This is a genomic window from Glutamicibacter sp. X7 (assembly GCF_054889245.1).
In genome coordinates, this window is the sequence record NZ_CM142678.1 from 1,358,211 (window position 1) to 1,472,666 (window position 114,456).

Annotated in this window: 102 protein-coding genes, 1 tRNA gene, 1 other RNA gene and 1 pseudogene (2 of these 105 running past the window's edge); 74 read left to right on the plus strand and 31 right to left on the minus strand. The window is 63.4% G+C overall.

All coding sequences use genetic code 11. The annotated features are described in order from the left end of the window. From ACYU0X_RS06725 to ACYU0X_RS06755, 7 genes are all read left to right on the plus strand, one after another. Positions 1 to 191 carry the final stretch of a CoA transferase subunit B gene (locus ACYU0X_RS06725; protein WP_461902521.1) on the plus strand. Its footprint begins 439 nt before the window's first position, so the window shows 191 of its 630 coding nt (coding positions 440-630); its start codon lies beyond the left edge, outside the window; the stop codon is at positions 189 to 191. A 167-nt stretch (positions 192 to 358) separates the two neighbouring features. After that, positions 359 to 1,159 (plus strand): cell division ATP-binding protein FtsE, encoded by an 801-nt coding sequence (gene ftsE, locus ACYU0X_RS06730; protein WP_309407794.1) that lies wholly within the window; start codon positions 359 to 361, stop codon positions 1,157 to 1,159. Continuing rightward, the gene (gene ftsX / locus ACYU0X_RS06735) at positions 1,156 to 2,070 is read left to right on the plus strand and encodes a permease-like cell division protein FtsX (protein WP_418908945.1); all 915 of its coding nucleotides are present in this window, start codon (positions 1,156 to 1,158) and stop codon (positions 2,068 to 2,070) included. The genes ftsE and ftsX overlap by 4 nt, the downstream gene beginning before the upstream one ends. Before the next feature lie 51 nt (positions 2,071 to 2,121). Beyond that, positions 2,122 to 3,552: a peptidoglycan DD-metalloendopeptidase family protein gene (locus tag ACYU0X_RS06740; RefSeq protein WP_461902522.1), complete on the plus strand. Its 1,431-nt coding sequence runs from the start codon at positions 2,122 to 2,124 to the stop codon at positions 3,550 to 3,552. Between the two features lie 55 nt (positions 3,553 to 3,607). After that, positions 3,608 to 4,084, plus strand: coding sequence for an SsrA-binding protein SmpB (smpB, locus tag ACYU0X_RS06745; protein ID WP_309407788.1), 477 nt, complete (start codon positions 3,608 to 3,610; stop codon positions 4,082 to 4,084). 110 nt (positions 4,085 to 4,194) lie between these two features. Further along, positions 4,195 to 4,563: a transfer-messenger RNA gene (ssrA, locus tag ACYU0X_RS06750) on the plus strand. A gap of 801 nt (positions 4,564 to 5,364) precedes the next feature. Then, positions 5,365 to 5,853, plus strand: coding sequence for a DUF2568 domain-containing protein (locus ACYU0X_RS06755; protein ID WP_418908947.1), 489 nt, complete (start codon positions 5,365 to 5,367; stop codon positions 5,851 to 5,853). A gap of 15 nt (positions 5,854 to 5,868) precedes the next feature. Here the strand turns inward: ACYU0X_RS06755 and ACYU0X_RS06760 are convergent, their stop codons facing one another. From ACYU0X_RS06760 to aroA, 4 genes are read right to left on the minus strand one after another with little or no spacing between them, the layout of a single operon-like run. Then, positions 5,869 to 6,516 carry a metal-dependent transcriptional regulator gene (locus ACYU0X_RS06760; protein WP_418908948.1) on the minus strand — a complete coding sequence of 216 codons (648 nt, stop codon included), beginning with the start codon at positions 6,514 to 6,516 and terminating at the stop codon, positions 5,869 to 5,871. Between the two features lie 6 nt (positions 6,517 to 6,522). Further along, entirely contained in the window at positions 6,523 to 7,317 is a 795-nt protein-coding gene (locus ACYU0X_RS06765) for an inositol monophosphatase family protein (RefSeq protein WP_461902523.1), read from the minus strand. A 22-nt stretch (positions 7,318 to 7,339) separates the two neighbouring features. Further along, a complete protein-coding gene (rsgA, locus tag ACYU0X_RS06770) occupies positions 7,340 to 8,434 on the minus strand; it encodes a ribosome small subunit-dependent GTPase A (RefSeq protein ID WP_461902524.1) in 1,095 nt (364 codons plus the stop codon). After that, entirely contained in the window at positions 8,434 to 9,762 is a 1,329-nt protein-coding gene (gene aroA / locus ACYU0X_RS06775) for a 3-phosphoshikimate 1-carboxyvinyltransferase (RefSeq protein ID WP_461902525.1), read from the minus strand. The genes rsgA and aroA overlap by 1 nt, the downstream gene beginning before the upstream one ends. Before the next feature lie 206 nt (positions 9,763 to 9,968). On the opposite strand from aroA, the gene ACYU0X_RS06780 reads away from it, so the two are divergent. Both ACYU0X_RS06780 and rsrA read left to right on the plus strand, forming a co-directional pair. Beyond that, complete coding sequence (locus ACYU0X_RS06780) at positions 9,969 to 10,613, plus strand: sigma-70 family RNA polymerase sigma factor (RefSeq protein ID WP_461902526.1); 645 nt, start codon at positions 9,969 to 9,971, stop codon at positions 10,611 to 10,613. Beyond that, positions 10,613 to 10,876, plus strand: coding sequence for a mycothiol system anti-sigma-R factor (gene rsrA, locus ACYU0X_RS06785; protein ID WP_309410451.1), 264 nt, complete (start codon positions 10,613 to 10,615; stop codon positions 10,874 to 10,876). The genes ACYU0X_RS06780 and rsrA overlap by 1 nt, the downstream gene beginning before the upstream one ends. Before the next feature lie 81 nt (positions 10,877 to 10,957). On the opposite strand, the gene ACYU0X_RS06790 is transcribed toward rsrA, so the two are convergent. The 3 genes from ACYU0X_RS06790 to ACYU0X_RS06800 form a co-directional block, all read right to left on the minus strand. Beyond that, complete coding sequence (locus ACYU0X_RS06790) at positions 10,958 to 11,032, minus strand: 50S ribosomal protein bL37 (protein WP_104061284.1); 75 nt, start codon at positions 11,030 to 11,032, stop codon at positions 10,958 to 10,960. Positions 11,033 to 11,210: 178 nt separating this feature from the next. Next, entirely contained in the window at positions 11,211 to 11,816 is a 606-nt protein-coding gene (locus tag ACYU0X_RS06795) for a GDSL-type esterase/lipase family protein (protein ID WP_309407775.1), read from the minus strand. A 200-nt stretch (positions 11,817 to 12,016) separates the two neighbouring features. Next, positions 12,017 to 15,793 carry a multifunctional oxoglutarate decarboxylase/oxoglutarate dehydrogenase thiamine pyrophosphate-binding subunit/dihydrolipoyllysine-residue succinyltransferase subunit gene (locus ACYU0X_RS06800; RefSeq protein WP_461902527.1) on the minus strand — a complete coding sequence of 1,259 codons (3,777 nt, stop codon included), beginning with the start codon at positions 15,791 to 15,793 and terminating at the stop codon, positions 12,017 to 12,019. 447 nt (positions 15,794 to 16,240) lie between these two features. On the opposite strand from ACYU0X_RS06800, the gene ACYU0X_RS06805 reads away from it, so the two are divergent. From ACYU0X_RS06805 to ACYU0X_RS06820, 4 genes are all read left to right on the plus strand, one after another. Then, the gene (locus ACYU0X_RS06805; protein ID WP_461902528.1) at positions 16,241 to 17,599 is read left to right on the plus strand and encodes a hemolysin family protein; all 1,359 of its coding nucleotides are present in this window, start codon (positions 16,241 to 16,243) and stop codon (positions 17,597 to 17,599) included. Next, positions 17,596 to 18,657 carry a hemolysin family protein gene (locus ACYU0X_RS06810; protein ID WP_461902529.1) on the plus strand — a complete coding sequence of 354 codons (1,062 nt, stop codon included), beginning with the start codon at positions 17,596 to 17,598 and terminating at the stop codon, positions 18,655 to 18,657. Before ACYU0X_RS06805 ends, ACYU0X_RS06810 begins: the two co-directional genes overlap by 4 nt. A gap of 216 nt (positions 18,658 to 18,873) precedes the next feature. Continuing rightward, a complete protein-coding gene (locus ACYU0X_RS06815; protein ID WP_461902530.1) occupies positions 18,874 to 19,710 on the plus strand; it encodes a metal ABC transporter ATP-binding protein in 837 nt (278 codons plus the stop codon). After that, on the plus strand, positions 19,707 to 20,534 hold the full coding sequence (locus ACYU0X_RS06820) for a metal ABC transporter permease (protein ID WP_461902531.1): 828 nt from the start codon (positions 19,707 to 19,709) through the stop codon (positions 20,532 to 20,534). Before ACYU0X_RS06815 ends, ACYU0X_RS06820 begins: the two co-directional genes overlap by 4 nt. A 28-nt stretch (positions 20,535 to 20,562) precedes the next feature. Here the strand turns inward: ACYU0X_RS06820 and ACYU0X_RS06825 are convergent, their stop codons facing one another. Further along, complete coding sequence (locus ACYU0X_RS06825; RefSeq protein WP_418909315.1) at positions 20,563 to 20,949, minus strand: Fur family transcriptional regulator; 387 nt, start codon at positions 20,947 to 20,949, stop codon at positions 20,563 to 20,565. Positions 20,950 to 21,100: 151 nt separating this feature from the next. Between ACYU0X_RS06825 and ACYU0X_RS06830 the strand changes: the two genes are divergently transcribed. Genes ACYU0X_RS06830 through ACYU0X_RS06840 form a run of 3 tightly spaced genes read left to right on the plus strand, consistent with a single transcriptional unit; the run spans position 21,101 to position 23,131 of the window. Then, positions 21,101 to 21,793: an MBL fold metallo-hydrolase gene (locus tag ACYU0X_RS06830; RefSeq protein ID WP_461902532.1), complete on the plus strand. Its 693-nt coding sequence runs from the start codon at positions 21,101 to 21,103 to the stop codon at positions 21,791 to 21,793. After that, positions 21,790 to 22,653, plus strand: a complete 864-nt coding sequence (locus tag ACYU0X_RS06835; RefSeq protein WP_418908959.1) for a sulfurtransferase — start codon at positions 21,790 to 21,792, stop codon at positions 22,651 to 22,653. Before ACYU0X_RS06830 ends, ACYU0X_RS06835 begins: the two co-directional genes overlap by 4 nt. Positions 22,654 to 22,702: 49 nt before the next feature. After that, positions 22,703 to 23,131, plus strand: a complete 429-nt coding sequence (locus ACYU0X_RS06840) for an HIT family protein (RefSeq protein WP_418908960.1) — start codon at positions 22,703 to 22,705, stop codon at positions 23,129 to 23,131. Here ACYU0X_RS06840 and hrpA read toward each other — a convergent pair. Then, positions 23,128 to 27,072 (minus strand): ATP-dependent RNA helicase HrpA, encoded by a 3,945-nt coding sequence (gene hrpA / locus ACYU0X_RS06845; RefSeq protein WP_461902533.1) that lies wholly within the window; start codon positions 27,070 to 27,072, stop codon positions 23,128 to 23,130. The two genes, ACYU0X_RS06840 and hrpA, sit on opposite strands and share 4 nt — an antisense overlap. Before the next feature lie 438 nt (positions 27,073 to 27,510). On the opposite strand from hrpA, the gene ACYU0X_RS06850 reads away from it, so the two are divergent. The 3 genes from ACYU0X_RS06850 (at position 27,511) to ACYU0X_RS06860 (ending at position 30,308) form a co-directional block, all read left to right on the plus strand. Next, the gene (locus ACYU0X_RS06850; protein WP_418908962.1) at positions 27,511 to 28,494 is read left to right on the plus strand and encodes an ABC transporter substrate-binding protein; all 984 of its coding nucleotides are present in this window, start codon (positions 27,511 to 27,513) and stop codon (positions 28,492 to 28,494) included. 109 nt (positions 28,495 to 28,603) lie between these two features. After that, on the plus strand, positions 28,604 to 29,524 hold the full coding sequence (locus tag ACYU0X_RS06855; RefSeq protein ID WP_461902534.1) for an ABC transporter permease: 921 nt from the start codon (positions 28,604 to 28,606) through the stop codon (positions 29,522 to 29,524). Beyond that, positions 29,517 to 30,308, plus strand: coding sequence for an ABC transporter ATP-binding protein (locus tag ACYU0X_RS06860; protein WP_309407753.1), 792 nt, complete (start codon positions 29,517 to 29,519; stop codon positions 30,306 to 30,308). Before ACYU0X_RS06855 ends, ACYU0X_RS06860 begins: the two co-directional genes overlap by 8 nt. A gap of 98 nt (positions 30,309 to 30,406) precedes the next feature. On the opposite strand, the gene ACYU0X_RS06865 is transcribed toward ACYU0X_RS06860, so the two are convergent. Both ACYU0X_RS06865 and ACYU0X_RS06870 read right to left on the minus strand, forming a co-directional pair. Continuing rightward, positions 30,407 to 32,089, minus strand: coding sequence for an HNH endonuclease signature motif containing protein (locus tag ACYU0X_RS06865; protein ID WP_461902535.1), 1,683 nt, complete (start codon positions 32,087 to 32,089; stop codon positions 30,407 to 30,409). 114 nt (positions 32,090 to 32,203) lie between these two features. Continuing rightward, positions 32,204 to 32,276: transfer RNA gene (locus ACYU0X_RS06870), tRNA-Arg, on the minus strand. Positions 32,277 to 32,423: 147 nt separating this feature from the next. On the opposite strand from ACYU0X_RS06870, the gene argS reads away from it, so the two are divergent. From argS to ACYU0X_RS06970, 20 genes are all read left to right on the plus strand, one after another. After that, entirely contained in the window at positions 32,424 to 34,067 is a 1,644-nt protein-coding gene (argS, locus tag ACYU0X_RS06875) for an arginine--tRNA ligase (RefSeq protein ID WP_461902536.1), read from the plus strand. Between the two features lie 2 nt (positions 34,068 to 34,069). Further along, positions 34,070 to 35,494, plus strand: coding sequence for a diaminopimelate decarboxylase (gene lysA, locus ACYU0X_RS06880; protein WP_418908966.1), 1,425 nt, complete (start codon positions 34,070 to 34,072; stop codon positions 35,492 to 35,494). Beyond that, positions 35,491 to 36,780 (plus strand): homoserine dehydrogenase, encoded by a 1,290-nt coding sequence (locus ACYU0X_RS06885; protein WP_418908967.1) that lies wholly within the window; start codon positions 35,491 to 35,493, stop codon positions 36,778 to 36,780. Before lysA ends, ACYU0X_RS06885 begins: the two co-directional genes overlap by 4 nt. Before the next feature lies 1 nt (position 36,781). Then, the gene (gene thrC / locus ACYU0X_RS06890) at positions 36,782 to 37,879 is read left to right on the plus strand and encodes a threonine synthase (RefSeq protein WP_418908968.1); all 1,098 of its coding nucleotides are present in this window, start codon (positions 36,782 to 36,784) and stop codon (positions 37,877 to 37,879) included. 108 nt (positions 37,880 to 37,987) lie between these two features. Then, positions 37,988 to 38,935: a homoserine kinase gene (gene thrB, locus ACYU0X_RS06895; protein WP_418908969.1), complete on the plus strand. Its 948-nt coding sequence runs from the start codon at positions 37,988 to 37,990 to the stop codon at positions 38,933 to 38,935. Between the two features lie 332 nt (positions 38,936 to 39,267). Next, positions 39,268 to 41,451, plus strand: coding sequence for a transcription termination factor Rho (gene rho, locus ACYU0X_RS06900; RefSeq protein WP_461902537.1), 2,184 nt, complete (start codon positions 39,268 to 39,270; stop codon positions 41,449 to 41,451). Between the two features lie 155 nt (positions 41,452 to 41,606). Then, complete coding sequence (prfA, locus tag ACYU0X_RS06905; RefSeq protein ID WP_461902538.1) at positions 41,607 to 42,686, plus strand: peptide chain release factor 1; 1,080 nt, start codon at positions 41,607 to 41,609, stop codon at positions 42,684 to 42,686. Between the two features lie 7 nt (positions 42,687 to 42,693). Beyond that, positions 42,694 to 43,554, plus strand: a complete 861-nt coding sequence (gene prmC, locus ACYU0X_RS06910) for a peptide chain release factor N(5)-glutamine methyltransferase (protein WP_461902539.1) — start codon at positions 42,694 to 42,696, stop codon at positions 43,552 to 43,554. 20 nt (positions 43,555 to 43,574) lie between these two features. Continuing rightward, positions 43,575 to 44,255 carry an L-threonylcarbamoyladenylate synthase gene (locus ACYU0X_RS06915; RefSeq protein WP_418908972.1) on the plus strand — a complete coding sequence of 227 codons (681 nt, stop codon included), beginning with the start codon at positions 43,575 to 43,577 and terminating at the stop codon, positions 44,253 to 44,255. Then, positions 44,252 to 45,379, plus strand: a complete 1,128-nt coding sequence (locus ACYU0X_RS06920) for an MraY family glycosyltransferase (RefSeq protein ID WP_418908973.1) — start codon at positions 44,252 to 44,254, stop codon at positions 45,377 to 45,379. The genes ACYU0X_RS06915 and ACYU0X_RS06920 overlap by 4 nt, the downstream gene beginning before the upstream one ends. Positions 45,380 to 45,533: 154 nt before the next feature. Continuing rightward, entirely contained in the window at positions 45,534 to 45,968 is a 435-nt protein-coding gene (locus tag ACYU0X_RS06925) for a hypothetical protein (protein ID WP_418908974.1), read from the plus strand. A 280-nt stretch (positions 45,969 to 46,248) separates the two neighbouring features. Then, complete coding sequence (gene atpB, locus ACYU0X_RS06930) at positions 46,249 to 47,040, plus strand: F0F1 ATP synthase subunit A (protein WP_309407736.1); 792 nt, start codon at positions 46,249 to 46,251, stop codon at positions 47,038 to 47,040. A gap of 104 nt (positions 47,041 to 47,144) precedes the next feature. Then, positions 47,145 to 47,357 carry an ATP synthase subunit C gene (locus tag ACYU0X_RS06935; RefSeq protein ID WP_013348621.1) on the plus strand — a complete coding sequence of 71 codons (213 nt, stop codon included), beginning with the start codon at positions 47,145 to 47,147 and terminating at the stop codon, positions 47,355 to 47,357. Between the two features lie 83 nt (positions 47,358 to 47,440). Beyond that, positions 47,441 to 47,995: a F0F1 ATP synthase subunit B gene (locus ACYU0X_RS06940; protein WP_309407735.1), complete on the plus strand. Its 555-nt coding sequence runs from the start codon at positions 47,441 to 47,443 to the stop codon at positions 47,993 to 47,995. After that, positions 47,995 to 48,807: a F0F1 ATP synthase subunit delta gene (locus ACYU0X_RS06945; protein ID WP_418908976.1), complete on the plus strand. Its 813-nt coding sequence runs from the start codon at positions 47,995 to 47,997 to the stop codon at positions 48,805 to 48,807. The genes ACYU0X_RS06940 and ACYU0X_RS06945 overlap by 1 nt, the downstream gene beginning before the upstream one ends. Positions 48,808 to 48,909: 102 nt before the next feature. Further along, positions 48,910 to 50,547, plus strand: a complete 1,638-nt coding sequence (gene atpA, locus ACYU0X_RS06950; protein WP_309407733.1) for a F0F1 ATP synthase subunit alpha — start codon at positions 48,910 to 48,912, stop codon at positions 50,545 to 50,547. A gap of 81 nt (positions 50,548 to 50,628) precedes the next feature. Further along, entirely contained in the window at positions 50,629 to 51,522 is an 894-nt protein-coding gene (locus tag ACYU0X_RS06955) for a F0F1 ATP synthase subunit gamma (RefSeq protein ID WP_418908977.1), read from the plus strand. 37 nt (positions 51,523 to 51,559) lie between these two features. After that, complete coding sequence (atpD, locus tag ACYU0X_RS06960; RefSeq protein ID WP_309407730.1) at positions 51,560 to 53,005, plus strand: F0F1 ATP synthase subunit beta; 1,446 nt, start codon at positions 51,560 to 51,562, stop codon at positions 53,003 to 53,005. Positions 53,006 to 53,009: 4 nt separating this feature from the next. Next, on the plus strand, positions 53,010 to 53,279 hold the full coding sequence (locus ACYU0X_RS06965) for a F0F1 ATP synthase subunit epsilon (protein WP_309407728.1): 270 nt from the start codon (positions 53,010 to 53,012) through the stop codon (positions 53,277 to 53,279). A gap of 8 nt (positions 53,280 to 53,287) precedes the next feature. Next, the gene (locus tag ACYU0X_RS06970; RefSeq protein WP_309407726.1) at positions 53,288 to 53,716 is read left to right on the plus strand and encodes a DUF2550 domain-containing protein; all 429 of its coding nucleotides are present in this window, start codon (positions 53,288 to 53,290) and stop codon (positions 53,714 to 53,716) included. 77 nt (positions 53,717 to 53,793) lie between these two features. Here the strand turns inward: ACYU0X_RS06970 and ACYU0X_RS06975 are convergent, their stop codons facing one another. Continuing rightward, entirely contained in the window at positions 53,794 to 55,023 is a 1,230-nt protein-coding gene (locus ACYU0X_RS06975; RefSeq protein ID WP_461902540.1) for an N-acetylglucosamine-6-phosphate deacetylase, read from the minus strand. Positions 55,024 to 55,032: 9 nt separating this feature from the next. Further along, on the minus strand, positions 55,033 to 55,728 hold the full coding sequence (gene nucS / locus ACYU0X_RS06980; protein WP_418909316.1) for an endonuclease NucS: 696 nt from the start codon (positions 55,726 to 55,728) through the stop codon (positions 55,033 to 55,035). A gap of 61 nt (positions 55,729 to 55,789) precedes the next feature. On the opposite strand from nucS, the gene ACYU0X_RS06985 reads away from it, so the two are divergent. Continuing rightward, complete coding sequence (locus ACYU0X_RS06985) at positions 55,790 to 56,134, plus strand: hypothetical protein (protein WP_418908979.1); 345 nt, start codon at positions 55,790 to 55,792, stop codon at positions 56,132 to 56,134. Here the strand turns inward: ACYU0X_RS06985 and ACYU0X_RS06990 are convergent. After that, on the minus strand, positions 56,131 to 57,402 hold the full coding sequence (locus ACYU0X_RS06990; RefSeq protein ID WP_461902541.1) for an AI-2E family transporter: 1,272 nt from the start codon (positions 57,400 to 57,402) through the stop codon (positions 56,131 to 56,133). The genes ACYU0X_RS06985 and ACYU0X_RS06990 overlap by 4 nt on opposite strands. A 148-nt stretch (positions 57,403 to 57,550) precedes the next feature. Between ACYU0X_RS06990 and ACYU0X_RS06995 the strand changes: the two genes are divergently transcribed. The 11 genes from ACYU0X_RS06995 to ACYU0X_RS07045 all read left to right on the plus strand — a co-directional run bounded on the left by ACYU0X_RS06995 (position 57,551) and on the right by ACYU0X_RS07045 (position 70,317). Further along, the gene (locus ACYU0X_RS06995) at positions 57,551 to 59,269 is read left to right on the plus strand and encodes a hypothetical protein (RefSeq protein ID WP_461902542.1); all 1,719 of its coding nucleotides are present in this window, start codon (positions 57,551 to 57,553) and stop codon (positions 59,267 to 59,269) included. Positions 59,270 to 59,287: 18 nt separating this feature from the next. After that, positions 59,288 to 60,202 (plus strand): co-chaperone YbbN, encoded by a 915-nt coding sequence (locus tag ACYU0X_RS07000; protein WP_461902543.1) that lies wholly within the window; start codon positions 59,288 to 59,290, stop codon positions 60,200 to 60,202. A 200-nt stretch (positions 60,203 to 60,402) separates the two neighbouring features. Continuing rightward, positions 60,403 to 61,161, plus strand: a complete 759-nt coding sequence (locus ACYU0X_RS07005; RefSeq protein ID WP_309407716.1) for an ABC transporter ATP-binding protein — start codon at positions 60,403 to 60,405, stop codon at positions 61,159 to 61,161. Beyond that, positions 61,143 to 62,711: a transporter gene (locus tag ACYU0X_RS07010; RefSeq protein ID WP_461902544.1), complete on the plus strand. Its 1,569-nt coding sequence runs from the start codon at positions 61,143 to 61,145 to the stop codon at positions 62,709 to 62,711. Before ACYU0X_RS07005 ends, ACYU0X_RS07010 begins: the two co-directional genes overlap by 19 nt. 149 nt (positions 62,712 to 62,860) lie before the next feature. Then, positions 62,861 to 63,115: a DUF3039 domain-containing protein gene (locus tag ACYU0X_RS07015; protein ID WP_309407713.1), complete on the plus strand. Its 255-nt coding sequence runs from the start codon at positions 62,861 to 62,863 to the stop codon at positions 63,113 to 63,115. Between the two features lie 35 nt (positions 63,116 to 63,150). Beyond that, positions 63,151 to 64,917: a DEAD/DEAH box helicase gene (locus tag ACYU0X_RS07020; RefSeq protein WP_461902545.1), complete on the plus strand. Its 1,767-nt coding sequence runs from the start codon at positions 63,151 to 63,153 to the stop codon at positions 64,915 to 64,917. A gap of 165 nt (positions 64,918 to 65,082) precedes the next feature. Further along, entirely contained in the window at positions 65,083 to 65,970 is an 888-nt protein-coding gene (locus tag ACYU0X_RS07025) for a TetR family transcriptional regulator C-terminal domain-containing protein (RefSeq protein WP_461902546.1), read from the plus strand. 47 nt (positions 65,971 to 66,017) lie between these two features. Further along, positions 66,018 to 66,923, plus strand: coding sequence for a beta-keto acid cleavage family enzyme (locus ACYU0X_RS07030; protein WP_461902547.1), 906 nt, complete (start codon positions 66,018 to 66,020; stop codon positions 66,921 to 66,923). After that, positions 66,920 to 67,867 (plus strand): 3-hydroxyacyl-CoA dehydrogenase NAD-binding domain-containing protein, encoded by a 948-nt coding sequence (locus ACYU0X_RS07035; protein WP_461902548.1) that lies wholly within the window; start codon positions 66,920 to 66,922, stop codon positions 67,865 to 67,867. Before ACYU0X_RS07030 ends, ACYU0X_RS07035 begins: the two co-directional genes overlap by 4 nt. Then, positions 67,864 to 68,319: a thioesterase family protein gene (locus tag ACYU0X_RS07040; protein WP_461902549.1), complete on the plus strand. Its 456-nt coding sequence runs from the start codon at positions 67,864 to 67,866 to the stop codon at positions 68,317 to 68,319. The genes ACYU0X_RS07035 and ACYU0X_RS07040 overlap by 4 nt, the downstream gene beginning before the upstream one ends. Before the next feature lie 57 nt (positions 68,320 to 68,376). Further along, complete coding sequence (locus tag ACYU0X_RS07045) at positions 68,377 to 70,317, plus strand: BCCT family transporter (protein ID WP_309407705.1); 1,941 nt, start codon at positions 68,377 to 68,379, stop codon at positions 70,315 to 70,317. 92 nt (positions 70,318 to 70,409) lie between these two features. On the opposite strand, the gene ACYU0X_RS07050 is transcribed toward ACYU0X_RS07045, so the two are convergent. Together ACYU0X_RS07050 and ACYU0X_RS07055 are read right to left on the minus strand one after the other, a co-directional pair. Then, complete coding sequence (locus ACYU0X_RS07050) at positions 70,410 to 71,003, minus strand: isochorismatase family protein (protein WP_461902550.1); 594 nt, start codon at positions 71,001 to 71,003, stop codon at positions 70,410 to 70,412. A 63-nt stretch (positions 71,004 to 71,066) separates the two neighbouring features. Next, positions 71,067 to 72,365 (minus strand): nicotinate phosphoribosyltransferase, encoded by a 1,299-nt coding sequence (locus ACYU0X_RS07055; protein ID WP_418908990.1) that lies wholly within the window; start codon positions 72,363 to 72,365, stop codon positions 71,067 to 71,069. 122 nt (positions 72,366 to 72,487) lie between these two features. On the opposite strand from ACYU0X_RS07055, the gene clpS reads away from it, so the two are divergent. The 4 genes and pseudogenes from clpS to ACYU0X_RS07075 form a co-directional block, all read left to right on the plus strand. Then, positions 72,488 to 72,772: an ATP-dependent Clp protease adapter ClpS gene (gene clpS / locus ACYU0X_RS07060; protein WP_418908991.1), complete on the plus strand. Its 285-nt coding sequence runs from the start codon at positions 72,488 to 72,490 to the stop codon at positions 72,770 to 72,772. 4 nt (positions 72,773 to 72,776) lie between these two features. Continuing rightward, positions 72,777 to 73,358 (plus strand): DUF2017 domain-containing protein, encoded by a 582-nt coding sequence (locus ACYU0X_RS07065; RefSeq protein ID WP_461902551.1) that lies wholly within the window; start codon positions 72,777 to 72,779, stop codon positions 73,356 to 73,358. Beyond that, positions 73,359 to 74,282: a glutamate racemase gene (gene murI, locus ACYU0X_RS07070; protein ID WP_418908993.1), complete on the plus strand. Its 924-nt coding sequence runs from the start codon at positions 73,359 to 73,361 to the stop codon at positions 74,280 to 74,282. Beyond that, a pseudogene (locus tag ACYU0X_RS07075) lies at positions 74,279 to 75,073 on the plus strand (MBL fold metallo-hydrolase); the annotation flags it as partial. The gene murI and the pseudogene ACYU0X_RS07075, both read left to right, overlap by 4 nt. A 154-nt stretch (positions 75,074 to 75,227) precedes the next feature. Here ACYU0X_RS07075 and ACYU0X_RS07080 read toward each other — a convergent pair. Continuing rightward, a complete protein-coding gene (locus tag ACYU0X_RS07080; protein ID WP_461902552.1) occupies positions 75,228 to 75,947 on the minus strand; it encodes a CPBP family intramembrane glutamic endopeptidase in 720 nt (239 codons plus the stop codon). Between the two features lie 63 nt (positions 75,948 to 76,010). Here ACYU0X_RS07080 and rph point away from each other — a divergent pair, with 63 nt between their 5' ends. Then, positions 76,011 to 76,745, plus strand: coding sequence for a ribonuclease PH (gene rph / locus ACYU0X_RS07085; RefSeq protein ID WP_461902553.1), 735 nt, complete (start codon positions 76,011 to 76,013; stop codon positions 76,743 to 76,745). After that, complete coding sequence (gene rdgB / locus ACYU0X_RS07090; RefSeq protein WP_418908996.1) at positions 76,742 to 77,386, plus strand: RdgB/HAM1 family non-canonical purine NTP pyrophosphatase; 645 nt, start codon at positions 76,742 to 76,744, stop codon at positions 77,384 to 77,386. The genes rph and rdgB overlap by 4 nt, the downstream gene beginning before the upstream one ends. Positions 77,387 to 77,463: 77 nt before the next feature. Here the strand turns inward: rdgB and ACYU0X_RS07095 are convergent, their stop codons facing one another. Beyond that, complete coding sequence (locus ACYU0X_RS07095) at positions 77,464 to 78,693, minus strand: MFS transporter (protein ID WP_418908997.1); 1,230 nt, start codon at positions 78,691 to 78,693, stop codon at positions 77,464 to 77,466. 195 nt (positions 78,694 to 78,888) lie between these two features. On the opposite strand from ACYU0X_RS07095, the gene ACYU0X_RS07100 reads away from it, so the two are divergent. The 5 genes from ACYU0X_RS07100 to ACYU0X_RS07120 all read left to right on the plus strand — a co-directional run bounded on the left by ACYU0X_RS07100 (position 78,889) and on the right by ACYU0X_RS07120 (position 82,622). Beyond that, entirely contained in the window at positions 78,889 to 79,248 is a 360-nt protein-coding gene (locus ACYU0X_RS07100; RefSeq protein ID WP_418908998.1) for a GntR family transcriptional regulator, read from the plus strand. Between the two features lie 34 nt (positions 79,249 to 79,282). Beyond that, complete coding sequence (locus tag ACYU0X_RS07105; RefSeq protein ID WP_461902554.1) at positions 79,283 to 80,200, plus strand: ABC transporter ATP-binding protein; 918 nt, start codon at positions 79,283 to 79,285, stop codon at positions 80,198 to 80,200. Then, a complete protein-coding gene (locus ACYU0X_RS07110) occupies positions 80,197 to 80,892 on the plus strand; it encodes a hypothetical protein (protein ID WP_418909000.1) in 696 nt (231 codons plus the stop codon). Before ACYU0X_RS07105 ends, ACYU0X_RS07110 begins: the two co-directional genes overlap by 4 nt. Before the next feature lie 117 nt (positions 80,893 to 81,009). After that, positions 81,010 to 82,011 carry a 3'-5' exonuclease gene (locus ACYU0X_RS07115; protein ID WP_418909001.1) on the plus strand — a complete coding sequence of 334 codons (1,002 nt, stop codon included), beginning with the start codon at positions 81,010 to 81,012 and terminating at the stop codon, positions 82,009 to 82,011. A gap of 179 nt (positions 82,012 to 82,190) precedes the next feature. Next, the gene (locus ACYU0X_RS07120) at positions 82,191 to 82,622 is read left to right on the plus strand and encodes a hypothetical protein (RefSeq protein ID WP_461902555.1); all 432 of its coding nucleotides are present in this window, start codon (positions 82,191 to 82,193) and stop codon (positions 82,620 to 82,622) included. 242 nt (positions 82,623 to 82,864) lie between these two features. Here ACYU0X_RS07120 and ACYU0X_RS07125 read toward each other — a convergent pair whose 3' ends face one another. Then, positions 82,865 to 83,785, minus strand: a complete 921-nt coding sequence (locus tag ACYU0X_RS07125) for an ADP-ribosylglycohydrolase family protein (RefSeq protein ID WP_461902556.1) — start codon at positions 83,783 to 83,785, stop codon at positions 82,865 to 82,867. Positions 83,786 to 83,837: 52 nt separating this feature from the next. Between ACYU0X_RS07125 and ACYU0X_RS07130 the strand changes: the two genes are divergently transcribed. From ACYU0X_RS07130 to ACYU0X_RS07140, 3 genes are all read left to right on the plus strand, one after another. Continuing rightward, positions 83,838 to 85,004: an exonuclease SbcCD subunit D gene (locus ACYU0X_RS07130; protein WP_461902557.1), complete on the plus strand. Its 1,167-nt coding sequence runs from the start codon at positions 83,838 to 83,840 to the stop codon at positions 85,002 to 85,004. Next, a complete protein-coding gene (locus ACYU0X_RS07135) occupies positions 85,001 to 88,039 on the plus strand; it encodes an AAA family ATPase (protein WP_461902558.1) in 3,039 nt (1,012 codons plus the stop codon). Before ACYU0X_RS07130 ends, ACYU0X_RS07135 begins: the two co-directional genes overlap by 4 nt. 164 nt (positions 88,040 to 88,203) lie before the next feature. Then, positions 88,204 to 89,475 (plus strand): MFS transporter, encoded by a 1,272-nt coding sequence (locus tag ACYU0X_RS07140; RefSeq protein WP_461902559.1) that lies wholly within the window; start codon positions 88,204 to 88,206, stop codon positions 89,473 to 89,475. A gap of 25 nt (positions 89,476 to 89,500) precedes the next feature. Here the strand turns inward: ACYU0X_RS07140 and ACYU0X_RS07145 are convergent, their stop codons facing one another. After that, entirely contained in the window at positions 89,501 to 90,193 is a 693-nt protein-coding gene (locus ACYU0X_RS07145; RefSeq protein WP_461902560.1) for an IclR family transcriptional regulator, read from the minus strand. Between the two features lie 185 nt (positions 90,194 to 90,378). On the opposite strand from ACYU0X_RS07145, the gene ACYU0X_RS07150 reads away from it, so the two are divergent. From ACYU0X_RS07150 to ACYU0X_RS07165, 4 genes are read left to right on the plus strand one after another with little or no spacing between them, the layout of a single operon-like run. Further along, complete coding sequence (locus ACYU0X_RS07150; protein ID WP_461902561.1) at positions 90,379 to 91,725, plus strand: MFS transporter; 1,347 nt, start codon at positions 90,379 to 90,381, stop codon at positions 91,723 to 91,725. 40 nt (positions 91,726 to 91,765) lie between these two features. Then, on the plus strand, positions 91,766 to 92,710 hold the full coding sequence (locus ACYU0X_RS07155; RefSeq protein ID WP_461902562.1) for an HAAS signaling domain-containing protein: 945 nt from the start codon (positions 91,766 to 91,768) through the stop codon (positions 92,708 to 92,710). A gap of 38 nt (positions 92,711 to 92,748) precedes the next feature. Further along, positions 92,749 to 93,489 carry a TetR/AcrR family transcriptional regulator gene (locus tag ACYU0X_RS07160; protein WP_461902563.1) on the plus strand — a complete coding sequence of 247 codons (741 nt, stop codon included), beginning with the start codon at positions 92,749 to 92,751 and terminating at the stop codon, positions 93,487 to 93,489. Next, on the plus strand, positions 93,486 to 93,785 hold the full coding sequence (locus ACYU0X_RS07165; protein WP_461902564.1) for an META domain-containing protein: 300 nt from the start codon (positions 93,486 to 93,488) through the stop codon (positions 93,783 to 93,785). Before ACYU0X_RS07160 ends, ACYU0X_RS07165 begins: the two co-directional genes overlap by 4 nt. On the opposite strand, the gene ACYU0X_RS07170 is transcribed toward ACYU0X_RS07165, so the two are convergent. Both ACYU0X_RS07170 and ACYU0X_RS07175 read right to left on the minus strand, forming a co-directional pair. Then, on the minus strand, positions 93,782 to 94,798 hold the full coding sequence (locus ACYU0X_RS07170) for a LacI family DNA-binding transcriptional regulator (protein WP_461902565.1): 1,017 nt from the start codon (positions 94,796 to 94,798) through the stop codon (positions 93,782 to 93,784). The genes ACYU0X_RS07165 and ACYU0X_RS07170 overlap by 4 nt on opposite strands. Before the next feature lie 48 nt (positions 94,799 to 94,846). Continuing rightward, positions 94,847 to 96,523 carry a glycoside hydrolase family 13 protein gene (locus ACYU0X_RS07175; protein WP_461902566.1) on the minus strand — a complete coding sequence of 559 codons (1,677 nt, stop codon included), beginning with the start codon at positions 96,521 to 96,523 and terminating at the stop codon, positions 94,847 to 94,849. A gap of 236 nt (positions 96,524 to 96,759) precedes the next feature. Between ACYU0X_RS07175 and ACYU0X_RS07180 the strand changes: the two genes are divergently transcribed. From ACYU0X_RS07180 to ACYU0X_RS07190, 3 genes are all read left to right on the plus strand, one after another. Continuing rightward, positions 96,760 to 98,019 (plus strand): sugar ABC transporter substrate-binding protein, encoded by a 1,260-nt coding sequence (locus ACYU0X_RS07180; protein ID WP_418909014.1) that lies wholly within the window; start codon positions 96,760 to 96,762, stop codon positions 98,017 to 98,019. Positions 98,020 to 98,093: 74 nt separating this feature from the next. Then, positions 98,094 to 99,671: an ABC transporter permease subunit gene (locus ACYU0X_RS07185; protein ID WP_418909015.1), complete on the plus strand. Its 1,578-nt coding sequence runs from the start codon at positions 98,094 to 98,096 to the stop codon at positions 99,669 to 99,671. Then, positions 99,671 to 100,555 (plus strand): sugar ABC transporter permease, encoded by an 885-nt coding sequence (locus ACYU0X_RS07190; protein WP_461902567.1) that lies wholly within the window; start codon positions 99,671 to 99,673, stop codon positions 100,553 to 100,555. Before ACYU0X_RS07185 ends, ACYU0X_RS07190 begins: the two co-directional genes overlap by 1 nt. A 193-nt stretch (positions 100,556 to 100,748) precedes the next feature. Here ACYU0X_RS07190 and ACYU0X_RS07195 read toward each other — a convergent pair whose 3' ends face one another. After that, positions 100,749 to 101,666 (minus strand): LysR family transcriptional regulator, encoded by a 918-nt coding sequence (locus ACYU0X_RS07195; protein WP_461902568.1) that lies wholly within the window; start codon positions 101,664 to 101,666, stop codon positions 100,749 to 100,751. A gap of 123 nt (positions 101,667 to 101,789) precedes the next feature. On the opposite strand from ACYU0X_RS07195, the gene ACYU0X_RS07200 reads away from it, so the two are divergent. Together ACYU0X_RS07200 and ACYU0X_RS07205 are read left to right on the plus strand one after the other, a co-directional pair. Continuing rightward, the gene (locus ACYU0X_RS07200) at positions 101,790 to 103,205 is read left to right on the plus strand and encodes a M20 family metallopeptidase (RefSeq protein ID WP_461902569.1); all 1,416 of its coding nucleotides are present in this window, start codon (positions 101,790 to 101,792) and stop codon (positions 103,203 to 103,205) included. A gap of 17 nt (positions 103,206 to 103,222) precedes the next feature. After that, positions 103,223 to 104,524 (plus strand): MFS transporter, encoded by a 1,302-nt coding sequence (locus tag ACYU0X_RS07205; protein WP_461902570.1) that lies wholly within the window; start codon positions 103,223 to 103,225, stop codon positions 104,522 to 104,524. Positions 104,525 to 104,815: 291 nt separating this feature from the next. On the opposite strand, the gene ACYU0X_RS07210 is transcribed toward ACYU0X_RS07205, so the two are convergent. The 8 genes from ACYU0X_RS07210 to ACYU0X_RS07245 form a co-directional block, all read right to left on the minus strand. Next, positions 104,816 to 105,928 (minus strand): fatty acid desaturase family protein, encoded by a 1,113-nt coding sequence (locus ACYU0X_RS07210; RefSeq protein WP_461902571.1) that lies wholly within the window; start codon positions 105,926 to 105,928, stop codon positions 104,816 to 104,818. A 230-nt stretch (positions 105,929 to 106,158) separates the two neighbouring features. Beyond that, positions 106,159 to 107,796, minus strand: a complete 1,638-nt coding sequence (locus tag ACYU0X_RS07215) for an ABC-F family ATP-binding cassette domain-containing protein (RefSeq protein WP_461902572.1) — start codon at positions 107,794 to 107,796, stop codon at positions 106,159 to 106,161. Beyond that, positions 107,793 to 108,431 carry a hypothetical protein gene (locus tag ACYU0X_RS07220; RefSeq protein WP_461902573.1) on the minus strand — a complete coding sequence of 213 codons (639 nt, stop codon included), beginning with the start codon at positions 108,429 to 108,431 and terminating at the stop codon, positions 107,793 to 107,795. The genes ACYU0X_RS07215 and ACYU0X_RS07220 overlap by 4 nt, the downstream gene beginning before the upstream one ends. A gap of 239 nt (positions 108,432 to 108,670) precedes the next feature. Then, positions 108,671 to 109,768, minus strand: a complete 1,098-nt coding sequence (hpaD, locus tag ACYU0X_RS07225; RefSeq protein ID WP_418909023.1) for a 3,4-dihydroxyphenylacetate 2,3-dioxygenase — start codon at positions 109,766 to 109,768, stop codon at positions 108,671 to 108,673. Between the two features lie 33 nt (positions 109,769 to 109,801). Beyond that, the gene (hpaE, locus tag ACYU0X_RS07230; RefSeq protein WP_461902574.1) at positions 109,802 to 111,307 is read right to left on the minus strand and encodes a 5-carboxymethyl-2-hydroxymuconate semialdehyde dehydrogenase; all 1,506 of its coding nucleotides are present in this window, start codon (positions 111,305 to 111,307) and stop codon (positions 109,802 to 109,804) included. Between the two features lie 40 nt (positions 111,308 to 111,347). Then, positions 111,348 to 112,007: a GntR family transcriptional regulator gene (locus tag ACYU0X_RS07235; RefSeq protein ID WP_418909025.1), complete on the minus strand. Its 660-nt coding sequence runs from the start codon at positions 112,005 to 112,007 to the stop codon at positions 111,348 to 111,350. Next, positions 112,007 to 113,509, minus strand: a complete 1,503-nt coding sequence (locus ACYU0X_RS07240) for a fumarylacetoacetate hydrolase family protein (protein WP_461902575.1) — start codon at positions 113,507 to 113,509, stop codon at positions 112,007 to 112,009. The genes ACYU0X_RS07235 and ACYU0X_RS07240 overlap by 1 nt, the downstream gene beginning before the upstream one ends. Before the next feature lie 310 nt (positions 113,510 to 113,819). Then, on the minus strand, positions 113,820 to 114,456 hold the 3' portion of the coding sequence (locus ACYU0X_RS07245; protein ID WP_461902576.1) for a PhzF family phenazine biosynthesis protein. The gene runs 200 nt beyond the window's last position; 637 of the gene's 837 nt are visible here — the last part of the coding sequence; the start codon falls outside the window, past its right edge; the stop codon is at positions 113,820 to 113,822.

The following is a 114,456-nucleotide window of genomic DNA, read 5'->3' on the forward strand; positions in this document are numbered from 1 at the left end:
CGAAGGACGGGTCGGCGAAACTGGTTCGCGATTGCACTCTGCCGGTAACCGGACGAGGCGTTGTCGATCGGGTTATCACCGACCTCGGAGTCTTCGATATCAAGGGAGATCACCTGCAAGTTGTTGAACTTGCACCCGAAGTCGATGAGGAACAAGTGCGCTCCGAGACGGAGGCAGAGCTTCGGTTTTAGCCTTCCGGGCGGAGCTGTGGACTACGGAATAATCGTGCAACACACCGGGCAGGTAGGGCCCGCGGCGAGCCGCGGCCGATAAAGTTCTATTGATTGGTGCCCCATGTCCAGCCGACGCCGGCCGGTTTGTGGGGTCCGCGCCCTGACCTCAACCAGTGATTGAAGACATGATTAAATTCGAGAATGTCTCGATGGTCTACGACGCAAAGGCCTCACAGGCTGCGTTGAACGATGTGACCATCGAAATCAACCGCGGGGACTTTGCATTCCTCGTGGGCGAATCCGGCTCCGGCAAGTCGACCTTTCTGAGCCTTGTCTTGCGTGAAAAGCGCGCCACCCAAGGCGCGGTTTACGTGGCGGGGCAGAACTTGAACCGTATCCCGAGCCGTCGCGTGCCTAAGTTGCGTCGTGACATCGGGTTCGTATTCCAGGACTTCCGTCTGCTGCGTGAACGCACGGTTTTTGACAACGTTGCCTTCGCCATGGAGGTTATTGGGGCTTCACGGGCGCAGATCCGCGATCGCGTGCCAGATGCACTGAAGATGGTTGGTCTTGCCGACAAGGGACGTCGTAAACCAACGGAACTATCCGGTGGTGAGCAGCAGCGTGTAGGCATTGCCCGTGCCATCGTCAATAAACCGTCGATTCTGCTGGCTGACGAGCCGACGGGAAATCTCGATCGCAAGAACAGCATCGAGGTTATGAACGTGCTTGATCGCATTAACCAAAACGGCACCACGGTCTTGATGGCCACGCACGCGCACGAGCTGGTTAGTGAGTACCGGCACCGCGTGATTGAGTTGAGCCGTGGTGAGATCATCCGCGATGAGAACCAGGGGCTGTACACGCAGATGACTACGGTCGTGAACCCAGACGGGACGCGCGCACTGTTGTTTGGCGAGGAAGCTGCGGCGGAGGACACGGCGACCGAAGAAGAGGCTGACGATACGAAGGGTGATGACAAGTGAGGCTGGGATTCATCCTCCGCGAAGCGGCCAAGGGGCTACGCCAGAACGTGGTCATGGTCGTATCCGTAGTACTGGTGACCTTCGTATCACTGACTTTCATCGGCGCTTCAGTACTATTGCAACTTCAGATCAATCAGATGAAGGGTTACTGGTACGACCGCATGGAAGTAGCGGTCTACCTGTGTGATGACAACAGCAGTTCACCGAACTGCGAAGGCGAGTCTGTAACCGACGAAGAACGCGATAATATTCGCGCAATGATCGAGTCCGAACAGATGGCTCCATACGTGAAGGAATACGCGTATGAGTCCAAGGAGCAGGCTTTCCAGAACTTCCAGGACCAGTTCAAGAATTCCGAGATCGTCGATCAAGTCACGGCTGCTGAACTACCTGAGTCTTTCCGCATCGCGTTGCAGGATCCGGAAAAATACCCAATTATTCAAGAGGCCTTTTCCACTGTGGCTGGCGTCGATACGGTATTGGACCAGCATGAACTTCTTGAAAAGATTTTCCAAGTTGTCCGCGTGGCTTCGGCAGCGGCTGCCATTGTGGCCATTGTGATGATTGCTTGTGCCGTCTTGCTAACCGGCACCACGATTCAACTCTCGGCCATGCACCGTCGCCTCGAAACGACCATCATGCGGCTTGTCGGTGCCTCGAAGGCAACGATTCAGTTACCGTTCGTTATCGAAGGAGTAATCGCTTCGGTCATCGGTGCAATCCTTGCCACCGGTACCCTCTGGCTGCTGATGAAGTTCCTCGTTCAGGACAAACTGGCTGCTGGAAACGCGGATATTGCATTCATCTCAACCGGCGAAGTCTGGGTTGTAGCTCCCGGGTTGCTCATTCTAGGTATCGTTTTAGCAACAATTTCTTCAGTGATAACCTTGAAGCGGTACCTGAAGGTTTAGTACGTTCGTTACAAAGCAATTACGCTGCTGCGAACTTTAATGAGGAGACCCATGCTGTCTAACGCCGTGCGAAGTAAATTTCTGCGTGCTTCACTTGGCGGTGTCCTGGCCCTGTCGCTCGTGGTTCCAGCCGCCGTGGCATTCGCCGACGAGCTGGATGACCGCAAAGACCAGGTAGAACAGAATATCTCCGATCTCAATCAAGATATGGAAGTTCTCGACTCGAATATTGTCGAGACCGACCGTAAGCTCCGCGAGCAACAAGCTCAGGTTCCGGTGTTGCAGGGGCGACTGGCCGATGCGCGGGCACGCGTGCAGAACGCGCAGTCTGCCGTCGCGGACCTAAATAACCGTTTGATCAACGCACAAAATACGCGCGACCAAGTGCAGCAGTCCATCGCCGATACGGCCAAGAAGATTGCTGAAGCGAAGTCTGCTGTCGCGTCGATGGCATCGGAAGCGTATAAGCGTGGGGGAGCCTCGAGCGGGCTTGGCATGTTGCTGAACATGGACTCCATGACCGCTACAGCCAATGGCTTGGACTTAGCTAACCGTGCACTGGAAGCGCAGAATTCTGCCTACAACGACCTAGCCCAAGAGGAAGCGACCGCTAAGGCTAACGAAGTTCGCCTAGAGGCTGTTGAACAGGAAATTTCGTCCCTCAAACAACAAGCAGAGCAGGCCTTGGCGCAGGAAGAAGCTGCGCGAGACGCCGCGCAGAAGGCTAAGGACGAGCTTGACGCGCTGGTCAGTAGCACCGAGGCGCTCAGCTCCGAACTTGAGGCGCAGAAGCCTAAAATCCAGGCTCGCTTGGAAGCGCAGGAGAAAGAGTACGCAGCGGTAAACGCTCAGATTAAAGAGCGTCAGGAGCGGTTGATCCGCGAAGCCGAGGAGCGCCGTCGTAAGGCTGAGGCCGCAGAGCGCAAGCGGCAAGCCGAGGCGAAGGCGCGCTGGGAAGCAGAGCAGAAGCGCAAGGAAGCCGAAGCAAAGCGGAAGAAATCCTCCTACAAGCGTCCCTCATATGTTGCGCCGACGAAGAAGAAGGTCTCGGAACCAAGTAGCTGGGGTTTGATCAAGCCAGTCAGTGGCGGTCGCATTACTTCGACCTTCGGTTGGCGCCCCACACCAGCTGGCACGATCGATTACGGTGGACGCGGCGGATATGTTCACGCCGGCGTTGACTGGGGCTTCGGCGGCCAATGTGGTGCACCAGTACACGCTGCAGCGGATGGCGAAGTATGGTTTGCAGGCTGGGGTGGTAGTTCCGGCAACAAGGTCACCATTTCGCATGGTGTCGTCAAGAGCAAGGCCCTGGCAACGAACTATCACCACATGTCACGCATTGCCGTCTCCAATGGTCAACACGTTTCGCAGGGTCAAGTCATCGGCTATGTCGGTACGACTGGTAACTCAACAGGTTGCCACATGCACTTCGAAACGGTGATCAACGGTAGTCCGGTTAACCCATTGGGACTTCTCTAGGGCTAGACTTAATGCTTGCGTGCCATTATCCGGCACGTAAGAGTCTAGGAGAGAAATGGCCAAGAAGAACCAGGAAGATCGCACCATTGCGACTAACCGCAAGGCCCGCCACGACTTTGAAATTCTCGACACCTTCGAGGCTGGGATGGTGCTTACCGGCACCGAAGTTAAATCCCTGCGTGAGGGCAAGGCCTCGCTGGTGGATGGATTCGGGCAGTTCTACCGCGGTGAGCTGTATATCGAAAACTGCTACATTCCGGAGTATCTGAACGGATCGTGGACGAATCATGCGGCTCGTCGACGCCGGAAGTTGTTGCTACATCGCCAAGAGCTGATGAAAATTGAGCGCAAGGTCTCCGAAGCCGGTCTGACCATCGTGCCGTTGAGCCTCTATTTCAAGTCTGGCCGTGCCAAGCTGGAAATCGGCGTAGCTCGTGGTAAGCGTGAATTTGACAAGCGCCAGACGCTTCGCGAAAAGCAAGACAACCGTGAAGCTCAGCGAGCAATGCGCGAACGTAACCGGCGCGGTTAGGTGTCGATGATTCATCTCACGTTGAGCGCTTGACCTGTGATGAGCTATGATAAATACCTACATCGAAAGATGTGGTTGTACCCGATACGTCGGGAATGACAACAAAATACGGGGATGATCGGTTTCGACGGTGTGAGTCGCGACAGATGAAGCGGGCCGAGGACGCAAAGTTATCTCGTTAACGCCCTTTGCAAAACAATAAGTGCCGAATCTAAGCGCACTGACTTCGCTCTCGCTGCCTAAGCAGCCAGACAGTCCGTCAGCCAGGAGTTGCTATCGCTCCTGAATCTGGCGTCGATTAGATAGCCACTGTGGATGTCACTTGTTGCCGGTGACGTTCACATATTTAGGCAACTGTGCCCGGACCAGCCACTTGTTTGCGTGATGGCTGGGGCAGAGAAAATCCACAGCAAACTGCGCCCGGAGAAGACCTGGCAAAGCCACATCGGACGGGAGTTCAATTCTCCCCATCTCCACAAAAGTAAGCCCCGGAATCGGCAAGATTCCGGGGCTACTTTTTTGCCTGTGCGCAAAGTCCTACGTACACGGAGACCTCTGTACATTTGTGTATCGACGAGCGCTGCCAACTATGAGCAGTTCTAGGTGAGCAGAATCGGACTTAAGCCTCAACACGCTCCGGTCGGGCACAATATCGGTACGTCGTCACGTGCTCTGGCAGACCACGTGACGCGCTAGTTAGTTGCTGCGTAGCCGTTGTACTCGAGACCAAGAGCGCCAGGCATACAAATGCCCCTGAACTCTGCGTTCTACAGGAGATCTTGAATCGGGTGTACCTGGCAGTAGGACGGCCGCAGTTCTGAATAGCAACAAGGAACACGTCGCGGTAGGCGCGCTCCCTGCACGATTCGTTCAAGGTAACCTGTGCGGGGGAGTTCCCTGTTAGCGAGCGCCGTACGGGATGACGGGGTGCGCTCGTTACCGATTTGATCCGGCTGGGCATGAACACGGGATTAGCGTCATGTGGTGGTTAAGGCGCAAGTCATGATGTTCTTCGACCGGGCCGACTCGATGCACATGGTGGGCGCTAGGGGACGTCGTGGATCAATCCTGCAGAGAGCGCATTTCTTACGAGCAGGGCACGCCTTCAGTCACGCATCGAACCTTCGTGTTGCATTGCGTTCGTCACCATCGCCGGTTCCGGCGCCGAACCGGAGGTGCATCTGGCCTGTCATATTCGCGGGTCGGCGCTTGGGCACATAGACTGGTGCTGAAGCGAGAATAACTAGACCAGCAGTGAAAACGGAGCGAAACCAGAAGCGATGAGTGAGCTATCGTCCCCGCGAGTGTCACCGGCCGTATCAGCGCTGTACGCGGTGGTCGCGTTCCTGCTCGAGGTGGGGTTGCTCTTTGGCGCCGCAATGGCCGCGATGGCCTTTCTCCCTTGGCCACGGCTGGTTTCCGCGATCGTGGTCGTCGTCCCACTGCTTGTGATCTGGGGGCTGCTGATCTCTCCAAAGGCCGTCGTACGCTTGCGCCTGCGCACCCGCATTATTCTGATGCACCTGATCTATCTGGTCGGAGCCTACGTGCTGTGGCTCAGCGTCGATCACTACTTCGTTAACCAGAACCAGATCTGGGCGATCATCATGCTGGTACTCACCGGGTTAAGCGCGCTGCTGGTGCTGGCGACCCGCGGCTACGTGGTGCCGCACCGCCGCGATAAGCGCTCGGCAACTGTTGTCGAAACCCCCAGCGAGGCAGAGACTAAGCCGCGCTCAGCCCCGCGTGGACGTCGGGCAGCGCGCTAAAGCAGCGGCGTCACCCTAGACGGTGCCGGCCGAGACCGGGACCACCCATACCAATGAGGCCTCAATAAGGGATAGCGGTAGCGGCAACTGGACGATCGCCCCGGGGACGAGCCCGAGCGACTGGGCGCGCCGCAAGAAATCCGGGTCTTCGTCGCTGACGCGCGCCACGCGCGCTTGGGTGCCGGAGAAATGATCGAGGCGTACCGCCTGCCGCGCGGCCAAGGTTCCATCGGCTTCCGGGATCGCATCGCCGTGCGGGTCATGGCGTGGATACCCCAGGCGACGATCCAGCGCATCAATAAAACGGTCCGTAACGGTGTGCTCCAGCGCCTCGGCCTCGTCGTGCACCTCATCCCAGCCGTACCCCAATTCGTCGCGCAGGAAGGTCTCCAGCACGCGGTGGCGGCGCACCATCCGCAACGCCTGCCGGTGGCCGGCCTCGCTGAGCTTGATATCCCCGCGCGGCACGTAGTCCACGAGGCCTTTGGCCGCGAGTTTCTGCACCATTGAGGTGGCCGAGGCCGGGGTGAGGCCCAACTGGATGGCCAAGGTACCGGTGCGGACCGCCTCGTCGTCCCATTCGGTGAGCAGGTAGAGCGCCTTGAGGTAGTCCTCTTCGCTACTGGTCAGGCGGCGCGGGTCGGAGGCGCGGGGGCTAGGCATGATGGGTTAGCGGGTGGAGATGAAGGGAAGGATCTGCTCGTGGAGCAGGCCGTTGCTGGCCAACGCATTGCCACCGGCACAGCCCTCGAGGCCTTCGATGCTGGTGAAGCGGCCGCCGGCTTCGCGCACGATGGGGACCAGGGCCGCCATATCGTAGAGCTCCAGCTCCGGTTCGAAGGCCGCATCGACGGCCCCTTCGGCCACGAACATGTAGGACAGGAAGTCGCCATAGGCGCGGGTGCGCCAAGCGGCGGAAAGCAGCTCCAACAGGTTCGGCAATTTATCGACCTGCTGCCAACCATCCAGCGAGGCATAGGACAGCGAGGCGTCGGACAGCGAACCCACCTGGGAAACCGACAGTCGGCGTGTGTCGTCCGTGCCGGGCTCACGCACCCAGGCACCCTCACCGCTGGCGGCGTACCAACGTCGGGCCAGCGCCGGCGCCGAGACGACACCGAGCACCGGCTCGTCGTCGACCATCAGCGAAATCAGCGTGGCCCACACCGGAACCCGGCGGACAAAGTTCTTGGTCCCATCGATCGGGTCGATCACCCAGCGGCGTGCGGAACTTCCGTGCACCCCGAACTCCTCGCCGAGCACCGAATCCTCGGGCCGCTCGGCCTGCAGCAGGTCCAAAATGAGGCGTTCGGCACCACGGTCTGCATCGGAGACCGGGGTCATATCCGGTTTGGTATCCACCTTCAGATCATTGGCGCCGAAACGCTCCAAGGTGAAGGCGTCGACGACGTCGGCCATGCGCAGGGCCAGCTCCAGGTCGTCGCGTAGGCTCGGTGAGACCATCAGATTCGCTCCTTGTGGGCGGCTAAAGGGCGCCCAGCTCCTTCTCGTTGGTGGTTTCTTCGGTGGTGACCAGGCGGCGGTAGGACTCCAGCCGGGAGGCAGCATTCGCCGGTGCCTGCTCGGTGGTGACCCAGTCGCTCAGCGCGCAGCCCGGAGCGCTGGCCAGGTGGGTGCAGCCGCGCGGGCACTGCACGGCGACCTCGGCCAGATCTTCGAAGGCCTGCAGGATATTATCCGGGTCCACCAGTCCCAGGCCGAAGGAACGGATGCCGGGGGTGTCGATCAACCACGATCCCGGGGTGCCGCCCAGCTTCAGGGCCAGGGCGTTCGAGGAGGTATGCCGGCCGCGGCCGGTGACCGCATTGACGTGCCCGGTGGCACGGTCCGCGCCGGTCAACGCGTTGACCAGGGTCGATTTGCCGACGCCGGAGTGTCCGAGCACCACCGAGACCCGCCCGGCCAGCAGCTCGTGCAGCGAGTCCAGCGCGCTGGCGTCGAGCCGGGCGCTGGAGCCGTCGGCGCCACGGGCATCCACACCGGAGGCCTCGGCGCTGGTGGTCCGCGAAATAACCACCGGCAGATTCAGCCCCTCATAGTGGGCGAGGAACGGCGCCGGGTCGCACACGTCGGCCTTGGTCACGCAGAGCACCGGCTGAATCCCTGCATCGTAGGCCGCCACCAGTGCGCGGTCGACGAAACCCGTGCGCGGCTGCGGGTTGGCCGCCGCCACCACAATCACCAGTACGTCGACATTGGCCACCACCACGCGGGCGGTCGCGTCGGTGTCATCGGCGCTGCGGCGCAGCACCGTGCTGCGTTCCTCGACGCGTACCAGCCGCGCCAGAGTATCCGGGGTGCCGCTGGTGTCACCGACCAGGGCCACCCGGTCACCCGGGACGACGGCCTGGCGGCGCAGTTCGCGGGCGCGGGCGGCGATGACGATGCGCTCCTGCGGGGTGTCCTCGTCGAGAATCGCGGTGTAGCGCCCCCGGTCCACCGTGATCACCCGCCCGATCTCGGCGTCCTCGTAGCTGGGGCGCTCCTTGGTGCGCGGCCGGGAACCACGCTTATTGGGGCGGACCTTGGCGGCCGACTCATCCCACTGCGAATACCGCATTAGCCGCGCCCCGCCTGGCCGGTGGCGACCATATCCTGCCAGAGCTGGGGGAAGTCCGGCATGGTTTTCGCGGTGGTGCCGATATTCTGCACGCGCACCCCGTCGATCGCCAGCCCTAGGATGGCTCCGGCGGTGGCCATCCGGTGATCCTCGTAGCTGAGCAGGTCGGCGGCGCGGCGCGGACCGGGGACGATGCGCAGGCCGGTGTCGGTTTGTTCGACGTCGGCGCCGACGCGACGCAATTCGGTTTCCAGCGCCGCCAGCCGGTCGGTTTCATGCCCGCGCAGGTGCCCGATGCCGGTCAGTTCGCTGGGGGAGTTCGCTAGTGCGCACAGCGCCGCCAGCGTGGGGGCGAGCTCCGAGGCATCGGCGTAGTCGATACCGCGGATCTCGTCTCCGCCATGCACGTGCAGCACCGAGGCGTCATCCAATTCGATGCGCGCGCCCATATCGCCGAGAATCTGCACCCATTTGCCGCCGACCTGGGTGGTTTCCTTCGGCCAGAAGGGGATGCGCACGGTGCCGCCGGCCACCAGAGCGGCAGCCAAGAAGGGGCCGGCGTTGGACAGGTCGGGTTCCACGGTGACCTCGAAGCCGGACATGGGCTGTTCGGCGATCTGCCAGCCGCGTCCATCCGCGTCGACGTTCACCTGCACCTCGAGCTCACGCAGCGTCTGCACGGTCATTGCGATGTGGTCACCGCTGGCCAGCGGACCGTCGGCGGCCTTGAGCTGCAGCCCGCCGGGGAGGGCGTGTCCCACCAGCAGCAGGGCGGAGACGAACTGCGAGGAGGCCGACCCGTCGACGGCGATCGGCTGCCCGCCGCGCACCGCACGCGCGTCGATGCTGAAGGGCAGCTTGCCCGGCTCCCCGCCGAAGTCGAAGCGGGCACCGAGCCCGGCCAGCGCGTCGAGCACCGGAGCCATGGGACGCACGCGTGCGGCCGGATCCCCGTCGAAATGGGCCTGTGCGCCGGCGGCCGCGGCCAGCGCGGGCACGAAGCGCATCACCGTCCCGGCCAACCCGCAGTCGACGTGCACCTCGTGCGTGGTGAGCCGCTGCGGTGGCTGCACGCGCACGGTGGTGGACCCGTCGGCGCGTTCCTCGCGCTCGATCTGCACCCCGAAGGCGGCGAGGGCCTGCAGCATCAGCTCGGTGTCGCGGCTGATCAGCAGGTTGTGGATGGTGCTGGGCCCGGTGGCCAGTGCGGCGAGCAACAGATAGCGGTTACTTAATGACTTGGAAGCGGGGACGGTAACCGTTGCGTTCAGTGGACCGGCCGCCAGTGGGGCGGGCCAGTAGTTCTGCTGCTCGTTCGTGGTGCTCACGCTTGAAATCGCACATCCTCGAGGTTTAGGGCGGACTCTACCTGTGTATTAATCCTAGCCGAGGCGTGCCGGGGAATAACGGCCCGCACCGCGCGGTTGCACACTATGTGACGACGATGCAGCAGACCACCACGGCCTCCGCCGCGCACCGAGGTGCCGCGCAGGCTCCTTCTCGCCGCCCCGAAGGGCGCGTAGACTCATTCGTGATGACTGATAACACGAACGAAGCCGACGCTTCGCGGCCCACGGAGGAATCCGAGGCCCAGCGCCGCGAGCGCTTTGAGCGGGACGCCTTGGAGTATGTCGACCAGCTCTACTCGGCTGCCCTGCGCATGGCGCGCAATCCGGCCGACGCCGAGGACCTGGTTCAGGAGGCCTACACCAAGGCCTACTCCGCCTTCCACCAGTACAAGCCCGGGACGAACCTGAAGGCTTGGCTGTACCGCATCCTGACCAACACCTATATCAACCTCTACCGCAAGCGGCAGCGTGAACCGCTGCGCACCTCCACCGACACGGTCGAGGACTGGCAGATGGCCGCCTCCATGGAGCATAGCTCGACGGGGCTGCGTTCGGCCGAGGCCGAGGCCCTGGACCACCTGCCGGATTCCGATGTGAAGGCCGCGCTGCAGTCCATCGGCGAGGACTTCCGCCTAGCGGTGTACTTCGTCGACGTCGAGGGCTTCAGCTACAAGGAAGCGTCGGAGATTCTTGGGGTGCCGATCGGCACGGTGATGTCGCGCCTGCACCGCGGTCGCAAGAATTTGAGGGAACTGCTGTCGGATTACGCAGCCGATCGCGGCATGGGCGCCGCACGGCCACGTGCGACGGCGAAGGGAGCGGAGAAGTAATTATGGATTGCCATTCATTGGGAGATTGCGCCGATTCGCGCATCGTGCGCATCTACGAGTATTTGGACGGTGCGTTGACCCTTGAGGATCTGAAGGAGGTGCGCGCTCACCTTGAGCATTGCAGCGAGTGCACCGAGCAGTACGATCTGGAATGCATCATCCGTTCGGTGGTGCGCCGCAGCTGCCAGGAGGTCGCCCCGGAGCAGCTCAAGGCGAATATCATCACCCGTATTTCGCAGATCCGCGTGGAGTCCGGCCACTAAGGACCCAGCACATTTTAATAAAGTGAAACCCCGCCGCTCCCGGTCAATCTCCGGGTGCTGCGGGGTTTGCCTATGCGTCGCTTAGGCGTTAGGGCGCTTGCCGTGGTTGGCACCGCCACGCTTGCGATCGCGACGCTTGCGTGCGCGCTTCGACATGGTGACTCCTTTGCGGATTCTTACGAGATCCCGTGCACGTCCACGAGTGCATTCGGGCCGAAGGATAGTCTTTCACATTTGGCCGCCAATCTCCTAACGCGCGGCGCCCTCCCGGCGCACGTGGCGCTCAGCTCGGCGGGCCCGCTGGGCGTCGAAGGACGACGAGTCCGCGTCGGGGTTAGCCGGCGCTTGGCTCGGGGAGCCCCAACCAGGAATACCAGCCGCGGTGCAGCACGAGCCAGGCCATCAGCCCGTAGCCGGCCTGCCCCGGCAGTCCGCCGTTGGAGGAGAGGTCACTGCGCCATTGCGCATGCTGACGCAGTGGGGTGAAGGTGTCGACGTAGTGGTGGTTGCGTCGCATGGCCACATCGGCAAACACCCGGTTGAGTTCGGCCACCCGCTCATTGCGTGCCTCGTCCAGTCCGGGGGCCGGTCCGACCAGCAGCGCCTTGATGTTCATCTGTGAGGCCGAATCCAGAATATTGGCTAGGTTCAGGCGGCTGCGCGCGGTTGAAACCTCGAGATCGACATCACGGTCCGAGAGGGCAATGACTAGACGGTTTTCCACCAGGTCACCAAAGCGACGGTTGGCTTCGCCAAGCCAGCGTTCGGCGAGGGCTTCGCTACCCTCACCGGGGGCCGCCAACACGAAGGACTGCAAGCGCAGTGCCGGGTCCTGGGTGCGGGCCATAACCCGTCCAAACCAGCCCAGAGCCCGTGGGTCACCGTGTCCGGCCAGTAACTCGTCGCCGAGAGCGGTGATGCGGATGGTGCGTAGCTCCAACGGGCAGCCTTTCGTCGGCGGGTCTTACGAAGTTCAACTCTAGCAGTGTGAGGCCTTGTGACCGGGGAGGCGGGCGGCCAGAACAGCGCGTCGCAACGGCGGATTAACGGCCAACGGCCGACGACGGGGGAGCGCATCCCTCGTCGCCGACCGTTGGTGGCGTTTGGCGTCGTCGGGCACTTCCGACGACGCCTGGCGGCTTAGCGGGCGAAGGCCTGCTGAATCAGCACGGCGGCTTCGGCCTCGTGACGCTTGGCCGTACCGGCGCTGGTGGCCGCCGATGCCGGGCGGGAGACCACGTTGATCTTCTGCTCCAGCTGCGGGGCGATGTACAGCCCGATGAACGGCCACGGCCCCTGGTTCGCCGGCTCGTCCTGCACCCAGGTGACCTGCGCGTTCGGGTACTTGGCCAGTTCCGCGGTGAGCTGCTCGAGCGGTGCCGGGTAGAGCTGCTCGACGCGGATGATCGCGGTCTTCTCGTCCTCGGCCTTGGCGCGTGCCGCGGCCAGATCGTAGTAGAGGCGACCGGAGACCAGCAGCACCTTGTCCACTGCCGCGGCGTTGCTCACCGTGTTGTCCGGGATGATCTCCTGGAAGCCACCGGTGGTGAAGTCCTCCACCGAGTTCGCGGCCGCCTTCAGACGCAGCAGCTGCTTCGGGGTGAACACGATCAGCGGCTTGCGCGGACGAGCGTAGGCCTGACGACGCAGCAGGTGGAAGTGGTTTGCACCGGTGGAAGGCTGGGCGACGATCATGTTGTTCTCGGCGCACAACTGCAGGAAACGCTCGATGCGTGCCGAGGAGTGATCCGGCCCCTGGCCCTCGTAGCCGTGCGGCAACAGCATGACCAGCGAGGAGGACTGCGACCACTTCTGCTCGGCCGAGGAGATGAACTCGTCGATGATGGTCTGCGCGCCGTTGACGAAGTCACCGAACTGGGCTTCCCACATCACCAGCGCATCCGGACGCTCCACCGAGTAGCCGTACTCGAAGCCCAGTGCGGCGTATTCGCTCAGCAGCGAATCGTAGATCCAGATCGGAGCCTGGTCCTCGCTGAGGTGACGCAGCGGGTACCACTCGTCGTCGGTGATCCGGTCGTGGAACACCGAGTGGCGCTGCACGAAGGTGCCACGGCGCGAGTCCTGGCCGGCCAGACGCACCGGCACACCCTCCATGGACAGCGAACCCAGGGCCAGCAGCTCGGCGAAGCCCCAGTCGATGCCGCCCTCGCGGCTCATCTTTTCGCGACGCTCCAGCAACGATTTGAGCTTGGTGTGCATGGTGAAGCCCTCGGGCACCGCCAGGTGCGCCTTGCCGATGTGGGCCAGGGTCTCGGCGCTGATCGCGCTTGGACGGGCCCCATCCACGGTGCGTTCGTCGGCGGCCTGAGCGAATGGCTTCTCCAGGTCGTTGATGGTCGACCCCGGGGTGATGATCGGAATCGGCGAGGTCTGCGCCGCATGGGTTTCGGCGAAGATGCGCTCCAGGTTGGCCTTGTATTCGGCCAGCGCGTTATCGGCCTCGTCCTGGGTGATATCACCACGACCGACCAGCGCTTCGGTGTAGAGCTTACGCGTCGAACGCTTGGCCTCGATCAGGTTGTACATGATCGGCTGGGTCATCGACGGGTCATCGCCCTCGTTGTGTCCGCGGCGGCGGTAGCAGACCAGGTCGATGACGACGTCCTTGCCGAACTTCTGGCGGTAGGCGAAGGCCATCTGGCCGGCGCGCACCACGGCCTCCGGGTCATCCCCGTTGACGTGGAAGATCGGTGCCTGCACGGTGCGGGCCACGTCGGTGGCGTATTCGCTGGAGCGCGAGGAGCTCGGTGCGGTGGTGAAGCCGATCTGGTTGTTCACAATCACATGCACGGTACCGCCGGTCTTGTAGCCGGGCAGCTGGCTCATGGCCAGCACCTCGGCCACCACGCCCTGGCCGGCGAAGGCGGCGTCGCCGTGCACCAGGATCGGCAGCACGGAGTTCTTCACGCCGTTGCGGTCTTCCTTGGCGCGCACAATGCCTTCAAGTACCGGGTCAACGGCCTCGAGGTGCGAGGGGTTGGCGGCCAGGTACACCTTGGTCTGGTTCCCGGCATCCGAGGTGTAGGAACCCTCGGTGCCCAGGTGGTACTTCACATCGCCCGAACCCTGCACGGAGCCCGGGGTCGCGGTGCCCTCGAACTCGCGGAAGACCTGAGCATAGGTCTTGCCGGCAATGTTGGTCAGCGCGTTGAGACGACCGCGGTGCGCCATGCCGATGGCTACCTCGTCGAGGTGATCGTCGGCGGCGTCGGAAATGATCGCATCCAGCAACGGGATCAGCGACTCGCCGCCCTCGAGGCTGAAGCGCTTCTGTCCGACGAACTTGGTCTGCAGGAAGGCCTCGAAGGCCTCCGCGGCGTTGAGCTTGGAAAGGATACGCAGCTGCTCGTCGCGCGAGGGCTTGGCGTAACCGGTCTCCAACTGGCTCTGGAACCACTCGCGTTCGGCCGGCTCCTGCAGGTGCATGTACTCCAGGCCGGTGGTGCGGCAGTACGCGTCGCGCAGCACACCGAGGATGTCGCGCAGCAACATCCGGTCCTTGCCGCCCAGTCCGCCGGTGACCCATTCGCGGTCCAGATCCCACAGGGTCAAGCCGTAGGTCTGCACGTCCAGGTCCGGGTGCCGGCGCATGACGTACTCGAGCGGGTTGGTGTCGGCCATCAGGTGACCGCGGACCCGGTAGGAGTGGATCAGCTGCTGGATGCGGGCAACCTTGTTGATCTGCAGGTCGATGTCGACCTGGTTGTCCACGGCCCAACGCACCGGCTCGTACGGGATACGAAGCTGCTCGAAAATCTCGTCGTAGAAGCCCTGCTCGCCCAGCAGCAGCGATTCGACGAGCTTGAGGAACTCACCGGAACCGGCGCCCTGAATGACGCGGTGGTCGTAGGTGGAGGTCAGCGTGATGTGCTTGCCCACGCCCAAACGGGCGACGGTGGACTCCGCGGCGCCACGGTATTCGGCCGGGTATTCCAGCGCGCCGACGCCGATGATGGCGGCCTGGCCCTTGGACAGACGCGGAACCGAGTGCACGGTGCCGATGCCGCCGGGGTTGGTCAGCGAGACGGTGGTGCCGGCGTAGTCGTCGGCGGTGAGCTTATTCTTACGGGCCCGACTGATTAGGTCCTCGTAGGTCGTCCAGAACTCGTTGAAGCTCAGCGTTTCGGCGGCCTTCACATTCGGCACCGCGAGCATGCGGCTGCCGTCGGGCTTCGGCATATCGATGGCGATACCGAAGTTCACGTGCGCCGGCTGGACCGCGGTGGGCTTGCCGTCGACCACGTCGTAGGTCACGTTCATCGAGGGGAACTGCTTCAGTGCACGCACCACGGCAAAGCCGATCAGGTGGGTGAAGGAGATCTTGCCGCCTCGAGCGCGCTTGAGGTGGTTATTAATGACGACGCGGTTGTCGATCATCAGCTTCGCCGGAACCGCACGCACGGTGGTGGCGGTCGGGACGGTGAGGCTCGCGTCCATGTTGGTGGCGATGGCCTTCATCGGCCCGCGCAGTACGGTGCGCTTCTCCTCACCAAACTGGGTGTTCGACGGTACGGCCTTCGGGGCCTGCGCCGGGATCGGGGCCGTCTTAGGCGTCGGCTCTTCCTTCGCGGCCGGCGCCTCGGACTTGGCGGCGGCTGGGGTTGGGGCTGGGGCGGTGGGGGTCGGTGCGGTGGCCGGCTTGGCCTCCGCGGCGGCCCGCGGGGCACCTTCGACCTTCGGCTGCGACGCAGTCGGTGCGCTGGCTGCTGGAGCCGGTGCGGCGTGAGCGCCGGCGGAGGCCGGGGTTTGGTTGTTGGAGTTGAGGGACTCGAAAATGTCCCACCATTTCTTATCGACCGAGTTCTTGTCGACGAGGTACTGCTGGTACAACTCGTCTACTAGCCACTCGTTTCCACCGAACTCTTCGGTCAGCCGGTGGTGTGCTTGCTCTGGCACGTGCAACGCCTCTTCCCTGATTTCTGCTGTGTTCTAGCTTGAGCCTTCGGTGGCCGGCAGGACGTTGCACAGGGCCGCCGTTGAGCACAAGATTTCTAGACCTGCGCCCTAGTCTAGTGACATTCGGGGAAACTTTGCCACGACGCGTCGGCAAACTCACTATTCTCATCATCGGGCCCCGTCCGTCGCTGAAATCCGGCCGTTCACCGCAACCCGAAAATTCACCTTCCGACCACCGCCGCGGTGGTGCACTTAGGTGGCCCATTGGTTAGACTGGGGCGCACTATGAAAATTCATTCTGCCAACCGGCCCGACGCCATCGAGCGCAGTGCCGGCATAACCCAGCGTTCCGCGGTGTCTGCCTCCGCCGGATTGGAGCCTTCCAGTTGCCCTTGGCGCGCAACACCTTCTGATCTTTCCCAGCATTGGCGGCGGTACTAGACGCCGATGGACTGGTTATTTCTCCTTTTTGGATTCTTACTCATTCTGGGCACCGGTTTCTTCGTTGCCGTCGAATTCTCATTGGTCGCCCTCGATAAGGCGACGGTCCAGCAAGCGGTGGATGCCGGCGATAACGGCGCCAAACCGCTGCTTCAGTGCCTAGGCACGCTTTCCACCCAGCTGTCCTCCTGCCAGCTGGGCATTACCTTGACCACATTGCTCACCGGTTACGTGTTGGAACCGGCGTTGAGTTCGCTGCTCTCGCCGCTGCTGACGGCGGTGAACCTCGGTGAGGCCTCCTCGACGGCCCTGTCGCTGGTGGTTTCGATGGTTTTGGCCACACTGCTCTCCATGCTGATCGGCGAGCTGGTTCCCAAGAACCTATCCATCGCCAAGTCAATGGCCGTCGGCCGGGCCTTGGCGCGTCCGCAGCTGGTGTTTACCGCCGTATTCAAGCCGGCCATCGCCCTGCTCAACGGCTTCTCCAACGCGGTGCTGCACCGCTTCTTCGGCCTGGAGGCCAAGGAGGAAATCTCCGCCGCGCGTAGCGCCCAGGAGCTTGCCTCGCTGGTGCGCCGTTCGGCCGAGCTGGGCACCTTGGACCTGCAGACCGCACGCTTTGTGGAGTCCACCATCGAATTTTCCGAGCGGACCGCCGCGGACGTGATGACCCCGCGTACCTCGCTGAGCACCATTGACTCGCAGGCTGCGCTGTCGGAACTGATTGCGATGAGCGCCGAAACCGGTTTCTCGCGCTTCCCGGTCACCGAGGGCTCCACCGACGAAATCCAGGGCGTCTGCCATGTGAAAAACATCGTCTCGGTGCCCCGTGAACGCCGCGGGGCGCTGCAGGTCGGCGAATTCGCCAAGGATCCGCTCTACGTGCCGGAGACCATCCACCTGGACGTCTTGCTCGAACAGTTGCGCGAGGCCGAATATCAGCTGGCCATCGTGATGGATGAATACGGGGGAACGGCCGGCCTGGTCACCCTCGAGGACCTTGTCGAAGAGATCGTCGGGGAGGTATCCGACGAACACGACGAGGACGAGGAGCTGGCCGTGCATGAGCCCGGTGGTTCCTGGCTGCTGCCCGGAATGTTCCGCCCCGATGAGGTCAACGAGCTGCTCGACGACGAAGTGATCGCCGATGATGCGGCCTACGACACCGTCGGCGGTTACATGCTGGCCGAACTGGGCCGCGTTGCCGAGCTGGGGGATGAGGTCATCGCCGAGTCCGGACGGTTCGCCGTCACCGAGCTCGATGGTCGACGCGTGGCCTGGGTGCGCTTCACCCCGGCCCCGTCGCCGGATGACGCCGCGGCCGAGGACGACGCCAGCTCGTCGAGTGAGGGGGAGTCGGCATGAGCGACGTCATGGGATTGATTTGGCTCGTAGTGCTGTTGGCGGGCAACGCCTTCTTTGTCGCCGGCGAATTCGCGGTGATGAGTGCCCGACGTTCGCAGATTGAGCCGTTGGCCGACGAGGGCAATAGCCGGGCAAAGGTTGCCTTGTATGCGATGGAGCATGTCTCGGGGATGCTGGCGGTCTGCCAGCTGGGCATCACCGTGTGCTCGCTGCTGATCTTGAATATTTCGGAACCGGCCATTCACCACTTGATCGGCATCCCGCTGCATGCCGCGGGCGTGCCCAGCGCGGCGGCGGACACCGCAGGCTTCCTCATCGCCCTGGTGCTGGTGACCTTCCTGCACGTGACCTTCGGCGAAATGATCCCGAAGAACGTGTCGGTGTCGGTTGCCGATAAGGCCGTGCTGCTTCTGGCCGCGCCGCTGGTGGGGCTGTCCAAGGTGCTCAAGCCGTTGATCGTCCTGCTCAACGGCTCGGCGAATCTGGTGCTCAAGGCCTTTGGCGTGCAAGCCCAGGATGAGGTCTCCTCGACCTACACCGCCGCCGAGGTCCGTTCGATTATCGATACCTCGCGCCAGGAAGGCACCTTGGAGGACGAGCACGCCTCGCGGCTGCGCATGGCGCTGGAGTTCTCCAGTGTCACCGCCCGCACCGCGATGGTGCCGCTGGATGACCTGTTCACCCTCGAGCGCGGCCAGTGCACGGCCCGCGACTTTGAGAAGAAGGTGTCCAAAACCGGCTTCTCGCGGCTGCTGGTCACCGAGCAGGAGATTCCGGTGGGCTACTGGCATGTGAAAGATGTCATGTTGGTCGACGACGCGCACGCCACCGAGCCGATGCTTGACGTGCCCACCCGCGCCCTAGGCCGGGTGGGGGCCGATGAGGAGATCGAGCAGGCGCTGCAGAGTATGCGTAGCGGCGGCAACCACCTCTCGGCGGTGGTCGACGAATCCGGCGCCACCATCGGCGTGCTCTTCCTGGAGGACGTGATCGAGGTGCTCGTCGGCGAGATCAGCGACACTACCAAGAAGCGCCACGCCCCGCGCCAAGAGCGCTAACGGTTACCGCTAGGCGACGGCCCGTCGTCCACCCTTAGTGGGCGTCGGGCCGTCGCGTCGTGTAATGCGAACGAATCTCATTTGCGCTAGACTTTTAGCCGCACCCCTGCTCGCCGATGACGCCACTCGCGGCGCCGGCGGCCGGTGCCTAAGCCTTTGTACGGCCCGCCAACCCTGATCGGTGCAGGCGGACCAACTTGAGTTGGGGAACCACATATGAACAGCACACCCATCGTGTCCTTTAACGACGCGCGCCTGGCCTTCGGCGACCGCGTCTTGTGGGATGAGCTGAACTTGCAGGTACGCCCCGGCGAATTCATCGCCGTGCTAGGCCCCAACGGGTCGGGCAAAACCAGCTTCATCAACACGATGCTCGGTACCACCACGCTGAACTCCGGCTCCGTGCACATTGCCGGCGAGCCGGTGCGCCGCGGCTCCGACCTCGTCGGACTCATCCCGCAGCAGCGCCCCTTCGGCGACAACGTGCCGCTCAGGGCCCGAGACCTGGTGGCACTTGGCGTCGACGGCACGCGATGGGGGGTGCGGCTCAGCCGCCGCGCGATCCGCACCCGCGTGGCCGAACTACTTGAGCTGGTCGGCGCCACCGGCTACGCCGACCGTGTGGTGTCCGAGCTTTCCGGCGGAGAGCAGCAACGCCTGCGCGCCGCCCAGGCCCTAGCCGGCGAGCCGAAGGTGCTGCTCTGCGACGAGCCGCTGCTGAGCCTGGATCTGCACCACCAGCAGGCCATCAGCCAGGTGATCCACCGCCAGGCCGCGGACCGGCAGGCGGCGGTCATCTTCGTCACCCACGAAATCAACCCGATCCTGCCCTTCGTCGACCGCGTCCTCTACCTCGCCGGAGGCCGCTTCCACCTCGGAACCGTCGACGAAGTGATGCGCTCCGAGGTGCTCAGCGAGCTCTACCAGGCACCGGTGAAGGTGATGCGCGTCGACGGGCAAATCATCGTCGTCGCCGGACAGCCCTCGCTGGATGACTGCGGCCCACATACACACCATCACGGCGCGAACCGCGCGGAGCAGGAGGGGCGATGAGCTTCGAAAATTATGCCGAGCTGCTACCGCTGGTCACCAACTCGCTGATCGCCGGGGCCGCGCTGGGCCTGGTTGGCGGCGTGATCGGCATCTTCGTGATGATGCGCGATATGGCCTTCGCGGTGCACGGAATTGCCGAGCTGTCCTTTGCCGGGGCCGCCTTTGCGCTGCTGATCGGCGCCGACGTCGTCACCGGCTCGGTGATCGGTTCGCTGGTGGCCGCGCTGGTGCTCGGGGTGCTGGGCACCCGGGCGCGCGATCGGAACTCCATCACCGGCGTGCTCATGCCCTTCGGGCTCGGGCTGGGCATCTTGTTCCTGGCGCTCTATCAGGGGCGCAGCGCCAATAAGTTCGGCCTGCTCACCGGGCAGATTGTGGCGGTGGACGACACCCAGCTCGGCGCCATGCTCTTCTTGAGCGTGCTGGTGCTTGGCGCCCTGGTGCTGATGTGGCGTCCGCTGATGTTCGCCTCGGTGGACCCGGTGGTGGCCCGCGCCCGCGGTGTGCGCACCGGCGGGCTGTCCATCGCCTTCATGGTGGTACTCGCCCTGGCCGTGGCGATGGCGATCCAGGTGGTAGGCGCGCTGCTGGTGTTGGCGCTGCTGATCACCCCGGCGGCGGCCGCGCTGCGTGTGGGGCGCACGCCGCTGAGCACCGTGGTGCTGTCGGTGGTTTTCGCGCTCTGCGCCGTGCTGGGCGGTATTCTGCTGGCCTTGGCCGGTTCGCTGCCCATCAGCCCCTATGTCACGACGATTTCCTTCGTGATCTACCTGGTCTGCCGCGTGGTGGAAAAGCTGCGTTCGGTGCAGCGCCACCAGGTTTAGGCCATAGGTAGGGGGACCGCCCGGTGAGTTACTGGGCCAGCTCCTCGCGGCAGCTGGCGCAGAGTCCGTAGATCTCCACGGTGTGCTCGGGGTCGCTGAAGTCGTGTTCCTCGGCCACGCGGGCGGCCCAGCGCTCCACCGCGGGGGCCAGCACCTCCACGGTCTTCGAGCATCGGCGGCAGACCAGATGGTGGTGGTGCCGTTCGGTTTCGCAACGGCGGAAACGTGCCTCCCCGTCGCCCGAGCGCAACACGTCGACCAGCCCGTCGTCGGCCATCGACTGCAGTAGCCGGTACACGGTGGCCAGCGACACCTTCCGTTCGGCGTCCTGCAACCAGCGGTGCAATTGCTGCGCGGTGGCGAAGTCGTCGACCTCCGCCAGGGCCTCGGCCACGGCCAGCCGCTGCTTGGTCATGCGGGTTTCGCTCTGCGCCTTCACTGCTGCTTCATCCTTCGCTGTTGCTCGCCCGCGCCGGCTGTGGCCCGTGCCCCTCAATTTTAGCCAATCCGACGCCGCTTAGGTGCGTTGACTAGCACACCGCGTGCCGCGAGCCTACGCTAGTGTCATGCGCATCACAAGCCACGGACACTCCTGCATCACCGTTACGACGGTGGATGGCGCGATCCTTCTGGACCCGGGATCCTTTAGCCAGCTGACCAGTGACGATCCGCCCGGCACCGTGTTCGACGGTGTCGACGCGGTGCTGATCACGCACCAGCATCCGGACCATGTGCACAGCGCGTCGGTGCTCGAAGCGGTGCTGGACAATCCCACGCTGGAGGTGTTCGCCCCGCAGGTAGTTGCACTGGGCCTGCGCGAGCAGCTCCCACCGGCCTCGCGCTCCCAGGTGCGAGCCGTCGCTGCGGGCGCCGACTTCACCGCCGGAGGCATCCAGGTGCGCGCCCTGGGCGGCACCCACGCGACCATTCACCACAGCATCGAGCTGGTGGCCAACCTGGGCTACGCGCTGGGGCAGGGGGAGGTGTTCCACCCCGGGGACAGCTACCAGGTTCCGGTGGGGCTCAACCCGCAGGTGCTGCTGCTGCCGGTGATGGCCCCATGGGCCAAAATGGCCGAGGCGGTGGACTTCGCGGTGGCCACCGGCGCGAAAACCTGGGTGCCAATTCACGACGGGCTGCTCAACGAGCGCGGCCTGGAACTTTTCGACCGCCAAATCGGCGCGGTCGCCACGGCCCACGAACGAACCTACCGCCGGCTCACCCCCGGCGTCAGCTACACGATTGAGGACCTGAGATGAGCAACCCACTGATCAGCGCCGCAGAGCTACTGCAGCTAGTGAACGCCCCCACCCCCAATCTGGTGTTGCTGGATGTGCGCTGGGTGCTGGGACGCACCGACAACGTCGAACAGTACCTGGCCGGGCACCTGCCCGGAGCAGTCTTCGTCGACCTTGAACGCGAACTGTCGGGCCGCACCGGGGAGCACACCGGCCGCCACCCGCTGCCGGACCCCGAGGATTTCCAGGCCGCCGCCCGCCGCTGGGGGATTGAGGACGACGCGCAGGTGGTGGTGTACGACGACGCCGGGGCGCTGGCCGCCGCCCGTTGTTGGTGGCTGCTGCGGCACGCCGGGTTCACCTCGGTGCGGGTGCTCGACGGTGGGCTGGAGGCGTGGCGGCAGCTCAAGGGCCCGCTGGAGCTCGGACCGGTCGAACCCACCCCGGGGCAGGTCAACCTCTCCTGGGGTGCCATGCCGGTGCTGGAGCACGAGCAACTCGAGGGGTACTCCGGGGTGCTGATCGACTCGCGGGCCACGGCCCGCTACCTCGGCATTGAGGAGCCGGTCGACCCGGTGGCCGGGCATATTCCCGGCGCGCTGAACCGGCCCACCACCGATAACCTCAACTCCGAGGCGCACTTTCGTTCCAGCAGCGAGCTGCGCGAGGCCTTTGGCAGGCTCGGGGTGCCGCAGGCCGGATCGGAGCAGCCCGGCGCGGCGGCCTACTGTGGTTCGGGGGTTACCGCCGCTCACCAGGTGCTGGCCGCCGAACTAGCCGGGCTACCCCTGGCGCTCTACCCGGGCAGCTACTCGCAGTACGTCTCCTACCCGCAGGCGCCGGTGGTGACCAGCGACGAAAAGCACCGCGACCGGCGGTAGGATCGAACTCGCCGCCTCGCCGCGGTCGACGAACCACAGAAAGGTCCTTATGAGCACGCTGTTCACGAAAATTATCGACGGTGAGATCCCCGGTCGCTTCATTTGGCGCGATGAGACCTGTGTGGCCTTCCTATCCATCGGGCCGCTGTCCGACGGACACACCTTGGTGGTGCCGCGCGCGGAGATCAACGAATTCACCGACGCCGATGACGAATTGCTGGCCCACCTGATGAAGGTTTCGGCCATCATCGGTCGGGCGCAGAAAGAGGCCTTCGGCTCGGCCCGCGCCGGGCTGATGGTCGCCGGTTTCGAGGTCCCGCACCTGCACGTGCACGTCTGGCCGACGAACTCGCTGGCCGATTTCGATCTTGCCAACGCCGATACGAACCCGGACCCCGAGCGCATGGAACGCAGCGCGCAGCGTTTGCGCGCGGCATTGCGTGCGGCCGGGGCCGGTGAGCACGTTCCCGAGGACTAGAGCTCGGCCAGCCCGTCCTTAATGGCCTTGCGGATGCGCTTCTCGCTCACCGAATACGCGGTGCCCAGCTCCTGGGCAAAGAGCGAGATGCGCATCTCCTCGAGCATCCACTTCACCTCGGCCAGTGCCGCCGGTGTGCGCGTGCCGGAGGGTACCCGCTCCAGGGCCGCGTCGTACTCATCCTCAAGCCGCTGGATGATCGCCAGACCCTGCCCGTCGCGGGTCACCGCCCCGCCGGCGAGCTTTTGCAAGCGCACCTCAATGGCTTGCAGATACACCGGCACGCGCACCAGATGCCCGGCACCGGTGGCGGCGATAAACCCGGGATAGATCAGCTGCTCGAGCTGCGAACGGATATCGTTCACCGCTTGGAACATGGCCAGCGAGGCACCGGACTTCAGCTGCTTGGCAATCCGGGTGGAAATGGCGAAAATCTTCGCCACCACCGCGGTGATCGAAAAGACCGTGTCGATCTGTTCGGCGCGCACCGACTCGAAGAGCGCCTCGAAGGCCGTACGGTCCATGGGCAGGTCGGCCGGCACCAGCCGGTCCACCGCCGCCAGCGTGCAGTCGGCGATCAGCGAGTCGACCGAGCCGTGCGGGTTCTGGCTGAAGGCCAAACGTTCGGTGTTGCTCAGGTGTTCGAGCACGAACTTTTGCGTGGACGGCAGATGCAACATCAGCAGCCGGATGACCCCGCCGCGGTGCGCCGCATCGCGTTCGCTGGCACTGCGGAACACCGTCAAGCGCACGCTGTCGCCCTCGTCCACCAGTCCGGGGTAGGCGGTGACCTGCTGACCCATCACATCGGTGGTGACCTTCTCGGGGATCCGGCCCTCGGAAAGCTCCGGCCAACTACTCAGCCCCGGCTGCTCCCAGCCGGTGGACTTCGTGGCGGCGCCGCCCTTGCCGCGGGCGCTACGCCCTGCGGATTTGCCCTTGGCCGCCGCACGCGCCGCCCCCGAAGGCTTGCCCGGCTGGGCCGTTGTCGAACCTCCGGAAACCTCGGTCGCCAGCGCCGCACGGTTAGCCGCGGCAAACCGGTGCTGCAACGCCGGAAGGTCGCGGCCGCTCCCTAGCACCTTGCCGCGCCCGTCGAGCACCTCGAAGCCGAAACGCAGGTGCGTGGGCAGTGTGTCCAGATCGAAGACCGCAGGGTCGACGACGATGCCGCGCAACCGACGCAACACCAGGGCCAGCGCCTCGGTCAGCTCGTCGGTGGCCGGGTCAAAGTCGGCGTTCAACTGCTCCAGCGCCTGACGTGCCACGTCCGGGGCGGGCACGAAATTCTTGCGCAGCGCCTTGGGCATGGAACGAATCAGCGCGGTGAGCAGCTCGTGGCGCAACCCGGGGATCAGCCAGCGGAACTGTCGCGGTTCGAGCTGGTTGAGGAAGACCACCGGCACCTGCAGGCTCACCCCGTCACCCTCACCGGGCGCCGCCGTCGGGTTGTATTCGTAGCGCAGCGGCAGATCGACGCTGCCGTGGCGCCAGACGGTGGGGAAGTCCTCGGTGGCTAGCTGCTCGGCGTCGGCCTCGAGTAGCGCTTGCGGGTCAAAATCCAGCAAGGCCGGGTCGTTGGCGCGCGCCGTTTTCCACCAGCGGTCAAAGTGCCGTTCGGAGTAAATCTTCTCCGGTAGCCGGGCGTCGTAGAAGGCGAAGAGATCGTCGTCGCTCACCCGCAGATCATGACGTCGCAACCGGGTTTCGAGCTCCTCCACCTCCGCCAGAGCCTTGCGATTACGTTCGAAGAAGCGGTGGTGGGTGCGCCAGTCGCCCTCCACCAAGGCGTGGCGGATGAACAGTTCGCGGGCCACCGCCGGGTCCACCCGCCAGTAGTGAATGCGACGTTGCGGCACCACCGGCAGCCCAAAGAGCGTCACCTTCTCGTAGCCCATCACCGACCCGTTGCGCCGCGACCAGTGTGGTTCCGAGTAGCTACGCTTGAGCAGCGGCGCGGCGACCTCTTCGATCCACGCCGGATCGATGGCGGCCACGGTCCGCGCCCACAGTCGCGAGGTTTCCACCAGTTCGGCGGCCATCACCCAGCTGGGCGACTTCTTGAACAGGCCGGACCCGGGGAAGATCGCAAAACGGGTGCCGCGGGCGCCCTGGTAATCGCGTTTGCGTTCGTCGTAGAGCCCGACGTGACCCAGCAGGCCGGTGAGCAGGCTGATATGCACCTGATCCTCATTGGCGGCCGGATCGACGGCGGCCGCGGCCACCGTAATGCCCAGCGACTTGGCCAACTGGCGTAGCTGGGTGAAGAGATCCTGCCATTCGCGCACGCGCAGATAGTTGATGTGTTCGGCGCGGCACAGCCGACGAAACGCCGAGGAGGAAAGCTCGCGCTGCTGTTCTTGCAGGTAGGCCCAGAGATTCAGCAACGAGATGAAGTCCGACTTCTCGTCGGTGAAACGACGGTGCAGTTCGGCGGCACGTTCCCGCTGCCCGGTATCCTCACTGGGGCGCTCCCGCGGGTCTTGAATGCTCAAGGCGGCGGTGAGCACCATCAACTCCTTGGCCACCCCACGCTCGGCCGCCTCGAGGAGCATCCGCCCCAGTCGCACATCCAGCGGCAGCATCGCCAGTTTGCGGCCGATCTCGGTGACCTGCGCCTTGGCGCCGCCGTCGAGCGCTCCCAGCTCACGCAGCAGATTCACACCATCGGAGATCGCCCGCGACTCTGGAGGTTGCACGAAGGGGAACTCCGCGACCGCCTTCGCATCGGGCACCACGCCTAGGGAAATCATTTGCAGGATGACGCTTGCGAGGTTGGTGCGCAGAATTTCCGGATCGGTGAACTCCGGGCGCGACTCGTAATCGGACTCCGCGTAGAGCCTGATGGCAATGCCAGAGGAGACGCGGCCGCAACGACCCGAACGCTGGTTGGCGCTGGCCTGAGAGATGCGTTCAATAGGTAGGCGCTGCACCTTGGTGCGGTGCGAGTAGCGCGAGATGCGCGCGGTGCCGGTATCGATCACGTACTTGATGCCCGGGACGGTCAACGAGGTTTCGGCGACGTTGGTGGCCAAGACGATGCGCGGAGCCGAGCCGGGATGGAAGACCTTATGCTGTTCGGCCAGCGAGAGCCGGGCGAACAACGGCAACACCTCGTAGTTCCGCAAAGCACGAGTCGAACTAATCAGTGAGCGCAGAGCGTCGGCCGCATCGCGGATTTCGCGCTCGCCGGAGAAAAAGATCAGGATGTCGCCTGGCTCTTCACGCGACAATTCGAGGACCGCGTCGGTGACCGCGTCGAGCGGATCACGGTCGTCTTCCAACTCCGAGGCGTCTTCGTCGGCGGTTTCCGCCTCGACCTGCAAGGGGCGGTAGCGAAGCTCGACGGGGAAGGTGCGTCCCGAGACCTCGAGGATCGGGGCGGGGACCGGATCGCCCTGCGGGTCGGGGGAGGCGAAGTGCGCGGCGAAGCGTTCGGGATCGATGGTCGCGGAGGTGATGATGATCTTCAAATCCGGCCGCTTGGGCATGATCTGCTTGAGGTAGCCGAGCAAGAAATCGATGTTCAGGCTGCGTTCGTGGGCCTCGTCGATGATGATCGCCGAGTACCTTTTCAGCAACTTATCGCGTTGAATCTCGGCGAGCAGGATGCCGTCGGTCATCACCTTCAGCTTGGTGTTGCGCGAGACTTCACCGGTAAAACGGACGTGGAAGCCGACCTCGTCGCCGATCTTGGTGCCCAGTTCCTCGGCGATGCGCTCGGCCACGGTGCGTGCGGCAAGTCGCCGGGGCTGGGTGTGCCCGATCATCCCGTGCCGTGCCAGGCCGAGCTCGAGAAGCATCTTGGGCAACTGAGTCGTTTTACCCGACCCGGTTTCACCGGCGATGATGACCACCTGGTGTTTCGAGATCGCGTCGATGATGTCGTCGCGGCGAGCGGACACGGGAAGTGCTTCGGGATAAGAGATGCTGATCGCCATGGTAGGGCCCATTCTATGCGCCGGTCTTCGCAGAGCCGACATTCGCCCTACAAGGGGCAACGACGGGCCGTCGATACGCGCGGTCGATGCCTATCACGCGACGTCCAACAAAGATGCGAAATGGATGTCAAATTTTCCGATTGTCTACCGTTTGCCGGTGCAGTCTGCGTGTTGGAATACAAAAATTCACCGACGTGGTTGGTTTGTGGTCATAATTTCTATCCTCAGGCCTTATCTCGAGACATTTGTCTGTACTCGTGCCACATTCATGGTCACAGTGAGGTCATTCACAGGTAAGATCGTGGGTACCCACTGACGGGGCGGCCGGCTGTTCCCACATGGCCGTATGTCCCATCGTCCGTACCCCGGGCGATGTGCCGCCGGTGGTCATTACTCGCAGGGAACTTGTGAAAGGGACGAAAAGCAATGAAGCGTTTCATGGCGACAAAATTCGCGGCTCTGGCCGCGGCGGGAGCGCTCGCACTGAGCGCCTGCGGTCAAGACGGAGGTTCGTCGGGCGGTGTGCCGGAAGGTGAGACCGTGAAGATCGGCATCGCCCAGTACGTTTCGCACCCTTCGCTGGACGCCGTTGTCACAGGCTTTAAGGAAGGTATGAGCGAGGCCGGTTACGACGCGGGCTCGGTGGAGTACGACTTCGCAAACGCTCAGGCCGACCAGGCCACCAACACCTCCATCGTCGGTAAATTCGCCGCCGATTCGGATATGGATTTGGTGCTGGCCGTGGCCACGCCGACCGCACAGGCCGCCGCACAGTCCATCAGCAACATCCCCGTGGTCTTCTCCGCGGTCACCGACCCGGTCGCCGCCAAGCTGGTCGACTCGCTCGAGGCACCGGGTGGCAACGTCACCGGTACCTCGGATAAGAACCCGGTGCTGGAACAGCTGCAGTTGCTCAAGGAACTTGCGCCGGATGCCAAGAACGTCGGCATCGTCTACTCCTCCGGTGAGGTGAACTCCGCCAGCCAGGTCACCTGGGCCAAGGAAGCCGCCGCCGAATTGGGGCTGAACATCAAGGAAGCCGCTATCTCGGCGCCTAGCGAGGTTCAGCAGGCCGCGAATTCCCTGGACGTCGACGCGTACTACGTGCCAACCGACAACGCTGTGGTTTCCGCTCTTGAAGGCCTGCTGCAAACCGCGCAGTCCAAGAAGGTGCCGGTGATCGCCGCCGACGGTGAGTCCGTGGAACGTGGTGCAACCGCGACCTATGGCATCAACTACGAAAAGCTGGGCAAGCAGACCGCTGCCATGGCCGCCAAGCTGCTCAAGGGTGAAGCCGAGGCCAAGTCCATGCCGGTGGAGACCCTGACCGACGTCGATCTTTACATCAACGAAGGTGCCGCGAAGAAGGTGGGGATTGAGATTCCTGCCGAGCTGAAGGAGAAAGCCGCAGAGGTCTACTAACCCCTGAACGGCGATGACGATCAAGGCGAGGCGAGCTAAGCACGTCGCCTCGCCTTTGTCGTGACCCAACAGCGCAGCAACTTTTCCTCCTCGACGCAAGGATCCCACCATGATCACAGCGGTTGAACTGGGCCTGATTTACGCCATTATGGCCCTAGGCGTCTATCTGACGTTCCGTATTCTTAACTTTCCCGACCTGACCGTCGACGGTAGCTTCACCACCGGGGCGGCCGTCGCCTCGGTCAGCATCGTCAACGGGGTCAACCCCTGGGTAGCGACCGCGCTGGCCTTCTTCGCCGGCATGATCGCCGGCGTTATTACCGGCTTGCTCCACACCAAGGGCAAGATTGACGGTCTGCTCGCCGGTATCCTCACCATGATCGCGCTCTACTCGATTAACCTGCGCATCATGGGCAAGGCCAACGTCCCGTTGCTGGGAGAAGACACCCTGATCAGCCCGCTGCGTCAGGCCGGGTGGCTCGGCTCCGGCCCGGCCATCGGTGTGTTGTTCCTCGTCTGCCTGATTTTCGTGGCAATTATCGTGTGGTTCCTGCACACCGAGGTCGGCATGGCCATGCGTGCAACCGGTGACAACGAGCAGATGATCCGTTCCTTCGGCGTGAGCACCGACAACCAGAAGATCCTAGGTTTGGCGCTCTCGAACGGTTTGGTGGGGCTCTCCGGCGCACTGATCGCCCAGTACCAAGGGTTCGCCGATGTTGGCATGGGCATTGGTCTGATCTTGATCGGTCTGGCCTCGGTGATCGTCGGTCAGGCAATCTTCACCCAGCGCTACATTTGGCTGGCCGCGTTGGCCGTCGTCCTCGGTGCAGTGATCTACCGCCTGGTGATCCAGTTCGCGCTGATGGCCGGCCTGGAAGTCAACGACATGAAGCTGATCTCCGCAATTCTGGTGGTCGTGGCACTGCTGCTACCGCGCTGGAAGGGATTCCAGAAGATGGTCAAGTCTTTCAAGGGCAATAAGCCGCAGGACACCCCGACCAAGGAAGAGGTGAGCAGCAATGCTTGAGATCTCCAATCTTTCGCGGACCTTTTTCCCGGGTACCGTCAACGAGCGCAAGGCCCTGCGCGGAATCAACCTGAACCTTAGTGCCGCGGAGTTCGTGACCGTTATCGGTTCGAACGGTGCTGGCAAGTCGACCATGTTGAACATGGTGGCCGGCAAGCTCCAGCCCGATGTGGGTGCGGTGCGAATCGACGGTAAGAACGTCACCAAACTGGCTGACTACCAGCGCGCCAAATACATTGGCCGCGTCTTCCAGGACCCGATGGCGGGTACCGCACCGAGTATGAGCATCGAAGAGAATATGGCGCTGGCTTACGCCCGCGGTCGTTTCCGCGGGCTCGGACTTGGTGTCGGGGCGCGTCGTCGCAAGCTGTTCATTGATGAACTTGCCAGCCTCGAGCTGGGCTTGGAGCACCGACTGAAGACCAAGGTCGGTCTGCTCTCCGGCGGTCAGCGCCAGGCGCTGAGCCTCCTCATGGCGACCTTCTCACAGCCGAAAATCCTGCTGCTCGACGAGCACACCGCCGCGCTGGATCCGCAGCGTGCGGCCCTGGTGTCCCGGCTGACCGACGAGATCGTGAACCGGCATCAGCTGACCACCTTGATGGTGACGCACAATATGGAGCAGGCCTTGGCGCTCGGCACGCGGTTGATCATGATGCACGACGGTCAGATCATCTTGGATCTCGATGCCGAGGCCAAGTCGAAGATGACCGTTAAGGGTCTGCTGGGCGAATTCGAGAAGATCAAGGGCGCTCAGCTCGATGACCGCACGATGCTGCAGTAAGGCGGCGATGCTCCTGAGATGATCCTCTGTGGGGCCCGGACGGCTGTTAGACGCCGCCGTCGGAAGCAAGACTCGCTTCCGACGGCGGCGTTTCGTCGTTATGCGACCTGCCGCCAGTAGTTATTCCGCCGGGGAATCTGCAAGGGGTCTTGATGGGCGGGGAGCAGAACATGGGGTAGGCCCGCATGTTCGATGACCTGCAGTTGGCCGGCATGTACCGCGTGATGGTGGGCGCTACACAGTGCGCACCCGTTACTGACCGTGGTGTGCCCGCCGTCTTTCCACGATTTCTTATAGTGGTGGGCCTCTAGGTGTTCGACCGGCGCGGTACAGCCCGGGACAATACATCCGCGGTCGCGGGCGATGATGGCTTTTTTGATCGGCGGAGGGAAGAGCCGTTGGGCTCGACCCACGTCCAACACCTGACCGCGACCGTTGAGCACCATGGGTACTACCTCGGCCTCGCAGAGCATCTGCCGTAAATCTGTGGGCCCGACGGTCAGCCCATGGGCGGTGATTCCCCGTCCATCGGCCAGGTTGGTGAGATCTTCGAGGTTGATATGCACGATGACTTCGGGGGCAATGCGCCGCGGTGTCGCCGACGGCTCACTCAGGGCGGCCAACTCCGGGACTGTTGCCAGCTCTGTTGGCTCGTTGGCTTCGCGGGCCCCGGGGAGCACCGCCCCTAATTTGTCGAGCACCGCGTTCAGGCGGCGTTCGGCCACCGTGACTCCCGATTCTGGTGCGGGTTCTGGTTCAGTGGCCGGTGGCGCGCCGAGGTTGGGGGAGGGCTCGTTCACTCCGGCCCACTTCGGGGCCGGTTGATCGGTGCTCAGCCACGAGGGCGTGTCCCCATCCGCCGACTCGGGTTCTTGCCCGTTGGCTAAATCGGTGCGCTGGCGGCGGGCCTCGGCGCCGGCCTGGGTGCGCGGATTATCCGCTTGTGCCATGGCCGATCGAATCAGTTCCGCGCCGGCGGCGGTGGTGTGTAGCGTGAATACGTGCACCGCGCCGCGCGTGGGCCGGGCAAAGAGCCCTAGTTCGGGGTCGGACTGTTGCGCCGGTGCCTGCTGCCGAAGGAGCTCGGAAATCTGTTTGGCGGCGGTGCGCGGGTCTTCGCCGTGCAAAAGGTCGGTGGCCCGTTCTTCCACGGTGCGGCCATCGGGGCAGCGTAGCCACGGTTCACTCGGGGTGCCCTCGGAGATCAGGTCGGGTCCTTCGGCCTTGGCGAGCTTGCGGGCGACCTGGCGCACGGCACGGGGATCGATATCCGTGGCGTCGAAGCTATCGGCCAGTTGGCTGTACCGTGCAGTGGTGCCGGTGCCAGCCATGGTGGGGCGCGCCACCAATAGGTGGGCATCGGCGACGCGGGTACGCGCCTCGAAGTAGTCGACTTTCAGCCATCCGGCTAGGAGGTCACTGGTGTCCTGGTAGCAGGACCGCCCGCCGGTGAGCTCGGCCGTGCCCTGGTAGTCGCAGGTGCCCGCGGCTATTTCGTCGTAGGTTTCCGGTGGCAGCGCGTGGGCGGCGCCCAGCTCGGCCGCCGCGGCGCAGCGCAATTGCTCGCGAATTGCGTGTCGGTAAAGTTCTTCGGTGCGCTTGGCATGGGCCAGCAGCAGTCGGGGATCCTCACGTGATTGGACGGCCGCAGCGCACTGTTGCACCAGAGTCAGTGCGAGCTCGTCGAGCTCGGCGAGCAGACTCGTCGCAAGCTCGGGGCCGGACTCGGTGCAGGCCTCGCGGAGGGTGGCGACGGCACCGGCAATGGCGTGAAATTCCATGCCCCGATCATCGGGCAGGGTGAAAGGTGAATTTCCCAGGTGCTGGCGAACTGTGGAGAAGTGGCCACCAGCCCGGCCGCAGGCGGGCCGGGGGAGGATTTTGGGCACAAAAAGTGCCCCCGAAAGGAATCGAACCTTCGACCTTCTGTTCCGGAGACAGACGCTCTATCCACTGAGCTACGGAGGCATGCCGCTGTGCGACGGATATGAGCTTATCAGCTGGTGGGGCGGTTGGCACAATCGGGTCGGAGGGCTGCGTGGCGCCGCCGTTGACGTGAGCGGATTGACGTCATGAAGTGGTCGAATAACCCCTACCATTCGGTATTCTTGAACGGTGACTCCAGAAGAACTCTCCACAGCCATATCCGCATGCCTTACCGAGGCCGTCGCCGCCGGTGAGATCACCGTCGACCTTCCCGACACCGTGCGGGTGGAGCGACCGAAAAGTCGCGAGCACGGGGACTGGGCCACCAACATCGCCCTGCAGCTGGGCAAAAAGGCCGGCATGGCGCCGCGCGACTTCGCTCAGTTGCTCTCCGCCCGGCTGAGCCAGGTCCCCGGGGTGAGCTCCGTGGACATCGCCGGCCCGGGCTTCTTGAACATCACCCTCGACGCCGCCGCCGCCGGCGAGCTGGCGCGCACCATCGTCGAGGCCGGTAGCACCTACGGTCATAACCAGTCGCTGAACGGCCAGGTCATCAACATGGAGTTCGTTTCGGCGAACCCCACCGGACCGCTGCATATCGGGCACACCCGGTGGGCCGCGCTGGGCGATGCGATCGCCCGCGTGCTGCGTGCCTCGGGTGCCGCGGTGACCAGCGAGTACTACATCAACGACGCCGGCAACCAGATGAACGTGTTTGCCACCAGCGTGTACAACCGGATGCATTCGCTGCCGGTGCCCGAGGGAGGCTACCCGGGCGAGTACATTCAGGAACTGGCCGATATCGTCCTCGAGCAGGCCCCGCAGCTGAAGGACGAGCCGCTGGAAACCGCGCTGCCGCAGATCCGCGAGCTGGCCTATGCCGCGCAGATGGCGGACATTAAGCGGACCCTGGCGGACTTCGGGGTGAGCTTCGATGTGTACTTCTCCGAGGCCACCTTGCACAATGCCGGGGCGGTCAACGACGCGGTGGCGCGCCTGCGTGAACAGGGCCATGTGTTCGACGACGCCGGCGCCGTGTGGCTGCGCACCACCGATTTCGGTGACGACAAGGATCGCGTGATGATCCGTGCCAACGGGGAGCCGACCTACTTCGCCGCCGACGCCGCCTACTACCTGTCCAAGAAGGACCGCGGTTTCGAGCAGAAGATTTACCTGCTGGGCGCCGACCACCACGGATATGTGAACCGGCTGAAGTCCATCGCCGCCTGCGCCGGCGATGACCCGTCGCACAATATTGAGGTGCTCATCGGCCAGCTGATCAGCGTCAACGGCGCGAAGCTGTCCAAGCGTGCGGGCAACATCATCGAGCTGCGCGACCTGATCGAGTGGATCGGGGCCGACGCGCTGCGTTATTCGTTGGCCCGCTACCCGGCCGATTCGCCGATCGCGCTGGATCCGGAGCAGCTGAGGAAGAACAGCAACGACAACCCGGTGTACTACGTGCAGTACGCACATGCACGCTCGCGGGCCGCCGCCCGGCAAGCCGAGGCCAAGGGCGTGACCCGTGGTGAGTTCGACGCCAGCTTGCTGACCCACGCCACGGAGAATGACCTGTTGGCCGTGCTCGGTCAGCTGCCCTCGGTGGTTGCCGGTGCCGCCGAATCGCGCGAACCGCACCGCATTGCCCGCTACCTGGAGCAGGTCGCCGCCGCCTACCACTCCTGGTACGCCGCCACCCGCATCACCCCGGTGGGCGAGGATACCCAGGTCACCGCCGAGCACTCGACCCGCCTGTGGCTTAATGACGCCACCAGCCAGGTACTGGCCAACGGGCTGGGCCTGCTGGGTGTGAGCGCCCCGGAGAAGATGTAGCGATGGCGCGCAGTGCATTAGCCCCGCAGTGGTTGGACTACCCGCAGGACCCGAACGAGCTGGGTCAGGCGGCGTGGGCCGCGTCGGTCGCGCGCGATAGCGGTGGCGAGCTGGCCGTCTCCGGCCTGCCGGTCAGCGAGTTGGCCCGCGAATTCGGCACCCCGCTATTCGTCATGGATGAGCAGGATTTCCGGTCGCGCGCCGCGGATTTCAAGGCGGCCTTTGATGCGGCCTTCGCCGACCTCTGCGGCGGGGTCGACGTGTACTACGCCGGCAAGGCCTTCCTCTGCACGGAGGTGGCCCGCTGGGTGGTGGCCGAGGGACTGCGTTTGGATACCTGTTCCGGCGGGGAGTTGGCCGTGGCGCAGGCCGCCGGGGTGCCCGGTGAGCTGCTGTCGCTGCACGGGAACAACAAGTCGGCCGCGGAAATCACGCGGGCCATTGAGATGGGCGTCGGACGCATCGTCGTCGACTCCCTCGATGAGCTCGAACGGGTGGGCCGACTGGCCACCGGGCTTCAGCAGCGCGCCAAGGTGATGCTGCGGTTGACCCCGGGGGTGCACGCCTCGACCCACGAGGCCATCGCCACCGCCCATGAGGACCAGAAGTTCGGCCTATCGATCCTGTCCGGGCCCGATGGGGTCATTCCGGCGCATGCGGCCATCGACTTTGCGCTGGAACATGAGTGGATCGAGCTGCTGGGCCTGCACGCGCACATCGGTTCGCAGATTTTTGATGCCGACGGTTTCGCCATGGCCGCACGCACCATGCTCGGGGTTCTGGGCTGGGTGCGTGACACCCATGGCGTGCAGCTGCCCGAGCTGGATCTGGGTGGCGGCTACGGCATCGCCTATACCGCGGTGGATACCCCCTCGACGCCGAGCGTCTTGGCCGAGCAGATGGCCGCCGTGGTGGCCGCGCGCAGCGCCGAGCTCGAGCTGGCCGTCCCGCGGATCTCCATCGAGCCGGGGCGCGCGATCGTCGGACCGTCGACCTTCACCCTCTATGAGGTGGGGGTGCGCAAGGATGTGCAGGTTGAGGACGCGGCCGGAAGCCTGCATCCGCGGCGATATGTGGCCGTCGACGGCGGCATGAGCGATAACGCCCGACCGGTGCTGTACGACGCGAATTATTCGGTGGCCTTGGCCTCCCGTATGACGCAGGCGGAGCCGATTATTTCTCGCGTAGTTGGCAAGCACTGCGAGTCGGGTGACATAGTCGTGAAGGATGCCTACCTGCCGGCCGACGTGAGCGCGGGCGACCTGCTGGCCGTGCCGGGGACCGGCGCCTACTGTTGGGCGCTGTCGAGCAACTACAACTACCTGACCCGTCCGCCGGTGGTGGCCGTGCGCGACGGGCAAGCACGTCTGATCGTGCGCAGGGAGACCGAATCCGATTTGTTGGCCCGCGACATGGGAGTTAAATGAGCGGCGAAAAAAGCTTGAAAATTGCCTTGCTGGGTTGCGGCACCGTCGGTGCCCAGGTGGCCCGGATCCTGCGTGAGCAGCGCGAGGAGCTGGCCACCCGCGCCGGCGCGAACCTGGAACTGATTGGCGTGGCGGTGCGCAATATCGGCGCCCCGCGCGATGTCCAGTTGCCGCCCGAGCTGCTGACCACCGACGCCCATGGGCTGATCGAACGCGCCGATGTAGTGATCGAGCTGCTCGGCGGCCTGCAGCCGGCCGGGGATTACATCGCCGCCGCCCTGCGCCGCGGCGCCTCGGTGGTCACCGGCAACAAGGCGTTGATCGCCGCTGAGGGCGCCGCCTTGGCCGAACTGGCCGAACAGAACGACGCGCAGCTGCGCTATGAGGCCGCGGTGGCCGGGGCCATCCCGATTCTACGTCCCATCGCCGATTCGCTGTCCGGCGACCAGATCACCAAGGTGATGGGCATCGTCAACGGCACCACCAACTTCATCCTCGACGCGATGGATTCCACCGGCGCCCAGTTCGACGACGTGCTCGCCCAGGCCCAGGCGCTGGGCTATGCCGAGGCCGATCCCACGGCCGACGTCGGCGGTCATGATGCGGCGGCGAAGGCTGCGATCTTGGCCTCGCTGGCCTTCCACACCACGGTCTCCTCCGACCAGGTGCACACCGAGGGCATCACCGAGATCACCGCGGAGGACGTCTCGGCCGCGGCCGCAGCCGGCTATGTCATCAAGCTGCTGGCCATTGCGCAGAAGTCCGAGGCCGGCATTTCGGTGCGCGTCTACCCGGCCCTGATTAAGCGTTCGCACCCGCTGGCCAGCGTGCACGAGGCCTTCAACGCGGTCTTCGTCGAGGCGGAAAACGCCGGCGATCTGATGTTCTACGGTGCCGGTGCCGGTGGCGCCCCGACCGCCAGCGCCGTGATGGGCGATGTGGTGGCCGTGGCTCGCCGCGTGGTTTCCGGCGGCCCGCTGCCGGCCTCCTCGCAGGCGCAGTCGGCCACGATGCTGGACTTCACGCAGATCACCACCCGCTACTGGATCGGCCTTTCGGTCTCCGACGAGCCGGGTGTGCTGGCGCGTATCGCCGACGTCTTCGGCAGCCACGAGATCTCGATCGAAGCCATGAACCAGCAGGTGAGCGCCGAGAAGTCTGGTGCTCAGCTACGCATTCTCACCCATGAGGCCTCCGAAGCGGCATTGCAGTCCACGGTGGCTGCCCTGCAGGAGCTGGACGCGGTCTTAGAAGTTCAGTCCGTTCTGCGAGTTGAAGGAAACTAGCATGGCTCACCAGTGGCGCGGCGTAATCCGCGAATATGCCGACCGTCTGCCGGTCGACGAGAACACCCAGGTCGTCACCCTCGGCGAGGGCGGCACCCCGTTGGTGTTCGCACCGGCGCTGTCGAAATTGACCGGCAACGAGGTGTACCTGAAGGTCGAGGGGATGAACCCGACCGGGTCCTTCAAGGACCGCGGGATGACCATGGCGATGACCGCGGCGGTGGCCGCCGGGGCCAAGGCCGTGGTGTGTGCCTCCACCGGTAACACCTCGGCGTCGGCCGCGGCCTACGCCACCCAGGCCGGGCTCAAGTGTGCGGTGTTGGTGCCGGACGGCAAGATCTCCATGGGCAAGCTCTCCCAGGCCGTGGCGCACGGCGCGGATATTTTGCAGGTGGATGGCAACTTCGATAACTGCCTCGAGGTGGCCCGCAAGCTCAGCGAAAACTACCCGGTGTTCCTGGTTAACTCGGTGAACCCGGCCCGTATCGAGGGGCAGAAGACCGGCTCCTTCGAGGTCGTGGACTTCCTGGGCGACGCCCCGGACTACCACCTGCTGCCGGTGGGTAACGCCGGTAATATCACCGCCTACTGGAAGGGTTATAAGGAGTACGCCTCCGAATACACCAACCAGGCCGGTGAGGTACTTGCCCCGGTAGCCACCAAGACGCCGGTGATGTGGGGCTTCCAGGCTGCCGGTGCCGCCCCGATCGTGGCCGGTCACCCGATCACCGAGCCCGACACGATCGCCACCGCCATCCGCATCGGCAACCCGGCCAGCTGGGAGCAGGCCGAGGCGGCGCGTGACGAGTCCGGCGGCTTGATTGACTCGGTCACCGACGAGGAAATCCTCGCCGCACACCGCTGGCTGTCCTCCAAGGAGGGCGTGTTCGTCGAACCGGCTTCCGCCGCCGGTGTTGCCGGACTGCTCAAGCACCACGCCGCCGGGGATGTGCCCAGCGGAAAGAAGATCGTCATCACCGTCACCGGTCACGGCCTGAAGGACCCGAACTGGGCCCTGAAGAACCTTGATGGGTCGGAGGTTGAACCGACCAAGGTGCCCTTCGACGTCGTCGAGGTCGCCGCGGCGCTGGGTCTGTAACCCACGTCGAAGACCATTCGGCCGGGCCCGCGGGCCCGGCCGAACGTTTATCCCCATTTTTCACCGTGCGCCCACCAGCGCACCCGCAGCCGAGGAGCCTTGCATCTTATGAGCGCCACGATCGCTTTGGGCCAGCACCTTCGTATTTGCCCGCCGGCCACCAGCGCCAACCTTGGGCCGGGCTTCGATTCCTTCGGGCTGGCCTTGGATTACCGCGACGAACTGCTGGTCAGCACCGCGGAGCACACCGAGGTGGTGGTGCACGGTGAGGGCGCCGAGAGTCTGCCGCGCGATGAAAGCCACCTGATCGTGGCCAAAATGCGCGAGTACTGGGCGGAACGTGGCGTGGAGCCGGTGGGCGTGCGGCTTGAGGCCACCAACAACATTCCGCATGCTCGCGGGATGGGGTCCTCGGCCGCCGCGATCGTCGCGGCCTATGCCGCGGCCGACGCGCTGCTGCCACCGGCCCTGCGCGGGGGAGCGCAGGCGGTGTTCCAGGCCGCGGCCGCCTGGGAGGGGCACCCGGATAACGTGGCCCCGGCGGTGTTCGGTGGCCTGAGCATTTCCGCCAGCCTCGACGACGGAGAATTTTCCGCCGTGCCGCTGCCGGTGCACTCGGCGGTGCGTGCGGTGCTAGCCATTCCCTCCACGGGGCTTTCGACCCATGCGGCGCGTTCGGTGCTGCCCGAACAGATCGATCACTCTCGTGCCGCGGCAAATTCGGCCGCCACCGGCCTGCTTGTGCATGCCATCGGCCACGCCCCGCAGCACCTGTTGGCCGGTACCCGGGACTACCTGCACCAGGACTACCGGGCCGAGGCGATGCCCGAATCGGCCGAGCTGATTCGACGTCTGCGCGAGGCCGGATTGGCGGCGGTGGTCTCCGGTGCCGGACCGACCGTGCTGACGTTGGTGTCGACCGAGGCCGACGAAGACCGTGCCCAGCAGCTCATCGAGGGCTACGCCGAACAGCTCGAAGCCTCGGGGAACCCGGTAAGTTGGCGCATAGAAATTCCCGCACTGGCGCGCAACGGTGTTACAGTAGAGGTGCTGTAGCGCTTCGAGCAGTCCGAAGGACTCAGGCTCCAGCGACCGTTGATGGTTTTCGTCGGTTCGCGCCAAGGCAAGCGATTATGCGTGGGAAGTTCACGCAGCGCTCGTACAGCCTTTCGGATGTTCCCCCTGGCGCACAGCATCTCGACATCCCTTATTAGTGCACAGCCTCGTGCCATCGAGTTGTCGAATCTTTCACATCCCAGTGCCGCCATGCTCGTCTCAATGGCGGTACGTGCGGGTCGTCGCGTCGGATATCTGCCGGCCGGTGGCCACCGTTTAACGGCACAAGAACCGGATCACCGGTTCATCGAAACGAGTCAGAAGGAACATTCGTGACCGAAACCACGAGCCTCGTCGAAGGCGTGGACAACAAGACTTCAACCCCCAAGGGCTCCGGACTGGCATCTTTGAAGATGACTCAGTTGCAGCAGCTCGCCTCCCAGCTTGGCATTACCGGCGGTTCGCGCATGCGCAAGGCCGACCTGGTCGCCACCATTAGCGCACATCAGCGCGGGGAGGCCGTCGCCAAGGACTCGAAGGCCGGCGCGAAGGCGTCCGCCAAGTCCGCACCGAAGGCCGAGACCGATAACGCGGAAGCTCCGGCCGAACCAAAGCGCAAGTCCAGCCGCAGCCGCGCCTCGAAGGCCGAGCAGCCCGCCGAGTCCGTCGCGGCCGCTGCCGCCGAGGCCCCGGCCGAGCAGGGCGAAACCAAGGCTCCGGCCCGCGCCCGCCGCGGTTCGCGCCGCGCCACCGATTCGGGCAAGGTCGCCGCCGAGGCACCGGCCGCGACCGAGGCACCGGCCGAACAGCCGACCGAGGAAGAGGCCAAGTCCACCGCAAAGGCACGCCGCAGCGGCGGCCGCGGCAAGAAGGCCGAAGCAGAAACCGCCGCGCAGAACGAGGCGGAGGGTTCCGCAGAGCGCGGCAACAACGAAACTCAGGGCGAGGAGCGCAGCGAGCGTCGCGAGCGCGGCAACCGCCGTGAACGCAACAACCGTCGTGAGCGTTCCGAGTCCAACCGCGCGGACGCCGGTGAGGACAAGCAGGACACCGAGGAGCGTAGCGACCGCTCCGAGCGCAACGAGCGTGGTGACCGCAACGACCGCGGTGATCGTAATGACCGCAACGAGCGTGGCGACCGTAACGAGCGCAGCGAGCGTGGCGACCGCACTGAGCGCGGGGACCGCGAGGATCGTGGCGAGCGTAATGAGCGCAACGATCGTAATGACCGCGGGGATCGTAACGACCGTAACCGCAACCGCCGCGAGCGCAACCGCGACCGCAACGATCGTAACGACCGCAATGATCGCAACGACCGTAATCGCAACCGCCGCAACCGTCGTGAGGATAACGACGAGCCGCAGCTGAACGAGAACGACGTGCTGCTGCCGGTCGCCGGTATTTTGGATGTGCTGGAGAACTACGCCTTCGTGCGGACCTCCGGCTACCTGCCCGGCCAGAACGACATCTACGTCACCCTGGGCCAGGTCAAGAAGTACAACCTGCGCAAGGGCGATGCCATCGTCGGTGCCGTACGTGCCCCGCGCGAGGGTGAAACCCCTAACCCGCGTCAGAAGTTCAACGCACTGGTGCAGCTGACCAGCGTCAACGGGAAGACCCCGGAGGACAACAAGGAGCGCGTCGAGTTCAACAAGCTCGTGCCGCTCTACCCGCAGGAGCGTCTGCGCCTGGAGACCGACCCGAAGAAGGTCGGCCCGCGTGTGATCGACCTGGTGGCCCCGATCGGTAAGGGCCAGCGTGGCCTGATCGTCTCCCCGCCGAAGGCCGGTAAGACCCAGATCCTGCAGTCCATTGCGCAGGCCATCACCACCAACAACCCGGAAGTGCATCTGATGATGGTGCTCGTGGACGAACGTCCCGAGGAAGTCACCGACATGCAGCGCACCGTCAAGGGTGAGGTTATCGCCTCGACCTTCGACCGCCCGGCCGATGATCACACCACGGTGGCCGAACTGGCCATCGAACGCGCCAAGCGCCTGGTGGAAATGGGCATGGACGTTGTGGTGCTGCTGGATTCGATGACCCGTCTGGGCCGCGCCTACAACCTGGCCGCCCCGGCCTCGGGCCGCATCCTCTCCGGTGGTGTGGACTCGGCCGCGCTGTACCCGCCGAAGCGCTTCTTCGGTGCCGCCCGCAACATCGAAAACGGTGGCTCGCTGACCATTCTGGCCACCGCCCTGGTGGAGACCGGTTCGAAGATGGACGAGGTGATCTTCGAGGAGTTCAAGGGCACCGGCAACATGGAGCTGCGCCTGAGCCGCAAGCTGGCCGATAAGCGTATCTTCCCGGCCGTGGACGTCAACGAGTCCTCGACCCGCCGTGAAGAGCAGCTGATGAGCGCCGACGAGGTGCGCATCATGTGGCGTCTGCGTCGCATGCTCTCCGGGCTGGATCCGCAGCAGGCCTTGGAAATCCTGACCGGCAAGATTCGCGAAACCGAATCCAATGCCGAGTTCCTGATGCTGGTGAATAAGACCACTCCGGCCAAGGACTAGCAACCCGATGCGCGACGGCGCCCGGTACCTGAGATGGGCACAGACCCAGCCAGGAACCGGGCGCCTTCGACGCGCAATCAGCGGTTGGAACTAGACTTTATTAAGCGCGCGACTATTGCGCGCGTTCGCGCACATATCGAAGGAAGACCTCCACCATGTTCGAATCCGTCAAGCCCTTGCTCGAGGAGCACGCCAGCATCCAGCAGCAGCTCTCCGACCCCGCGGTGTACGCCGACCAGGCGCTGGCGCGCAAGCTCGGGCGCCGCTCCGCACAGCTCAACGGCATTGTCGACGCCTACAACCGGTGGAAGCAGAGTTCCGAGGACCTCGAAGCGGCCCGCGAAATGGCCGACGAAGACCCAGACTTTGCCGAGGAGGTCGAAACCCTGACCGCGGCCCTGCCGCAGCTCGAGGAGCGCCTGCGCCGCCTGCTGATTCCGCGCGACGAAAACGACGGCCGCAACGCGATCCTCGAGGTCAAGGGCGGCGAAGGCGGTGACGAGGCGGCGCTGTTCGCCGCGGACCTGCTGCGCATGTACACGCGTTTTGCCGAAACCAAGGGCTGGAAGGTCGAAATGATCTCCTACAACGAGTCCGATCTCGGCGGTTACAAGGACGCTCAGGTGGCCATCAAGGGCTCCTCGAACGACCCGGCCGAAGGCGTATACGCCCAGCTGAAGTTCGAAGGTGGCGTGCACCGTGTGCAGCGCGTGCCGGTGACCGAATCCCAGGGACGCATTCACACCTCGGCCGCCGGCGTGCTGGTGCTGCCCGAGGTGGATGAGCCCGAGGAAATCGAGATCCACCAGAACGATTTGAAGATCGACGTGTACCGCTCCTCGGGTCCCGGCGGCCAGTCGGTTAACACCACCGACTCCGCGGTGCGCATCACCCACCTGCCCACCGGCATTGTGGTGGCGATGCAGAACGAGAAGTCGCAGATCCAGAACCGTGAAGCCGCCATGCGCGTGCTGCGTTCGCGCCTGCTGGCCTACCAGCAGGAGCAGGTGGATGCGGAGAACTCGGCCCAGCGTGCCAGCCAGATCCGCACCATGGACCGCTCCGAGCGCATCCGCACCTACAACTTCCCGGAGAACCGCATCGCCGATCACCGCACCGGCTATAAGGCCTATAACTTGGATGCGGTGATGAACGGCGAACTGCAGCCGGTGATCGACTCGTGCATCGCCATGGACGAGGAAGAGCGCCTCGCGGCCCTCGGCGAGCAGCACTAAGAACGGCATGGACCGCTCGATCGCGGCCTTGCGCCGCGCGGCCAGCGCCACGCTGGCGGCGGCCGGGGTGCCCAGCCCCGCCGCCGACGCGCGCATCCTGCTCTGCTTCGCCACGCGCATGGAACCCTCCGAGCTGGAACTTGCGGCCTTGCACGGAACCGAGTTGCCGGATGCCGACGTCGAACTCTTTGAGCAGCTGGTGCGCCGCCGCGCCGAACGGATCCCGCTGCAGCACCTGACCGGGCGCGCCGCCTTCCGCTATCTGGAGCTGGCGGTGGGCCCGGGCGTGTTCATCCCGCGCCCGGAGACCGAAACCGTGGTGCAGGTGGGCTTGGACTTCCTGAGTCGGGCCGCGCTGAGCGCACCGCGATGCATCGATCTGTGCTCCGGGTCCGGGGCCATCGCCGCGGCGCTGGCCAGCGAGCTGCCCGCCGCACAGGTGTGGGCGGTGGAGCTATCCGACGCGGCGATCTCCTACACCCGGCAAAATTGCGAGCCGCACGGCGTGCAGGTGCTGCACACCGATGCCACGCAGTTGCCGGCAGAGCTGGAGGGCGGCATGGATCTGGTGATCAGTAACCCGCCCTATATTCCGCCCGGAGCGGTGCCGCGCGAGGTCGAGGTGCATTTGCACGACCCGCAGATGGCTCTCTACGGGTTGGGCGAGGACGGACTGCAGATTCCGCGGGCCATCACCGCGCAGGCGCTGCGTCTGCTGCGGCCCGGGGGACTGTTTGTGATGGAACACGCCGAGGTGCAGCAGCACAGCGCCGCCGAGATGTTGCTGCAGGCCGGTTTCACCGCGGTGCGTGGCCATGAAGATTTAACCCAGCGGGCACGGGCCACCAGTGGCCGCAAGCCCGAGTAGCGCATGAAAGAATAAGCAACGTGAGTACTCGATTTGATGTCAGCGAAGAATCCGGGCGCGAGGCCTCCCTGGCCGCCGCGCGTGACGCCCTCGCCGAGAAGCGGTGCATCGTGTTGCCCACCGACACCGTCTACGGCATCGGTGCCGACGCCTTCAGTCCGCAGGCCGTCGCAATGCTGCTGGCGGCCAAGGGCCGTTCACGCACCATGCCACCGCCGGTGCTCATTTCGCAAAGCGCCACCATGGACGGCTTGGCTCGCGACATTCCCGATGCGGCCCGTGCGCTGGCCGACAAGTTTTGGCCCGGGGCACTGACCCTGATTTTGCATGCCCAGCCCTCGCTGACCTGGGACCTGGGGGAGACCAAGGGCACCGTGGCGTTGCGTGTGCCCGACGATGCGGTGGCGCTGGAGCTTCTGCGCCACACCGGTCCGTTGGCGGTCTCCTCGGCGAATCGTTCCGGTCAGCCGGCGGCGACCACCGTCGACGAAGCCCGCGAGCAACTCGGCGACAGTGTGGATGTCTATCTCGACGGGGGAGCGCGCGGCCTGCACCCGGATGCGGCACCGTCGAGCATCGTCGACGCCACCGGTGAGCGGCTGCGTCTGGTACGCGCCGGAGCGTTGAGCATCGAGCAGTTACGCGAGGTCGTGCCCGACCTGCTAGACCTTGGCGAAGAGCCCGAAACCGCCGGCGCATGAGACTCTATGTCCTGCTGATCGCCTTTAGTTTCGCGGTCAGCTACTTGCTGACCCCGGTGGTCAGGTCGGTGGGCGAACGGTTTACCGCGGGCCAACAGTTGCGCGATCGTGACGTGCATACCGCGCCGATCGTGAAATTCGGCGGCTTGGGCATCATCGCGGCGCTCGGTGCCGGGCTGTGGCTGGCTAGTTACCTGAGGTTTTTCTCCGCCGTCTACGAGTCCACCGATGCCATCCGCGGCGTCGGCCTAGCGCTCGTGGCCGTGTGTATTCTGGGCCTGGCCGATGACCTGATGGACTTGAAATGGTGGATCAAGCTCGGCGGGCAGATCGCGATCGCCGGAATCGTCGTCGCCCACGGCATTGTCATCCAAGCGCTACCGGTGGGCTCGTGGCAGATCGAGCAGTTTTGGGTGCAGGCCAGCATCACGATCTTGCTGATTGTGATGACCATGAACGCGGTGAATTTTTCCGACGGTCTGGACGGGCTTGCCGCCGGGCTGGCGGCCATTGGCGCCGCGACGTTCTTCCTCTACTCCTATGTGCTGGCCACGCACGTCAACGCCGAAGATTACGCAAACTTTTCGGCGCTGATCTGTGCGCTGCTGCTCGGAGCATGCCTTGGGTTCTTGCCGCATAACTTCAACCCGGCGAACATTTTCATGGGGGAGTCCGGGGTGCTGGGCATCGGCCTGGTGCTCTCGGTGGCGACCATTGCCGTGACCGGCGATGTGCAGGGCATTGAGGCGTACCGATTCCGTAATGTGCCAGCCTATATGCCCATTGTGCTGCCGGCGGTGATCGTCTTCCTCCCGGTGCTGGACCTGGGACTGTCGGTAATCCGCCGGTTGAGTAAGCGGCGCTCGCCTTTTGCTCCCGACTCGAAGCACATCCACCACAAGATGCTCGCGCAAGGGCACTCGGTGCGTAAAAGCGTGTTGTTGCTCTACTTATGGGCGATTTTTGTGGCGCTCACCGTGGTGCTCGTGGCCTTCATTCCGCTGACCCTTTTGATCCCGCTATGCCTGCTTTTGGGTCTTGGCGTCGGCCTTTTAACCTGGTGGCCGTTGGTGCGTCGCCGCGCGCTGCAACTTCGCGATAAACGCACCGGGCGTGCGGGATAGTCGCACGTCTGCAAGTGGTTTCTATCTCGTGTAGAATTCAAGTGATACCTAGTTCATTGTGTACACCCGTATGCGGTGCGCTGGGGAAGTCGATCATCAACTCCGCATGGTTCCTAGCACCGGGCGGTCGAGGCATAAAGGCGAGGGTGAATTAGTGAAAGCCAATTCCAACCGCTTGACCGCCGCGAGCGCCCCTGAATCCATATGGCTCCCGATTCTCGGCACCTCACTGGTCTATGCAAGTGTTGCCACCGCCGGCTTTTTCCTGATTTCTTGGCTGGTGGCGGACCTGCAGTATGCACTCAGTGGGGCGCTGGCGGCCGGAGTCGTAGTCGGATTCTTCGCGCTGGGAATTCTGGTGGCCGAGATCGCTGGGCGCATCCGTCGTTCGTGGGCTATGCCCGCGTTTTTGGCGGTCTTCGTGCTCAAGGTTTTCGGCCTGGCCTTCGTGTTACTTAACCTGGGTTTGCCCGGATGGGTCGATCGTCAGGGCTTCGTGCTGGGTGCCGCCATTAGCTTGGTGGCCTGGCAGGCCGGAGAGATCCGCGCCTTCATGAAAACCCGCTTGGCGATTTACCACGAGGACTAGTGCTTCGTCGACGGATTATGTCATTAGCGAAGCTGTGAGTTTGATAGGCTTACGTTGGGTCATTTCCGGTTCTCCGCCACTGCGGATGACCGGCGGGTTCGACGGCGTGGGATACCAGCCGCCGGCCGGTGTCTCATCAGCGTCGATACCCTGTGCTGACGCGCTGATGCCCGAATGATCTTTACTTCACACGGTGAGGGGCAGTTACCGCCAGTCACCGCCTTTTGCCCGTGACCGTTACTGCAGAGAGGACAGCGCGTTGATCGCGTTTGCGCTCCCAATGGCCTCAGAAGAAGGCGGATTCGTTCCGCCGACCGTGTCCGACACCCACCTTCCGGATCTCTTCCCGTGGATGGCGGAGTACGGCACCGGTTTCGGCAAGCAGATGCTCATGATCGTGCTGTCGATCGTGTTGATCACCTGGTTCTTCACCGCGGCCATCAAGAACCCGAAGCTGGTTCCAGGCAAGATGCAGTTCCTCGCCGAGTCCGGCTACGCCTTCGTGCGTAATGGCATCGGTCGAGACATTATCGGTGAGAAGAACTTCCGCCCGTGGATTCCACTGCTGTTCGCCACCTTCTTCTTCATCCTGCTGAACAACCTCTTCGGGGCGATCCCGTTCCTGCAGCTGCCGTCGTTCTCGCACGCCGGTTCTGCATACGCGATGGCCATCATCATTTACGGCACCTGGATCGCTGTGGGTCTGAAGAACCACGGCATCAAGTTCTTCAAGCTCATGGTGATGCCTTCGGGCGTCCCGGGCTGGATCATGCCGTTGATGATTCCGCTGGAGTTCATTTCCAACTTCATCGTTCGCCCGCTGACGCACTCGCTGCGTTTGATGGCAACGATGCTGGCCGGCCACATGATCGTGATGCTCGCCGCCGCAGGCGCGCGTTACCTGATTGTGATGCAGGAAAACCTTGCCATGAACGGCTTGGGTGTTCTGGTCATCGTCGGTTCGGTCGCCATGTACTTCCTGGAACTTTTGATCATGGTGCTGCAGGCATTTGTTTTCGCTCTGCTGACCGCGATCTACATCCAGGGCGCGATTGAAGCCGACGCCCACTAGAGGCCAACTCTTCTTCGACCATTCAAAGAATTTCCCCTTGGCCACCAAAGGGAATACCTCACAACCTACCGAGACCATCGGTATCTTGAAAGGAACATAATCACATGTTGCACGGCTCCTTGAACATGATCGGCTACGGCCTGGCTGCTATCGGTTCGGCAATCGGCGTGGGCCTGATCTTCGCCGCTTACATCAACGGCGTGGCTCGTCAGCCGGAAGCACAGCGCATCCTGCAGCCGATCGCCATGCTCGGCTTCGCACTGGCCGAAGCACTGGCCATCCTGGGCCTGGTTTTCGCCTTCGTCATCGGCGCCTAGTCTTTTCGCGAGTTTGTAGTGGCCTCGCCACTATCGCGAGGCCCATACATCAAGCGAAAACTAGTAGATAAGGAATAGTGAGAATGAATAGCACTGACTTCATCCTCGCTGCGGGCGAATCAGTTAACCCGTTGTTGCCGAACCCGTGGGAAATTCTCGTCACGGGCGTAGGCTTCGCGTTGCTGCTCTTCATCGTCGTCAAGGTGATTGCTCCGAAGTTCGAGCAGTCCTACGAAGATCGCGTCACCGCGATCGAAGGCGGTTTGGAGAAGGCTGAGGCTGCACAGAAGGAAGCAGAGGAGACCTTGGCTCAGTACAAGGCTCAGCTTCTGGAAGCACGCACCGAGGCTAACCGCATTCGTGAGGAAGCACGTAGCGAAGGTGCACAGATCCTTGCCGATCTGAAGACCAAGGCAGGCGACGAGGCAGCTCGTATCACCGAGCAGGCTCACCGCCAGATCGACGCCGAGCGCTCCGCCGCACTGGCGTCGTTGCGTAGCGATGTTGGCACCTTGGCCACCGAATTGGCTAGCAAGATTGTTGACGAAGCTCTGCAGGACGACGCCCGTGCCCAGCGCGTGGTTGACAAGTTCCTGAACGATTTGGAAGCCCAGCAGAACGCAGGTGCATCGAACTAATGGCAAGTGTAACGAGCGAGTCATTGGCAAGGGCCTTGGAGTTCATTGAACCCAAGTTGGCCACCGCATCTCTGGAGTTGCCGAAGGAACTGTTCGCGGTCCTGGAAGTACTGGATGCAAACGCCGGTCTACGCCGCGCATTGACTGATCCGGCCCGTGAAGCCGACGAGAAGGCTGCGCTGTTGGCGCAGTTGCTGCGCGGCAAGGTCTCGGCCGATGCCGAGGACACCGTCGCACAGTTGGCTTCCACCCGCTGGAGCTCGGAACGCGACATTAGCGATGCGCTGGAGACGCTGGCGGTGACTTCGGTTGCCGCGGTGGCCGAGCAGACCGACGGCGCATCATCGTTGGCTCAGCTGGAACAGGACCTGTTCTCCTTCATCGAGGTAGTGCGTGCAAGCCACGAACTGCAGCGTGCGTTGGACGATGCACAGGCTCCGGCCCAGGCCAAGACGGAACTGGCACTGAAGCTTGTGCCGGGCGCCACGCGCGGTGCGCAGCTGCTCATCGGCCAGGCGGTGGCCAACCCTCGCGGGATGAAGCCGCTGAACCTGGTGGAGCGTTTCGTGCAGCTGGTCGCTAAGCGCCAGCAGCGCTGGATCGCCGAGGTGGCCAGTAGCGTGAAGCTCTCCGACGCTCAGCTTGAGCGTCTGGGTGCCGGGCTGAACAAGCTCTACTCCCGCGAGCTGAAGATCAACGCAACCGTTGATCCCAAGCTCGTAGGCGGTCTGGTCATTAAGGTTGGCGACGAGGTTGTCGACGCTTCCGTGGCCGCTCGCGTGGCCGAGGTGCGCCGCGCCCTGGCCGGCTAGGACTTCGATTCCGAAGTCCTGGCCGCGCCGGGACCACCACAGACTTCATTCACATTCGATCCGCCGTGAGCGGATCACAATTTAGGAGAGCAGGGACTGCAGATGGCCGACTTGACCATCAACGCCGACGATGTCCGTAATGCCCTAAACGAGTTCGCAGCGTCCTACGAACCGGGCAAGGCAGAGCGTACCGAAGTGGGACGCGTCATCACGGCAAGCGACGGTATTGCAAAGGTGGAGGGTCTTCCCTCCGTTATGGCAAACGAGCTGCTTCGCTTCGAAGACGGCACCCTGGGCTTGGCCCAGAACCTGGACACCCGTGAAATCGGTGTCGTGGTCCTCGGTGACTTCACCGGGATCGAAGAAGGCCAGAAGGTAGAGCGCACCGGCGAGATCCTCTCGGTTCCGGTTGGCGATGGCTACCTCGGCCGCGTGGTCGACCCGCTGGGCGAGCCACTGGATAACCTGGGCCCGATCGAGGCCGAAAGCCGCCGCGCACTGGAGCTGCAGGCTCCGGGCGTGACCCAGCGTAAGAGCGTGCACGAGCCGCTGCAGACCGGTATCAAGGCCATCGACGCCATGATCCCGATCGGCCGTGGCCAGCGTCAGCTGATCATTGGTGACCGTCAGACCGGTAAGACCGCAATCGCCGTCGACGCCATCCTGAACCAGAAGGCCAACTGGGCCTCGGGTGATGTGAACAAGCAGGTGCGCTGCGTGTACGTGGCTGTTGGTCAGAAGGCTTCGACCATCGCCGCCGTGCGTCAGACCCTCGAGGAGCAGGGCGCGCTGGAGTACACCACCATCGTTGCTTCCCCGGCATCCGACCCGGCCGGCTTCAAGTACCTGGCACCTTACGCAGGCTCGGCCATCGGCCAGCACTGGATGTACGGTGGCAAGCACGTTCTGATCATCTTTGATGACCTGTCCAAGCAGGCCGAAGCCTACCGCGCCGTGTCGCTGTTGTTGCGTCGTCCGCCGGGACGCGAAGCCTACCCGGGCGACGTGTTCTACCTGCACTCCCGTCTGCTGGAGCGTTGCGCCAAGCTCTCCGACGAGCTGGGCGCCGGTTCGATGACCGGTCTGCCGATCATCGAAACCAAGGCCAACGACGTGTCGGCTTACATCCCGACCAACGTCATCTCGATCACCGACGGCCAGATCTTCCTGCAGTCGGACCTGTTCAACGCTAACCAGCGTCCGGCCGTCGACGTGGGTATTTCGGTGTCCCGCGTGGGTGGTGCCGCTCAGGTCAAGGCCATGAAGAAGGTCTCCGGTACGCTAAAGCTGGAACTGGCTCAGTACCGCGATATGCAGGCCTTCGCGATGTTCGCCTCGGACCTGGATGCCGCCTCGAAGCAGCAGCTGACCCGTGGTGCCCGTCTGATGGAACTGCTCAAGCAGGGCCAGTACACCCCGTACCCGGTCGAAGACCAGGTTGTCTCCGTGTGGGCCGGTACCAACGGTCACCTGGACGACGTTCCGGTGGAGGATGTGCGCCGCTTCGAGTCCGAGTTCCTGGACTACCTGCGTCACCGCACCCAGGTACTGACCGTCCTCGCCGAAACCGGCAAGCTGGAAGACGAGACCGTCGAAGCTCTGAAGACGGCCGTGGCCGACTTCAAGGCTGGCTTCTTCGGCGACGGCGACAGCCAGCTGGTGGCCGCCGGGCACGAGGAGCACGACGCTCTGGATGCCGAGGCAGTCGACCAGGAACAGATCGTCAAGCAGAAGCGCTGACATTTTCCTTCACGCTAGTGGGCTGCGGCCCGGCAACGGGCCGCAGCGCCACATCGCGTAAGGAATAAGGAAAGGACATACATGGGAGCCCAGATCCGGGTCTACCGCCAGAAGATTGCCTCGACCTCGTCGATGCGCAAGATCTTCAAGGCGATGGAACTGATCGCTACATCCCGCATCGGCAAGGCACGTAGCCGTGTTGCGGCCTCGTTGCCGTACGCCAATGCGATTACCCGTGCAGTTACCGCCGTCGCGTCCCAGGCCGAGGTTGACCACCCACTGACCACCGAGCCGGCCACTGTGCGCCGTGCCGCGGTGTTGGTGATGACCTCCGACCGTGGACTCGCCGGGTCCTACTCCGCCAGCGTTCTGAAGCAGGCAGAGCACCTCGTCGAACTCCTGCATGAGGAGGGCAAGGAAGTCAAGACCTATCTGGTCGGCCGCAAGGCACAGGCTTACTTTGACTTCCGCTCGCGCGAGTACGCACGGGTGTGGACCGGGGGGACTGACGCCCCGCAATTTGAAACCGCACGTGAGCTGCGCGAGGTCCTTCTTGAGGACTTCGCTAACGATTACGAGCAGGGTGGCGTGGACGAGATCCACGTCGTCTACACCCAGTTCAAGTCGATGGTCACGCAGGAACCGACGGTAATCCGTCTGTTGCCGTTGGAGGTTGTCGAGGACGAGTCCGAGACCCCGACCGACGAGCTGCTTCCGCTGTACGAATTCGAGCCGACGCCGGAGGATGTGCTCGATGCACTGCTGCCGCGCTACATCGATTCGCGACTGTTCAACTGCCAGCTGCAGGCCGCCGCATCCGAACTGGCAGCACGCCAGCGCGCGATGAAGGCCGCCGGTGACAACGCGGGTGAACTGATCAAGAAGTACACGCGACTGCGTAACAACGCCCGTCAGGCTGAAATCACCCAGGAGCTCTCCGAAATTGTGGCCGGCGCCGACGCGCTGAGCAGCTAATTTCCGAGCGTTCCTACCAGAGATAGAAGTGAGAAAGATGACTGCCCAACTCAACGAGCAGGTTACCGCAGGGGCCACCGGTCGTATTGCCCGCGTGATTGGCCCGGTCGTGGACGTCGAGTTCCCAGCCGATGCACTGCCTGCAATCTACAACGCACTGACCGCTGAGCTAACCCTCAACGGCGAAACCAAGAAGATCACCTTCGAGACCAGCCAGCACCTGGGTGACAACCTGGTGCGCGCCGTGTCGCTGCAGGCCACCGACGGCCTGGTCCGCGGCACCGTGGTGAAGGACACCGGCGCCTCGATCTCCGTCCCGGTTGGCGACGGCGTCAAGGGCCACATCTTCAACGTGCTGGGCGACGCCCTGGACGTTGACAACTCGGAGATCCAGGTGTCCGAGCGCTGGCCGATCCACCGTCAGGCCCCGAAGTTCTCGGACCTCGAGGGCTCGACCCAGATGCTGGAGACCGGCATCAAGTCGATCGACCTGCTGACCCCGTACATCCAGGGTGGCAAGATCGGCCTGTTCGGCGGCGCCGGCGTGGGCAAGACCGTGCTGATCCAGGAAATGATCACCCGTGTGGCTCGCAACTTCGGTGGTACCTCGGTATTCGCCGGTGTGGGTGAGCGTACCCGTGAGGGTAACGACCTCTGGGTGGAAATGGATGAGGCCGGCGTGCTCAAGGACACCGCCCTCGTATTCGGCCAGATGGATGAGCCGCCAGGAACTCGTCTGCGCGTGGCACTCTCGGCACTGACCATGGCGGAGTACTTCCGCGATGTGCAGAACCAGGACGTGCTGCTGTTCATCGACAACATCTTCCGCTTCACCCAGGCCGGTTCCGAGGTGTCGACCCTGCTCGGTCGCATGCCTTCGGCCGTGGGTTACCAGCCGAACCTTGCCGATGAGATGGGTCTGCTCCAGGAGCGCATCACCTCGACCAAGGGTCACTCGATCACCTCGATGCAGGCGATCTACGTCCCGGCCGATGACTACACCGACCCGGCACCGGCGACCACCTTCGCCCACCTGGATGCAACCACCGAGCTCTCCCGTGAGATCGCTTCGCGTGGTCTGTACCCGGCGATCGACCCGCTGACCTCCACCTCGCGTATCCTCGATCCGCAGTACATCGGTCAGCACCACTACGACGTGGCCACCCGCGTGAAGCAGATCCTGCAGAAGAACAAGGAACTGCAGGACATCATCGCGATCCTCGGTGTGGACGAGCTCTCCGAAGAGGACAAGATCGTCGTGGCTCGCGCCCGTCGCATCCAGCAGTTCCTCTCGCAGAACACCTACACCGCGAAGCAGTTCACCGGCGTCGAGGGCTCCACCGTGGCCCTGAAGGACACCATCGAAGGCTTCGAGGCCATCTGCAACGGCGACCTGGACCACATCGCAGAACAGGCGTTCTTCAACGTCGGTGGCCTGGACGACGTCGAGCGTCAGTGGGCCGACATCCAGAAGGCTAGCTAGTAGCATGGCCGAGCTGAAGGTCGAAATCGTGGCCGCCGACCACTTCGTGTGGGCCGGCGACGCGAAACTGGTCAAGGCACGTTCGGTGGACGGAGAGATCGGTATTCTGCCCGGTCACATTCCGACCCTGTCCGTGCTCGCCGCTGGGGACCTGGAGATCGACCCGGTGTCCGAGTCCCGTTTCACCGTGCAGATCGACGGCGGTTTCATCTCCGTCGATTCGGATCGCGTGGTGATCGTGGCCGACAACGCTGTGGTTGCTAACGCAGCGTAGGCCCGGCATTGATCGAGATCACCGCACCAGTTCTCATCGCGCTGCTGGTTTGCGCCGGCATCGTCGCGTTCTTTGGTGCCATGGCGGTGCGTCGCTATCAACTGCGACGCACCCTGGGCACCTTCGATGCCTCCATCAAAACGCCCAAGGGGCGTTGGATGTTGGTCATCGGCCGTTATGGCAGGGCGCATGTGGATCTGCTGCGGTTTTTCTCGATCTCCCCGCAGCCGAGATTTATGCTCGAACGCCGCGGGCTGGATATTTCCGGCTGGCGACAGCCCAACGACCAGGAGGTCGGGCAACTACCGCCCGGATTCATCGTCGTGCAACTGACCCGTGACGGGCAGGAGTTGCTGCTGGCCATGGACTACCGCGACTACACGGGTTTTTCCGCGTGGCTCGAGGCCGGTCCGATCGCTGGCAACTGGCATATCTAGTACTCGCAGGGCAAAAAATCCCCCGCACCACCCGAAGTTTTCGGGAGGTGCGGGGGATTTTGCGTACCTGCGGACGCCTAGGCCGTGACCGGGGCGGGGAGCAACTCGCCCTGGCGGAACACCTGCTGCAGGTTCAGGTGCTCGTCGAGCAGCAACAGGTTGGCGGCGAAGCCATGATGCAGCGAACCGACCTCATCGGCCAGGCCGATCAGCGTGGCCGGCACGCTCGTGGCCGAGAGAATGGCGTGTTCCAGAGGAACCCCGGCGGCCACGGTGCCCCGCACCACCTGCAGCAACGTGGCGGTGCCACCGGCCAGGGAACCGTCGGAGATCAACCGGGCCTGACCGTCCTTGACCTGTACCTGCTGCGGGCCGAGGCTGTACTTTCCGTCGGCGAGCCCGGCGGCGGCCATCGAATCGGTGACCAGCAGAATGTTGGGGGAGCGGACCGTGGAGAACACCCACTGCACTGTGTACGGATCCAGATGCACGCCGTCGGCGATCAACTCCACCACGGCCTGGCCACGCGCCGCCAGCTGCAGGCAGGCGGCCACCGGGCCCGGGGCGCGGTGATGCAACGGCGGCATGCCGTTGAAGAGGTGGGTGACGGTGGGGCGCTCGGTGAAGCCATCCACGCCGGCGCTGGCCAGCTGCTCGCGGGCGAAGTTCAGCGAGTCGAGCGTTTGCGCGGCGCTGGCGTCGGTGTGCCCCAGCGAGGGCACCACCCCGTGGGAGATGAGCTGTTCGAGCAATTCCTCACTACCGGCTAGCTCCGGGGCGTAGGTCATGGTGCGCAGATTGCCGCGGGCGGCCATGACCAGCTCGTCGACGAACTCCGGATCGGGGTCGCTGAGGAAGCAGGGGTCCTGGGCGCCGCAACGCGCGGCGGAGAGGAAGGGGCCCTCGGAGTGGATACCGGCCAGCAGCCCATCCTCACAGAAGTCGGCCAGCGCCTCGGCGGCCTGCACCATGAGTGCCGGTTCGGCGGTGACCAGCGAACCGAGCAGCGTGGTGGTACCGGAGCGGTGCAAGAAGTCGATGGCCTTGGCCACCGCTTCGGGTTCGGGAGCCGGGAAGTCCGCCCCGATGGCCCCGTGGCAGTGCAGATCCACCAGCCCCGGGGTGATGATGGTGCCCTCGGGCACCGGATAGTCGGTGTAACTTGCCGCGTCCTCGAGGGCGGCGAAGTCATCGCGGGTGCCGGCGAAGCTGATGCGATCGCCCTCGAGCGCCAACGCGCCCTCGGTGATGCGCTGCCCGTCCGAAACCAGGGTGGCAAAGATGACCGTGCGCTGGGCTGTGTTCATACCCCAAGTCTAGAAGAGGCGGCCCGCCGAGTCATCGACGCCGCGCATCGCATCGTAGTCCAGTACCAGGCAACGGATGCCGCGGTCCTCGGCCAGCGTGCGAGCCTGCGGTTTGATCTGCTGGGCGGCGAAGACTCCCTGCACGGGTTTGAGCAGCGGGTCACGGTTGAGCAGTTCCAGGTATCGGGTCAGCTGCTCGACGCCGTCGATATCGCCGCGGCGCTTGAGTTCCACCGCCACGGTGGCGCCCTGCGCATCGCGGGCCAGAATATCCACCGGACCGATCGCGGTCATGTACTCGCGGCGCACCAGGGTGTGCCCGTCGCCGAGCAGTTCGATCTGTTCGGCGAGCAAACGCTGCAGGTCGGCCTCCACGCCGTCCTTGATCAGCCCCGGGTCGGTGCCCAGTTCGTGGGCGGAATCGTGTTCGACGCCGTGGAAGTTAATGGTCAGCGTGTCATCGCTTTTAGCGCTGGAGACCTGCCAGATTTCGGTGATGCCCAGTGCCGCGGCGTCCTCGTCGACCTCGAGGGTGCGCAACGTCAGCGGGGGATTCATCCAGTTCAACGGCTTGTAACTGCCGCCGTCGGAGTGAATCAGCACCGAGCCGTCGGCCTTATGCATGATCAGGCGGGTAGCCAGGGGCAGGTGGGCCCGCAAACGGCCCACATAATCTACAGAACATTTCGCAACCACTAAACGCACCCGCACCACTTTACCGTCTTCGGTTGGCTCCGGCGTGCCCCGGTGCGGCATGATTAATGGCATGCCACGCAATAACCGTCCTAAGCGCCGCCGCGGATCGAACCCCCGGGGTGGCTCCGGGCCCGGGGCATGGGAGCAGGAGCCCGAGGAAGACTGGATCCAGGCCGCCCGCTATGGGGTGGTTCGGCTACAGGATGCCCCGGACGGGCAGTGGCATGTGCGCAAGATCGCCGGGGCGAATGCGGTGAAAAATTACACCTGCCCGGGCTGTCACCGCACCATCACCCCCGGCGTCGGGCACGTGGTGGCTTGGCGGGCCGATCACTGGTCGGGGGATGAGGCCGCGGCGAATTCCCGCCGGCACTGGCATGAGCACTGCTGGAAGATTCGTTCCTACCGGTATTAGCGGCGGTCCTGCCGGGCGATGAAGATTTCTTGCACGAGCATCATCGCCGAGGCGGCCACCGGGATGGCCATCAGCGCACCGGTGATCCCCATCAGCGAGCCACCGGCGATCACCGAGATCACCGCGACCGCACCGGGGACCGAGACCGCACGATTCATGATGCGCGGAGCCAACACGTAGGACTCGACCTGCAGATAGCCGAAGTAGCACAGCGCGTAGACCAGCGCGCTCTGCCAGCCCAGCGAGAAGCTCACCAGGGTGACCAGCACCCCGGCAATCACCGCGCCCACCATCGGGATGAAGGCCAGCACCGCCACCGCGGCGGTAAGCAGCGCGGCAAAGGGCACCCCAAGGACCAGCATCAACGTCATCGCCACCAGCGCGTTGAGCCCGGCCACGCTGGCTTGGCCCATCACGTAGTTACCCACCGAGCGGGTGATGCGGGTCAACAACTGATCGACGCGCTTGCGCTTGGAGTTCGGGGCCAGACGCAGGGCAAAGTGATTGATCGAGGGCAACGAGGCCAGGAAGTACACGGCCAGCACCAGCACGATCAGCACACCGAACATCGACTGCGCCACCGTCTGCGAGACGCCGAGCACACCGCCGAAGAGCTGGGTTACGGCCCCGGAATCACCGAAGAACTTATCCACCTCGGTGGTCACTCGTTCGGAGAGCCCGAATTGGTTATCGAGGTTATGCACCCATTCGCTGTTCACGAAGTTGGACACAATCTCCGGGGCGTCGTCGATGAACTGGGTGATCTGGGTGATCAGCATCGGAATGATCAGCGCCATGAAGCCGCCGAAGAGCGCGAAGAGCCCCACCATGGTGACCACCACGGCCGCCGGTCGACCGAGTCCGCGACGCATCAAGAAGCGCACCACCGGGTCCAGTCCTAGGGCGATGAACAGCGCCACCGAAATCCAGGTGACCAACTGTCCGACGTTGGTCAGCAGGTAGAAGCCGCCCAGTGCGATGCCCACCCCGAGCGTGCCCAGAAAACCGATGGCAATCGGATGCAGGGCCGAGAGCGGTTCGAACTGCGGGTTCTCTTCGCCGCTGAGCGGGTGCTCGGGGATATCCGGTTCGGGGACGCCACGCAACAGCCGGCGCATCGCCCGGGTCACGCGATGGGGCAATACCCTGCTCGGGCTCGGGCTCGGGTGCGGCTCGGCTTCGACCTCGGGCTTGCCCTGCGGCTCGACCTGCTCGTCGGTGGCCTCGGGTTGCGGTTCGAGGGGTTCACTGGGGGTGTTGCGCTCCATAGTGTTGAGCATATCCCCTCCGGCAACCCGGATTGAGCAGGCTCACACCGGGTTGCGGGAACCACGTTCTGGCGGCACTCGTTAGACTGGGGATTAGAAAAGCGAAGACCATAGGCGAATGGGTGGAGCCGTGCGAAAAATTATCTCAGTGATCGCGATGCTGCTCGGGGTCGCGGCCCTGATTGTCGGCATCGGGCAGAAGACCTTCTGGGCGCCGCCGGAGACGGTGACGGCTTCAATGCCGCAGTTCTCCGACGAAGCGCCACTGACCGTGATCGAACCAACTATCAACGACGCACATCTTGCGCCGGTGGAACTGGTTATTAAGGGTGAGGGCGAATTCACCGCTTCGCTGGCACGCTCCGCCGAGGTGCAGGCTTGGGTGGATGACGCCGCGCATGTCACCCTCGAGGGGATCGATCGGGCCAATGCCAGCCTGCAGGCCAACTACACCGACGGGAAGAAGGAGGTGCCGAACCCGGCCGGCGATGACATCTTCTTCGACTCGCAGAAGGCCGATGGCACCATGACCTACCGCTGGACCGCTCCGGATGACGGACAGTGGTCCCTGCTGTTGGCCGCCGATGGAAAGAAGCCGGCGCCCGTAGACATCTCCATTACCTATGACAACGACGATGCCATGCCGTGGGCTCTGCCGCTGATCATCATCGGTGCGTTGCTGCTCGTATTGGGTGCCGCCCTGCTGGCGGTGCGCGGTAACACCAAGAAGACCCCGGCCAAGTCCCCGGCGCAGTTCTCGGTGGCCCTGGCCGCCGTGCTGGCACTGGGCACCGGCGCGGTCTCGCTACCCATGAGCCCGACCGAATCCTCCAAGGAATCCGAGCCGGCCAAATCCGACGAGGCCAAGGCCTCGGACGCGGCGAAGGAGTCGGAGCAGAAGTCGGAGCAGGCCACCGAGTCCGAGTCCTCGAAGGACGCCGCGAGCACGGACGCCGAGTCTCTGGCCTACCCGGTGGTGACCGAAGAGCAGTTGACCCGCCTGCTCAAGGATGTCCAGAAGCAGATCGGCGCCGCCGATGACAAGCACGATTCGGACCGTCTGGGATGGCGTGCCGCTGGCGCGTTCAAGTCCATTCGCGACACCCGCTACAAGATCTTGAAGGATAAGATCAAGGGCGCCGAGAAGCTGATTCCGGTGGAAACCTCGGTGGTCCGTTCCGCCGCGGTACCCAACGCCAGCGAGGTGAAATTCCCGCGCCGCATCACCGTGGTGACCGCCAAGGATCAGGATGCCAACACCCTGCCCACCGCGCTGACCCTGCAGCAGGATAACGCCCGGGCAAACTACAAGGTCGTCTTCGCGGCCAAGATGTTGCCGAACTCCACCTTCCCGGGCATTGCCGTGGGCGATCCGTCGGTGAAACAGCTCGAGCCCGACGCCAAGGGGCTGAAGGCCACGCCGAAGGATGCCGCCAAGGCTCTGGCCAAGGTGATGGGCGATGAGAAGGCCAAGGAGAAGGACCAGTTCGAAAAGTCCGCGCTCCTCGAGCAGCTGCATGCTAAGCAGAAGGACGAGGATAAGAACCGCGACGAAGCCAAGATCGAGCGTAAGACCTCGGTCAACGAGAAGGACACCAGCGTCATCTCCACCCCGGATGGCGGGGCCCTAGTGACGGCGCGCATCAACGAGAAGGTCACCTTTAGCCGCGGCGAGGACGCCGACGTGCTGGATGTGGTCAATGACCTGACCAAGGCCCTGCTGGGATCTTCCACCTCCAATAAGGCGGTTGAAGTCAGCTACGCCACCCCGGTGATGTTCTACATTCCGGCGGCCGATAGCGACCAGAAGATCTCGCTGATCGCCGGTGAAGTGACCTTGCTGGGCGCGAAACAGGCCGACGACTAGCAGAAACGAGGTTTACCAATGACTGAACCACATATTCCATCAGCCCGCGGGGCCGTGGATCTTTCCGCGGTGGCGCAGGCCGCCTCAAATACGGCCCAGAACGAGGGGCAGGCCGTCGCCAGCTGGTGCATCGAACTTACCGAAGCGAATTTCCAGCAGTTTGTCAGCCTGTCGGCCCAGGTGCCGGTGCTGGTTTCTCTCGGTGTGCCGCGCGTGCAGGCCTCGGTGCAGCTGGATGCGTCGCTGCGTCGTCTGGTCGATGCCCGCGGTGGTGCCTTCGCCCTTGGTTTGGTGGACGCCGAAGCGCAGCAGGGGATCGTCCAAGCCTTCCAAGCACAGCAGGTGCCGCTCACCGTGGCCCTGGTCAAGGGCCAGCCGGTGCCGTTGTTCCAGGGACCGGCCAGTGATGAGCAGATTTCTCAGGTGCTCGATCAGCTCCTCGAGTTGGCTGCCCAGCAGGGTATGCCCGGCGGGACCATTCCACCACTGGGCCAGGGCGAGGCCGCGGCCGAAGCGGAACTGCCGCCGCTGCACCAGAAGGCCATCGACGCGATCGAAGAGGGTGACTACGCTGCCGCCGAGGCCGCCTACTTGCAGGCCTTGAACGAGAAGCCCAATGACCACGAGGCTCAGGTGGGCGTGTATCAGGTGCGCCTGCTCTCGCGCACCGCGAACCTGGATCTGAATGAGGCGCGCGCCGCCGCAGCGGCTAACCCGCAAGATATCACCGCTCAGTTGAACGTGGCCGATCTGGACGTGGTGGGCGGACATGTCGAGGATGCTTTTGCCCGGCTGGTCTCGCTGATCGCTACGCTGGCCGATGATGATCGCGAACGCGTGCGTCGTCGCCTGATTGAACTGTACGCCGTGGTGGGCAATTCCGATGAACGCGTGGCCGCGTCACGCCAGAAGCTGGCCCGGGTGTTGTTCTAAGAAGCACCGTGACGCCCTAGCCGTCACCGTTGCCTGCGGCCCGATTCGTCCTTAGCGACGAGTCGGGCCGCTGGCTGTTTAACCATCGCATCAACTGGTGGGGCTGGGGTTCGGGGCCTGGCGCCGGTTGAAACGTAACGTGCAAAGATTAACTCCAAAGGATGATGAACCGGGCAATGGAGGGTTGTTAGGCTCGAGGCATGACTACCGTTGCGCTGCAGGTCAGCAATCTCTCGAAACAATTTGGGGCAAAGGTCGCGGTCAATAACGTGAGCCTGACCGTTCCGGTCGGCTCCATGTTTGGCCTCGTGGGCCCGAACGGGGCCGGTAAGACGACGATGCTCTCCATGGCCACCGGTCTGCTCCGACCCGATGCGGGCACCGCGCTGGTCAATGGCGTGGACATCTGGGCCGATCCCAGTGCGGCTAAATCCACCCTGGGCGTGCTGGCCGACGGAGTTCGCCAGTTTGACCGACTCTCCGGACGCCAACTGGTGACCTATTCGGGTCTGCTGCGCGGCATGGCCCAGCAGGAAGTGGCCGAACGCACCGAAGACCTGCTGCGCGTGATGGATCTGACGAACGACGCGGATAAGCTCGTCGTCGACTACTCGGCCGGTATGACCAAGAAGATCGCACTTGCCACCGCCATGATTCATTCCCCGAAGCTGCTCGTGCTTGACGAACCTTTCGAGGCGGTCGATCCGGTCTCGGCGGCAAATATCCGCGACATTCTCGCCGACTATGTCGCCTATGGTGGCACCGTGATCGTTTCCTCCCACGTGATGGATTTGGTGCAGCGCATGTGTACCCATGTGGCGGTCATCGATGGCGGGGTGCTCAAGGCCTCGGGCACGGTGGACGAGGTACGCGCCGGTTCAACGCTCGAGGAACGCTTCGTCGAGCTGGTCGGTGGCCGCGGTACCGGGGAGGGGCTCTCGTGGTTGCGCACATCCTAAGACTGAAGCTACGGCTGCTGGCCAACGGTTTTCGCCGTAGCCCGTGGCAGCTCGTCGGCGTGATCGTCGGTGGTCTCTACGCACTGGGTTTGGTGGCTCTGCTGATCGTCGCCGCGTGGTTCGTCGCCGATCAAGGCTCGTGGTTGACGCCGATCTCGGTGCTGGTTTCCTCGGTTGTGGTGCTGGGCTGGGCGATCATCCCGCCGCTGCTAACCGGCGTTGATCTGACCCTCGAGCCGGCGCGTTTCGTGCACTTCGGCATCCCGTCGAAAAAGCTCTCCCCGGGATTGATCCTGGCCGGTTTCATTTCCGTCCCGGCTCTGCTGACCGTCGTGGCGATGCTGTGCTTCTCGGTGCTCTGGCGGCTGAATGCCGGGGCCTTTGCCGTGGCGTTGCTGGCGAATCTGGCTACCGCCGTCATGGCGATTCTGGCCTGCCAGTATCTCACCATCGTGGCGACCACCCTGCGTTCGAAGCGACGCTTTAGGGAGATCAGCTTCGGGCTGCTTTTTACCGTACTGATTATGCTCGGGCCCATTATCAACCTCGTGGCGCAGGCCGGGGAACAGGCCGGCAGCTGGATCGGTCCGGTCACCGAGGTGCTTAGCTACACTCCCTTCGGTACCTTTGGGGCCGTGCCCGGCAGCGTAGTTGAGCAGAGTTTTGCCAGCAGCGGGCTGATACATCTCGGACTCGGACTGCTTTACCTTGCGGGGTTGGTCTGGTTGCTGGTGCGCGCCACGAGCGCGGCGGTGATCGCCCCACCACCGCAGAATAAGGCGGCGGCCGCGAAGGGGCTTGGCTTCTTCAAGTGGCTGCCGAGTACCCCGACCGGGGCGGTGGCGGCACGCTGCCTCACCTATTGGTTCCGCGACCCGCGCTATGCCATTAGCGTGATCATGGTGCCCTTGCTGCCGGTGCTGTTCTACTTCATGGGCACGCAGACCGGAAACTTCACCCTGATGTTCCTGGTCGGCCCGATTATCGGCGTGCTCTTGGGCTTTTCCATCTCCGCTGATATTTCCTACGACAACACCGCGTTCGCGCTTCATGTGCTCACCGGGGTTAGCGGGCGTGCCGACCGCGCCGGCCGCGTTCTGGCCGTCGGACTCATTTCAATTATTCCGATCCTGGCCGCGGGGATCCTGCCCGGGCTACTGTCCGGACAGAGCTGGCGTGTGGTGGGGGATCTAGGCTTGTCCCTGGCCGCCCTGCTGGTGGGCTTCGCGGTGTCCTCGGTGGTGTCGGCGCGCTATACCTACTCGGTGCCGCTGCCCGGGGATAACCCGATGAAAACCCCGCCGGGAAATGGCATGCGCGTGGCAGTGACACAGCTGGGCACCTTCGCCCTGATGGGGCTGTTGCTGGTGCCGGTGATCATTCCCTTTGCCTTCGGGCTGGCCCAGCAGTCGACGATGCTCGGGTTCGTGACGCTCGCCCTCGCGCTCATCTACGGGGCAGGTTTGCTCTTCGCCGGCATGGTCTGGGGCGGTCGCTGGTTCGAGCAGCGCCAACCCGAACTCATGCAGGCCGTGATGCTTAATAAGTAGCGCATTGCCCGGTGCCGAGAAACCCGCGGATTCAGAGATGTTTTCGCGGGTTTTTCGCTGTTTATGAGCGGCTTAGCGGGCTGCGTTGTGCAGAAGCTCCCAGCAAGACTGGCCCCGCATTTGGCTTCGTCCGTACTAGAATTGACTGCATGGTCGAAGAGTCTGAAGAAACACGCGGCGGCACGGCAACCATCGAACGCACCGAGACACGGGAAACCGTCGAACCGGGCGATCATGAGCGTTTTGCGCACTACGTGCGGAAAGAAAAAATCATGGAGTCGGCCCTCTCCGGCGACCCCGTCATCGCCCTGTGCGGCAAGGTATGGGTGCCCGGCCGCGACCCGAAAAAGTTCCCCGTCTGCCCGGAATGCAAGGAAATCTACGAGTCCATGATGGGCGAGTAATTAGGTATCCACGCAGGTTTTCCGGGAGGGGCTAGATGACCGAAACACTATTCGACTTAGGTGACAAACTTCCACTAGAAGATAAGCTTCCGGTCGCATACCCAGAACGAGCGGCCTGGGGTACCGGCCCGAAGCTTCGCGCCTGGCAGGCCGAGGCATTGGCCAAGTACTTCGACACCGAACCGAAGGACTTCATGGCCGTGGCGACCCCCGGCGCCGGTAAGACGACCTTCGCGCTACGCCTGGCCAAGGTGTTGGTTGATTCGAAGAAGATCAACCGAATGATCGTGGTGGCCCCCACCGACCACCTGAAGAAGCAGTGGGCCGATGCGGCGGCCCGTGTGGGCCTCGCGTTGGACCCGAACTACAAAAACTCCGATGGTCGCCACGGCGATCATTACTTGGGTGTCGTGGTGACCTACGCGCAGGTCGCCCTGAAACCCGCGGTGCACCGAGCCAAAACCGAAGCGGCCCGCACCCTGGTCATTATGGACGAGGTGCACCACGCCGGTGACGCGTTGAGCTGGGGCGATGGTATTCGTGAGGCCTTCGAACCGGCCACTCGGCGCCTGGCGCTCACCGGTACACCATTCCGCTCCGACGCGGCCCCCATCCCGTTTGTGAACTACGTGGACGAGGGCGACGGTATTCGCCGTTCGAAGGCGGATTACACCTATGGCTACGGCAACGCCCTCGCCGATCACGTGGTGCGTCCGGTGCTGTTCATGGCCTACTCGGGAAATATGCGCTGGCGGACTTCGGCCGGTGAGGAAATGGAAGCCAACCTCGGTGCCGGGTTCACCAAGGACGTCACCGCGCATGCTTGGCGTACCGCGCTCGACCCGGCCGGCGACTGGATCCCCTCGGTGTTGCGGGCTGCCGATCGTCGTCTGTCCGAGGTGCGCCGAAGCGTCAAGGACGCCGGCGGCCTGGTGATTGCCACCGACCATGAAGATGCGCGCGGCTACGCGGCACAGCTCGAGGCGATCTGCGGGGAGAAGGTCACCACGATTCTCTCCGACGACCCCAAGGCCTCGGAGAAGATCGACGAATTCTCCGAATCCGACGCGCGCTGGATGGTTGCGGTGCGCATGGTGTCCGAAGGCGTGGACGTGCCGCGGCTCTGCGTCGGCGTCTACGCGACCTCGACGTCAACCCCGTTGTTCTTCGCTCAGGCCGTGGGCCGCTTCGTGCGTAGCCGTAAGCGCGGCGAAGTGGCCAGCGTGTTCCTGCCTTCGGTGCCGATCTTGATGGCCTTGGCCAACGAGATGGAGGTCGAACGGGACCACGCACTGGATCGCGCGGGGGAGAAGACCGAGGATGGGCTCGACGATTCCCTGATCGAGGCGGCGAATAAGGAAGATAAAGCCAGCGATGAGTTGGTGCGCAACAACTTCGAAGCGCTCAACTCGCAGGCCTCCTTTGACCGTGTGCTCTTTGACGGCGGCGAATTCGGCACCGGTGCCGAGCTGGGCAGCGAAGAAGAGCTGGGATTCTTGGGTATCCCCGGATTGCTCGATACCGAACAGGTCTCCGAGCTGTTGCGGCAGCAACAGAGCAAGCAGATCAGCAAGGGAGCCTCGAAACCGGAACCGGTATCGGATCACCGGCGGATGATGGACCTGCGCACCAAGCTGTCCAAGAATGTGTCGGCCTGGGCCGCACGGACCGGTATGCCCCACGGCCAGGTACACAATAAGTTGCGCAGCGTTTGCGGTGGCCCGGCGGTGCCGCAGGCCACGGCCGAACAACTACAGGCGCGCATCGATAAGCTCCAAGATTGGTTCGTCGGACGTAAGTAGTCAACCCGCATCAGAACACCCCCGAAGGGGACCGAATCGGTCGCCTTCGGGGGTGTTCTGCGTTAACGACTCGATTGAGGTTGCGAGCTGTCTCACGAAATCGCAATTTTTGACTGAGCATCAAAAAACTTGCGATCTGCGCGAACCACGCCTAGGCTGGCTGTCATGCCAACGACGTTGACCGGTAGTGCGCTCGCCGACCGAGTGCGCCTTGCCATCAAGAAGAGCGGAAGCTCGCAACGCGACATCGCCACGCAGGCGGATATCGAAGAAACCAAGCTATCTAAGTCACTCAAGGGTCTGCGACGCTTCACGGCCGACGAGCTGTTGCGGCTGGCGATGGCCACCGGAGTGACGGTCAGCTGGATCATGGGCGAGCAATCCTCGGCCGTCTCCGCGGACCCGCCGGCGACGCCCAGTTCCGGGCATCCCTCGCGCTCGGCTGATCAGAAGTTAAAGCATCGCAAAATCACCGAAGCGGCCTGGCGCCTTTTCGCCGAGCAGGGTTTCGAGTCGGTGCGGATCGTCGATATCGCCGCCGAAGCCGGGGTATCTAGCGCGACAGTGCACTACTATTTCCCGACTAAGCAAGATCTTCACACCGCTGCCATGGCCTACTCGGTCAAGCTGGCCTACGACCGGCAGGTTGCCTGGCTGAGTGATGTCAGCGACCCGGCCGAGCGGCTGACCCGATTGCTCGAACTGCAGTCTCCCGATGGGCACACCGCCGAAATGGAATGGTCCATCTGGTTGCAGACCTGGAACAAGATCACCGTGGATGGGCGACGCAACCCGGCATATCTCGAGAGCTATGCGCGGTGGGTCGCTACCGTGCGCAGTACCATCGAGGACGGGCAGCGGCAAGGACTGTTCCGGGCCGGGGACGCCGAAGCGATGGCCACCGAACTGACCTCGCTGGTCGATGGCTATGGCATTAAGGTCCTAACCCATGTCATCGAGGCGCCGGCCATGGCCCGCGGCCTGCAGGACTACTTACGCCGTTGCCTTGCCGTGGCGGGCTCACGAGCCGAAGCGCGCTGGACGACCTCCTAACCCACCGACCACCATTTGCCGACATTCTTGCGGAATGGAGCCGAAACATGAACCGAAAAGTCATTTTGACCTGTGCCGTCACCGGGGCAGGGGACACCACCGGAAAAAGCGAATTCGTGCCGGTCACGCCGGAGGAGATCGCCAATGACGCGATCGCCGCCGCCCGCGCCGGTGCCTCGGTGGTGCATATCCACGTCCGTGACCCCGAATCGAAGCTCGGTTCGCGCAAGGTGGAGTATTACCGCGAGGTCGTCGAACGGGTCCGCGCCTCCGAGGTCGACCCGGTATTGAACCTGACCGCCGGGATGGGCGGGGATCTGGTCATCGATCCGCACCATCCGACCACGTACCTGCCGGGCACCGATCTGGTCAGCGGCCTCGAGCGGTTACCGCATGTGGAGCAATTGCTTCCCGAAATCTGCACCCTCGACTGTGGGTCGCTGAACTTCGGCGAGGGGAGCAATCTCTATGTTTCCACCCCGGATATGTTGCGCGAGGGCGCGGCCCGCATCCAGGAGTTGGGAGTGCGCCCGGAACTTGAAATCTTCGACACCGGCAATCTGTGGTTCGCCAACGTGTTGGTGCAGGAGGGCCTGATCGATCCGCCGCCGCTGTACCAACTGTGCATGGGCATTCCCTATGGGGCGCCGGTAGACGCCGGGTTGCTGCAGGCCATGGTGCAGTTGCTCCCCAAGGGGGCCGAATTTACCTCCTTCGCCATTGGCGCCAATCAATTGCCCTGGGTCGCGCAATCCGTGCTCGCGGGCGGACACGCGCGCGTTGGTCTGGAAGATAATCTGTATCTGTCCAGAGGAGTGAAGGCCACCAATGCTCAGCTGACCGACCGGGCCGTGAGCATCATCGAAAACCTCGGCGCGCAGGTGGCCACCCCGGCCGAGGCCCGTGAGATCCTCAACCTCAAGGTCCAGCTCCCGACCGGAGCCGCCTCATGATCGCGCTACGTCCGGCCTCGAGCGTCGACACCATCGCCTGCATCGGTGCCGGTACCATCGGCGGCGGCTGGGCCGCATACTTCCTGGCCCGCGGCTACCGGGTGAAGGTCTGGGATCCGGCCGAAGATGCAGCGGAGAAACTTGGCCGACTCATCGACGCGGCCTGGCCGGCGTTGGCCGAGCTGGACATGGTCGAAGGTGCCGACAAGAATGCCTTCACGGTGCACCGCGATCTGGCCGAGGCGGTGGCCGATGCCGGGTTCGTGCAGGAATCCGCCCCCGAGAATCTGCAACTCAAGCGCGAGCTCTTTGCCGAGCTGGATGAGCTAACCGCACCCGACGTCGTCATCGGTTCCTCGACCTCGGGCTACCCGATGACCGAGATGGCGGTGGACCTGGCGCATCCGGAACGTTTCGTGGTCGGGCACCCCTTCAACCCGCCGTACCTAATTCCGCTGGTGGAGGTCGTTGGCGGGGAGCTGACCGACCCGGCCGCGGTGCGCTGGGCGGCGAAGTTCTACGAGCTGATCGGCAAGTCGGTGATCCTGATGGAGCGCGAGGTGCCCGGGTTCATCGCGAACCGGCTACAGGAGGCGCTGTGGCGCGAGGCGCTTCACATGATTGATCAGGGGGAGGCGACCGTCGAGCAGATTGACCGTTCGATCACCGACGGTCCCGGCTTGCGCTGGCCAATGCACGGCCCGATGCTCACCTTCCACTTAGCCGGTGGAGAGGGCGGCATGGCCCATATGCTTGATCATTTTGGTCCCTCGCTGAAGTCACCGTGGACCCGGTTGCTCGCCCCGGAACTGACCGGGCAGCTGCGCGATGCCGTGGTGGCCGGTTGTGACTCGGCCGCCGGGGAACGTAGCTTCGGCGATCTGGTCGCCGAACGCGACGCGGGGATCGTGGCAATCCGCAAACTGGCCGGGGGACAGCGATGAATCTGGCATCCGAACGCGTCTTCAGCGACTACGCGACCGTCGTCGACGAGGCATGGATCGACTACAACGGGCATATGTCCGAGGCCTACTATGTGCTGGTCTTCGGCTTTGCCACCGATGCGGCGATGGACCGACTGGGGCTGGACGCCGACTACCGGCAACGAACGGGGTGCTCGCTGTATACCGTGGAGGCGCATGTGCGTTACCTCGCGGAGGTCGGCCTCGGCCAGCGGCTCACGGTTCGCACCGTGCTCGCCGGACACGGGGCCAAGAAGTTGCACCTGGCACATGAGATGTATCGCGGCGAGCAGCTGGTGGCCACCGAGGAGATCCTCGGGCTCCACGTCGAGCAGCAGTCGGGGCGGAGTGTGGCCCTGCCGGACGCCGCCCAAGATGCTGCGCGGCGGGCCGCGGCCGATCCGCCAAGCTGGTGCGGTCGACGGGTCGGGTGACAGAACCGTCCCAAAGGTGCTAGCTCAGTGACAGAACGCGAACTCAGGTGAACAGATATGGCAGAGAATAACGAACCACAGGAGCAGGCCACGGCGCGTAGTCGGCCTCCGATGCGCAAGCTGCTCAAGGAATTTACGCAACCCGGGTTGGTGCACCCGGCCCTGATCCCAGGGATCGGGGTCGAATCGACCCGGCAGGACTTTCGGACCAATAAGCTCGTCTTTGCCCTTTCCGGGGCGCTGATCCTCGCGGTCATTCTCTGGGCCGTCTTCGCCCCGGACTCGGTCTCCAGCGTCGGTGGGATCGCCCTGTCCTGGGTGACCACGAACTTTGGATGGATGTTCGGGTTGCTCTCGGTCGCCATCGCGGTGTTCATGCTTATCGTCGGGTATTCACGCACCGGCGGGATCCGCTTGGGTGCGGATGAGGAAAAGCCCGAGTTCTCCACCGTCTCGTGGGTGGCGATGCTGTTTTCGGCCGGCATTGGCATCGGTCTGCTGTTCTATGGTCCCTACGAGCCGCTGGTGTATTTCCAGAACCCGCCCTATGGTTTCGAATCAACCGCCGGAACTCCGGATGCAATGCACGATGCGATGGCGCAAACCATGCTGCACTGGGGCCCGATCGCGTGGGCCTACTACGCGCTGGTGGGCGGGGCCATCGCCTATAGCGCCTACCGGCGTGGACGGCCGCCGCTGATCTCGTCGATCTTCGAGCCGATTTTTGGGCGTCGCACCCACGGCCCGATCGGGGCCACCATCGATATTTTTGCCATTCTCGTCACCCTCTTTGGCACAGCGATTTCCTTGGGCATCGGCGCGCTGCAGATCGGGCGCGGCTACGAGGTCGTCACCGGGGCCGGCCCGGTGGGCAACGCTTTCTTAATTGGGGCCATCACCCTGCTGACGGTGATGTTCATCCTCTCGGCGGTCTCCGGGGTCAAGCGCGGCATCCGCGCGCTGTCGAATCTGAATATGGTGTTGGCCGGGTTGCTGGCGCTGTTTATCTTCCTGGTCGGCCCGACGCTGTACCTGTTGAACTTCATGCCCGCCGGGATGGCCGCCTTCTTCGGCGACCTGTTTACCATGTTGATGCGCAACCCGAATCAGAGTCCCGAGGCCGCCGAGTTCATGGGTGGCTGGACCACCTATTACTGGGCATGGTGGGTGACCTGGACGCCGTTCGTCGGGCTCTTTATCGCCAAGATTTCGCGCGGCCGGACGCTGCGTGAATTTGTCACCGTGGTCATCATCGTCCCGGCCCTGGTGTGTTTCTTCTGGTTCTCCATTTTCGGCGGCACGTCGATGTGGATGGAGATGACGGGCCAGAGCATCAGCGATGCCGGTTCGCCGCAGGCCATGCTCTTCGCCCTGCTCGATAACCTGCCCGGTAGTACCGTGCTGTCAATTATCGCGCTGGTCTCCATCGTGGTCTTCTTCATCACCTCGGCCGACTCCGCCTCGATCGTGATGGCCTCGATGTCGCAGCGTGGCAGGCCCGAACCTTCGCGCTGGGTCACCGTTGTGTGGGGTCTGTTGCTGGGTTTGACAGCCGCCTCGCTGCTGCTGGCCGGTGGTGAAGAGGGGCTCAGCGGCCTGCAATCGCTGATGGTTGTTTCGGCGCTGCCCTTCGCCTTCGTGGTGATGGGGATCATCGTGGCCTGGTGGCGGGATCTGCGCACCGACCCCTATATCCTGCGGGCCAAGTTCGCCCACGCCGCCATCGCGCAGGGTATCCGGCGTGGCATCGAGGACTACGGCGATGACTTCGTCTTCAACGCCACCGCGGTGGATAAGGAAGAGGGCGCCGGGGCCGGGCTGCATACCGAGGACCCGCAACTGACCGAGTGGTACCTGCAGGCCACCGGGGAGATCGATCTGGTCAAGCCGGGGGATATCACCCGCACCCTGCAGCCGGGCAAGATTCAGCACGAACATGAGCAGAATCCCGAACATACCGCCTCCGGGGACGCCTCGCTGACCGTGGGCGAGAAATAGTCGCAGGCACATCTACCCGTTGCACTGAGAACCGGCCCGGACGCACCCCTTCAAAGGTGCGTCCGGGCCGGTTCTCTGCGGTCTGCGGTTCGTTAGCCGAGGGTGAGGACCGTGACCCCCGCGGCGCGTAGTTCGTCGTGGACGTGCGGCATGTTCTCGCGCGAGACCGCCGCGGTCAATGGGGCGATCACGGTGGTGTGAAAACCCTGCGATGCGGCGTCCAGGGCGGTGGCGCGCACGCAGTGATCTGCCGCCAGCCCCACCACGTCCACCGAGGTGATACCGTGCTCGCGCAACCAGTCGCCTAACAGCGCCCCGGATTCGTCGTCCTTGGGAGCCTGGGGGAGCATTTCACGGGCCTCGAATCCCGAGTAGGCGGCGGTGAAGCGCCCCTTGGCGAAATGGGCATCGACCGGAAGGTCGGCGATCGCCGGGTGCAGCTCGGCGCCCGGGGTGCCGGCGACACAGTGCACCGGCCACGAATCGACGAAATCCGGGGTGGAGGAGAAGTGCTCTCCGGGGTCGATATGCCAGTCTTGGGTGGTGACGATCGCTGCATAGTGTGAGCGCCGGGATTCGACGTCCGAGGCGATGGCGGAGGCCACCATTTCTCCACCGGTGACCGGCAGTGCGCCGTTCTCGCAAAAGTCCGGCTGCACATCCACGATGATCAGGGCGTTGCTCATCTGTTGGCTCCCTTCGGGCCGATGGTGACGCTACAGGCTAGCGGTGCTGGGCACCAGTGTGCGCTAGTTTTCCAAGAATTCGGTGGGAATTACCGGTTCGCCGCGTTGGAGCTTCCTGGCCTCGCCCGGTAGCTCCTGAATCGAGTCGTGGTGCCGTTGCGCCGCCAGGCGCACTCCTTCGGCCCCCACATAGCGGGTATCGATCTCCCCATCGACCACCAGCGGCACGGTGAGCGCCCGAGCATCGACCTGCGGGTCTGCGTCGTTGAGGGTGACCAATTCGGTCACCGCACGGCCGCGCTCATTGAGCTGGCGGAAGCCGCGCTTACGCCCGCCGACACTGGCCTTATTGGTGGCGGCCTTGGCGACCGGCACCCAGTTACCCTGCGCATCGTGCCGCGCGACCAGCTTGTAGACCATCGAGGCGGTGGGGTGCCCGGACCCGGTCACCAGCGCGGTGCCCACACCGTAGGCGTCCACCGGGGCGCTGGCCAACGCGGCGATGGCGTATTCGTCCAGGTCGCTCGTCACGGTGATCTTGGTGTTCCAGTTCCCCAAATCGTCGAGCAGCTCACGCACCCAGGTGGCCTGTTGCACCAGATCGCCCGAGTCGAGCCGGACGGCGCCGAGTTCGGGACCGGCGACCTCGACGGCGGTGCGCACCCCGCGCTCCACATCGTAGGTATCCACCAGCAAGGTGGTGCCGCGGCCCAGCGAGGCGACCTGGGCGGCGAAGGCATCGGCCTCGGTGTCATGTAGCAGCGTGAAGGAGTGCGCGGAGGTGCCCAGGGTTTTCAGCCCATAGCGGCTGCCGGCCTCCAGATTGGAGGTGGAGGTGAACCCGGCAATCACCGCGGCACGGGCGGCGGCCACGGCGGATTCCTCGTGGGTGCGCCGCGAGCCCATTTCGATGCAGGGGCGCCCCGAGGCGGAGGCTATCATGCGTGAGGCGGCCGAGGCGATCGCCGAATCGTGGTTCAGAATCGACAGCAGGTAGGTTTCGATCACGCAGGCCTCGGCGAAGGTCGACTGCACGGTGAGCACCGGCGAATTTGGGAAATACAGTTCACCTTCGGCGTAGCCGGTGATGGTGCCGCTGAAGCGGAAATTCTCCAAGTAGGAGATGGTGGCCTTGTCCACGACCTTGGTATCGGAGAGGAAGCGCAGCGACTCGTCGTCGAAATGGAAATCGCGCAATCCCTCGAGCAGGCGGCCGGTGCCGGCCACCACTCCGTAGCGGCGGCCCTCGGGCAGGCGTCGGGCGAAAGCCTCGAACACGCTGGGGCGGTGAGCGGCCCCCGAGGCCAGCGCCGCCTGCAACATGGTCAGCTCGTAGTGATCGGTGAAAAGGCTCGTGAGCATCGAGGCGCTCCAAAGGTGGGAGGGTAGGTGAATCGAGTTTTACTGTATAACGTCACGGCCGGGATGGTGATATTGCGCGCTGCGGCACGCTCATTGGGGCCGTGGGAGCGTAAAATGTAGTTATGACCGTAATGCCCGACGTGTATGAACAGACCGAATCACAGGTGGTGCAGGAAAAGCCCTGGCGCCTGATCGTGTGGAACGATCCGGTAAACCTGATGAGTTACGTGTCCTATGTGTTCCGCTCCTATTTCGGTTTCCCCCGGGAGAAAGCCGAGCACCTGATGATGTGCGTGCACCAGGACGGGCATTGCGTGGTGCGTAGTGGCCCGAAGGAAAAGATCGAGTCCGACGTGCATGCCATGCACGGTTTCGGGTTGCAGGCCACCATGACCCAGGAGGTCTAGGCCCGTGGCCACAGGCTTTAGAAATACCGCCCGCGGCATCGCCGGGTCGCTGCCCTCGGCAGAACGTGCCCTGCTGGGCAAGCTCTTCGGCGATGTGATCGAACTGCTCACCGGGTGCCAAGAGGTCCACGCCCTCGATGATGAGGTGGATCCGCTTTACGCGCTGACCGGGATGCGTCCAAGCGACGCTCAGTTACCGGTTCCCTCCGACCCGGCCGTGCACCGGTTGCTCCCGGACGCGAGCCAGGACCCCGAAGTGGCGGCCGAATTTCGTCGACTGACCGAGGCCGACCTGCTCAGCGAAAAACTCGGGCGGCTACGCGAGGGACAGTTACTGCTCGAATCCGAGAAGGTGCTCTTCGGCGATACTGCCCAGGCCACCCGCTTCGCCCAGGCGCTCAACGACGTCCGTCTGGTGTTAGCCACCCGACTGGACATCGAGGATGAAGCCGATGCCGAACGCATCGGGCAGATCCTCGACGCCGCCGAAGTCCAGACCCAAGAGGACTACCTGGCGCTGGTCTACAACCTGGTCTCTTGGCTACAGGACAGTTTGATGTCCGCCCTATTGAATGAGCAGGCGTAAATGCCCTCCCACTTTGCCACCGCCCCGGCCAGCACCCCGGAGCAAAACACGCCCGTCGGAATCTTCGATTCCGGGGTCGGCGGGCTGACCGTCGCCCGCGCCATCATCGACCAGCTGCCCGGCGAATCGCTGATCTACGTGGGCGACACGAAAAACTCTCCCTACGGTCCCTTGCCCATCGCCCAGGTGCGCGCCAACGCGCTGGGGGTTATGGATGAGCTGGTCGACGCCGGGGTGAAGGCGTTGGTCATCGCCTGCAACTCGGCCTCCTCGGCGGTGCTGCGCGACGCCCGGGAACGTTACACCGCCGGCTATGGGATCCCGGTGATCGAAGTGATCCAACCGGCGGTGCGCCGCGCCGTGGCCGCCACCAAAAACGGCAAGATCGGCCTGATCGGCACCGAAGCCACCGTTGGCTCGCGCGCCTATGAGGATGCCTTCGCCGCGGCTCCGAACCTTGAGATTACGGCCGCGGCGTGCCCACGTTTCGTAGAATTCGTCGAATCTGGAATTACCGCCGGCGCCGAACTGCTCGAGGTGGCCCGTGAATATTTGGCGCCACTCCAGGCCGCCGGGGTGGACACCCTGATTCTCGGTTGCACCCACTATCCGCTGCTGACTGGTGTGATCTCCTATGTGATGGGCGACGCGGTCACGCTGGTGTCCAGTGCGGAGGAAACCGCGAAGGACACCTTCAAGGCGCTCACCGGCCACGGACTGCTGCGTGACGACGGCGAACCGGCGCGTCACGAATTTCTCGCTACCGGCAACGCTGATAGCTTTGAGATACTGGCGCGACGCTTTCTGGGCCCCGAAGTCCATCAGGTGCGTCACGTGGACAACGTAGCAGCGAGGTACCCCACCGGGGCAATTGCCCGGGTGACCCCGCAGATGATTGCCGCCTCGAAAGCGAGTAACCAATGAAGCTGACCATAATCGGGTGTACCGGTTCCTTCCCGGGTCCGGGCTCGCCGGCCTCATGCTATTTGGTGACCGCTTTCGACGGCACCCGCGACTGGAAGATTCTGCTGGATCTGGGCTCCGGCGCTCTCGGCGTGCTGCAGCGCTACACGGATCTGAAGGATATTGACGGGATCATGATCTCGCATCTGCATCCGGATCACTGCATGGATCTGTGCGGGATGCACGTGGCCATTCGTTGGGACCCCGAGGGGTGGGGCCGCGACCGGATGCTGGTGCACGGACCACAGGCCACCGCGAAACGTATCGAAACCGCTTACGGTCTGCCCGAGGGCGACACCATGCGCAAGGACTACCACTTTAAGTCTTGGGCCTCGCGGCAACCGGTACAGGTTGGGCCGTTCACCATCACCCCATACCCGGTGCGCCATCCCATCGAAGAGGCCTACGCGCTGCGCGTCGAGGCCCGCGAGCCGGGACCAGATGGTGAGGAACTGACCAGTATTCTGACGTATTCCGGCGATACCGATACCTGCGAGGGTCTGGTGGAGGCCGCTCGCGATTCGGATATGTTCCTCTGTGAGGCCGCGTTCGAAGAGGGACGCGACGACCACATCGAAGGGGTGCACCTGACCGGTAAACGCGCCGGGCAGATGGCCACCGAGGCCGGCGCCGAGCGCCTGCTGCTGACCCACATTCCGGTGTGGACCTCCATCACCAAAATGGTCGAGGAAGCCAAGGAAACCTACGACGGCGACATCGCGGTAGCGGTGTCGGGCGTGACCTACGGCGTCTATTCGGGCACGCGCAAGGAAGTCAAACCCCCGCAGTACTACAAGGGGGACGTGGGCACCGACTACATCAAATCGCCCACCGGATCGTTGCCGACCATCGACTACACCAAGGTGCGTAAGTTCCCGATCCTCAAGCGCAAGAAGTAGGCACGCATTACTCCAGCGGCACCCCGGCCAGCATTAGCGCCGGGAACACCACGGCCGGGATGGTCGAGCCGAGGTTGACTAACAGGTGGGTGAGCGTCACCGGCAGCAGTCGGCCTTGACGCGCAACCACCCAGGCCGAGAGCAGTCCCCAGACGAAAAAGGCCGCCCCGTAGACGATGGCTCCGGGCAGCGTGGGGGCAAAGAACATATGCTGAACCCCGAAGAAGAACGAGGGCACCCAGATACCGCGCGCCCCGCCGAGCCGGGATTGCGCGTAGCCACGGTACAGGGCCTCTTCCACCGGTGCGTTAAACAACCCGTAGGTCACCAGCGTGGCAAGACCCAGCGCGAGCAGGAGTCCCGGGGGTAGTTCCGGATCCGAGACCGCAAAGATGGTGGTGAACCCGGTATTTAGATCTCCGGTGATCAGGAATACCGTCACGTTGATCACGGCGGCGAAAGCCACGGAAAACAGCACGAGCCACAACAGCGCCCAGAGCAGCTCACGGGGCCAACTCCGGCCCGGACGAAATGAGATCGGTGCGTGCTCCGCCCGGGCGAAGCGCCGCACCACAAGCCAGGTCACAAGGTTCACCGGCAACAGGAATAAGGCCCCGAGCATGATCATCGCATCGCCAAAGAGCAGGGCGGCGAGTCGCATCGACAAGGCAATCAGAATGACTCGTAGCAGCAGGAGTCCCAGCGCCCGTTGAGTGAGGGTCTGCATAGGCTCACCCTAGCCCCACGGCCGCTTGGCTGAATAGTGCGGCCTGCCGATAGGATGGAAACCATGACTGTACGCGCCGACGGCCGTAGCGCCGCGCAACTTCGAGATATCACCATTACCCGCGGTTGGTCCGCTCAGGCAGAGGGCTCCGCACTGATCGAATTTGGCAACACCCGGGTGCTGTGCACCGCGTCTTTCACCGAAGGCGTGCCGCGCTGGCTCAAGGGTCAGGGCACCGGCTGGGTCACCGCCGAATATGCCATGCTGCCGCGTGCCACCAACACCCGTAATTCCCGCGAGGCCGTCAAGGGCAAACTGTCGGGCCGTACCCACGAAATCTCTCGTCTCATCGGCCGTTCGCTTCGTGCCGTAGTTGACACCAAGGCCTTGGGCGAAAACACCATCGTGCTGGACTGCGACGTGTTGCAGGCCGACGGCGGCACCCGTACCGCGGCCATTACCGGCGCCTACGTCGCCTTGGCCGAAGCCATCGAATGGGCGCGGACCCAGGGCATTATCAAGGCCGGAGCGCAGGTACTCACCGATTCGGTGGCCGCCATCTCCGTGGGCATCATCGACGGCACGCCCATGTTGGATCTTCCCTACGAGGAGGACGTGCGGGCCGAAACCGACATGAACGTCGTGGTGACCGGTTCCGGTGACTTCGTCGAGGTGCAGGGCACCGCCGAAGGTGTGCCCTTCAAGCGCGCCGAACTGGACTCGCTACTGGACCTCGCGCTGATCGGGACCAGCGAGCTGGCCCAAATTCAGGCCGAGACCTTGAACGTTGGCGCATGAGCGCCCCGGTTCTCGTACTGGCCAGCCGCAACGCCGGAAAGCTGCGTGAGCTACGCGAACTACTACGCGGCAAGGTGCCGGGATTGGATGTCGATACCCAGGTCATCGACGCGGCCAGTGCCGGTGCGCCGGACCCCGTGGAAGATCAGGTGACCTTCCAAGGCAACGCCTTGAAAAAGGCTCGTGAAATCGCCGCACACACCGGGCTGATTGCGCTCGCCGACGACTCGGGATTGAGCGTTGAGGTGCTCGGCGGGGCGCCGGGAATCTTCTCGGCCCGCTGGTCCGGACGGCATGGGGATGACGAGGCAAATATCGACCTGCTGCTCGGACAGCTCAGCGACATCGCGGCCGAACACCGCGCCGCCGCGTTCGTTTGTGCCGCGGCACTAGCCACCCCGGCCGGAACCGAGCATGTTGAATTGGGCAAGGTGCCCGGCGTCTTGCGCACCGAGCGTGCCGGAGAGCACGGCTTTGGGTACGACCCGATCTTCGAACCCGAAGGGGCGGGCAAGACCATGGCCGAGCACACCCCGGAAGAGAAGAATGCGATGTCGCATCGGGCGCGTGCCTTCGCCGCACTGCTGCCCGCCGTGATCGAGGCGGTCAGCGCCGAACTGAAGACTCGTTCTCAGAACTAGTAAGCACCGATTAACACAGGCCGCCGACCGTCACTTTCTGACTGTCGGCGGCCTGCGTTTTGTGGCATTGGGGGAGCCTAGCTGAGTTCGGCGCCGCGACGTTCGGGGATGAGGAACATGGCGGCGAAGCCCAGCAGATAAATCACCGGCAACATGCCTAGCGCCGCACCGAAACCAAAGGATCCGGCCAGCAGTGCAATGACCAGTGGGGCGAAGCCACCCACGCCGCGCCCAATATTGAACAGCACGTTCTGGGCGGTGGCTCGGGCGTGGGTTGGGTAGAGTTCGGCCAGCAGCGCTCCGTAGCCACCGAGCGTGCCGTTGGCAAAGGCACCCATAACGAATCCGGCGGCCAGCAGCCAGTTCGGGTCAGTAATCTGCGAGTAAATCAGTACCGAAAGCGCGGCACCGATCTGGAAGGTCCAGAAGGCGGCACGGCGTGAAACCCGGTCGGCCAGCTGACCGAAGAGGATGATGCCAAGCATCATGCCGGCTACCGTGACGGCCGTCCATAGGCTCGAGCCGGTCAAGGTCATCTCATAGCGCTTGGCTAGGTAGCTTGGGAGCCAGGTCATGATGCCGAAGTAACCGAAGTTTTGCACGCTGGTCAGCACCACCATCGCCAGCGACGTGCGTCGCGCCGCCCCGGTGTTGACCAAGGGTGCCAGCGACTGGCGCAAGGTCGGGCGCGGCCCCTCGGACTGGGTGAAGCGCTCCGGCTCGCGCACCCCGCGGCGCACGATCATTGCGTACACTGCCGGCAACGCGCCGATCACGAAGAGCCCGCGCCAACCGAAAAGCGCAATCACCGGGGCCGATAGTAGGGCCGCGGCTAGCACGCCAAATTGGAAGCCGATGCCTACCCAACTGGTGGCACGGGCACGCCAACGTGCCGGGACCGCCTCCGCGGCCAGCGTCATGCCGATGCCGAATTCACCACCGATGCCGATGCCGGCGATAAACCGGTACGCGGCCAAATCCCAGTAGCCGGTGGCCACGGCGGACAGGCCGGTGAATACCGCGAAGATCAGCACCGAATAGGTCAGGATCTTGACCCGTCCAAAGCGGTCGGCCAACACACCGAACACCACACCACCGAGTACCGCGCCAAGCAGCGTCAAGGTGGCCAGTGAACCGGCCTGCGGGTCGCTGAGCCCGAAACTGGCGGTGATACCCGTCAGGGCGAAGGAGAGGATCAACAGGTCGAATCCGTCGAGCCCATAGCCGATGGCGGCGGCAAAGACGGCCTTTCGGGCATAGCGTTCGGCGGATTGGCCCGTTGGGGCGGGACGTGTGTCGGTGGGCATGAAGGCCTTTCAGGTGCTGCGAGTTCACCATCGTGCGGTAGGCAAACGACTCAATTTTACGGCATTATTCGAGCCTCGAAAATCGGAGGACATGAGGTCTTGACGAGCCGGTACCTCGCCTCTATGGTTAATTACATGAGTAACTAACCCACTAACTAGGCCTGTTAGTGGGTCCGAGCTTGGAAAGGGGTCGGGGTGATCGATGATTCCAAGCCGATCTTCATTCAGGTCGCGGAGCGGATTGAGAATGACATCGTCTCCGGTGTTCTGGCTGAAGAGTCCCAGGTACCGTCCACCAATGAATTTGCGGCCTTCTATCGGATAAATCCGGCCACCGCAGCGAAGGGAATTAATCGCTTGGTGGAGGACGGGCTGCTGTATAAGAAGCGGGGCATCGGCATGTTTGTCGCGCAAGGAGCGCCACATAGACTGCGCCAGAAGCGCCGCGAAGAATTCGCCCAGCAGTACATTGCGCCGTTGACGGCCGAAGCTTCCAAATTAGGCATCGGCCTCGACGAACTCATTGCCATGATCAAGACCGGTGCGTCCAGCTAACACCGGGAGGACCAAGCACAGTCAGGACTAAGCCATGACCATTACACCTGCCATCGCCACCCGAGCGCTGAGCAAGACCTACAAAGACGTTCGGGCACTGGGCAACGTCAATTTGGAGTTGCTTCCCAACCGTATGTACGGCTTGTTGGGACGCAATGGAGCCGGTAAAACCACGTTGATGTCCATCCTTACCGGACAGAACTTCGCCGATAGTGGTGAAGCCGAAATCTTCGGACACGACCCCTTTGAACACGATGCGACCTTGTCGCGTATCTGCTTCATTCGTGAATCTCAGAAGTACCCAGACGACTTTCGCGCCCATCAGGCGTTCAAGGCAGCCGCGCTCTTCTTCGAGAACTGGAACGAGGAGCTTGCACAAGACCTCATCGCCGCCTTCAACCTTCCGGTGAAACGCCGAATCAAGAAACTGTCACGCGGTCAACTATCCGCGGTAGGCGTCATTATCGGGATGGCGTCGCGGGCCGAGGTCACCTTCTTTGACGAACCCTATCTGGGGCTGGACGCGGTCGCACGACAGATTTTCTACGACCGGCTCGTCGAAGACTTCGCGGAGTATCCGCGCACCATCGTGCTTTCCAGCCATCTGATCGATGAGGTGGCTAACCTCCTCGAACATGTCATCGTCATCGACCAAGGCCGCATCGTGGTTGACGATGATGCCGAAGAATTGCGCGGATCGGCGGTCACAGTAACAGGAAGCGCGGAGCGCGTCGAGGAGTTCATCAGCGGATATCCGGTGATACACCGCGACGCCCTGGGATCCTTGGCCAGCATCAGTATTCGGGCCCGACTTAGCAGCAGCGAGCGCGAGAAGGCACGCGCCCTCGGGCTGGAACTGAGCCCGGTATCCCTTCAGCAACTCGTGGTGCGCAGCACCCTGAGTCGTGTCGACACACTTGTCCCCGCCGGTGAACAGGAGGCCCGCAAATGAACCGCATCATCAAGGTTGCGCGAATGCAGCTGATCAACAAGTGGACCTTTATTGGCATCCCGCTGCTCATCTTGGTCGCAAGCTTCGCATTTACCCTCGCCATCTGGCTACTGGTCCGGCGAGCAGGTGGCGACGGCGTACTCTACGGCGGCGGGGCGCAGGCCCCGATGTGGTACTTCTTGGCCCTAGGGGTTCAAGCGCTCACCTTGACCTTTCCGTTCTCGATGGCCATGAGCGTCTCTCGCCGGACCTTCTACCTGGGGACCCTGGGTCTGTTCGCACTCTGCGCGTTGGCCTTGTCCGTGTTTTATTACCTGATGGGTCTGGTCGAAGTTGCGACCGGCGGCTGGTGGGTCGACGGGCAATTCTTCGCACTACAGTGGATTGCCGATAATAATTGGTTCGTCCAGATCATGTTCTACTTCGTGCTGATGGTTTTGCTCTTCATGGTCGGCTTCTTGATTGCGACGATCTACATGAGGTGGCGCAGCACGGGCATGCTCGTATTCTTTATTGGCCTTGGTCTGGTGCTTCTTGGGATCATCGCCCTGTTTACCTTCGGTAACTTCTGGCCAACCTTCTGGAGCTGGGCGTTGAGCTGGACCGCTGCCGGGGTGACGCTCTGGGGTGCCGTTGCAGCCGTGGCGATGGCGGGCAGCTCCTATCTGACCCTGCGCCGAGCGACCGCCTGAGCAACATCGTAAAACGCCTAATTTTGGTCGGAAATCTCTGGCCGATCCCCATGGGATAAGGCACACTCCGCCCCGAACGGATCTCTAAGGTCCGTTCGGGGCAGTAGACTATCAGCCGTGGCATTGGACTTCACGGCAATCGATTTTGAAACGGCAAACGGGTTTATCGGCTCCGCCTGCTCGGTGGGACTACTCAAGGTACGCGGTGGTCGCATTGTCGATCGTGCCTCGTGGCTCCTGCGTCCACCGCCGGGATTCGATCACTTCGATCCGCGCAATGTCTCCATTCACCACATCACTCCAGAGATGGTCGCCGAGGCACCACGCGTCGGAGACAGGCTTCCAGACCTGCTGAAGTTCGTCGGGCAAGACTTGCTTGTGGCACATAACTCGGCATTCGATACCGGAGTTATTCGCGCCGCCGCGGAAGCCAGCGAAGTCATGGTTCCGGGCCTCGAACACCTGTGCACCGTGAAGCTAGCCCGCAAGGTCTACGACCTGCCCAGTTACTCGCTGCCTTTCGTGGCCGAAGAAGCCGGACACCCGATCGAGAACCACCACGAGGCCCTGGCAGATGCCGAGGCCTGTGCTTGGGCGCTGATCGATATGGCCGAACGCGGCGCTCACGATACCGCTGTGCAGGTGGCGCAGGCGCATCAGGTTCCCATTGCTGCCTCGGGCTCTTGGTCTCCGGGCGACCCACCGTCGCGAGCACTGCGTGATGCTCAGGGGTGGCTGGCCCACGGACATCACCTGCCGCCACGAGATGCCTTTACCCACTGGCCGCAGGAGGGGGAGAACCCCACCCCGAACGAACAGGCCGATCCGAGCCACCCGCTCTACGGACAGGTCGTGGTGTTTACCGGAAACCTAGCGGTGCCCCGGCCTACCGCGAAGTCGTGGGCCGCCGCGCATGGAGCAACCACCGCCTCTCGGGTGACCCGCGCGACGACCGCACTTGTAGTGGGCGATGGGTTTGTGCCCGAGGACTTGGCCAACGGCCGACTGACCAACAAGGCCAAGCACGTGTTGCGTCTGCGTGAATCCGGCCAGCGCGTATCGGTCATCTCAGAGGGCGAGTTTATGCAGCTCGTCGACGGTTTCTCCGCCGGGGCCTAACGCTCCTACCAGCACAGCACGCCGTGACTGGGTATCTTCGAGCCTACGCGTGAAGATCGGTGCATTCGCTGACCCTGCGTGAGCTCGGTGCGCTACAGCCCGTTCACGGGACCACTGCCGACGTTGTCTCCGGGGCAGCTCACATGAACTAGCTCAAGGAATGTGGCACGATATGTGCCATGGACACCACCGACGAGCTGGCACGCCGAATCCGGGAACGCGGATTGCCTGAAGCCGTGGTGAGCCTCGCGCTTCATGGCGGGGCCGCCGTTCATCCGGCGCTAGATTTGCATGTTGACTACATTGACCTGACCGGTGATGACCCCACCTCTGCGGTGCTTGGCGCCACCGAATCGGAGGACATGCTGCCACTTTGGATGACCGGGGCGACTACGACAGTGTTCTCTCGAGGTGATGGCAGCTACGAGCTTTGGAACGCCGAAGACGAATCCGGGCCATGGGAGCGGTGGTCGGATTTTGGGGGAGTGGTACGTTCCCTGCTCACCGACCTCTGGGAATCCGAGGTCGACGAGGCACAGCGACGCGAAGTCGCCGAGCTTCTGGTGCCGAAGGATCAGGTAGACGCGGTGTTGGAACCCGAAGAACGCTAAGAACGTCGGTCGAGAACGCTCCGGCATCCTTGGCGATAAGCCATTGCTCCCTGCCAGACAGATACCTGGACGTTTATCGACCTTGAGCGACCACTTGTTGTTTCGCCGCCAGTTCGCGGTGGCGGTGATGTACCTAAACGGGAGGTCGCTGCGGAGAAACGTAAAACCCCGGGCGAGGCTTAGCAAGCACCGCCCGGGGGTTAGCGCCTCAGCATCGGTGGCCGAGACATGAACACAGTCGACTAGGCGATCAGGTCCATCCAACGATCGTGGAGCAATGAGATCGCTGCGTCCAGCGAGGAGGCCGGGCGCTCGCCGATGACATCCGAACCGTAGACCGCGGCCAGCAGTGCAACCGCGTAGGCGTCGGCCTCCGGGTCACGCGGCTCGACGCTCTGTGGTTCCTCGTCCGTTTCGGAGTCTTCCTCGCTCGCCTGCTCGCCGAAGTAGCTGGCATAGGCTTCGGTAGCCGGTAGCTCCAACACTGCACTGACGGAGCTGACGATCTGTGCCAGCGCCGCAGCCGCGGTACCGCTGGTGCCCTCCAGCAGGCTCGGCCAGGTCTCTGCGGCCTGCGCACCGGACTCGAGCGCGGAGCGCAGAATCAGTGCCGCCGCCACGCAGGCGGCCGCCGCGTCGGCGTCATGGGTGAGGTAGGCGGCCGAGCGGGCCAGCGACGTGGTGGTAGTCTCCGGGACGCGAGCGAGCAGGGCCACCACGGCGGCTCGCGGCAGGACGCCGGTGGAATCGGCGCCCGGTCCGGTAGGTCGTGCGGCCAAGCCCATATCCGCGTGGTTCAGCCCGGCAAGCGTCACCGGGTCACCCGGTAGCGGCGGGTGGTCGAAGTCGGTGGCGGCCAGTTCGGTGTCCAGCCAGCGATCTTGAGGTTCCGGGGCACCCTCGGGGAAGCTTCCGGTGAGGAAGCGGTAGCCGCGCAGCGCGGCGAGCCACAGGCAGGCTGCCTCGTCGCTGGCGACGCCGTCGTTGGCCCATTCCAAGGCTTCGAGCAGACCGTCGGCCAGGTATAGGTTCAGGATTTCGGTGGCGCCGGGTTCCTCGTCCTCGCGGGCATGTGTGGCCCCATCGGCCAGGCCCAACAGGATGGCGAACACCTTATCGGAGTAGTTCTCGGGCAATAACGTGGGAGCTCCGCTTTCATTCACAGTCCACATTGTAGTGCGCAAAGCGTCGCACGCATTGCATAGGGTGGGAGTTATGCGTTTGTTGCACACTTCCGACTGGCACCTGGGCCGCACCTTCCACGGCGCCTCGCTACTGAACGAACAACGTCAGGTCCTGCAGGCAATTATCGACCTGGTCCGCGAACACCAAGTGGATGCGGTGTTGGTGGCCGGGGATATCTATGACCGGGCGCTGCCGCATGTGGATGCGGTGCGGCTGTTTAATTGGGCGCTGGGACAGCTGCGGGCCACCGGGGCGCGGATCGTGCTCAGCAGTGGCAACCACGACTCGGCCGCGCGGCTCGGCTTCGCCGCCGAATTACTGGACGCCGCCGACGTCCATGTGGTGACCGATCTGCAACGCATGGTGCAGCCGGTGGTGCTTTCCGATTCCGACCACCAAGTCGCGATCTACGGTGTGCCCTATTTGGAACCGCGCATGGTGATGGAGGAGCTCGAGGTCGAGGATCCGAGTCACCAAGCGGTGGTGGCTGCGGCCCTCGAGCGAGTGCAGAGTGCGCATAACGACCTATGCGCGAAGGCCGCCGGTCCGGTGCATAGTGTGGTGCTCGCGCACCTTTTCGCTGCCGGCGGTGTGGGATGCGACTCCGAGCGGGCCTTGAGCACCGGAAATCTTGATGTTGTGTCCGCCGGCCTCTTCGCGGGATTCGACTACGCGGCCCTGGGGCACCTGCACGGTAAGCAACGGCTGCAAGAGCATGTGCGCTACAGCGGTTCACCGCTGGCCTACTCCTTCTCCGAAGCACGTCATCGTAAGTCGGTGCTCCTGGTGGAGACCGATGCCAGCGGCGTGGCGGGAGTCGAAGAACTCGAGTTACCGGTCCCGCAGGCCCTGGCGGTCCTGCGGGGGCAGCTTGAAGAGTTGCTGGCCGACCCGGACCTAGCATGGGCCGAGCAGGCATGGTGCCAGGTGACGCTGACCGATGCGCAGCGACCTGCCGAAGCGATGACCCGGTTACGCGAACGCTTCCCCGACACGTTGGTGCTTGCCTTCGCTCCCGAAGGTGCGGAAACCGAAGCGCAACCCAGTTATGCCCAGCGCCTAGCGCGGGCCAAGAGCACCGCCGAGGTCTGCGCGGACTTTGTCGAGCATGTCCGCGAACGCCCGGTGGATGAGGACGAAGCACACATCATCGATGACGTGTTCAAGCGGGTACGTGAAGGAAGGGTCAGCGCATGAAACTGCACCGATTGCGGCTACAGGCTTTCGGCCCTTTTGCCGGGGCGGAGACCATCGACTTCGACGCGCTGGCATCTTCGGGCCTCTTCTTGCTTGACGGGCCCACTGGGGCCGGCAAGTCCAGCATTCTCGACGCCATTTGCTTTGCCATCTACGGCTCTCTTCCGGGGGCGCGCCAGGGCAACCGACAGATCCGCTCCGACCATGCCGCCGCCCACGACGCCCCCGAGGTAAGTTGTGAATTCTCCGTGGGGCGGCGCCGCTTCGAGGTGACTCGCGCCCCGGCATGGATGCGTCCCAGCTCCCGTGCCAAGAGCGGTTTTGTGGAGCAGAAGGCCTCCAGCACGTTGTGGGAACGGGTCGACGGACAATGGCAGGTGCTCTCCACGCGCAATGATGAGGTTGGACAGCTGCTCGGCGGTGCTCTCGGGTTGAGCCGAGACCAATTCACCAAGGTGATCATGCTGCCCCAAGGAGGTTTCGCGGACTTTCTACGGGCCAAGGACACGGACCGTGAAGCGCTCTTGGCGGACCTGTTCGACACCAGCGACTATGCGGGAATCGAAGAAGAATTCGCCAGCCGTTACACCGATAAACGCCGCGCCTTCGAAACCGCGGAGACTCAGCTGGAAACGCGGGCGGGCACTTTGCTGCAGGAAGCCCACGAATTTCTTGGCGAAACCGTGCCGCAAAGCCCCGAGGAGGTCGCGGCCACCGAGGCAGAAGCTCGTTACACCGCGTTGCGTCCACGAATTCACGCGGTGATCGAGGAGTTAGAGGTCGCACGCAAAGCCCGTGACACCGAGCGCCAGAAGGCACGCGCCGCGCAACGGCAATTGAATGAACAGGTGGCGGCCTTTGCCAAACTTGAGGAATTTGAGGGGCTACAGGTCACCGACAGGGAGAGCCGACCCGAGACCGAGCAGGCACGGCAGGCCGTGGAGCTTGATGCGAAGGCCCAACGGATCACCGCCTACCTTCGCCAGCAGGAACAGGCCCGTGCCCAACGGGAGCAGGCGTCAACGGCGGCGAGTACGGCATTGCGCGAGGCGGACGATCTGTGCGACTTACCGCGCCGCACTGACGGTGCCCCAGACCTTGAAGCCCTGCCGGCTCACCTCGACGTGCTACGGGAACAACTGGCCACGGCCCGTGCCGCCGTCCCCGAAGAACGCGAGCTGAAAGACTTGCACGGTTCACTTGCGGCGCAGTCGACGCGAATAGAGCAATTGAACGCGGAACTGCTCACGCAGCAGTCGCAGGTCGAGAACCTCGGCGCGAGCCGCCGGGAGTTAGAGGGCGAAGACCTCGACGAGGTAGCCGCCAGCGGTGTTGTCCACGAGGCTACCGTGGCCTTGCAGGAGGCCGGCGAATTGCTCGAGAAGGTCAAAGAGCGCGACAAGCTTCGCGAACGCCGGCTGGCCTCCCACGAAGCCCTCGCCGACGCGCGCTCGGCAACCGCTACAGCCGCCAAGAAGCATGCCGCGGCCTGGCAACTACATTTGTCGCAGAGCGCTCTACGGCTCGCCCAGCAGCTACGAGCCGGCGAACCGTGCATGGTGTGTGGTGCCACCGAACACCCCGCTCCGGCACGCAGTGCACAGACCGAGCCGGAGCTGATCGACGAGGACCGACTGGCCGAGCTCGAGCAGGCCACCGAACAGCGCCGCGCCATTGAGCAACGCGCGCTGGCGGCCTTTGAAAAGGCAGACACGAATTATCAGTCGGCCGTGTCCGCCACGGAATCCGTAGATCTTGCCGCAGCCACTGCGGCTTTGACCGAGCAGGAACAGCAGCTCAAAGACGCTAAGACCGCATTGCAACAGGTCAAGGACCGGCTCAAACGACTCGCGGCACTTGAAGCACAACAGGGCAAGGCTCAACAACGGCAGAACGACATCACCGTCGAACTGAGTACCGAACGTGAAAAGCTGCGGGCCGGCACCGAACGCCGTACGCTACTGGAACAGCGCATCGCTACGCTTCGCGGTAGTTATGAGTCGCTGACGGAACTGGTCACCGAGCTTGCTCGGCGGGTGGAGCGCGCCGATCTGGTCCTCGAGACACAGCGCGTCCTCAAGACGGCCAACGGGCGGCTGGAGCAGAGCACCGAGGAATGGGAGAAGCAGCGTAACGCCGCAGGTTTCGCCGCGGATGCCGACTATGCGGCTGCGCTTCTGGAACAGAACCAACGTGCCGAGTGCGAGCGGCTCGTACATGCCGCGGAGCAGCGCGCGGCCCGGCTCGCGACACTGGCCGAGTCCGCGGAGGTACAATTGGCCGCGGCGCTGCGTGCCGATGGAGGGCAGGCTCCCGGTGAATCGCAGTGCACCGCGGCGGACGAAGCGGTGGACGAGGCCGAGCGAGCCTATGAACAGGCCAGCGAACGGTTGGCCGTGTCCCGCAATCGTCTGGAACGGCTCGACGCGCAACGCGACGAGTTGGCTGCCCTGCGTGCGGAGTATGGCGAACTTTTTGCCAGCTATCGGCGCTTGAAGGCTTTGGCCGAGGTCATGCGCGGTCAGGGGGAGAACCGGCTGAAAATGACCCTGCGCACCTACGTGTTGGCGGCCCGGCTGGAAGAGGTGGCAGTGGCCGCCACGGAGCGCCTGAAGGTGATGACCTCCAACCGCTATGAGTTGCACCATGATGACAGGGCGCGCGGCAATGCCAAGTCGGGGTTGGGGCTTGTGGTGCATGACGCCTGGACGCTGAAACCGCGGGCCACGCAGACACTGTCCGGCGGGGAGACTTTCATGGCTTCACTGGCGCTGGCTCTCGGACTGGCCGATGTCATTACCCAGCACAGCGGCGCGATTGACATGCAGACGCTGTTCGTCGACGAGGGCTTTGGATCCTTGGACACGGACACGCTGGATCAGGTGATGGGGGCGCTCGAAGATTTGCGCTCTGGCGGTCGCTCGGTCGGTGTGGTCTCGCATGTCAGCGACATGAAGCAACGCATTGCACAGCGGGTGACGGTCCATAAGACCCAACGTGGCTCGCGCATTGCCTACGATCCGCTCGGTCCATAGCCGGTAGCGGGGCGAGCTTGGCCACAGTGCTCGGTCAAAGTGGCCGCGATAATAGACAAAGCCCGCCCGGCGTGGCTCAATGGAACTAGCGCCATGAGGCGTGCATGGGCCACGGGCGCGTCGGGGGGTGCGGGACGACGCGCAAATCGATCTTTGGAGATTTGTTGACCCTGGATTCACGCTCGGGTGACTCGAGCGCACCCTCGAATTCCTCTGTCGGCTACGCCGGACTGATCCCTCTGGTTGGCGGCCTGTACCTGCCGCTGGCCTTCTTCGCCCGTCTTCCGTTGGCCATGTTGACCATCGGTTCGATGACACTGGTGACCGCCACCACCGGTTCCTATGCACTGGGCGGTCTTTCGGCCGCCATGGTGGGTATTGGCTCGGCCGTGGGCGGACCAACCATTGGATATCTGGCCGACCGTCTAGGTCAGCGGCCGGTACTGCTTATCGCCGCCATTCTGAACACCGCCCTGTTGGCGGGCATGGCCTTTTTCGAAACGACCTTCACCGAACCCAATGTGGCGGTACTTGTGCTGCTGTGCTTGCTCACCGGCGCCAGCGTTCCACAGGTTGGCCCCATGTCGCGTGTCCGCTGGATTTCGCTCACCAGAACTAAAGGCAGCAACCCGCGGGTGCTTTCCGCCGCGCTGGGTATCGAGTCCATGCTCGATGAGCTGGGCTTCGTGCTCGGACCGGTCACGGTCGGACTGCTGGCTTCGCTAGTTCACCCTGTCCTGCCGCTGGTGATTGCCGCGGTGCTCACCATTGCCTTGGTGCCGCTGTTCGCGGTGCACCCTACCGGAGCCGCGGTGCGTCCCGCGACGACTCGGAAGGGTGCAAAGGTGCCCTTGGGCCGTGCCCGGGCCAGCGTCATCGCGCTGATGGTGTTGGGAATGATCGGTTTGGGGACCGTCTTTGGTTCCCTGGCCGCGGCTACCCTTGCCTTTGCCGGTGCGCAGGGTGATTCAAACCAAGGCGGCATGCTTTACGGCGCGATGGGGCTTTCCAGCGCCATTGCGGCCGTGTCGGTGGCGGCCTGGCCACAGGGCTTTACGCAGAGCGCCCGTTGGATCGCCAGCGGCCTGTTTTTGACCGTCACCAGTTTCGCGCTCCACGTGGCCAGCGACGTGCCGTGGATGCTGGCCTCGCTGTTCCTCGTGGGCATCGGGGTAGGGCCGGTGATCGTGACCGTTATGAGCTTGGGCGGCGAGGTTGCCCCGGCACAGCGCCTGTCCACGGTGATGACGCTGCTGTCGGCTGGCATCGTGGTCGGTACCGCGATTGGCAACGGTTTAGCCGGTGTCTTCGCCGAGTCCATGGGATACCTCGGGGCCTTCTGGGTCGCGACCGGTGCCTCGGTGGTGATCACCCTGGTCGCGGTGGCCGCACGGCTGATTATGCGCGCATCGCGTGATCTGATCCGCGTGCGCTAACCGCAGGGAGTCATCTGGCTTCCGTTCAGCTCAACTCGTCGCTGATATTCAGCGCCGCTTCTTTCAGGGCCCGCACGATCTTTTCGTGCGGGTCCTGCGTATTACTGGCGAAAACCACGGCGATAGCCGCGGGGATGGGCCCGGTGGCCGGAAGCGGGACGGCGATCGAGGAAACACCTTGGATAACCTCATCCTCGCTCGAGGCGTAGCCGTCGATGCGGGCGGCGCGGGCGGCCTCCCGATAGGCGACGGTGGATTCCATGGATTCCCACTGGGCCTGCGTGTAGAGGGACTGAATCGCGATGCCCGGGGCGCCAACATCCATTCCATGGCGTGAGCCGGGCCGGTGCACGATGGCGCGCTGCGAGTGCATGGGCTCAACCGACTGCAAGGTGGTGCAGAGTCCCTGCTCCCAGACGGCGATGAAGGCGGTCATCGATAGTTCATTGGCCAATCGGTTCAGTTCGGGGATCGCCGCAGTTTGCAGGTCGCGCTGTACGCTGCGGGCCAGCACGGCCAGTCCCGAGGCCGTGCGAATCTTCCCGGCGTCATCACGGCGCAGCAGCCGGTGTTCTTCGAGCGTGCGCAGGATGCGGTAGGCCACCGAGCGGTGTACCTCCATGGCTTCGCTGACCTCGGCAATGGACAGCGGCCGTGGCGCATCGGCCACGATTTCGAGCATGCGGATGCCTCGGGAGAGGGTCTGCGCTGCGGTCATGATTTGCCTTTACTCCTGTGCGATCCGGGTATCGCGAGTCTATGGCATTGCCATATCGCACGGCGAGTTCGTTATTTGAAAGTCGTAGCAACGGTCTTGTGATGTGAAACACGTAACGGGTACGATGACTGACATCTGTAACCGTCCGAACGGTCGGTAACTCGCTACGTCATACAGGAACACACATGTCACAGAGCCCCACACGCACCCAAGAGGAGCGGCGAGTCCTCGCCGGCACCTTGGTGGGTACCACCATTGAGTGGTACGACTTCTTCATTTTCGCCCAGCTCACCGCGACCTTGCTGACTCCGCTCTTCCTTGAGCCGTTGGGCCAGTCCAACCCCGGTGTCGCGCAGATTCTATCCTTCGCGATGATCGGCATTTCCTTCTTCTTCCGCCCTTTGGGCGCGGTGGTCGCCGGACACCTCGGCGATAAGTTCGGCCGTAAGCGCATTCTGGTGCTCACCCTGATCTTGATGGGCGTGGCCACCACCCTCGTGGGCCTGTTGCCCACCTACGCGCAGATCGGCGTCGCGGCGCCGATCATGCTGGTGCTTCTGCGTATTCTGCAGGGCTTCTCGGCCGGTGGCGAATGGGGCGGCGCCGCGTTGATGTCGGTGGAGCACGCTCCGGATCACCGACGTGGTTTCTTTGGTGCCTTCCCGCAGATTGGTGTGCCCATTGGCATGATTCTGGCCACGGGCCTGCTCTTCATTCTGCGTATCTCGATGACCCCGGAACAGTTCACCTCCTGGGGCTGGCGCATTCCATTCCTGCTCTCGGTCGTGCTGATCGTCGTCGGGTACATGATTCGCCGCGCGGTAGAAGAGTCACCGGTATTCAAGCAGTTGGCTCAGCGCAAGGCCTCGGAGCACACCCCGCTGCGCGATTTGTTCCGGACCAACGCGAAGCAGGTTATTCAGGCCGCCTTGGTCTTTATCTCGAATAACGCCGTGGGCTACATCGTGATTGCCTTCTTCATCTCCTACACCACCAAGGTGCTGGAGATGCCGCTGGCGCCGGTGCTATTGGCCACCACCATTGGTTCGGTCGGTTGGTTGATCTTCACCCTGCTCGGTGGTTGGCTTTCCGATAAGCTCGGCCGCCGCAATACCTTCCTCATTGGCTACGGCATCGTGTTCGTTTGGATCATTCCGACCTTCATGCTGACCGATACCGGGTCCCTCTTCCTCTACGGTCTGAGCATCTTCATTCTGACCATGGGTCTGGGGTTGTCCTACGGGCCGCAGTCGGCGATGTATGCCGAGATGTTCCCGGCCCACATCCGCTTCTCCGGCATTTCCATTGGCTATGCCATTGGCGCGATCCTTGGTGGCGCCTTCGCCTCCACCGTGGCGCAGATCCTGCTCGAAGCCACCGGCATGTCGATTTCGATCGCCATTTACCTCATGGTGCTCACCGTGATCTCGGTGGCCGCCGTGATCTGGGTTGGTGAAACCCGCGGCAATAACCTGCATGTGGAAGACCTCGAGGAGCAGGGCGAATTCAGCGAGCCTAACACCACAGCGTAGTACCAACGGAGCCGGGATCTGGGGCAGTAGGCTGGGGAACATGAAATCTCCTCTGCCCCGGGCCTCCCGGCAATTCCTTGAGCAGCTGGGCCGCGAACTGTCCTTTTTGAGCCGTGAGGAACGGGCTCAGGTGTTGGCCGCGACCCGCAAGGAGATCAGGGCGTTACCCGGTCGTGGGCGACGTGCCGAAGATTTGGCCGGGGCCTTCGGGTCACCGGCCATTCTGGCCATGAAGTTCAAACGCACCGAGCGTGAGGAACTGCCGGTGCGCAGCGGACGCGAGTTTCTGCTGCGCCTGCTGGCGTGGCCGACCGTGGGATTCGCGGTCGTGACCGCGCTGGCGATGTTTAGCCTCGAACGCTTCGACGCCTCGGCGGGGGAGTTGGGCTTCGCCGCCCTCTGGGTGCCTCCGGTGCAGCTGAGCCTGTTGCCGGTGGTGTTGGCCTTGGTGCCGCTGGTGCTCTCCGGATGGACGGCGGTGGTGCTGCAACTGCTCGGGGTGCTGGGGCTGGGGCTCGTGGTGGTTCTGGGCGGGCCCGAGGCCGGATGGTTCTACCTACCGGTATGGCTCTTGCTCGGCACCCAGATCCTGGTGCCGCAGTTGTTGATGCGCGGTTCCATGGGGCGTCCCGACGGGCCGTGGCGTCCTCTCGCTCTGCTGGGGTTGATTGCGGTGGTGACTTCGGTTGTTATCGAACGCGGCCGGGTTCATATAGCGGAACAGTGGTGGACAATGGCCGCCTGTGTCGCCATGATAATCACGGGCCTTGGCGTGCTCTTCCGGCGCCGTTGGCTCGACATCCTCACCATTGCCTGTGGGATCGCCATTCTATCAGCGGTGTTGGCGGCCCCGTGGGCCGGGTTCGCGGCCGGGTTAGACACCGGTCTCTGGCTTGTCGGGGGCGTTGGTTTCGTCATCGGTCATTTGGCGCTGGCCGGCGATCTGTGGCACCGGCGTGCGGCCCAATTACTCGCCTCGTTATAGGTCTGTTGCAGAAAAATAAATCAGGGTAGGTTTAACGTATGAGCTATGCCGATCAGGTCCCGGTTGAACCCGTCAAGCGTCCTCGCGCTCGCCCGCGCAAGGACTCGGCTCTCGTCAAAATCAGCAAAGACCTGATAATTCATCGCGCACTGGAAATCGCCGGTCGCGAGGGCTTCGGAGCGGTCACCATGAACCGGCTGGCCGAGGAGTTCTCCGCCACCCCGCGCGCGCTCTATAACTATGTGACCGACCGCGACGAGGTTGTCTCCGCCGCATTCGCCGAGTTCCTTGATCAGGCACCAGAACTGGAATTTGATACCGCCGACTGGCGTAGCTCATTGCGACAGGCCTACGCGGCGACCCGCAAGCTCTTCCGGAAATATCCGCGCATCGCCATGGCAGCACTCGAAGAGCGATTCAGCGACGAGGTCGACGAGCGACAACTGCAGTTGATCGGCAAGATGGTGCAGTTCTTCGTCGATCTCGGCCTTGATTTGCCCACGGCCGAACTCTTCGTGCACGCCTTTGAAACCGACGCCTTCGGTTTCGCCATGCGCGTGGACTACGTCAATGATCTGGCCAACAGCCAGCATGAGGATCCGCAGAATGCGCCACTGCATGTGTGGTGGCACCGAGCCGCAGATCGCGGAGTAGCGGCCAACTTCCCGCAGCCGGATGCCAACGAGACGCTACGGACCAGTGACATGCTGTTCGACGAGTTCGTGAACCTTCGGGTGCTGGCCGTTGAGCAGGCGCTGGCCGCCAAGGGACTTTCGTGAGCAGCTCCGTGGAGGGCACCTGGGGCGTCAAGCAGCGCGGCGAACCCTGGCTACAGCTAGCCGCCGAGGGGCGGATCCTCGGTAATGATGGGTGCAACCGTCTGATGGGCGGTTGGCGCGTGGATGGACCGGGCGTGCGTTTTGAGCCGCTGGCTAGCACCCTGATGTATTGCGAAGGCGTGGACACCTGGCTCAGCACGGCCGTTACTGCACAGGTGGAAAATGACGAGCTCGTGGTATTCGACGCCGAGGGCCGGAAAATTGGCCGGCTGGCTCGCGCCGCGGAGTCGGACTAGTCGAAATCCGCGGTGCGCTGGGCCGTCGTGCCGCGCACGATGAGTCGATGCCCGGCTAGGTGATGCTCGGCCGGGGCACGACCTAATAGCGCATCGATCAGTAGCTTGGCCGCGTCGGCACCCTGCTCGGCGGGATTCTGACCAATCGTGGTCAGTTCGAAGAGTTCGGCCAGATCGTGATTGTCGATGCCCACCACCGAGAGACGGCTTGGTACGTCCACGCCGAGATCACGAGCGGCCAGCAGCGCACCGATGGCCATTTCATCACTCGCCGCGAAAAGTGCGGTGGGGTGGGCCGCGGGATTCCCCAACAGTTGCTTGGCGGCCTGGTAGCCGCCCTCCATGGTGAAATCGGCCCCTTGGAAGAGCGCCGGTTCGACCTCTAGTTCGGCCTGGCGCATCGCCGTCACAAAACATTGACGGCGATGGGAGGAAAGCTGGAAATCCAGGTCCATGTCGCTGCTACCGCCAAGGTAGCCGATGCGTTCATGGCCCAGGGCACGCAGATGCCCGACGGCCAAGTCTGCCAGGGCCTGCTCGTCCAGGGAGAGGGTCGGGGCCCCGGGGAGTGGACCCCCGACCCCGACCAACGGTTTATTCAACGCATGTAATGCGGTGAGCTCCGATTCATCGAGCTCGACATTAATGGCGATCACCGCGTCCACCCGCTGGCGCAGCAAAAAGTCACCGAAGATGCGCTTGCGCTCCTGCGGTTCCTTGGTCAGCTGATACAGCGTGGTGTCGAATCCCTCGCGGAGCAGGGCCGAGCTGACACCTTCCAGGGCCTTGGCATAGAACCAGTGGTTGATCTGCGGAAGCAGCACCCCGATGTTGCGGGTGCGTCCCGAGGCGAGGCCCGAGGCGCTGGCCGAGACCACATAGCCAAGGTCATCGGCCGCGCGCCGTACCGCCTCCAGGGCATTCTGTGAGACGTTGCCGCGTCCGGAGAGTGCTCGCGAAACTGTCGCGATTGATACGCCGGCGCGTTCGGCGACGTCCTTGATCCCTGCCACGTGATTCCTTCCTCGGCCCTGACTACAGGTTATCGGGTTGTGGGCGGTTTATGCGTCCAGCACCCAGTATGTTGCTTCGCCCGCCAGCTGCCCCTGCTCGGTAAGCGGTGCGCTGCAGAGCACCACGGTCCCGGTGGACAGGGCCGGGTGATCCATGGGCTCGGCCGAGTAATTGCTCAGCACCGTCAGCGGACCGTTGCGGTAGGCCAGAACCTGCTCATCCGGGGACTCCAGCCACTCCAGCTTCCCTTCACCCAAACGGTGGGTGCGGCGTAGCTCAAGTGCCCGCGTGTACAGGTTCAACGTGGAATTCTCGTCCTGGAGCTGCAGGTTGCGGGCCAGCGGACCGTAGACCTTCGGCTGCGGGAGCCAGCTGGCGCCGCTGTCGTTGAAACCGTAGGCCGGGGCGTTCGCTTCCCACGGCAGCGGCACACGGCAACCGTCGCGTCCGTAGCGTTCCCCGGAGGTGCGGAACCAGGTCGGATCCTGACGGGACTCGTCGGGTAGGTCAATGGCCTCGGGCAAGCCGAGCTCTTCACCCTGATACAGGTAGGCGCCACCGGGAAGGGCCAGCATGCCCAGCGAAGCGGCACGAGCGCGGCGCAGGCCATGCTCCTGCTCGGGCAGGTTTTCGGTGCGCGGACCGATGCCATCACCCTGCGGGTTATCGGCCGAGAGGGCAAGGCGGGTGGCGTGGCGCACCACGTCGTGGTTGGAGAGCACCCAGGTGCTCGGGGCACCAACGGCGGCAAAGGTCTCCAGCGAGTCGTTGATGACCTGGCGAACCTCGGTCGCGTCCCAGCTGGTGGATAGGTAGGGGAAGTTGAAGGCCTGGTGCATTTCGTCCGAACGCACCCACTTGGCCATAAGTTCCAGCGGGTTGACCCACGCCTCGGCGCAGAGCACCCGGGAGCCCTCATATTCGTCGAGGATCTGGCGCCATTCGCGGTAGATCTCATGCACGCCATCCTGGCCCCAGTATGGGGCTGGCTCCTCGTCGCCACCCATGGAGGCGGAGTCTGCCGGTGGGATGTAATCGGGCAGCCCTTCGGCCTTAATCAACCCGTGGGCCACGTCGACGCGGAAGCCGTCGACTCCACGGTCCAGCCAGAAGCGCAGCACGTCGGCAAACATGGCGCGAACCTCTGGGTTCTTCCAGTTAAAGTCCGGCTGCGAGGAGTCGAAGATATGCAGGTACCACTGGCCCTCGCTGCCATCGGGGTTCGTGGTGCGGGTCCACATGCTGCCGCCGAAGACCGACTGCCAGTTATTGGGCACATCCTCGGAGTCGCGGAAGATGAAGCGATCGCGCTCGGGGGAGCCCGGGGCTGCCTTTAGGGCTTCCTGGAACCAGGGGTGCTGATCCGAGCAGTGATTCGGTACGAGGTCGATAATGACGCGCAGCCCACGGCGGTGCGCCTCGGCCACCATCTGGTCGAAATCCTGCAAGGTGCCAAACAGTGGGTCCACGTCGCAGTAATCGCTGACGTCATACCCGGCGTCCTTTTGCGGGGAAGTGTAGAAGGGCGAGAGCCAAATGGCATCCACCCCCAGATCCTCGAGCGCACTCAGGCGCGAGGTAATTCCCTGCAAGTCACCCATGCCGTCGCCGTTCGCGTCGGCAAAGGAGCGCGGGTAGATCTGGTAGATCACCGAGGAGCGCCACCAGGTATCGTCCTGGAGGCGACGGACGGCGTCGGTTTCGGCATTTAGTAGGTCAGTCATGGATTCAACGATAGGGGAGGTTGCGAGGTTTTGTAAACGTTTACTTATGCATGACAATAATTCTGACTCAGTGACGTGCCGCCGTCCGCTCTATGTCGTCATTCCCGCCTTGTTGAATTGCGTAGTTGCGCGTTTTCGTAATGTGTGTCACTCTGGAAACGCTTTCACGTGGTGGTGTCGAACGCCGCATTCGCGGAAGCGTTCACTCGCCAATATGGATGATGAAAGGCACTGATATGAAGGTGACACGACGAACCGTGCTCTCGGCCACGGCCCTAGCCGCGGCGACCACCCTGGCACTGACGGCATGCGGCTCCGGAAACGAGCCTGCTGCCTCCTCCGCCGCCAAGCCCTCGAGCAGCGCTCCGGCCAGCGACGCCACGCTGAGCGTATGGGTTGACTCGAACCGCGCCCCGGTGCTGAAGGAAGCCGCGGCCGAATTCACCGCCTCCTCGGGCGTCAAGGTCGACCTGGTGATCAAGGACTTCGGCAAGATCCAGGAAGACTTCCTGCGTCAGGTGCCTTCCGGCAAGGGTCCGGACATCACCATTGGCGCCCACGACTGGCTGGGTAACCTGGTCAAGAACGGTGTGGTGCAGCCCGTTGAGCTTGGCGACAAGGTCAACGACTTCCAGGAAGTCACCGTCGACGCAATGAGCTACGACGGCAAGGTCTACGGCGTGCCGTACTCGACCGAAAACCTGGCCCTGCTGCGCAACACCGAGCTGGCCGACAAGGCCCCGGAAAGCTTCGATGACATGGTCAAGGCCGGCAAAGACTCCGGCGCGAAGTACCCGTTCCTGGTCCAGGTGGGCACCGAGGGCGACCCGTTCCACATGTACCCATTCCAGATGTCCTTCGGCACCCCGGTCTTCGGGCAGAACGCCGAGGGTGGTTATGACCCGAGCAAGCTCGAACTAGGTAACGCCGGCGGCGAGAAGTTCGCCACCTGGCTGGCCAAGCAGGGCAAGGCCGGAGTGTTCAACACGAACATCGACGCCGACATCGCCAAGGAAAAGTTCAACGCCGGCGAATCCCCATTCTTCATCACCGGCCCATGGAACGTTGAAGATGCACAGAAGGCCGGCATCAAGCTGGCCGTGGACCCGATCCCGAGCGCCGGTGGCGAGCCTGCCGCACCGTTCGTGGGTGTTCAGGGCTTCTTCGTCTCCTCCAAGACCAAGAACCTTCTGGCCGCTTCGGAGTTCCTGACCAACTACATCGGCACCGAGGCCGTGCAGACCAAGCTCTACGAGGCAGGTAAGCGCCCGCCGGCAAACAAGGCAGCCTTCGAGGCAGCCAGCCAGGACGAGTTGGTTTCCTCCTTCGGACAGGTAGCCGCCGACGGTGTGCCGATGCCGAATATTCCGGAAATGAACGCCGTCTGGGAGTTCTGGGGTGTCGCCGAGGCCGACATCATCACCGGCAAGGCCAAGGATCCGGTCAAGCGTTGGAACGACATGGCCAAGCAGGTCGAGTCGGCCATCTCCAAGTAGTTTGACCCCTTGGGTGCGGGCGCGCGTCCTATCGGGCGCCCGCACCCTCATTAGTATTCGACGAAGGCCAGGACATGACCATGACCTCCCAACGCCCCCAGAGGGTTAAAACGCGCCGCGCGGCTCAGCCCGTCGCCGTACCTGCCGATCGGGTCGGCATTAAGACGTTGCTCTTCAAGATCGTGCTCTTGGCGATTCTTGACGCATTTGCGGTGATCGCCATCTTCATGGCGGTTGCCAAGGATTCCCCGTTGATCGCCGGCGCCTTGGCGCTTGTGACGCTACTGGTCAACGTCGTCTACCTCAAGCGCGGATGGCTTCCGGCCAAGTACTTGGTGCCGGGCACCATTTTCCTGCTCTTGTTCCAGGTTTTTGTCATCATCTACACCGGGTACATCGCCTTCACGAACTACGGTTCGGGGCACAACTCGGATAAAGACGATGCGATCATGTCCCTGCAGCAAACCAACCTGAACCGCGTTCCGGATTCCTCCGGTTACCCGGTGCGCGTCGTTGAGGGCGCCGACGGGTTGCAGCTATTGGTCGAGATCGATGGCCAGCCGGCGCTCGGTGACAGCGATGATCCGCTGACCCCGATTAGCGCCGACGAGGCCGCCTCCCTGTCGATCCTGCAGTTCGGGCAGTTGCTCGAGCGCCAGCAGGAATTGGCCGAATTGGCCGTCCCGGTGTCGGATGACCCCGCCGAAGGCATGCTGCGCACCCAAGATGGTGCCACCGCCTATCCGTATACCTCGAGCCTGAAGTACGACAAGGCACAGGATACGATGACCGATACCACCACCGGGGTTGTCTACCGCGATATCGGTACCGGCGCCTACACCGCCGAGGATGGCAGTGAACTGATGCCCGGCTGGGCGGTGAACGTGGGGATGGATAACTTCACCAAGGCACTGACCGACTCCTCGATGCGCGGCTCGCTGATTCAGGTCACCACCTGGACCTTCGCCTTCGCCTTCATCTCGGTGGCCTCGACCTTCTTCCTTGGGCTATTTTTGGCCATCGTCTTCAACGACATGCGCATGAAGGGTCGCAAGATCTACCGCGTGCTCTCGATCCTGCCCTACGCCTTCCCGGCGTTCCTCGGCGGCCTGGTCTGGGCCGGTATGTTGAACCAGGACTTCGGCTTCATCAACCAGACCCTGTTCGGTGGCGCGGCGATCCCGTGGCTCACCGATCCATGGCTGGCCAAACTTTCGGTCCTCTGGGTGAACCTCTGGCTCGGATTCCCGTACATGTTCCTGGTGTGCACCGGTGCCTTGCAGTCGATTCCGAACGAGCTGTCCGAGGCCGCCACCATTGACGGGGCGCGACCCTTCCAGATTTTCCGGCTCATCAAGCTGCCGTTGCTTTTGGTTTCGGTGGCTCCGCTACTGATCTCGTCCTTCGCGTTCAACTTCAACAACTTCAACATCATCTACATGTTGACCAATGGTGGGCCACGCATTCAGGACTCCGATCTCGGCGTCGGCTCGACCGACATCCTGATCTCCATGGTCTACAAGGTGGCCTTCGAAGGCGCCAACCGTGACTACGGACTTGCCAGCGCCTTCTCCATCATCATCTTCGTGATCGTGGCGATTATCGCGGTGATCAGCTTCAAACAGACCAAGGCGTTGGAGGACTTGAACTAATGACGACGCTCAAACTCACCCCGACCCGCCGCACCTTTGGCCAGTGGTTTGCAGCCACCGGCTGGCGACACCTGATTGGCGTTGCCCTGGTCATCTACTCGGCGTTCCCGCTGCTCTATGTGCTCTCGGCCTCGCTGAACTCCGAAGGCACCCTGCTCTCCTCGAACGGTCTCTTCCAGGCCGTGAGTCTCGATAGCTACGTCGAGCTCTTCCAGAACCCGCAGCGCCCCTTTGCCGCATGGTTCGTCAACACGCTGTTCATCGGCCTGACCACCTCGGTGGCTTCGGTGCTGTTGGGAGCCATGGCCGCCTACAGCTTCTCCCGCATGCGGTTCCGCGGACGTCGTTTTGGGCTGGTATCGCTGCTCGTGGTGCAGATCTTCCCGCAGCTGCTGGCCGTGGTGGCCATCTTCATCCTGCTGACCACCCTGGGCGATGTGTTCCCGATCCTAGGTATCGATAACCAGGTCGCGTTGATCATGGTGTACCTCGGCGGGGCGCTTGGCATGAACACCTACCTGATGTATGGCTTCTTCAACACCGTGCCGGTGGAAATCGACGAAGCCGCCAAGATTGATGGAGCCGGTCACGCCCGGATCTTCTTCACCATCATTCTGCGCTTGGTGGCTCCGATCCTTGCCGTGGTCTCGTTGCTGTCCTTCATCGGTACTACCTCAGACTTCGTGATCGCCTCCGTGGTGCTGGTTTCACCCGAAAACCAGACGCTTGCGGTGGGCTTGTTCCAGTACGTCTCGGAAGAATTTACCTCTAACTGGTCGGTCTTTGCCGCCGGTGCGGTACTGGCGGCCATCCCAGTGATGGCGCTGTTCCTCTTCCTTCAGAAGTACATCGTCGGCGGTCTCACCGCCGGATCGGTCAAATAACCAGTCACGACAAGTGCGGGCCCGGGGAGAACCCCCGGGCCCGCACTTGCTTAAGCTGTGGAACGTCGTGCCTCATGGTTGAGCAGATAGATCAGGTACACACCGCCCACGCAAGGCACCCACACGAAGCTTGGCAGTACAAGGCAGCGAGTATGAGGGAGCGAAGGGGCCGGTAACGGCTAGGGGCTTGCCCTTACTCGTGTTCGGGATCCGGTTCCCACGTACGTAGCTCATCTCCCATACGACGGATGAGCTCCGAGGCCAACACCGTCTGGCGCCGCCGTGGCATGGTGAGGATCTGTGCCGAGCGTTGCGAGAGTGCGGGATGAATGAACGGGATGAAGCGCAGGTCGGAGGTTACTCCGGGCCGTCGGGCGTAGTGGCTCAGCAAGGTTGCACCTTCGCCACTGCGCGCGAATTCCAGAGCCGGATTGAGATAGTTGGTGGCCAGAACGATGCGCGGCCGCAAGCCCTCCATTTCGGCGGCGATGTCGAAGAGCTCGCGCTGGGTGACCCCGCGTTCGGGCATGGCCAGCGGGTAGCTGCAAAATTCCGACAGTTCAACGCGACTGTGCGAAGCGAGCGGATGATCGCGATGCACGACCGCGTAGCCCGGTGCCGGGCAAGACAGCTCAACTTTTACCTCGTGTTGCGGGCCTAGGGCGAAGACCGCCGCGATATCGGCCTCTCCTTCCACAACGCGTTGTGTGGCCTCCTGCGAAGCAAGGACGGATAAGCGTACCGTCACCTCCGGATACTCCCGATTGAAGCGGCTGATTGCCGCCGGTAACGCAAAAGCAGAGAGTCCTTCGGAGGCCGCCACATGGATTACACGCCGAGTCCCGGCAGCTAATTGGCTCAGATCCTCGATGAGTTGTTCGCCTTCGGCCTCCGCTCGTCGGGTGTGAGCTAATAGCAGCACTCCGGCGTCAGTGAGCTGCATGCCGCGGGGATGCCGGCGGAAGATCGGAGTTCCTACCTGACGCTCGAGCTGTGAAATTTGCCGGCTGATCGCGGAAGGGGAGACCAGCAGGGCAGTGGCTGCCTCTGAGACGGAACCTGTGCGAGCGACCTCATGGAAATAGATCAAGGCAGTGGGCAGCATCTGCATCTTAGACTCCTCATCCGTGGGTTTGACTTCAACGCTAAGCACATGCGCAATTCGGCACTGGTTCCTGATGGTATGGCGAGCTTACTGTGAATTAGATTACTGGTCGACCCGAGGGGAAATATCGTGGCACTACGCGATGAAATCATCGAACTGTCCCAAAATCGCATGGATTCTGGACGTTTCTTTGCCGACCTTAGCCAATTGGTGGCCTGTGCCAGTGTCAGCACCAACGGCCAGGACGGGTTTGCGCTCAGCACATATCTGAGGAGCCACCTGTCTGAACGTTTGCGACGCATGGGTTTTGTGGTCACCCTCGATGAGCGGTGGAACGGTGGGCCGAACTCTTTCCTGCGCGCCGCTCGTTTCGAGTCCGAGGAACTCCCCACGGTTCTCTGCTATGGCCACGCAGACGTGGTCGACGGGCAGGCTGCCGAATGGTCCGCGGACCGCGAGCCGTTCGTCCTGAGTGCCGAGGGAGAGAAATGGTACGGGCGGGGGACTGCGGATAACAAGGGCCAACATCTGGTCAATCTGACCGCGCTCGAACTACTGCTCGAGGCTCAAGGGTCCTTGGGATTTAACGCGATCTTCCTTTTCGAGGCCGGCGAAGAAATCGGCTCACCTGACCTGGCCGAGTATGCCCTAGCTCATCGCGAGCAACTGCACGCCGACATTTTCATAGGTTCAGACGGTCCACGGCAGGCCGCGGGCCGACCCACGATCTTTCTCGGCGCTCGTGGCGGCTTGTCCTTTGAGATGTCCGTCGATCTGCGCGAAGGTGGCTTTCACTCCGGCAACTGGGGTGGCCTGTTGCGTAACCCGGCCACCACACTTGCCGCGGCCATTTCAACGCTTGTCGACGGGCGGGGCCGAATCCAAGTGCCAGAATTGTTGCCGACCGAATTGCCTAAGTCGGTCCGGGCGGTGCTCGACGGATTGGATCTGCCACGCGAGATTGGTGATCCGGCGGTAGACATCGAGTGGGGCGCCGAGGGGCTGACCCCGGCCGAACGTGTCTACGGGTGGAACACCCTTGAAGTCTTGGCCATGCAGGCCGCCGACCCACGGCACCCTGTCAACGCCATCCCCGGCACAGCCACCGCGGTGCTGCAGTTGCGCTTCGTCGCAGGGACCGACACCGAAAAGGTGCCCGGCGCAATTCGTCGGGCCCTCGATGAAGCCGGACTCGACATGGTCACGATCCGCCAGCGCGAGTCCTTCCCAGCCAGTCGCATCGAACCCGATAACCCTTGGGTGACGTGGGCCGCGGAATCCATCGCAGGAACCACGGGCCGGCAACCAGTGATCCTCCCCAATATTGGAGGATCGCTACCGAATTATGTATTCGAAGCGCTCCTGGGTTTGCCCACTGTATGGGTTCCGCATTCCTACCCGGGGTGCCGCCAACATGGGCCTGATGAACATGCCCTCGAACCTATTCTGCGTCAGGGCCTGGCCATGATGTGCGGGCTGTTCTATGACCTCGGGAACCTTCACCACGCTCCAACAACTTTCCACGCACTGACGGCCTCGCAGTAGGCCTAGAAAGAGCCATCATGAGTAATCCACTCGAGCCTAGTACCGCCACGGCGGCCCCCGTCGTGCCCGCGCGTCCCCAGTCGATCCGGCGTGGCATCGTCGCCGCGACCATCGGCAATGCCTTGGAATGGTACGACATGGGCGTCTACGCCCTACTGGCCATCTATATTGGCCACAACTTCTTCCCGTCGGATAATCCGGCCATTGAGGTCATTCAGGCGTTCGCCGCCTTCGGCATTTCATACCTGATCCGGCCGATTGGCGGGTTGATTCTCGGCTCATACGCCGACCGCAAGGGCTCGAAGAAGGGGCTGGTGCTGACCATCCGGCTCATGGTCTTGGGTACTGCACTTATCGCCATGATGCCCAGCTTCGACAGCATCGGCCTACTAGCTCCCGTCGGTCTGATTCTGGGCCGTCTGATCCAAGGGTTTTCGGCCGGAGGCGAGTTCGGTGCGGCCACGTCCTACTTGCTGGCCCAGCATGAGGGCAAGCGTGGGTTCCTCGGGAGTTTCCAATTTGCCAGCCAGGGCCTTGGTGCTTTGGTGGCTGCCATCACCGTGGCCTCCCTGACGGCGGTGTTTTCCGAGCAGCAGATGAACGACTGGGCCTGGCGTATCCCTTTCGTGATCGGCCTACTGGTTGGACCGGTGGGCTGGTGGGTCCGTCGGCACGTCGACGAGGCACCCATCGCCGAGACTACCGGAGGCAAGCGGAACACTCCGGTGCTGGAGATCTTCCGCTTCCAGAAGGCCTCGCTGTTCATGGCTGGCGGCGCGTTGGCGATTTCCACCGCGCTGAACTTCGTGTTGCAGTACATGCCCACTTACGGCATCAAACAGTTGGGGCTCGACCCGTCGATTTCCTTCACGACCCTGATCCTTACCGGCGTGATCCTAACCTTCGTTACCCCGGTGGTCGGATATCTCTCCGACAGGGTAGGTCGTATGCGTCTGATGATCCCTGCGGCGATCCTGATTGGCACGCTGACTATTCCGCTGTTCTTCGGGCTGATCGCTGGCAAGAGCTTCCTCGTTCTCGCCCTGGTTATGGTCCTGTTGGGGGTGCTGAAGGCGTTGTATTTCGGGGCGTTGCCCTCGGTGATGGCCGATGTCTTTACGAAGCAGACCCGGGCTACCGGCCTATCGTTCAGCTATAACGCTTCGGTGGCACTCTTTGGCGGGTTCACGCCGATGATCTGCGCATACCTCATCGAGGTGACCGGCCAACCGATCGCCCCGGGCTACTACCTCGCAGCCCTTGCCACGTTGAGCATTATCGCTTTGGTTTCGTCGATGAAGTTCCGCGCGGTGCACTAGGACCTTACACGTACTAGTCCGCGGTGCGAGAGGAGTGCTCTGGCATCGCGGGCTTTGCCCATATCTGTGCCTGGGACTGATCGGAAAATGCGCTTCTGAATGCCCAGCGCCGAAACTCCTTTGTGCCCTGCTCTCCGCCGGACATGGTGCCTAGTGGCGCGGCCGCACGGAGCAGCACGGCCCAGGACCTAGGCTACGGCCAGAAGTTCGCCAATGGTTACCGGGCAGAAAAAACCGGCTGGGCGCCACGGATATCCGTACTGCCCAGCCGGGTAGGTTGTTTCTGGCTTCTTATGCGCCGCGGAAACCGGAGATCATCGGGCACTCGAAGGGATCGCGCGCCGAGAGGCCTACCTTGTTCAGGTAGCTAATGACCTGTGCGTAGGATTCACGGACCGAGGCGACGGTGTAGGGGATCTGGTGTTCGGCGCAGTACTTACGTACGATCTGGGAGACCGCGGCCAGGTTTGCGCGAGGCATCGCGGGGAACAGGTGGTGTTCGACCTGGTAGTTCAAGCCGCCGAACACGGTGGAGAGTACCGAGTTACCCCAGCGGCTGCGCGCCATCACATTGCGGCTGGTGAGCACCTGGCGGGAGAAGAAATCGATCTTGGCGTTTTGCGGAACCATGGGCATGCCCTTGTGGTTCGGGGCAAAGGAACCGCCCATGTAGATGCCGAACACGGCCAACTGCACACCCAAGAAGGCAAAGGCCATTCCGACGGGTAGGAAGATGAACAACAAGGCGACGTAGATGCCAACGCGGATGGCGATGGTGCTGAGCTCGCGCTTGCGGCGCTTGGCACGTTGAGCGGTGAACAGGTGCCGAATCGACTGGTAATGCAGGTTCAGGCCCTCAAGCGTGAGTAGCGGGAAAAACAGGTAGCCCTGACGTTCGGTGATCCAACGCAGCACTCCGCGCTGTCGCTTGGCGTCCTCCGGCTGGAAGGAGATGGTGTCCCATTCAATGTCGGGGTCCTTGCCGATGGTATTGGGCGTGGCGTGGTGCTTGCTGTGTTTGTGCATCCACCACTGGTAGCTGATTCCCACCACGCCATTGGCGAGGAAACGGCCGAGACGGTCGTTGTTTTTCCCCGAGGTGAGGATTTGTCGGTGGGCCGCCTCGTGGGCGAGGAAGGCGAATTGCGTTAGCAGTACGCCGAGCGCGCCGGCAATCAGCAACTGATACCAGCTATGCCCAAGGAGCACGAAGCCCGCGATGGCTCCGCCGAGCAACGCGGTCAGGGCGATGCCCATCCCGAGGTAGTGCCCGCGACGTCGGCCAGTGAGCCCAGCTTCCTGAACCAATCGTTTGACGTGGAAAAAGCTCTTGGGGTCGCCCGGGCGAACGTCGGGCGTCGAGGGAGCTGGAGGGGTGAGTAGAGTGGATCGGGTGAAACTCAACGAGTGGATCCTAACGGTGGTAGGCGGCGACCTTGCAGTCGAAAGAACTGAAAGGCTCGGCTCCTATACCTTGAGTCTACGCACCGCACCTGTGTATGCCCTGATCTTTTGAAAGTTTTTCGGTGCGCGAAAGCATTATGACGCAGCGTCGCTTGCGGATCATATGCGCAGGTCAGGTAACTCTCTGCGCCGGTACCACGTCCTGTAGCGATTCGACTCGTCTGCTGGCGCTATTGCAGACGCACGGCGCCTTGCTCCACCAACCAACGTTGGTCTAAGCGCACGGTGTCAAGCATGCGGCGATCGTGGGTGACCAACAATAGGGCTCCCTCGTAGTTTTCGAGGGCTTGTTCCAATTGCTCAATGGCCGGGACGTCTAGATGATTGGTCGGCTCGTCGAGCACCAATAAGTTCACCCCGCGGGCTTGGAGCAGGGCCATACCCGCACGCGTGCGTTCACCGGGGGAGAGTTCTCCGACCGGGGCCGCACACTGGGCGGACTTTAATCCGAATTTAGCCAGCAAGGTGCGCGCTTCGGCCGAAGCAAGATCCGGTAGCTGTTCCTCGAAAGCCTCGCCGAGCGGTCGCTCGGAACCCAGATAACTACGGGCCTGATCGATCTCGCCCACCGCGATGGATGCTCCTAAACTTGCGCTGCCGCTCAGCGGGGACAGCTTGCCCAGAAGCAACTTCAAGAGAGTCGATTTGCCGGCCCCATTCGGGCCGGTGATGCCAATACGCTCACCGGCATTCACCTGCACCGACACTGGCCCTAAGGTGAAATCGCCGAGCGTGATTTGCGCATCGTTGAGGGTGCAAACCACGGAGGAAGAACGCTCCGCGGCGGCGATTGAAAACTGCAGAACCCATTCTTTGCGCGGCTCGGCCACCTCGGTGAGCCGGGCAATCCGTGACTCCATCTGGCGAACTTTTTGCGCCTGCTTCTCCGAGGATTCGGAATTGGCTCGCCGCCGCACCTTATCGTTATCCGGTGCCTTGCGCATGGCATTGCGGACACCCTGAGAAGACCACTCTCGCTGAGTACGCGCCCTAGAGACCAAATCGGCCTTCTGATCGGCGAACTGCTCGTAGGCCTCGCGCGCGTGACGCCGGTTGATGGCTCGCTCCTCCAGATAGGACTCGTAACCACCCTGATAGACGGCCACCTGCCCTTGAGCCAGATCGAGCTCCACGATGCCGGTGGTGCATCGAGCCAGGAACTCGCGGTCATGGGACACCACCACGACACCGGTGCGTAGTGAGGTGATGAAGTTTTCCAAACGTTGCAGGCCGTCAAGGTCCAGATCATTGGTGGGTTCATCGAGCAGGACGGCATCGAAGCGGCTCAGTAGCAGTGCAGCCAGCGCGATGCGGGCGGTCTGGCCACCCGAGAGCGCGTTCATGTGCGTGGTTGCTGGCAGGGTGAAACCGAGTTCGGCGAGCACGACGGGAATGCGGTCCTCAAGGTCGGCTGCACCGCTAGTCATCCAATGATCGAAGGCCGCCGCGTAGGCGTCGTCGGCGCCGGGCTGTCCCGAGCCGAGCGCCTCGGCGGTAGTCTCCATGGCGGTCGTAGCTTGGGCGCATCCGGTGCGCCGGGAGAGGTATCCGGCGATGGTTTCGCCGGGAATGCGCTCATGTTCCTGCGGCATCCAGCCGATGAATGCACCATCCGGTGAGGTAGATACCGTGCCGGACAGTGGCGTAGCGACCCCGGCCAATAGCCGTAACAGCGTGCTTTTACCGGCGCCGTTCGCTCCCACCAGTCCAAGGACGTCCCCGGGGGCCAGCGTGAAATTCAGATTTTCGAAGAGGGTGCGATGGCCGTGGCCTCCGGCGAGATCCTTGGCCACTAAAGTTGCGCTCATTCCGGTAATTCTAGTGCGCCTGAGCCTTCTAGCTCGCGGACTTGTAGTCGCTCTCCGTCGCGGACAAGTTCGAGCTGTCCGTCGCGTGACTCCAAGGACCAGCCGTAGACCCGAAAGTTTCCGTCCGGGTAAACTCCGCGACCAGCCAGTTCATAAGTGATCGGCGCGGTCTGTCGATAGACCCAGAAAGACTCATAGCTCATTCCACTAGGGCAGACGACCACGCTATACCCATCGACTTTGCTTGCCTTGGCGCACGGAAAAAGATTTGGACCAAGCAGGGTGAGGCCAAGGAAAAAGAACCAACACAACATGCACAACATGGTGGCTATGAGGGCAACGATCCACGCAGCATCTCGCTGCCACACTTTCGGTAGCGCGCCGATCGCCGGAGGAAGCAGGTTATATAGCGCCATCGCGGCACACAGTCCGCTGAATAATACGGAGAGGACAACGTAGTGACCGACTTCCACCCCGAGATACAGAACCAGCCGCAGGTCACCCGAGAAGGCCGATGAGTACACGGCGTAGGCAAAGCAGAACAACAACGCCATCAGCGTGAAGGCTAATCCGCGGTGGATTCGCCGGCGCAAGGAGGGTGGCGCTTTGGCTACAACCTGCTGTTGGGTGCCCAATCGTTTCCTTCGCTTGCCTCGCGCCGACGCAATCCGGCCGCCCCTGGCTAGGACCCGGTACCTGCACCATTCCTGCTTGAAGCCTATCGGGCGGCATGGGCAAGCCGCGGAGCATGCAACGATCTGGTGGGGCGAGGCGCGAGCACGATAGCCGCTCGGCGCGCGCAAAAGCCCGCCGCCGACACAGGATCATCCTGAGTCAGCGGCGGGCCGAGCACCCCATGGTGGGTGTGCGGGTTTTAGAGCTGGTTGCCCAACTTGAAGCCCTTGGAGGCTTCGCCGTGGTAGCTACCGGTCTCGTCGCCCGAGCGAGTGTAGGAGAAACCGTCGGCACCTACGGTGACGTCCATTTCGGAGTCATCGGTGCGCTCGATAACTTCCTGCACGTTGCCATCGAGATCCAGCACGTAGGAGGCCTCGGTGTACCAGGAGGGGACCACCGGGTTACCCCACCAGTCACGGCGCTGGTTATCGTGCACATCCCAGGTGATGACCGGGTTGTCCGGGTCGCCGGTGTAGTAATCCTGGGTGTAGATCTCAATGCGGTGACCGTCGGGATCCAGAATGTACAGGTAGAAGGCGTTGGACACACCGTGACGGCCAGGGCCGCGCTCGATGCGGTCCGAGATGCGCAGCGCGCCCATCTTGTCGCAGATCTGGATGATGTTGTGCTTCTCGTGAGTGGAGAAGGCCACGTGGTGCAGACGCGGACCGTTGCCGCCGGTCAGGGCGGTGTCATGCACGGTGCCCTTGCGGTGCATCCATGCCGCGTAGGTGGTGCCAGCCTCATCCTGGATGTCCTCGGTGACCCGGAAGCCCAAATCCTCAAGGTACTTACGGCCTCGCGGAACATCCGGGGTGACCTGGTTGAAGTGATCCAAACGGACCAGTTCGCCCGCGGAGTACAGGTCGTAGCGCATGTGCAGACGCTCCACATGCTCGGTTTCGAAGAAGAACTCGTAGGGGAAGCCCAGCGGATCTTCGACGCGTACCGCATCCCCGATGCCCTTGACGAAACCCTCGCTACGGCGCTCGGTGCGGCAACCCAGTTCCTTGTAGTAGGCCTCGGCCTTGTCCACGTCCTCGGTGGAACGCACGCGGAAGGCCATGGCCTTCAGCGCGGCCACCGGACCCTTGGTGAGCACCAGGTTGTGGTGGATGAACTCCTCGAAGGAGCGCAGGTAGATCTGATTCTCGTCTTCCTCGGTGACGTGCAGACCGAGCACGTCGACGTAGAACTTGCGCGAGGCCTCTAGATCGGTGACGACCAGCTCGGCGTAGGCACAGCGCAGGATGTCCGGGGCCTGGACGCTGGGCTTAGGGATTTCGTTGCTCATGAGTTGCTCCTTTGCAAAAGATGGGGCCGGGGCCTAGGCGCCGAACTTCGGGGTGTGCACGTCGCCGAGCGTGATGTGCACGGCCTGCTGGTCGGTGTAGAAGTCGATGGAACGGTAGCCGCCCTCGTGGCCCAGGCCCGAGGCCTTCACGCCGCCGAAGGGGCTGCGCAGGTCACGCACGTTGTGCGAGTTGAGCCACACCATGCCGGCCTCGATGGACTGGGCGAAGTTGTGAGCGCGCTTGAGGTCGTTGGTCCACAGGTATGCGGCCAGGCCGTACTTGGTGTTGTTGGCCAGCTCAAGTGCTTCCTCTTCGGTGTCGAAGGGGGTGATCGCCACAACCGGGCCGAAGATTTCCTCCTGGAAGATCCGGGCATCCGGTGCCACGTCGGCGAAGACGGTCGGTGCCACGTAGGAGCCGTTTTCCTGACCGTCGGGCAGGTGCTCGGGACGACCGCCACCGGCGACCAGGCGGCCCTCGGACTTGCCGATCTCGACGTAGCTCATCACCTTGTCGTAGTGCTCCGGGTGAACCAGCGCACCAACCTGGGTGGCCGGGTCATGTGGGTCTCCGACCTTGATGTTCTTCGCACGGGCGGCGTAGGTCTCGACGAACTTCTCGTAGATGCCGCGCTGGACCAAAATGCGCGAACCGGCGGTGCAGCGCTCGCCGTTGAGCGAGAACACGCCAAAGAGCGTGGAGTCGATGGCCGCATCGAAGTCGGCGTCCTCGAAGACGATGGCCGGGGACTTGCCGCCCAGCTCCATGCTCATGCCCTTGAGGTGCGCGGCGCAGTTGCGGTAGATCAGCTGCCCGGTGGAGGATTCGCCGGTGAAGGAGATCAGCGGGACGTTCGGGTGCTTGACCAGCGCGTCGCCAGCCTCTTCGCCGATGCCGTTGACCAGGTTGAACACGCCAGCCGGCAGGCCGGCGGATTCGAAGATCTCGGCCCACAGCGAGGCGGAGAGCGGGGTGAATTCGGCCGGCTTGAGCACCACGGTGCAACCGGAAGCGATGGACGGAGCCAGCTTCCAGGACTCCAGCATGAACGGGGTGTTCCACGGGGTGATCAGCCCGGCCACGCCAATCGGCTTGCGGTTCACGTAGTTGATCTGCGAGCCCGGGACCTTCAGCGCGGTGTCGTGCTGGGCCACGATCAGGTCGGCGAAGAAGCGGAAGTTCTCCGCCGCACGCTGCGCCTGGCCCTTGGCCTGGGTGATCGGTAGGCCGGTGTCGAAGGTCTCCATCTCGGCCAGGCGGTCCTGCTGGGCCACCACGGCGTCGGCGATTGCGTAGAGAACATTGGCGCGTTCGCGCGGCTTCATCTTCGGCCAAGGGCCGTTGGTGAAGGCCTCGGAGGCGGCAGCGACGGCGGCGTCGATATCGGCTTGCTGGCCGGCGGCGGCCGTGGCGTAGGGGGTGTTGGTGACCGGGTCGAGAATCTCGAAGGTCTCACCGTTGATCGAGTCGACCCACTGGCCACCGATGTAGTGCTTCAGGTGGGTGGGCAGGTTCTCGGGAACGAAGTGCTTGCTCATGGAATATTGTCCTTTCGCGGGTCGTGCGTTGGGTCTGTGGTTAGAGCGTCGAGGGCGGAAGCCCGGCGCGTTCCAGATAGGCGTTGAGGGTATTGGTGCGGTGTTCGCGGGCGGCCAGTTCGATGGTGCGTGCATCGGCGTTGGAGGCGATCAGTTCGAGCAACCGGTCATGTTCCTCCACCGAGGCGTGCGCCCGGTTCGGAATCTGGGTGAAGGAGCTCGAACGCATCGCGGCCAGTCGCCGCCAGCCGCGCTGGACCAAATCCAGAATGTGCGGGTTCGGGCAGCGGCCGTAGAGCAGCTGGTGGAACTCGTTGTTCAGCATGGTGAAGCTGACCGGATCGAAATCGCTGAGGCATTGGCGCATGCGCTCGTTGAGTTCGCGGGCCTGGGCCAACCATTGCTCGTCCATCAGCGGGGCGGCCAGCGCGGTGGCTGCCGGCTCGATCACGGACAGGGTCTGCATGGTGTGCAGATACAGGGTCGAATCCACATTGGCCACGGTGGCACCGACATTGCGGGTGAAGTTCACCAGCCCTTCGGCTTCGAGGCGGCGGATCGCCTCGCGTACCGGCACCACCGAGCAACCGAGTTCATCGGCGATCGTGCCCAGTACGAGCCGGTAGCCGGGGGAGTAGTCCCCGTCGGAGATACGCTGTGAAATCAGCGCGTACGCGGCCTCGGATTTCGACGGGCTCATTACAGCTCCCATGAGTCCAGCTCCGGGCTTCCGGCATCCTTCCACGCCTGGTACTTGGCCTTCCATTCGGCGTTCATCGGGAACAATCCCTCGATGCCGTGTCCGCGCTTGACCATGGCGAAGATGAACTCGTCATTGGATTCGGTGACGGCGGCCTCTGCGGCTACCTCGGCGACCAACGCCGGCGGGATCACCACGATGCCGTCGGAGTCGGCGACGATCACATCACCGGGCTGGACCGAGACACCGCCGCAAGCCACGGTGATGTCGCGATCCCAGGCCACATGCTTGCGTCCAAGCACGGCCGGGTGGGCGCCGTTGTAGAACACCGGTATGTCCAGTTCCGTCACGGCATTCAGGTCACGTACCCCGCCGTCGGTGATGATGCCGGCGGCGCCGAGGGTTTGGCTACGCAACGCCAGAATGTCGCCGAGGGTGGCCGAGCCGGTTTCGCCGCGGGCCTCCATGACCAGGATCTCTCCGTCCTTGACGGCGTCGATGGCCTGCTTCTGAACGTTGTATCCGCCGCCGTGGGCCTTGAACAGGTCTTCGCGGTTCGGGATGTAACGCAGGGTGCGTGCGGTGCCAATGACGCGCTGCATGCCCTTGGTGGCGCCGGGGACCTCGATGTTGACGTTATTCAGGCCGCGCTTACGCAGGGTGGCCGAGAGCGTGGCGGTGGCCACCGATTCGAGCTGGGCGCGCACCTCATCGGTGAGCACGTCCTTGCCGGTGAGCACCGGGGCGAGCCCCGCGGATTCGCGGTCCCCGTAGGCGTCTTCCTTATCCTTCTCGTTGACCTGCGGCTGGTTGCCGAAGTCGGCGAAGGTTTCGGTGCCCTGTACGGCGGTGGTCTTCAGTTTGCCGGTGCTGGCCCCGGTGAGCAGGTCGGTGACTTCGACCTCAACCACGTCGCCGGGGAAGAACACGGTGGAACCGGCCGGGGTGCCAGTGAGGATGATGTCGCCCGGGTGCAGGGTCATTTGCTGCGACAGGTCGGCGATGATCTGGGCGAAAGAGAAGAGGAGTTCCGAGGTGTCGGCATCCTGGGCGAGCTCGCCGTTGACCCAGGTCTGCACGCGCAGTTTGGACGGATCGATGTCGGCGGCGTCCAGTGCGGTGGGGCCGAGCGGCGTGTAGCCGTCTCCGGACTTCGAACGAATGTTGGAGCCCTTGTCGGCGTACTTCATGTCGTGGACGCCCAGGTCGTTGGAGGCGGTGATGGAACCGACGTAGTTCCATGCGTCCTCGACCGAGACGCGGCGGGCGGCGGTGCCCATGATCAACGCGATTTCGCCTTCAAAGGCAAGAAGTTCCGTGCCTGCGGGACGTTCGACGGTGGAGCCGCTGATGGCCAGCGAGCTGGAGGCCTTCATGAAGTAGCTCGGGAATTTCGGGGTGCGTCCCCGCTGGGCGGCGCGCGAGGCGTAGCTTAGGTGGACGGCCAAGACCTTACCGGCCTTCGCGAAGGTCGTTTCATCCACCGTGATCGGGGTGCTCATCGATCGTCCCTCTTTCGTCGTACATCAAATCGTATACGATCTAGTGTGATGCGAGTCTCCGCGATTGTCAAGGGGTGTGGAGTTGCGCAGATAGTGCCAGTTCACGGACGGGTTCGGCAGCCAGTTGGCCGCGTCACCAGATGCGCTTTAGGCAGGGAAATACTCGGGCATGCGTGGCGCATCGGCGCTAGAAGCGATTGCTCGGTCGATTTTTTGGATTACGCCTCGCGCACGATATGGCAGGCACCGTGCGGCGCTTAGGTACTAAGCTCGTCGCGCGGTGCCCCCAAAAATGTAGGTCTCGTTAGCGTTACAGGGTGACCTGACCCTGCACGCAGGAGGTGACTTCCCCGCCGACCCAGATGTCGTCTCCCTCGATGGAGACGTGGACGCGACCTTCGTAGTCGATCGCGGTTCCCTGCGCGGCGACGTAACTCGTGTTGGCCACACCGGTATCCGTTAGCCACCGGGCTAAACCTGCGTTCAGGCTCCCGGTTACCGGATCTTCCCACACGGGATCATTGCCGAGGAACGCACGAACCTCAAAGTCCGCTTCGAGCCCGGGCTCATGAGGGCCAACCACACCAATGCAGAGAGAACCGAGATTGGCCGGATCCGGAGCCAGCTCAAGCACCTCGGTTGCCGAAGCGAGCCGGACCCCAATCCATTCCGGGCCGTTGACGATCCATGAGGCGTCGAGGATGAGCTCGCGAGGAATGCTCAGAGCTTGAGCAATCTCGTGGATGAGAGGTTCGTCCGCCGGTTCGTAGCGAGTCAACGGTGGCGCCCCGAACGCAAAGCGTCGGTCTTCCACGCGCACGGTCACCAGTCCGGCACCGCATTCCTGCACGAGGTATCCCTCCCGTTGAGGAACGCCGCCGGCACCTAACCACGCGGCAGCCGAGCCGAGGGTTGGGTGGCCGGCAAAGGGCAGCTCTTGCGTGGCC

Excerpts from the sequence above, each read along its gene's own strand:
- rsgA (WP_461902524.1), bottom strand. The coding sequence starts at position 8,434 with ATGCGGTATTCGCAGTGGGATGAGTCGGCCGCCAAGGTCCGCCCCAAT.
- ACYU0X_RS07215 (WP_461902572.1), bottom strand. The coding sequence starts at position 107,796 with ATGAGCGCAACTTTAGTGGCCAAGGATCTCGCCGGAGGCCACGGCCAT.
- ACYU0X_RS06920 (WP_418908973.1), top strand. The coding sequence starts at position 44,252 with ATGAGACTCTATGTCCTGCTGATCGCCTTTAGTTTCGCGGTCAGCTAC.
- ACYU0X_RS07240 (WP_461902575.1), bottom strand. The coding sequence starts at position 113,509 with ATGAGCACCCCGATCACGGTGGATGAAACGACCTTCGCGAAGGCCGGT.
- rph (WP_461902553.1), top strand. The coding sequence starts at position 76,011 with ATGACTGTACGCGCCGACGGCCGTAGCGCCGCGCAACTTCGAGATATC.
- ACYU0X_RS06820 (WP_461902531.1), top strand. The coding sequence starts at position 19,707 with ATGAGCTTCGAAAATTATGCCGAGCTGCTACCGCTGGTCACCAACTCG.
- ACYU0X_RS06810 (WP_461902529.1), top strand. The coding sequence starts at position 17,596 with ATGAGCGACGTCATGGGATTGATTTGGCTCGTAGTGCTGTTGGCGGGC.
- ACYU0X_RS06765 (WP_461902523.1), bottom strand. The coding sequence starts at position 7,317 with ATGGTCTCACCGAGCCTACGCGACGACCTGGAGCTGGCCCTGCGCATG.
- ACYU0X_RS07130 (WP_461902557.1), top strand. The coding sequence starts at position 83,838 with ATGCGTTTGTTGCACACTTCCGACTGGCACCTGGGCCGCACCTTCCAC.
- ACYU0X_RS07205 (WP_461902570.1), top strand. The coding sequence starts at position 103,223 with ATGAGTAATCCACTCGAGCCTAGTACCGCCACGGCGGCCCCCGTCGTG.
- ACYU0X_RS06975 (WP_461902540.1), bottom strand. The coding sequence starts at position 55,023 with ATGAACACAGCCCAGCGCACGGTCATCTTTGCCACCCTGGTTTCGGAC.
- atpB (WP_309407736.1), top strand. The coding sequence starts at position 46,249 with ATGGCCTCAGAAGAAGGCGGATTCGTTCCGCCGACCGTGTCCGACACC.
- ACYU0X_RS07040 (WP_461902549.1), top strand. The coding sequence starts at position 67,864 with ATGAATCTGGCATCCGAACGCGTCTTCAGCGACTACGCGACCGTCGTC.
- rdgB (WP_418908996.1), top strand. The coding sequence starts at position 76,742 with ATGAGCGCCCCGGTTCTCGTACTGGCCAGCCGCAACGCCGGAAAGCTG.
- hpaE (WP_461902574.1), bottom strand. The coding sequence starts at position 111,307 with ATGAGCAAGCACTTCGTTCCCGAGAACCTGCCCACCCACCTGAAGCAC.
- ACYU0X_RS06965 (WP_309407728.1), top strand. The coding sequence starts at position 53,010 with ATGGCCGAGCTGAAGGTCGAAATCGTGGCCGCCGACCACTTCGTGTGG.
- ACYU0X_RS07105 (WP_461902554.1), top strand. The coding sequence starts at position 79,283 with ATGACCATTACACCTGCCATCGCCACCCGAGCGCTGAGCAAGACCTAC.
- ACYU0X_RS07190 (WP_461902567.1), top strand. The coding sequence starts at position 99,671 with ATGACGACGCTCAAACTCACCCCGACCCGCCGCACCTTTGGCCAGTGG.
- ACYU0X_RS07055 (WP_418908990.1), bottom strand. The coding sequence starts at position 72,365 with ATGCTCACGAGCCTTTTCACCGATCACTACGAGCTGACCATGTTGCAG.
- ACYU0X_RS07050 (WP_461902550.1), bottom strand. The coding sequence starts at position 71,003 with ATGAGCAACGCCCTGATCATCGTGGATGTGCAGCCGGACTTTTGCGAG.
- ACYU0X_RS06825 (WP_418909315.1), bottom strand. The coding sequence starts at position 20,949 with ATGACCAAGCAGCGGCTGGCCGTGGCCGAGGCCCTGGCGGAGGTCGAC.
- prfA (WP_461902538.1), top strand. The coding sequence starts at position 41,607 with ATGTTCGAATCCGTCAAGCCCTTGCTCGAGGAGCACGCCAGCATCCAG.
- ACYU0X_RS06990 (WP_461902541.1), bottom strand. The coding sequence starts at position 57,402 with ATGGAGCGCAACACCCCCAGTGAACCCCTCGAACCGCAACCCGAGGCC.
- hrpA (WP_461902533.1), bottom strand. The coding sequence starts at position 27,072 with ATGGCGATCAGCATCTCTTATCCCGAAGCACTTCCCGTGTCCGCTCGC.
- smpB (WP_309407788.1), top strand. The coding sequence starts at position 3,608 with ATGGCCAAGAAGAACCAGGAAGATCGCACCATTGCGACTAACCGCAAG.
- ACYU0X_RS06815 (WP_461902530.1), top strand. The coding sequence starts at position 18,874 with ATGAACAGCACACCCATCGTGTCCTTTAACGACGCGCGCCTGGCCTTC.
- clpS (WP_418908991.1), top strand. The coding sequence starts at position 72,488 with ATGACCGTAATGCCCGACGTGTATGAACAGACCGAATCACAGGTGGTG.
- ACYU0X_RS06885 (WP_418908967.1), top strand. The coding sequence starts at position 35,491 with ATGAGCGGCGAAAAAAGCTTGAAAATTGCCTTGCTGGGTTGCGGCACC.
- ACYU0X_RS06985 (WP_418908979.1), top strand. The coding sequence starts at position 55,790 with ATGCCACGCAATAACCGTCCTAAGCGCCGCCGCGGATCGAACCCCCGG.
- atpA (WP_309407733.1), top strand. The coding sequence starts at position 48,910 with ATGGCCGACTTGACCATCAACGCCGACGATGTCCGTAATGCCCTAAAC.
- ACYU0X_RS07045 (WP_309407705.1), top strand. The coding sequence starts at position 68,377 with ATGGCAGAGAATAACGAACCACAGGAGCAGGCCACGGCGCGTAGTCGG.
- ACYU0X_RS06935 (WP_013348621.1), top strand. The coding sequence starts at position 47,145 with ATGTTGCACGGCTCCTTGAACATGATCGGCTACGGCCTGGCTGCTATC.
- ACYU0X_RS06955 (WP_418908977.1), top strand. The coding sequence starts at position 50,629 with ATGGGAGCCCAGATCCGGGTCTACCGCCAGAAGATTGCCTCGACCTCG.
- ACYU0X_RS06865 (WP_461902535.1), bottom strand. The coding sequence starts at position 32,089 with ATGGAATTTCACGCCATTGCCGGTGCCGTCGCCACCCTCCGCGAGGCC.
- ACYU0X_RS07155 (WP_461902562.1), top strand. The coding sequence starts at position 91,766 with ATGAAATCTCCTCTGCCCCGGGCCTCCCGGCAATTCCTTGAGCAGCTG.
- murI (WP_418908993.1), top strand. The coding sequence starts at position 73,359 with ATGCCCTCCCACTTTGCCACCGCCCCGGCCAGCACCCCGGAGCAAAAC.
- ACYU0X_RS06940 (WP_309407735.1), top strand. The coding sequence starts at position 47,441 with ATGAATAGCACTGACTTCATCCTCGCTGCGGGCGAATCAGTTAACCCG.
- ACYU0X_RS07120 (WP_461902555.1), top strand. The coding sequence starts at position 82,191 with ATGGACACCACCGACGAGCTGGCACGCCGAATCCGGGAACGCGGATTG.
- ACYU0X_RS06805 (WP_461902528.1), top strand. The coding sequence starts at position 16,241 with ATGGACTGGTTATTTCTCCTTTTTGGATTCTTACTCATTCTGGGCACC.
- ACYU0X_RS07005 (WP_309407716.1), top strand. The coding sequence starts at position 60,403 with ATGACTACCGTTGCGCTGCAGGTCAGCAATCTCTCGAAACAATTTGGG.
- ACYU0X_RS06860 (WP_309407753.1), top strand. The coding sequence starts at position 29,517 with ATGCTTGAGATCTCCAATCTTTCGCGGACCTTTTTCCCGGGTACCGTC.
- ACYU0X_RS07175 (WP_461902566.1), bottom strand. The coding sequence starts at position 96,523 with ATGACTGACCTACTAAATGCCGAAACCGACGCCGTCCGTCGCCTCCAG.
- ACYU0X_RS07080 (WP_461902552.1), bottom strand. The coding sequence starts at position 75,947 with ATGCAGACCCTCACTCAACGGGCGCTGGGACTCCTGCTGCTACGAGTC.
- ACYU0X_RS07180 (WP_418909014.1), top strand. The coding sequence starts at position 96,760 with ATGAAGGTGACACGACGAACCGTGCTCTCGGCCACGGCCCTAGCCGCG.
- atpD (WP_309407730.1), top strand. The coding sequence starts at position 51,560 with ATGACTGCCCAACTCAACGAGCAGGTTACCGCAGGGGCCACCGGTCGT.
- ACYU0X_RS07135 (WP_461902558.1), top strand. The coding sequence starts at position 85,001 with ATGAAACTGCACCGATTGCGGCTACAGGCTTTCGGCCCTTTTGCCGGG.
- ACYU0X_RS07030 (WP_461902547.1), top strand. The coding sequence starts at position 66,018 with ATGAACCGAAAAGTCATTTTGACCTGTGCCGTCACCGGGGCAGGGGAC.
- ACYU0X_RS07025 (WP_461902546.1), top strand. The coding sequence starts at position 65,083 with ATGCCAACGACGTTGACCGGTAGTGCGCTCGCCGACCGAGTGCGCCTT.
- ACYU0X_RS06855 (WP_461902534.1), top strand. The coding sequence starts at position 28,604 with ATGATCACAGCGGTTGAACTGGGCCTGATTTACGCCATTATGGCCCTA.
- ACYU0X_RS07185 (WP_418909015.1), top strand. The coding sequence starts at position 98,094 with ATGACCATGACCTCCCAACGCCCCCAGAGGGTTAAAACGCGCCGCGCG.
- ftsE (WP_309407794.1), top strand. The coding sequence starts at position 359 with ATGATTAAATTCGAGAATGTCTCGATGGTCTACGACGCAAAGGCCTCA.
- ACYU0X_RS06830 (WP_461902532.1), top strand. The coding sequence starts at position 21,101 with ATGCGCATCACAAGCCACGGACACTCCTGCATCACCGTTACGACGGTG.
- prmC (WP_461902539.1), top strand. The coding sequence starts at position 42,694 with ATGGACCGCTCGATCGCGGCCTTGCGCCGCGCGGCCAGCGCCACGCTG.
- thrB (WP_418908969.1), top strand. The coding sequence starts at position 37,988 with ATGAGCGCCACGATCGCTTTGGGCCAGCACCTTCGTATTTGCCCGCCG.
- ACYU0X_RS07145 (WP_461902560.1), bottom strand. The coding sequence starts at position 90,193 with ATGACCGCAGCGCAGACCCTCTCCCGAGGCATCCGCATGCTCGAAATC.
- ACYU0X_RS07020 (WP_461902545.1), top strand. The coding sequence starts at position 63,151 with ATGACCGAAACACTATTCGACTTAGGTGACAAACTTCCACTAGAAGAT.
- ACYU0X_RS07110 (WP_418909000.1), top strand. The coding sequence starts at position 80,197 with ATGAACCGCATCATCAAGGTTGCGCGAATGCAGCTGATCAACAAGTGG.
- ACYU0X_RS06755 (WP_418908947.1), top strand. The coding sequence starts at position 5,365 with ATGAGTGAGCTATCGTCCCCGCGAGTGTCACCGGCCGTATCAGCGCTG.
- ACYU0X_RS06945 (WP_418908976.1), top strand. The coding sequence starts at position 47,995 with ATGGCAAGTGTAACGAGCGAGTCATTGGCAAGGGCCTTGGAGTTCATT.
- ACYU0X_RS07150 (WP_461902561.1), top strand. The coding sequence starts at position 90,379 with ATGTCACAGAGCCCCACACGCACCCAAGAGGAGCGGCGAGTCCTCGCC.
- ACYU0X_RS06835 (WP_418908959.1), top strand. The coding sequence starts at position 21,790 with ATGAGCAACCCACTGATCAGCGCCGCAGAGCTACTGCAGCTAGTGAAC.
- ACYU0X_RS07095 (WP_418908997.1), bottom strand. The coding sequence starts at position 78,693 with ATGCCCACCGACACACGTCCCGCCCCAACGGGCCAATCCGCCGAACGC.
- hpaD (WP_418909023.1), bottom strand. The coding sequence starts at position 109,768 with ATGAGCAACGAAATCCCTAAGCCCAGCGTCCAGGCCCCGGACATCCTG.
- ACYU0X_RS06850 (WP_418908962.1), top strand. The coding sequence starts at position 27,511 with ATGGCGACAAAATTCGCGGCTCTGGCCGCGGCGGGAGCGCTCGCACTG.
- thrC (WP_418908968.1), top strand. The coding sequence starts at position 36,782 with ATGGCTCACCAGTGGCGCGGCGTAATCCGCGAATATGCCGACCGTCTG.
- ACYU0X_RS07015 (WP_309407713.1), top strand. The coding sequence starts at position 62,861 with ATGGTCGAAGAGTCTGAAGAAACACGCGGCGGCACGGCAACCATCGAA.
- ACYU0X_RS07195 (WP_461902568.1), bottom strand. The coding sequence starts at position 101,666 with ATGCAGATGCTGCCCACTGCCTTGATCTATTTCCATGAGGTCGCTCGC.
- ACYU0X_RS07160 (WP_461902563.1), top strand. The coding sequence starts at position 92,749 with ATGAGCTATGCCGATCAGGTCCCGGTTGAACCCGTCAAGCGTCCTCGC.
- ACYU0X_RS06740 (WP_461902522.1), top strand. The coding sequence starts at position 2,122 with ATGCTGTCTAACGCCGTGCGAAGTAAATTTCTGCGTGCTTCACTTGGC.
- ACYU0X_RS06840 (WP_418908960.1), top strand. The coding sequence starts at position 22,703 with ATGAGCACGCTGTTCACGAAAATTATCGACGGTGAGATCCCCGGTCGC.
- ACYU0X_RS07235 (WP_418909025.1), bottom strand. The coding sequence starts at position 112,007 with ATGAGCCCGTCGAAATCCGAGGCCGCGTACGCGCTGATTTCACAGCGT.
- ACYU0X_RS06760 (WP_418908948.1), bottom strand. The coding sequence starts at position 6,516 with ATGCCTAGCCCCCGCGCCTCCGACCCGCGCCGCCTGACCAGTAGCGAA.
- ACYU0X_RS07000 (WP_461902543.1), top strand. The coding sequence starts at position 59,288 with ATGACTGAACCACATATTCCATCAGCCCGCGGGGCCGTGGATCTTTCC.
- lysA (WP_418908966.1), top strand. The coding sequence starts at position 34,070 with ATGGCGCGCAGTGCATTAGCCCCGCAGTGGTTGGACTACCCGCAGGAC.
- ACYU0X_RS07035 (WP_461902548.1), top strand. The coding sequence starts at position 66,920 with ATGATCGCGCTACGTCCGGCCTCGAGCGTCGACACCATCGCCTGCATC.
- ACYU0X_RS06780 (WP_461902526.1), top strand. The coding sequence starts at position 9,969 with ATGACTGATAACACGAACGAAGCCGACGCTTCGCGGCCCACGGAGGAA.